The organism is Kitasatospora sp. NPDC049258, from assembly GCF_040678895.1.
Lineage (GTDB): Bacteria > Actinomycetota > Actinomycetes > Streptomycetales > Streptomycetaceae > Kitasatospora.
In genome coordinates this window covers 1-114,975 of sequence record NZ_JBFAQT010000010.1, presented here as the reverse complement: position 1 = coordinate 114,975, position 114,975 = coordinate 1, and the positions used below count along the sequence as shown (strand labels likewise).

Sequence of the window (114,975 nt, the reverse complement as noted above, 5' to 3'; positions counted from 1 at the left end):
CGGGGCCGCGCCCCGGGGTCGTAGCAGTAGCCGACCTGCCGGACGGTCGCGATGGTGTCCCGGAGCTCGGGCCCGAGCTTGCGGCGCAGCCGGGCCACGTGGACGTCGATCGTCCGGGTGTCGCCGAAGGGCTCCTGGTCCCAGACGCTGGCCAGCAACTGGCGGCGGCTGTGGACCCGCAGGGGGTGCGCCACCAGGTGGGCGAGCAGCTCGAACTCCATGAAGGTGAGCTTCAGCAGGCGTCCGCCGGCGGCGGCGGTGCGCCGCACGGGGTCGACGACGATGCCGCTCACCGCGGCGGTCGGGCGAACGGGCCCCGGACCGTCGTCGGCGGGCGGCCAGGTCGAGTGGATGCGGGAGACCCGGGGGTAGTACAGCGACATCTCTTCCTCCTGGCGCCCGTGTCAGCGGTCGGCGTCCCGACGGTCGGCGTCCCAGCGGGCTTCGAGCCGGCGCGTCCCGTCCGGTCCGGTGACGGTGCGCCAGTCGGCGCGCATCCGGACCGTACGGCGGCGCGGGCCCTCGGCGTCGCCGGCGCCCGCGGCGGGGCCGCCGATGGCCAGCAGCACCGGGCTGTCCAGCGGACTGTCCGCGAGCCGGCGCAGGACGGCGGTGAGCCGGGCGAGCGCGGAGCCGTGCGCGCGGGCGGAGGCCCTGGGCGCGTGGGTGTGGAAGGCGCCGAGAACTGCCATGGGAATTCCCCCCTCGGGACGAGTTGCCGGATGTGGTGGCGCTGGCTGTGGTCGCGCCGGATGTGGTGGTGCCGGTCAGGCGGCCCCGGCCCCGACCCCGGCCGAGGTCAGGGTCGGGAGACCGGCGGCGACCGGGACGAGGCGGCGCAGGACCAGCTCCACCTGGACGGCGGCGGCGCCGCTCAGTCGCAGTTCGGCGACCGCCGCGTGCAGTTCCTGCTGGTCGACGCAGGCCAGGTGGAGTTCGAGGTCCGCCTCGCCGGCGAGCGCCAGTCCGCCCTGCACGGCGGGGATCCGGGCGGCCAGGCGTTCGAAGTCCAGCGGCACCGGCCCGTACCGCACCCGGGCGATCGCCTGGAGCGGGCGGCCGAGCGCCTGCGGGTCGATCTCGGCGTGGATACCGGTCAGGACGCCGCTGCTGACCAGCCGTCTCAGCCGGGCGCCGACGGCCGCCTCGCTCAGGCGCAGCAGACGGGCGAGGGTGCTGGCGCGGGCCCGGCCGTCGGCGCGCAGGGCGTCCAGGAGCTGGAGGTCCACCTCGTCGAGCGGGGCCGGTGGTCGATGGCCGCTCACCGCTGGTGCTGAAGGGCGGGCAGGGGCGGGGCGAGGAGCTCCGGCGCCGGTGCGACGGGTGGGGCGACCAGTTGCGGGTCCACGACCAGGTCGACGGCGCCGAGCGGGGTGGCCAGCGCGCGCAGGGCGGGCTCGGCGAGCCGGACGGACTGCTGGGCGGGCCCGAGCAGCCCGGCCAGTGCGGCGGCCGAGGTGAAGGCGACGGCGCAGCGGCTGCCGTCCCGCTGCTTGAACAGCCGCAGGGCGTAGCCGTCCGCCGTGGCCCGCACCGGGACGTGCAGCACGGGCCTGGGTTCGGCGGGCTCCTTGGGGGCGGTGTCTGTGCAGGTCACGGCTGGTGCTCCAGATGGTGGAGAGGGTGGGCCGGGTCGTGGTCCGACTCGGCCCGTACAGCTCCGACGCTAGGCCGGAACCCGCACGCCGCAAGCGGTCCTGACGCCTCGTTGACTGCCTGGGGACGGCCCCTGACGGCTCCTTGACATCGCCCGCCCGGTGAGGCCCCGGGCGGCCGGCCCGCAGGAAGTCATCAAGATCGGCGCCCGGCGCGTCAGGGCGGCGTCAGGGAGTCCCGGGGCGGCGTCGGGCGCGGCATAGCCTCCTGGACGAGGAAGCGGCCCGGCTCCGTGGGGGGAGCCCGGCGCCGTGACCGCGGCGCCGGGTGGAGCAATCCAGCGGGATCACCCCCGGCGGCCAGGTGGATGGGCAGGGGCGCGCGGCCATGAGAGCGGTGCGCCGGGCACGTAGGTCGTACCGCGGAAGCGGCTCCGCCGGGGGCGGTGGAGCCAGGTACGGCCGGTCCCGGCGACCGGGCCGCGCGCCCCTCCGTACCCGCCCGGCCGGGAGCCGCGGGTGTCAAGGGGGCATCAAGGACGCGGGGTGCCGCGTAGCCGGGGCGTTAAGGCCGCTGACGTCCGGGCGATCCGGGCGTCTACTGGATCCGAGGGAACGACCCGGATAGATCGATAGATCCATTGGTGATCCGGAGATCGTGCCAACGAATCGCAGGCCAGAAGCCTGCAGGGAAAGACCGAGGAAGCGAATCATCATGGCCGAGGACACGCGCGTCATCGTCGGAGTCAGCGGATCGTCGGGCAATGCGGCGGCCCTGCGCCACGCCGTGGCGGAGGCGGAGCGCCGTGACGCCGTCCTGGTCCCGGTCATCGCCTGGACGCCGCCCGGCGGCGAGGCCGCCTACCGCAACCGCCCCTGCCCGCCGCTGGCGAAGCTGTGGGAGCAGGCCGCCGCCGACCGGCTCGACGCGGCTGTCGCCCGGGCGCTCGGCGGCTACCCGGCGGGCCTGCGGACCGAGCCGGTGGTGATCCGCGGCGAGGTCGGCCCGGCCCTGGTGGAGATCGCCGACCGGCCCGACGACCTGCTGGTGGTCGGCACCGGCCGCCGAGGCAGCCTCCGGCGCCTCCTGCACGCCACGGTCGGCCGGCACTGCGTGGCGCGCGCCGCCTGCACCGTGGTCGCCGTCCCGCCCACCGAGGCGCCGGCCCTGCGGCCCGTGCTGAACGAGCAGCCGCTGGCGACATCCCTGGCGGCCTGACCCCGACCTCCCGTCCCGCATCCGTCCACCGATCCGCCCCGTCGGCCGCCAGGCCGCCGGGGCGGATCCATGCCGGGTGGCGATCTACATCAGCCCCTCGGCCAGGGGCCGAGGGCCAGGGCCGGCAGGAAGTTGAGCAGCGCCAGGATCAGTGCCGCCCCGGTGGCCAGGGTGACGAAGTTGATCCCGGAGGCCCGCAGCGTGCCGACCGTGACCACACCGGGCTGCTGGCGGCCCAGGCGTCCGGCCAGGGCCAGCACGAACGCGATCGGCACCTGGCGTCCGAGCAGCATCGCCACCACCATCAACCCGTTGTGGAAGTCGGTGGCGCCGTTGAAGCCCGCCATCGCGCTGCCGTTGCTCCGGGTGTTGCTGGTGTAGGCGTAGATCAGCTCGGTAGAGCCAACCGGTGATCAGCACCGCGAAGAGGCTGGGGTGCAGGGCCGCGATCCCGGTGGTCAGCGCCGCACCGATCTCGGCGACGAACATGACCGGATTGCGGATCAGGGTGACCGGGTTGAGCTTGCGCAGCGCCTCGGGCAGAGCGCGCCAGAGCTGTCCGGGGTCGAGGACGCCGGCGCCGACCCTGCGCGCAGGGGTGCGATCGGGTGGGCGGACGGGGGCCTGCGGAGCCGGTCGGGCCGGTGCGGTGGCGGATCTCAGAACTTCTTCGGGTGCGTCACGGCCAGGATCAGGTAGCCCACCAGGGCTGCCGCGACCAGCAGGCCGACGAGGTTGTCAGCGGTCAATTTTGGGCTCTCTTCGAAGGCGGGCAGGGTGTCGGCGCCTGCCCGCGCACCGATGGACGGAAAGGGACGGCGGGATCGCCCGATCGCGCTCCGGGTGGCCCTGGGGCGGGCATGCGCCCGGGCAACGGGGCAGTGGCTCAGCGGGAGCGGACCGGCCGGTGGCGCGGCGTGGGCGTGGTCCTGGCCCACGGATGGACCTCGGGCAGTTGCGGAAGGGGCTCGTGCGACCGGAAAGGGGCGACGGCGCGGGCTTCCGGCAGAGGTCGCGGCGCGGGGCCGGCGGGTCGGGGATCGGCGGTGAGTGCCGTGCTGCCCGGCGGCTCGGCGAGGGCGTGCAGGGCGGGTGCGGAGAGGACCAGCCAGGGGTGCGAGGGGCCGAGCGCTGCCGCAGAGCGGCACTCGGTGCCGAAGGTGACCGCAGAGCGGCCACCGGGCGGGGTGCGCGGGACGCGGGCCGGGTGGACCGCCGGACCCGGCCGGACGGTGCGGGGCAGTCGTCCGGCCGGGACGGGTTCGGAAGGGTCCGGCTCCTCTGTGCTGCGCTGTCGGTCCATGGTGTTCCTCCAGGGAAGACGGCAGGTGCGCCCGGCGGAGTGGCCGGAACGGACCGGCCCGGCCGGGGCACGCGGCGACGCTATGCCCCGGCCGCGGGAGGACCCGCGGGCGACGCTATGCCCCGGCCGCGGGAGGACCCGCACTGTCCTGACGCTTCCCTGACCCGGGCGTCCGTAGTTCTGACGCGGCGTTGACACCGGCCCACCGGACCCGGTCCCAGTGGGTGCCTACGCGGCCCGGAAGCAGGCCCCGGCGATCCACCGCGGGCATCGAGTCGGCCGCCGGGCAGGCGGGCTGACGGGTCGTGGCCCGCGCTTCAGACCGGTGGCCCGGCCCAGTAGGCGATGTCGGCGTGGACCGGCCGGAAGCCGGCGGCCGCAGCCAGAGCGCGGCTGGGCCCGTTCGAGCGTGGCACCGTCCAGGTGGCCACCCGGCCCCGGGCGCGGACGGCGGCGGTGACGCCGGTGACGCAGGCGAGACCCAGGCCGAGTGAGCGGAACTCCGGGGCGGTCACCACGGCGACGTCCTCGTGGTCGCGGCCGCGCAGGTAGGTGCAGGCGACGGAGGCCAGCTGCTCGCCCGCGAACGCACCCCAGGCCCGGCTGCCGTGGGTGAGCGCCCGATCCGACTCCCAGGTCTCGCCGATCCACCGCAGCTCAGGGGCGAGGTGGCCGAGGCGTTGTTCGTCGTGACCGGTGAGCGGGCGGACCCGGAAGCCGTCGGGGAGCCGCACCGGACGCGGCGCGGCCTGCTGGGCGTACACCATCCGCTGCCACGGCATGAGCGTGCTGAACACCCGGGCGAGCAGGGGCAGGAACCGGTCCGGGGCGCTGAACTGCCCGCGCCCGAGGGTGGCGAGGTACGCGGGATCGAGCCGGCCCGGATCGCCGTGCAGCATGCGCAGCGGGCCGCAGTGGACGGCCACGGCACGTGGGGAGTCCGCCCGGTCGGTCCACCAGCCGCCGTGGCCGGTGAACAGCACATGGGTGGCCAAGGTGTCCGGGCCGGGCCTCTCGTGGGTGAACCACCGGGCGTACCAGGGGTTCGACGCGGCCAGGAGGGTTCCGGCAGGGGGGAGGGAACGGCGCGGCCCGACCGCGTACGGGTCTTGGTGGACGGTGAGGGACATCGGGCCAGCCCAACGCGCCGTGGGCCGGTGACGGAAGGGGATTGACGGGCTTCTGGCAGTCGAGGGCGCACCTTTGACGCGTTCGGACCGGGGCACGCCGGCCTGTGCTCTCGGCAGGCAGCCCGTGCCGGGCCGGAGCGGGTGTCAAGGGGGCGTCAAAGTGGGCCGAACCGGCGTAGTCCGCGCGTCAATGCCCGTTGCGACGGAGGAGGATCGGGTCTCCACTGGAAGCAGAGATCGCCAGGCGGATCCCCGGACGGGGCCCGCCGACACCCCGTGCGGCTCGTGTGCGAGACCGCGTCCCGAAGGAAGCGAATGACCATGAGCATCGCCACGCACGACAGCGCCGAGGTCAACGGCTGGTCCGGCCGTCTCACGGTAGGGCCCGGGCTGCGTCCGGCGCGGCCGCGTGATCTGCTGCGTCTGCCGGTGTTCGCCGTGCCACGGGCCGCCGACACCGACGACCCGGAGGCCGATCCCGCGACCGATCCCGAGATCGACCCGGAGGAACGCCGCCGGATGTTCGGTGGCCACTGCCGGGCCGCCATGGGGTACCTGGACTGAGCGGAGGTCGCGCTGCTGCCAAGAGCGCGTCAAGGTGACCTGGCGGGCCGTCAGAAACGCGTCAGTGGCCGTACGTCCGGCCACCGCCGGCCGGTTGGCTGAGGCAGCCCCTTTGTCAGCCCCCGCCACCGGCGCCCGCAGAAGGTACGCAGCATGCTTGCTCCGGCCCCCGAGAGGGACCAGTCCACCCGCCCTGCGCCACCCGCGCCCTTCGCCCGCCGGCACCGTGCCGCGAGCGGGCTGTTCGACCCGAAGCAGCTGGTCGTCTCCTTCCCGGAGGCGCTGCGCAAGCTGCGTCCCCGGGTGATGGTCCGCAACCCGGTGATGTTCGTGGTCGAGGTCGGTTCGGCCCTGACCACGCTGTCGGCGGTCGTCTCGCCCAGCGTCTTCTCCTGGTTGATCAGCCTCTGGCTCTGGCTCACCGTGGTGTTCGCCAACCTGGCGGAGGCGGTGGCGGAGGGCCGCGGCAAGGCGCAGGCCGAGTCCCTCCGCAAGGCCAGGACCGGCACCGTGGCCCGGCGGCTGCGGAGTTGGCGGGTCGGCCTCGAGCAGCTCCGGGAGGAGCGGGTGCCGGCGGAGGGTCTGATCCTCCACGACTTCGTGGTGGTCGAGGCCGGCGAGACCATCCCCGGCGACGGTGACGTGGTCGAGGGCATCGCCGCCGTGGACGAGTCCGCCATCACGGGAGAGTCGGCCCCGGTGATCAGGGAGGCCGGCGGCGACCGGTGTGCCGTCACCGGCGGCACCAAGGTCCTCTCGGACCGGATCGTCGTGCGGATCACATCCAAGCCCGGGCTGACCTTCATCGACCGCATGATCGCCCTGGTCGAGGGCGCGGAGCGGAAGAAGACCCCGAACGAGATCGCGCTCAACCTGCTGCTCGCCTCGCTGACCGTCATCTTCATCCTCAGCGTGGTCACCCTCCAGCCACTGGCGATCTTCGCCCGCGCCGAGCAGAGCACCGCCGTGCTGGTCGCCCTGCTGGTGGCGCTGATCCCCACCACGATCGGTGCGCTGCTCTCGGCGATCGGCATCGCGGGCATGGACCGCCTGGTGCAGCGCAACGTGCTCGCCATGTCGGGCCGCGCCGTGGAGGCGGCCGGGGACGTGGACGTCCTGCTGCTGGACAAGACCGGCACCATCACCTTCGGCAACCGGCAGGCCGTGCGCTTCGTCCCGCTCCCCGGTGTGGCGGACGGCCAGCTCGCCGAAGCCGCCCAGCTCTCCAGCCTCGCCGACGAGACCCCCGAGGGCCGCTCGATCGTGGTGCTCGCCAAGGAGCGGTACGGCCTGCGGGCCCGGGCCGAAGGGGAGCTCGGTCACCTTGAGTTCGTGCCGTTCACCGCGCAGACCCGGATGAGCGGCGTCGACCTGACCTGGCCCGACAGCCCGGCCGTCCTGGTGCGCAAGGGTGCCGCGGCCGCGGTCGCCACCTGGGTGCACGAGCACGGCGGACTGGTCCCCGCGCAGGCGTTCGAGCTGGTCGACGTGATCGCCTCGGGTGGCGGGACCCCGCTGATGGTCGCCGTCCACGACCGGCACGGCGCCCGGGCGCTGGGAGTGATCCAGCTCAAGGACGTGGTCAAGGAGGGCATCCGCGAACGCTTCGCGGAGCTGCGGCGGATGGGCATCCGAACCGTCATGGTCACCGGCGACAACCCGCTGACGGCACGGGCCATCGCCACCGAGGCCGGGGTGGACGACTTCCTCGCCGAGGCCACCCCCGAGGACAAGCTGGCGCTGATCAAGAAGGAGCAGGAGGGCGGCAGGCTGGTCGCGATGACCGGCGACGGCACCAACGACGCGCCCGCCCTGGCCCAGGCCGACGTGGGCGTGGCGATGAACACCGGCACCTCCGCCGCGAAGGAGGCCGGCAACATGGTTGACCTGGACTCCAACCCCACCAAGCTGATCGAGATCGTCCAGATCGGCAAACAACTCCTCATCACCCGAGGGGCGTTGACCACCTTCTCGATCGCCAACGACGTCGCCAAGTACTTCGCGATCATCCCGGCCATGTTCGCGAGCGCCTACCCGGGCCTGGAGCACCTCAACGTGATGGGGCTGCACAGCCCGACCTCCGCCATCGCCTCCGCGATCATCTTCAACGCGCTGATCATCGTCGCGCTGATCCCGCTCGCGCTGCGGGGCGTGCGCTACCGGCCGTCCGCCGCCTCCGACCTGCTGAGCCGCAACCTGCGGATCTACGGTCTCGGCGGACTCGTGCTGCCCTTCCTCGGCATCAAACTCATCGACCTGCTGGTCGAGTTCATCCCCGGTCTCTGACACCGTCAGGAAGGCGTTCGGATCTCCGCCCCGGCCGTCAGGGAACCGTCAACGGGCGGTGCGCCCCACCGCCCCGTCGGCTTGGCTGGAAACAGTCGAATGAACGAGGAACGGACATGACGGGCATGGATGAGGGCCACCGCGAGGGGCAGCGGACGCGACGGATCGTCGTCGGAGTCAGCGGGTCGCTCGGCAGCCTGGCCGCTCTGAACCACGCCGTGGAGGAGGCCCGCCGCACCGACGCGGAGGTGCTGGCCGTCCTGGCCTGGCTCCCGCACGGTGGGGCGCACGGCTACCGCCGTGCGCCCTGCCCGCCCCTGCTGGCCGCCTGGCGCGAGGCCGCGACCAGCCGGCTGCGCGAGGCCCTCGGCGACGCCTTCGACGGCGCTCCGAGCGGCGTGCGGTTCTCCTCCCGGACCGTGCGCGCCGAGACCGGCCACGCGCTGGTGCGGACCGCGGACCGCTCCGACGACCTACTGGTGGTCGGCGCCGGCAGCGGGAGCCGGCTCCGCCGGGGGTTGCGGCCGGCCGTGGCGGCGTACTGCGTCAGACACGCCGCCTGCCCGGTTCTCGCCGTGCCGAAGCCTACGCTCCAACGTGAACCGGAAACCTTCCGTCGTCGCAACGTCCGGCACCTGCCGGCAGCTCCGGCCCAGGGCCACTGAGAGGGGCGGAGGGTGATGAGGCTCTACTACGCCCGCCCGGGCCGGCGCTCGTACCGGCCGGTGGTGGACCGGCTCGCGGTGAGCATGTCGGGCGCGGTCGCGCTGGTCGGGTTCGCCGTGCTGACCGGGGCGCTGTCCCTGGTCGGCGAGAGCCACTCCGTCGGGTTCGCCCTGGGCGGCTTCGCCGTCCTCGGCGCCGTCCTCGGCGCGGTGTCCCGGCCGGTGGCGGCGCCGCTGATCGCGGTGGCCGGCTGGCTGTTCCTCAACGGCTTCGTGGTCCACCGCTACGCGAGCGTCGAGTGGGGCGGGACGGGGACGGAGTGTGCGCGCCTCGGCCTGCTCACCGCCGTTGCCCTCGTCGCTTCGCTGCCCGCGGCGCTGCCCAGGCGCAGGGTCCGGGTGCAGCTGCTGGCCGTGCCGGCCCGGGCGTCCGACCGCCGGGTGTGACAGAGTGTCAAGGATCCATCAGGGCAGGTGAGTCGGGCTTGTCCGGCCGCGGCGGGGGTGCTTCGATGAACCTCATGAACCGCTCGACACGCCACCACGACCGCCCGCCGCATCCGCGGGCGCTGGCCGTAGTCGCGCTCATCCCCGCCGTCCGGTAGCTCTGCCTCCCCGCAGCCGATCCGGTCGCCGCGCGGGCGGGCCACAGACGCCCGCCCGCGCCTTCTCCGTCCGGCCGCAGCCTCGTGCGCAGGCCCGACGTGCCAGTCGCAGTACACCTCCCGCACTCCCGGCTCCCGGTGCGCGCATGCCTGCGCCCCGGTTGCCCGCGGTGCCTCGCAACCCTTGGATGGGTCATGTCCGCAGTCCTCTCGTCACGCACCGCCCTGGTCACCGGCGCCTCCTCCGGCATCGGCTGGGACACCGCCCGGCTGCTCGCCGCCCACGGCGCCACGGTCATCGTGCACGCCCGCACCGCCCGCGAGGGCGAGGACGCGGTGGACCGGCTGGTCGCCGCCGGTGCCTCCAGCGACCAACTGCTCATGCTCGCAGCCGACTTCACGCGGTTCGCGGACGTCGCCGTGCTCGCCGGCACCGTCGCGACCGCCTTCCCGACCCTGGACCTGCTGGTCAACAACGCCGCGGTGATGGCGCCCGAGCGCTGCACCCTCACCGAGGACGGCAACGAGGTCTCGCTCCAGGTGAACTTCCTGGCCGCGCACCTGCTCGCCAAGCTGCTCCGGGCACCGCTCTCGGCGGCCGGCGGCGCGCGGATCGTCAACGTCTCCTCCTCCCTGCACCGCACCGCGTCGATGAACTGGAACGACCCCAACCGGGTCAAGAAGTACTCCAGGGTCGCCGCCTACGCGCAGTCCCAGCTCGCACTCACCATGGACACCCGCGAGATGGCGCCGGAGGGCTCCGGCATCACGGCCGTCAGCGTCAACCCGGGCCTGTGCGACACCGCCCTGCTGCCCTTGTACGGACGGGTCGGCGCCCCGGCCGCCGAGGGCGCGGCGGCGGTCGTGAAGCTCTGCCTGCCGGACTTCCGCCTCACCGACGGCGCGTACTACGACGGCGGCGACATCGCCGAGACCGCCCTGGCGGTCGGCGAGGAGCGCTCGCTGCGCCGGCTGGTCAAGCTCGCCGACCAGCTCGTCACCCAGGCTTGAAGCCGTAGAGAGAGAGTCCCGCCGCACCATGTCCAAGCGCGCACGCAAGAAGAAGGCCCGCCGCAAGAAGAAGGCCAACCACGGCCGCAGGGCGTGCCAGTAGGTCCATGATCCACCCGGTGCCGTGTGCCACCGGCATCGGGTGTCCGAGAAAGTCGCTGCCCCGGGGTGCTGTCCGTTCACGGTCGCAAGGCCGACGGTACCCCGGGGCAGTGACGTACCCGGCACGTCAATACCGTGTCAGGGCATCGGTTGCGGCCGTCAAGGTCTCGTATGGGCCGGTGGAGGCCGTATCCCGCGTGGGACAGCATCCGTGGAGCACATTCGATCCACGGAGGTTCATTCGATGTTCGGTGCCACCGATGCGCAGCAGTCGGCCCAGGCCGCCGGCAAGGCGGAGCCGCCTGATACCGGCCGCCAGCCCGAGCAGCAGCGCGACAAGCTGACCGCGCTCGGCGGTCTGGCGGCGCTCTCGCTCGACGCGATGGCCTCCGTCGCCTACGGCCCCGAGTCGATCGTCCTCGTACTGGCCGCCGCGGGCGGTTACGGCCTCGGTTTCACCCTCCCGGTCACCGCCGCGATCGCGGTGCTGCTGGCGGTGCTGGTGGCCTCGTACCGCCAGGTGATCGCGGCCTTCCCGGACGGCGGCGGCTCGTACGCGGTCGCCAAGGCGCATCTGGGCCGCCGGGCCGCGCTGACCGCCGCCGCCTCGCTGGTGATCGACTACATCCTGAACGTCGCCGTCTCCGTCACCGCCGGCGTGGCCGCGCTGACCTCGGCCGTGCCGGGCCTGTACGAGGACCGGGTCTGGCTGTGCCTGGGCGTCCTCGCCCTGGTCACCGCCGTCAATCTGCGCGGCATCGCCGAATCGGCCCGCTGGTTCATGGCACCGACGGCCGTCTTCGTGCTCTCGATCCTGGCGATCGTCGTCGTCGGCCTGTTCCGGAGCGCGCCCGCGAGCACCGAGGCCGCCGCCGGGCACGCCTCCGCGCTGGCCGGCAGCGCCTCCACGGTCGGCGCGCTGCTGCTGCTCAAGGCCTTCGCGGCCGGCTGCTCGGCGCTGACCGGCGTGGAGGCGGTGGCCAACGCGGTCCCGTCCTTCCGGACGCCGCAGGTCAAGCGCGCCCAGCACACCGAGGTCGCCCTCGGCGCCCTGCTCGGCGTGATGCTGATCGGCCTCGCCGTGCTGATCGGCCGCTTCCACCTCCAGCCGGTCGAGGGCGTCACCGTGCTCGCCCAGCTCGCGGACGCCTCGCTCGGCCACGGCTTCGGCTTCTACCTCGTCCAGTTCTCCACCGTGATCCTGCTCGGACTGGCGGCCAACACCTCGTTCGGCGGGCTGCCGGTGCTGATGCGCCTGCTCGCCCGGGACAACCACCTGCCGCACGTCTTCGCCCTGCGCGCCGACCACCAGGTGCACCGCCACGGCGTGCTGTTCCTCGCCGTGGTGTCGGGCGCCCTGCTGATCGGCTCGGGCGGCGACGTCAACAGCCTCGTCCCGCTGTTCGCCATCGGGGTCTTCGTCGGCTTCACCATCTGCCAGGTCGGCATGGTCAGGCACTGGAACCAGGAACGCGGACCGGGCTGGCGGGGCAAGGCGCTGCTGAACGGTTTCGGCGCGCTGCTCACCGGGGTCGCCACGCTGGTGGTCACCGGCACCAAGTTCACCGAGGGCGCCTGGGGCATCTGCCTCGCGCTGCCGCTGATGGTCCTGCTGTTCGAGCAGATCCACCGCGCCTACGTCCGGATCGGCGCCAGGCTGGAACTCGGGCAGGTGCCCGGCCCGGTCACCCGGCAGCGTTCGCTGGTCGTCGTCCCGGTGCACGCCATCACCCGCCTCACCCGGGACGCGCTGAGCGCCGCAGTGTCGCTCGGCGACGAGGTGCTCGCCGTCACCGTCGTGCACACCGCGCCCGACCCGGAGGACCGCAAGGCGGCCGAGGCCCTGCGCCGGGACTGGGAGCTCTGGCGGCCCGGCGTGCCGCTGATCGAGATTCCCGACGCCCACCGGCGGCTCGGCCGGCCGATCGCGGCCTTCGTGGGCGAGCTCGGCGCCGAGCACGCCTACGACCGGATCACCGTGCTGATCCCCGAGGTGGAGCCGGCCCGGCTGTGGCAGCGGGCGCTGCAGAACCAGCGCGGAGCGGTGATCGACCGGGCGCTGCGCCGGCACAGTGACGCGGTGGTGTGCCGGCTTCGGCTGCGGATGTAGCCCGGCGGGCGGGTGATTTGCATGATTAGTCACTATATGACCGATTTGAGCGGCATATCTTGACGATCCCTTAACGTCGGCGTTAACGCCCCTGATACGCGCCGGTAGCGCACTCCGGTCGACCGGTCTGACCTGCGGATATCTTCGCGCTGGCGGGGTCGGGCGGGGTACGCGGCGGCCGTTTCGGGGGCCTTGTCCGCCCGCGTGGGCGCCCTACGCTCGCCCGTGTGTTCAATCTGCCCCAGGCGCTGAAGCGCCTCGTCATCGGCCGGGCCATGCGCAGCGAGGAGCTGGGCGAGACCCTGCTCCCGAAGCGGCTGGCATTGCCGATCTTCGCGTCCGACCCGCTGTCCTCGGTGGCCTACGCCACCCAGGAGATCCTGCTCGTGCTCACGGTCGGAGGCACCGCGTTCCTGTACCTGACGCCTTGGGTGGCGGCGGGCGTGGTGGCGCTGATGGTCGTGGTCGTCGCCTCCTACCGCCAGGTGGTGCACGCCTACCCGAGCGGGGGCGGCTCGTACGAGGTGGTGTCCCGCAACCTGGGGGCCAACTCCGGTCTGGTGGTGGCGGCCTCGCTGCTGGTGGACTACGTGATGACGGTCGCGGTGTCGGTGGCGTCCGGGGTGGACAACATCATCTCGGCGTTCAACGGCCTGGCGGACTACCGGGTGGCCATGGCGGTCGGGTTCGTGGCGCTGCTCATGGCGATGAACCTGCGCGGGGTGCGGGAGTCGGGCAACGCGTTCGCCGCGCCGACCTACCTGTTCATCGGCGGGATGCTGCTGATGATCGTCACCGGCCTGGTGCGGGTGGTTTTCGGTGACGCGCCGGTGGCGCCGAGCGCGGCGTTCGGCATCGCCCCGGACCACGGCGGCGACAGCCTGGCGGGTCTGGGGCTGCTGGTGCTGGGCCTGCGGGCGTTCGCGTCCGGTTGCACGGCGCTGACCGGGGTGGAGGCGATCTCCAACGGCGTGCCCGCCTTCCGGGCGCCCAAGTCGCGCAACGCGGCGAGCACCATGGCGGTGATGGGCATCACCGCGGTGGTGATGTTCGTCGGCGTCACCGCGCTGGCCCTGATCGCCAAGGTCCACTACGTCGACGACGCCTGCCAGCTGACCGGCCTCGCGGGGGACTGCGCGACCTACACCCAGCAGACCGTGATCGCCCAGCTGGCGGCCTCCGTCTTCGGCGGCAGCGACAGCATCCTGTTCTACCTGATCCAGGCCGCCACGGCGCTGGTGCTGATCCTGGCCGCGAACACCGCCTTCAACGGCTTCCCGCTGCTGGCCTCGATCCTGGCCGAGCACCGCTACCTGCCCCGGCAGATGCACACCCGCGGCGACCGCCTGGCCTTCTCCAACGGCATCATCGCGCTCGCCGTGGTCGCCGGCGCCCTGCTGTGGCTCTACGACGCCGATGTCACCAGCCTGATCCACCTCTACATCCTCGGCGTGTTCACCTCCTTCACGCTGTCCCAGATCGGCATGGTGAAGCACTGGAACCGCCTGCTGGCCGGCGGGGGCGAGGGCCAGGCGCGCGCCGCCGCCCAGCGCTCCCGGGTGATCAACGGGCTCGGCGCGGTCACCACCGCCCTGGTGCTGGTGATCGTGCTGCTCACCAAGTTCACCCAGGGCGCCTGGCTGGCCGTGGTGGCCGCCGTGGTGCTGTGGCTGATGATGCGCGGCATCCGGCGCCACTACGACACCGTCGCCGCGGAGCTCGCCGTCGAGGACCCGCGTGCCGAGTCGGTGCGTCCGGCCAAGGTGCACGGCATCGTGCTGGTCTCCAAGCTGCACAAGCCCACCCTGCGCGCGCTGGGTTACGCCGAGGCGTTCCGGCCGGACACCCTGGAGGCCGTCACCGTCGAGGTGGAGAAGGACGCCACCGCCGAACTCCGCACCCAGTGGGACGCCTACGACGTCCAGGTGCCGCTGAAGGTGCTGGACTCGCCGTACCGCGAGATCACCAAGCCGGTGGTCTCCTACGTCCGCACGGTGCGCCGCACCAGCCCCCGTGACGCGGTCGCGGTGTTCATCCCGGAGTACGTGGTCGGGCACTGGTGGGAGCACCTGCTGCACAACCAGTCCGCGCTCTGGCTGAAGAGCCGGCTGCTGTTCACCTCCGGTGTGATGGTGATCAGCGTGCCCTGGCAGCTCGCCTCCGCACCCCGCGCCGACCACCCCGCCCGCCGGGCCCCCGGCGCGGTGCGCCGCGGCGAGCCCACCCGCCCGAAGACCGCCGCCAAGACCGCGACCGAGACCGTCACCGAGAAGGTCTGAACCCCTGAAAACCGGCCCCGGACAGCATCGCTGTCCGGGGCCACCGACACGTTCCGGCCATGGTGCGGTCTCGAGCGTGTGAAGCAGGTATCAAGGCCGCGTCAATGTTCCAAATTCATCCGTATGGAGGGCGTCAGGATTCCCTGCACCGCTGCGACCAGCTGATTTGCTGACCAAGCCGGTCTGCCGCCGGCGTCGTGCAAGCCCCCGAGGCGTCCACGGCCAGGTCCTGAACCACGTTGGTGGAGTCCATGCTCGATCTCGTTTTCGTCGGTGTCACGGTCGCCGTGTTCGCCGTCATCGCCCTGGTAGCACGGGGGGTGGAGAAGCTGTGAGCGTCGAGAACATCGCAGGTCTCATCGTCGCCGTCGCTCTCGTCGGCTACCTCGTCGTGGCGCTGATCTACCCGGAGAAGTTCTGACATGAGCTCCACTCTCGCGGGCTGGCTGCAGGCCCTCGCCCTGGTGGGCGCACTGGCCCTGTGCTACCGCCCCCTTGGCGACTACATCGCCAAGCTCCTCACCTCCGCCAAGCACCTCAGAGTCGAGCGCGGCCTCTACAAGGTGATCGGCGTCGACGGCGACGCCGATCAGCGTTGGCCCGTCTACCTGCGCTCGGTCCTGGCCTTCTCGGCAGTCTCGATCCTCTTCCTCTACGGCCTGATCCGCCTCCAGGGCCACCTGCTGCTGAGTCTCGGTGTCCCCGAGATGGAGCCGCACCAGGCCTGGAACACCGCGATCTCCTTCACCACCAACACCAACTGGCAGTCCTACAGCGGTGAGTCCGCGATGGGCCACCTGGTGCAGATGGCCGGCCTGGCGGTGCAGAACTTCGTCTCCGCCGCCGTCGGCATCGCGATCGTCGCCGCGCTGATCCGCGGGTTCACCCGCAACCGCACCGACCGGGTCGGCAACTTCTGGGTCGACCTCACCCGGATCGTGCTGCGCCTGCTGCTGCCGATCTCGATCGTCTTCGCCCTGGTCCTGGTGGCCAACGGCGTGGTGCAGAACTTCCACGGGTTCCACGACCTGGTGACCCTCGGTGGCGACACCCAGTCGATCCCGGGCGGCCCGGTGGCCTCCCAGGAGGTCATCAAGGAGCTGGGCACCAACGGCGGCGGCTTCTTCAACGCCAACTCGGCGCACCCGTTCGAGAACCCGAACGGCTTCACCAACTGGCTGGAGATCTTCCTGCTGCTGGTGATCTCCTTCTCGCTGCCCCGCACCTTCGGCAAGATGGTCGGCGACAACCGCCAGGGCTACGCGATCGTCGCCGTGATGGCGATCTTCTGGGTGGCCTCGGCCGCGCTGATCACCTTCGCCGAGTCCCAGCACTCCGGCACCGCGCTCCAGGCGGCCGGCGGCGCGATGGAGGGCAAGGAGCAGCGGTTCGGCATCGCCGCCTCCGGCCTGTTCGCGGCCTCCACCACGCTGACCTCGACCGGTGCGGTGAACTCCTTCCACGACTCGTTCACGCCGTTCGGCGGCGGTCTGACGATCTTCAACATGATGCTCGGCGAGATCGCGCCCGGCGGTACCGGCTCCGGCCTGTACGGCATGCTGATCCTGGCGATCGTCGCGGTCTTCGTGGCGGGCCTGATGGTCGGCCGCACCCCGGAGTACCTGGGCAAGAAGCTCGGCGGCCGGGAGATGAAGTTCGCCTCGCTGTACATCCTCACCACGCCCGCGCTGGTGCTGATCGGCACCGGTGTCGCGATGGCCCTGCCGGGCGAGCGGGCCGGGATGCTGAACTCCGGCGCCCACGGCTTCTCCGAGGTGCTGTACGCGTTCACCTCCGCCAGCAACAACAACGGCTCGGCGTTCGCCGGCATCACGGTGAACACGCCGTGGTACGACACCGCGCTGGGCCTGTGCATGGTGTTCGGACGCTTCCTGCCGATGGTGTTCGTGCTCGCGCTCGCCGGCTCGCTCGCTCAGCAGCAGCCGGTCCCCGCCACCCCGGGCACCCTGCCCACTCACAAGCCGCTGTTCGTGGGCCTGCTGTCGGGCGTCGTCCTGATCGTCGTCGGCCTCACCTACTTCCCGGCCCTGGCTCTCGGGCCGATCGCGGAAGGTCTCCACTGATGTCGTCCACCGTTACCCCGCCCGCTCCCGTGGAGCAGGAGCACGCTCCGCACAGAGTCTCCGGCGGCCTGCTCGATCCCAAGCTGATCGTCTCCTCGCTGCCCGACGCGGTGAAGAAGCTCGACCCGCGCGTCATGATCAAGAACCCGGTCATGTTCGTGGTCGAGGTCGGCTCGGTGGTCACCACCGTCTCCGCCATCGCCGACCCCTCCGTGTTCGCCTGGGCGATCACCGTCTGGCTCTGGCTCACCACGGTCTTCGCCAACCTGGCCGAGGCCGTCGCCGAGGGCCGCGGCAAGGCCCAGGCCGACACCCTGCGCCGGACCAAGACCGACACCATGGCTCGCCGGCTGGTCAACTGGCCCTCCTCGCAGTCCGAGGAGGAGGTCTCCGGGACCGCCCTCCAGCTGGGCGACCACGTGGTGGTCGAGGCCGGCCAGATCATCCCCGGTGACGGCGACGTCGTCGAGGGCGTGGCCTCCGTCGACGAGTCGGCGATCACCGGCGAGTCCGCGCCGGTGATCCGCGAGTCGGGCGGTGACCGCAGCGCGGTCACCGGCGGCACCAAGGTGCTGTCCGACCGGATCGTGGTCAAGATCGCATCCGAGCCCGGCAAGTCCTTCATCGACCGCATGATCGCGCTGGTCGAGGGCGCCGCCCGGCAGAAGACGCCGAACGAGATCGCCCTCAACATCCTGCTCGCGTCGCTGACCATCGTGTTCCTGGTCGCGGTCGTCACCCTGCAGCCGATGGCGACCTTCGCCGGTGCCCCGCAGTCGATGATCGTCCTGGTCGCCCTGATCGTGGCGCTGATCCCGACCACCATCGGCGCGCTGCTCTCCGCGATCGGCATCGCCGGTATGGACCGGCTGGTGCAGCGCAACGTGCTGGCCATGTCCGGCCGCGCCGTCGAGGCCGCCGGCGACGTCAACACCCTGCTGCTGGACAAGACCGGCACCATCACCCTCGGCAACCGCCAGGCCGCCGAGTTCCAGCCGGCCGCGGGTGTCACCGTCGAGGAGCTGGCGGACGCCGCCCAGCTCTCCTCGCTGGCCGACGAGACCCCCGAGGGCCGTTCGATCGTGGTCCTCGCCAAGACCGGGTACGGCCTGCGGGCCCGCGCCCAGGGCGAGCTCACGCACGCCACCTGGGTCCCCTTCACCGCGCAGACCCGGATGTCGGGTGTCGACCTCGACGAGGCCGGCGGCGTGCTCTCGGTGCGCAAGGGCGCGGCCGGTTCGGTGACCAACTGGGTCACCGAGCAAGGCGGCACGGTCGGTCAGGACATCGCCACCCTGGTCGACGGGATCTCCGCCGCCGGTGGCACCCCGCTCCTGGTCGCCTCCCGGGTCGGCAGCGCCGCCCCCAAGGCCCTCGGCGTCATCTACCTCAAGGACGTCGTCAAGGAGGGCATGAAGGAGCGCTTCGACGAGCTGCGCCGGATGGGCATCAAGACCATCATGATCACGGGCGACAACCCGCTGACCGCCAAGGCGATCGCGGACGAGGCCGGCGTGGACGACTTCCTCGCCGAGGCCACCCCCGAGGACAAGATGGCCCTGATCAAGAAGGAGCAGGAGGGCGGCAAGCTGGTCGCGATGACCGGCGACGGCACCAACGACGCGCCCGCCCTGGCCCAGGCCGACGTGGGTGTGGCGATGAACACCGGCACCATGGCGGCCAAGGAGGCCGGCAACATGGTGGACCTGGACTCCAACCCCACCAAGCTGATCGAGATCGTCGAGATCGGCAAGCAGCTCCTGATCACCCGTGGCGCGCTGACCACCTTCTCGATCGCCAACGACGTCGCGAAGTACTTCGCGATCATCCCGGCGATGTTCGCCAGCGTGTACCCGGGCCTGCGCCACCTCAACATCATGGGCCTGCACAGCCCCACCTCGGCGATCACCTCGGCGATCATCTTCAACGCCCTGGTCATCGTCGGCCTGATCCCGCTCGCCCTGCGCGGCGTCAAGTACCGTCCTTCGGACGCGAGTTCGCTGCTGCGCCGGAACATCGCGGTGTACGGCTTCGGCGGTCTGGTGGTGCCGTTCATCGGCATCAAGGCGATCGACCTGATCATCCAGTTCATCCCCGGCCTGAGCTGAGACGGAGGAAACAGCAATCATGCCCAAGCCACTGCCCACCTCCGTACGCACCCACTTCACCGCACTGCGGATGCTGCTGGTGATGACCGTCATCCTCGGCATCGCCTACCCGTTGCTGGTCACCGGCATCAGCCAGGTCGCCTTCAGCGACAAGGCCAACGGCTCGATCGTCAGTTCCCAGGGCAAGGAGATCGGTTCCAGCCTGATCGGCCAGAACTACAACCTGCCCAAGCAGAACCCCGACGACCCGGACGAGGCGGCCGTCCCGGACCCCCAGTGGTTCCAGCCCCGGCCGTCCGCCTACAACTACGACCCGAAGAGCTCCGGCGCCTCGAACCTCGGCCCCAACAGCGAGGACCTGCTGAAGAACGTCGAGGACCGCCGTGCGGCCGTCGCCGCCTTCGACGGAGTCGACCCGGCCACCGTCCCGGTGGACGCGCTGACCGCCTCCGGGTCGGGCCTCGACCCGCACATCTCGGTCGCCTACGCCAAGGAGCAGGTCGCCCGGGTCGCCAAGGCCCGCAACCTGCCCGCGGACACGCTCGAGAAGCTGATCGACACGTACACCGAGGGCCGCTCGCTCGGCTTCCTCGGTCAGGACGGCGTCAACGTCGTCCTGCTCAACAAGGCGATCAGCGAGCAGAAGTGACCGTACGCCGGTCGGTCGGGTAGGAAGGCCGGCCCGGGAGCGGGGGAGCACCCCGCACCCGGGCCGGTCACCCGCATGTCCGTCCGCGTCGCGCCGAACCACCCACCACACCCAGGCCGCCCTCGCAGGAAAGAGCAGCGCCCATGTCTCGCGACCTCACCCCCGGCAGCCGCGTACGGCGCGGCCGGCTGCGGGTCTACCTCGGCTCGGCTCCGGGCGTCGGCAAGACGTACCGGATGCTCGACGAGGCCCGGCGCAGACAGGAACGCGGCGCGGACGTGGTGGTCGGCTTCATCGAGTGCCACGGCCGCCGGCACACCGAGAACATGCTCCAGGGCCTGGACGTCGTGCCGAGGCTCACCCGCACCTACCGGGACACCGACTTCACCGAGATGGACCTCGACGCGATCCTCGAACGGAGGCCATCCGTGGCCCTGGTGGACGAGCTCGCCCACACCAACGTCCCCGGCGGGCGCAACGCCAAGCGCTGGCAGGACGTCGAGGAACTGCTGGCCGCCGGCATCGACGTGATCACCACCGTCAACGTCCAGCACCTGGAGTCGCTGAACGACGTGGTCCAGAAGATCACCGGCATCCCGCAGCGCGAGACCGTCCCCGACGAGGTGGTCCGCCGAGCCGACCAGATCGAACTGGTCGACATGGCACCCCAGGCCCTCCGGCGCCGGATGGCGCACGGCAACGTCTACAAGGCGGAGAAGGTGGACGCGGCACTCTCCAACTACTTCCGCGTGGGCAACCTGACGGCCCTGCGCGAACTCGCCCTGCTCTGGGTCGCCGGCCGGGTCGACGAAGGGCTGCGCGACTACCGCGCCACCCACAACATCGACCGGGTCTGGGAGACCCGCGAGCGCGTCGTGGTCGCCCTCACCGGCGGCCCCGAGGGCGAGACCCTGATCCGCCGGGCCGCCCGGATCGCCGACCGCACCGCCGGCGGCGACCTGCTCGCCGTCCACATCACCCGCTCCGACGGCCTCGCCGGCGCCTCCCCGGGCAACCTCGCCGAGCAGCGCCGGCTGGTCGAAACCCTCGGCGGCAGCTACCACGTGGTGGTCGGCGACGACATCCCGACCGCGCTGCTCGCCTTCGCCCGGGCCCACGACGCCACCCAGCTCGTGCTCGGCACCAGCCGCCGCGGCCGGATCAACCGCTTCCTCACCGGCCCCGGCATCGGCGAGACCACCGTGGACGCCTCCGAGGACATCGACGTCCACATGGTCACCCACGAGTTCACCGGGCGCGGCCGGCTGCCCTCGCTGGGTCGGCGGCACTCCAAGCGGCGCACCGCCGCCGGCTTCACCTCGGGGCTGGTGCTGCCCTTCCTGCTCACCGCCGGGCTCTCCCAGCTGCACTCGCTGAACCTGACCACCGTCGCGCTGATCTTCCAACTCGGCGTGGTCGCCGTCGCCTTGCTCGGCGGGGCGGTCTCCGCGCTGATGGCCTCCCTGATCGCCTCGCTGCTGCTGAACTACTACTTCATCCCGCCCGTCCACACCTTCACCATCGCCGAGCCCAACAACGTCATCGCCCTGGCGGTCTTCGCCGTCGTCGCGCTCACCGTCTCCACCGTCGTCGACCACGCCTCCAAACTCACCAGCCGGGCCGCCCGCGCCACCGCGGAGGCGGAAACCCTCTCCACCCTGGCCGGCAGCGTGCTGCGCGGCGCCGACGCGCTGCCCGCCCTGCTGGAGAAGTCCCGGACGGCCTTCGGCATGGACTCCGTCGCCCTGCTCGACCGCAACGGCGGCGCGGTGCTCGCGCGCAGCGACGCGGGCGGTGACGCCGCGCCGGATCGCGAGGTCACCGAAGTCCCGGTCGGCCCGGACGCCTTGCTGATCCTGGCGGGCCGTCGCCTGCCCGCAGCGGATCAGCGGGTGCTCGCGGCCTTCGCCGCCCACGTCGCGGCCGCCCTGGAACGCGACCGGCTCGCCACCGTCGCCGCCGAGGTCGAGCCGATCAAGGCCGCCGACCGGATGCGCACCGCCCTGCTCGCCGCCGTCAGCCACGACCTGCGCACCCCGCTGGCCGCCGCCCTCGCCTCGATCGGCTCGCTGCGCAGCCCCGATGTCGAGTTCTCCGACGAGGACCAGGCCGAACTCCTCGCCATGGCCGACGAATCGCTGGTCAAGCTCACCCGCCTGGTCGACAACCTGCTCGACATGAGCCGCCTGCAGGCCGGCGCCCTCACCCTGCACCTGGCACCCACCCACCTGGACGAGGTGCTGCCCCGGGCGATGGACTCGCTCGCCGACCCCGACGCCCCCGTCCAGCCGCTCGGCCTGGACACCGCACCCGCCGTGCTCGCCGACCCGCCGCTGCTGGAGCGCGTCCTCGCCAACGTCATCACCAACGCGCTGCGCCACAACGCCCCCGGCGCGCCTGTGCTGGTCACCGCCAGCAGCCTCCCCCAGCCTCCGGCCGGGGGCACCCCCAAGGACCGGTTCGTCGAGATCCGGGTGATCGACCGCGGCCCCGGCATCCCGCCCGAGCACCGCGACGACGTCTTCCTGCCGTTCCAACGCCTCGGTGACACCGACAACACCACCGGCGTCGGCCTCGGCCTCGCCCTCTCCCGGGGCCTCGCCGAGGCGATGGGCGGCACGCTGGAGGTCGAGGACACCCCCGGGGGCGGAACGACGATGCTGCTGGTGCTGCCCGCGGCCGAGGCCGAGCCGGACCTCCCCCTGGACGCGGACCCCGGAGAGGTGACGGCATGAGTCACATCCTGGTGGTGGACGACGAGCCGCAGATCCTGCGCGCCCTGAAGATCAACCTGCACGCCCGCCACTACTCCGTCCTCACCGCCGGCACCGGCGCCGAGGCGCTGGAACTGGCGAGCCGGGAGGTGCCCGGGGCCGTGCTGCTCGACCTCGGCCTGCCCGACCTCGACGGCGTGGACATCATCCGCGGTCTGCGCGCCTGGAGCCCGGTGCCGATCATCGTGCTGTCCGGCCGCGACAGCACCGCCGAGAAGATCCGGGCGCTCGACGCGGGCGCCGACGACTACCTCACCAAGCCCTTCGACCTGGACGAACTCCTGGCCCGGCTCAGGGTCGTGCTGCGCCGGCCGGTGGCCGAGGCGCCGCCGCCCCGGGCCGTGATCGGCGACCACGAGGTCGATGTCGCCGCGGCCACCGTCACCGGCCCCGACGGTCCGGTGCGGCTCACCCCGACCGAGTGGAAGATCCTGCTGATCCTGCTGGCCCAGCCGGGGCGGCTCGTCCCCGGGCGGCAGATCCTGCGCGAGGTCTGGGGGCCGGAGCAGGAGGAGCACGGCAACTACCTGCGGGTCTACCTCGCCGGGATGCGCCGCAAGCTGGAGCCTGACCCGACCCGGCCCCGCCACCTGATCACCGAGCCGGGCATCGGCTACCGCTACCAGCCCTGACGGCCCGGGCGGCGCGGGCGGCGCGGCGCCAACGAGGCGTCAAGACCGCTGCCCGCGCTGCTAAGGAAGCGTCAGGGGAGCGGAAAGTCGATCTCGGACGGCATAGCGTCGCCGACGAGGGAACGGTCCCGCTCCGAGGGGGTGCGGGCCACTTCCCACGCCGGTGGAGACCTCCACAGGTAACCAACCGGCGGCCAGGTGAAAAGGGTAGGGGGACGCGCGGCCATGACAGCGGGTGCAGCGGGCAGAACGACCGTGCCGTGGAAGACGGGTACGCCAAAGGCGGCGGACCCGGGCCCGGTCGGCCTGGCACCCGGGCCGCGCGACCCCCGCACCAGCCCCACCACCACCGCTGAGGCTCGGGTGGTGCGACCGTCCCTGACCGGTGGCCGGTGGAACACACCCCGCCTGGTCCGCGCGCTCACGGCGCTCTGCCTGGCCGCGCTGCTCGGCTTCGCCGCCGCCACGGCCTCGGTGCTGGGCGGCGCCCGGAGCGGCATCGACGGGATCGGCCACCGGGCGGCCCCGCAGGCCGTCCGCGCCGCCGACCTCTCCTTCGCCCTGAGCGACATGGACGCCCAGGCCGCCAACCTGCTGCTGATCGGTGCCGACCCGGACTACACCGTTCTGCGCCAGCAGACCCTGGACACCTACGAGCAGCGCCGCAACCAGGCCGGCACCGACCTCCAGCGCGCGGCCGAAGCCGCGTCCGCGGACCCGGTCGGACAGCGCGCCGTGCAGACCGTCATCGGCGAACTCGGCCACTACGAAGCCCTGGTCGCACGCGCCCAGCTGCTCGAGGACCAGGCCCACGCCCCGGCCGGCAAGCCCGCCCCGGACGCCCTGGACACCTACCGCCAGGCCACCGACCTGCTCCGGCAGAAGCTGCTGCCCGCCGCCGACCAGGTCGCCGCCACCAACTCCGCCACCGTCGAGCGCATCTACGCGGGGCAGCGGGAGGATCTCGGGGCCGGCCGGTGGTGGATCCTGGCCACCGGCGTGCTCGCGCTCGCCGCGCTGGCCGCCCTGCAGCGGACCTTGACCGTTCGCTTCCGCCGCCGGATCAGCCTGCCGCTCGCCGCCGCGACCCTGCTCGCCGTGCTCGCGCTGGCCACCGGTCTCCAGCGCGCCGCGCAGGCGGACCACCGGCTGGTCGTCGCCAAGAGCAACGCCTACGACTCGGTGATCGCCCTCGGCCGCGCCCGCGCGGTGGCCTACGACATGAACGCGGACGAGAGCCGCTACCTCACCGACCCGGCCCGGGCCGCCGCGTACGAGCAGAGCTTCCTCGACAAGACCCAGGCCGTCGCCCGCCTCGTCGGCACCACCCTCGACAGCTACAACGGCGAGCTGTCCCGCCAGGCCGACGCCCACCGCGCGGACCACCGGGTGGTCCCGTTCGACGGCTACCTCGGGACGGAGCTGCGCAACATCACCTTCGCCGGCGAGCAGGACGCGGCCGAGCGGGCCCTGACGGCGTTCCAGCGCTACCAGCAGGACGACCGCACCATCCGCGACCTCCGCAACCACGGGCAGCTCAAGCAGGCCGTGACCTTCAACACCGGTACCGCGGCGGGCCAGTCCAACGCCGACTTCGAACTGCTCGGCGCCGCCCTCGTCGACGTCCAGACGATCAACCAGCGAGCCTTCGACACGGCGGTGGCCGAGGCCGACGCCGACCTGGGCGCGGGCACCGCATTCGCCGGCGGCCTCGCCCTCGCCCTGGCGCTCGCCCTGACCGCGGTCGGCGTCCGCCCGCGCCTGCGCGAGTACCGCTGAGGTTACGGCCGCGTTCTTGACGTCAAGAGATCTTCACAGAAAGTGACATGACGTTCAGTCAGTGCTCGGCTCGAAGTCGATCATTCGTGAAGTGATACCCCGGGGGAGAGATGGCGGACGGATTCCGCGTCGAGGCCGACGAGCTCGACCAGGTCGCCAAGGATTGCGCGAGGCCACCGGCAGCATGGCCGGGGCGATGCATGCCCTCGAGAGATCGGCACCCAACGTGACCGGCCACCTGCAGCTCGACGGAGCCTGCGAGACGTTCGCGGACAGCTGGAAGTACGGCCTGAAGCAGCTCAACGAGTCACTGAACGCAATCGGTGAGGGCATGACCGCCACCGCCCGCAGCGGCCGGCAGGCCGACGAGGCCGTCCGCATCGCGATGGCGGGGCAGGCGGCCTGATGTCGATGACCGGCTTCCCCGGCTGGGGCAGCTCCGTCGACCGGGACGGCTTCGACGTCCTCGGCTTCGACCCCGCGCCCGGCAGCCTGCCGGGCGTCCAGACCCTGGTGCAGGACCTCCACCAGGCGGCCAAGGAACTCGAGGACGCCCGGGCGAGCGTTCTGCGGGCCGCGGACAACGGCCAGGCCTGGCAGGGGAGGGCCGCGGACGCCTTCTCCGCCCGGATCGCCCGGCTCCCCGGCCAGCTCGACGTCGCACACGCCTCGTTCTCCTCCGCCCACCGCACCCTGGCCGCCTGGCACGACCAGCCGGCGGCTTTGAAGCAGAAGGCCGACGACCAGGAGGCCCAGGCCAAGGTCGCCAAGCGCGGGCGCGACCGGGCCGCCGACGATCCCGCGCTCGACTGGGCCGGCCGCTGGTTCCCCGACGAGCGGCACGCCGAGGACGCCACCGCCCGGATGCGCGCCGCCCAGGCCCGGCTGAACACCGCCGACGCCGAGCTGGAAGCGATCACCGCCCAGGCCGAGCAACTGAGGGTCGACCACGACCGCCTCGCCGAACAGGCGGCCCGCGCCGTCGTCGCCGCCGGCGACCAGGCCCCGGACGGGCCCGACTGGTTCGCCGAGCTGACGAACGGGGTGAAGGACCTCGCCGCGTTCCACCTCAAGCTCGCGGGCGACGCGATGGCCTGGGTACAGGAGCACGCCAACGCGATCAAGGCAGTGGGCGACGCGCTGAGCAACGCCTGCAGCATGATGGGCATCGCCTCGCTCGCCCTGGCCGGCGCAGCGGCCCCCACCGTGGAGGTCCCGCCACTGGCCGCGGTCCTCGGCACCGCCGCCGTCGCCACCGGCGTGGTATCCACCGGCCTGTCGATGGCCGCCCTCGGCGCCCACGGCGTCGCCAAGCTCGGCGGCGCCGACGTCCCCGCCACCGCCTTCGGCTACCGGGATCCGCCGCTCCGCGTGGCTCACCTGCCGCCGAGTCCCGCCTCCTCCAGATCCAGGTCCCGCTGGAGTCGGCGGCGGGTGGTGTCGCTGATCCGGTGGTCGTCGTAGAGCCGGCGCAGTTCCGTCTCCTGGACGGCGATGACCTCGTGACGTACCTCCCGGTAGACGGCGAGGTCCGACCCGGGGCGGCCGTCGTCCGGGCCTTCGGGGTGCTGGATGCGGGCTTCCAGGCCGCGGCGGATCCGGTCGAGCACGTGGCCGGGGATGGTCTCGAGGTCGGTGAGGTGGTCGAGGTGAGTGATTCCGGCGCGGGCGATGGTGTCGCGGGCCTCGGCCTCCTCCCGGGCGGTGTGCGCGGGCTCGAGGGCCAGGCCCGAGCGGTTCACCACGGGGGCGAGGCTCAGGCCCTGGACCACCAGGGTGAACACCACGACGGCCGTGGTGAGGACCAGCACCAGCGGGCGTCCGGCCAGTGCGGTCCCGTCCTCCGCAATGAGCGGGATCGACAGCGCGGCGGCGAGCGGCATCACCCCCCGCGTGCCGGCCCAGGTCACCACGGCGGCCACCCGCCAGGACGGCCGGCCGCCGGTCGGCCGGACCGCGGCCGACATCGGGAGCATCCAAAGGACGCGCAGGCCGATCAGTGCCGCGGAGATCGCGAGTGCCTGCACCGGCCACCAGCCGGCGCCGGCAGGCAGTTCGCCCACCAGGGTGGGCAGCTCGAGGCCCACGATGCTGAAGACCACACTCTCCAGCAGGAAGACGACCACGGCGTACACGGCGTGCAACTGGAGGCGGATCCGGGCGTCACTGAACCGGTGGCCGGAGCGTCCGAGTAGTACTCCGGCCACCACGACGGCGGTGACGCCGGAGCTGTGCGCGGACTCGGCGAGTACATAGGCCCCGTACGGTGTCACCAGGGCGATGACGGTCTCCAGTACCGGGTCCACGGTGCGGCGGCGGATCAGGGCCACGACGCCGGCGACCGCGGCGCCGACCGCGATTCCGCCGCCGGCCAGCAGCAGGAACTGCCCGCCCGCCGCCTGCCAGCTCACCGCGGCCGAAGCCACCGCGACCGTGACCGCGACCCGGAAGAGCACCAGTGAGGTGGCGTCGTTGAACAGGCTCTCCGCCTGTACCAGGACCTGCACCCGTCCCGGGAGCGCCAGCCGGCGGCCGAGCGCGGTCACCGCGACCGGGTCGGTGCTGGCCAGCACCGCGCCGAGGACGAAGGCCATCGGCGCCGAAAGCGGCGTGACCGCCACGGCCAGGGCGCCGACGGCCGCGGCCGAGGCCAGCACCAGGCCGAAGGCCAGCACCGTCACCGGGCGCCACACCGACCGCAGATCCCGCAGCGAGAGCTCCTCGGCCGAGGCGTACAGCAGCGGCGGGAGGACCACAAGGCCGATGGTCTCCGGTGCGATGCGCAGTGCCGGCGTTCCAGGTATCAGGGCCACCGCGAGACCTGCCAGCACGAGCAGTGAGGGCGCCGGGATCCGCCACCGCCGGGCGCCGGTGGCCACCGCCGTCGCGAGCACCACGAGAAGGAGGACGGTACCCACCGCACGCATCTGTCGAACCCCGGATCCACTGACCGGGGGCGCTGCTGCCGGCCGCCGCAGTCCGTCCCCCGCGCCGACCAGACTTCCCGGCACACCTTCGCGCAGTTTACCAACCGGTGGACGCCACGGCCTGAGGTTCCCCCCGGGTCTTGGACAGCTTCTGCGCGCGACTCGCCCGACGCCGGGACTCCGCGACCGCCCGCGACTTCCTCAGCTCCTACGCCGGCTGATCCACCCGAAGGCCCACAGCGGGATCCTCGATGTACCAACGGCAGACCCCCAGCCCACGGCCGGCCCGCCCCAAGCGGCCCGGCCCCAACGCAAGGGCCGCCATGTCCACCCCAACCACACCCGCGCCCGGACCCGCCACCCCCGGTGACCTCCAGACCGCCCGAGACAAGCACCGCCGCAGCGCCGCCGACGAGACCCTCGGCCCTTCCGCCCGCCGCCACCACGAGCACGCCACCTGCGGCTACGACTGGGCCCTGCAGGCAATCGACACCGACCCGGAGGCCGTGCACCGCCACATGGGCTACGCCGCGGCCTACGCCGAGCAGGCCCGCCACCACGCCGTCTCCAGCCGCCGATGGACCCTCGTCCTGCCCAGCCCCTTCTGCGAGTGGCTGACCCGCAGTGGACGACTCCCGGACGACTGCACCGGCAACGAGGCGGACGACCGACTGCTGCTCGCCCACCGCGCCGGCATCACCCACCGCATCGGCCCAGAGGGCGGCTGGACCCGCACGATCCCCGCCCACGACGCCCTCGCGATGTGGCGCCTCACCAGCCTTGCCCAGCGGTTCTTCCACCTCTGCACGCCCGGGACCAAGCACACCTCGGCCGGGGCCCGCGCCGCGAAGGCCCTCGCCGAACGCCTCGGAGACCTTGCCCGACGCCAGCTCGGCGCTGCAAGCTGACTACCCCGGCCGCGCCGCCAACGACCAGACCGACCCCACCCCGGATCCCGAGCACACCCATGCCTGCCAAGATGCTGCTCATCATCCCGCCTCCCACACTCGTGCCCTACCAGCGCACCATCCCCGCAAGCCCTACCCGGAAGTCGGCAGAATCGAGTTCGAGCGCGATACCACCGGCGCCGTCCGCGTCCAGGCCCTGTGGCCTGAGACCCGCACCACGCTCCTGCGGCGAGCGCCTGTCGAGCCGAGACCACCTGTGGACCCACGACATAGAAGCACTCCTCGCGCCAGCCTTGAACGCGAGCGCCCTGTCAGTCGCCCCTTTCGGCAGCTACAGCCCGGTCCGCTACCTGCTTCGCTTGCCACCTGATGACACACCAGCACCTTCTTCACCGGCTGGGGCTGCTTCTGAAAGCGGCCAGCGGAGCGGCGTTCCGAGCTGGGGGCTCCGGCCGGTCCTGCTTCCCCGGGGGCGGGCGCGGACATGGGCAGGACCCACTGCCACGACGTGGTGCTGTTCTCCGAGGGCAGGAAAGTGCCTGTGCGGCCTGCCGTGGCTGTCAGATGTCGGAGTAGCTGAAGTCTCCGACCGTCCAGCTGCTGATGTCTTCGATCGCGATGCGGTACATGCCGCCGGTGTGCGGCAGCGCGAAGTCGCCCTGCAGGATCTTCGCCCGGTGGAGGTGGAGATGGGTGGGCCGTGTGGGCGGGTCATCGGCGGGCGGGGCGAAGAGGGCGGCGAACGGCTTCAGGTGCTCCGATGCCTGGAGGACCTCCGCCACCCGCTCCCACCACAGGGTCACCGGCGCGAGCCTGCCGGTGATCACCGCTCCGGGAACCACCACGGTCAGGGACATCTGGTTGCTGTGCTCGGACTCGACCATCGCGGCGATGTCGACGAGCAGCCCGTCAGGGTTCGACATGAACCCCAGGATAGGACACGGCCTCCGGCGCACACCTGTCTGGGGCGGCGGCCATGACAGACACGGGCCTTGCGCCGGCTGCTACGCGGCGGCGGCCTGGCGCGTGGGTCGGCTGCGCCGCGGCGCGGGGCAGGTGGAAGCAGCCGCGGGGTCCTGGGTGGCGCCGGGATCGTGCGGTCCGGCGGTCACGATCAGGTCGGTTCCGAGGGCGATGACGGTGAAGCCCGCTGCGCGGAGGATTTCCGACATGGCCAGCATGAGCGCGCTGCGGATTCCGCGGAACTCGGTGCGCCCGGCGGCGTCGGCGGGATGCGGACGAGCCTGGAGGGTGGGGCCGATCAGGTCCTGGCCCGGACTCCATCTCAGTACCAGGCCGGTTCCCGGACGGTGCCGGGCGGAGAGCCCGGCGGCCTGGGGCGATGCCGGTTCGAACCCTCGGCGGGAGAGCACTGCGCAGACGGACTCAAACAGATGTTTGTCATCCACACGCCGAGTTTACCGCCTGCCCAGCCCATGGCGGGCCATCGATGACGGCTCGTCACGTGCCTTGCCGGTCATCGTCGGTGCCGCCCCATAGGTGGAGTGGCGGGTGCCCGTTCGATCCGGGAGAGGGCGCACGGCCGGCTCCGCGTCGCGCGTCCCCTCCCGGGCCCAGAGCCGCGTTGGTCCTGGGTCAGAGCTTGAACATCGCGGCGTAGGGCTGGGTGATGCGTTCGCGTCGCGATCCGAAGTCGACGAGTACCGCGATGTCGCTGTCGCCTTCGACTCCGATGGCCCGGCCGAGGCCGTACGTGTCGTGGGTGACGCGGTCGCCGACGGCGAAGTGCTTGCGCGGCGCTTCGATCCGGGCCTTGAAGGGGCTGGTGGGCAGGGCGCGGCGGACTGCTACAGATTTCGGCATTCCTTGCAGTATGCGCCGAAAATCGCGGGAGTGGGGATTTTTCGGCGCATTCGTCTTCTGGACTGTGGCAGGCGTTTCGTGCATACCGTCCGCAGTGAGCCTTTTCAGGGCAGGCCCCGATCGGGTGATGGCCGTGCGGTCGGCATGAGGGCAGAACGAACGAGGCTCCCGGGCGGGTGAGCGAGATGTCTCACGTCTCAAGCAACCAGCCAGGGGGCCTCGTTGGTCACCTGTGCTGGCGCGCTTGACCTGCCGCACGCGCTCGTCGAGTGGGTCACGATGCTGATCGTCACTCGGGAGGGTGACCGGCGGTGCAAGCTCCGACCCTCCCAGCGGGCGCTGGTCGCGCTGGTGTATCTGCGCAGGCACGACACCGTCGCCCAGATCGCGGCCGGCTTCCGGATCAGCGTCGGCACCGCGCACGCCTACGTGCACCAGGTCACCGACCTCCTCGCCCGCAAGGCACCGGGCCTGACCCGGGCCCTGCGCGAGGCTGACGCGGAGTACGGGCGATCAAGAACGCCCGCGAGATGGCCCTGCTGCCGTACACCTCGACCACCCGAATGGCCGCCGCGCCGCAGCTCGTCCCGATCACCGTCGACGGACGCGAGCAGCTCGTCCCCCGCCAGGTGGTCCGCGCCTACGAGCGCGGACTGATCAGGCTCTGAACAAGGACGGGGCCGCAGCCTACGCGCTGCGGCCCCGACTGTTCGCGGGTCAGGAGATGTTGAGGGTGGTGCCGTCGATCACGAAGCTGGTCTGCAGGGAGCTGTCCTCGGTGCCGGTGAACTTGACGGTGACACTCTGGCCGGCGAAGGCGGAGACCGCGTAGCTGCGCAGCGTGTAGCAGGCGGCGGCGTTGGCGTTGCCGAGGCCGGCCAGGGCGGTGGAGTCGGCCTGGACGGTCAGCTTGTCGTAGGCGGTCGAGCCGGACTCGGCCGTGTCGATGTGCAGGTAGACGCTGAGGGTGGCGTGGCAGCCGGCCGGGATGGTGACCGACTGGGAGAGCGTGTCGGTGTGGGTGGAGCCGTAGCCGTTCCGCCAGCCCACGGACAACGGGACAGGTGAGCAGCGCCACCCCACTGACATGACAGACGAACAGTGGGCCGTTGTTATCGGTAAGTCAGGCTATTGGTACTTGCGGAATGGGGACCTTGCTGATCGTCTCCGGTACCAGCGAGGGCCCGGCACGGCCGACGGAACCGCCGGCCTGGTGGATGCCCCGCTCAGATCAGCAGGTCGAAGAGTTCGAAGGCCTCATCCCACTGCTCCGTGGAGGGGCGGCGGGTGTCGCGGGCGATGGTTTTGAGGGCGCGGGCGAGGGCGACACTGAGGCCGCCGGCCAGGACGGGCAGCCGCTGCTGGGTGTCCTCGGCGGCCTCCATGCCGAGGGCGGGGCGGGCTGCGAGCTGGTCGAGCAGCGGGCGTAGTTCGATGCCCTCCTCCAGCTTTTTGAAAGTGTGAATACTCTCCTGCAGGCCTTTGGTGACGGGGAGGTCCTGCGGCTCGATGATGTCCCGGTCGTTGGCCTTGGCATTGGCCATTCCGATGAGACAGAGGTCGTAGAGCTTGGCGTCCACGAAATCGTTGTAGCGCTTGAGGTCGTTCTTGTTGACATCGAGTCCGGCGGCTGCGCGGAAGAAGCGCTCGAACTTGGGGATACCCATGACGGGCATGGCATTTCACCTTCTCGCGTCGATGGCCATGGCGCCCTCGCCTACTGCGGAGGCCACCCGCTTGACCGAGCCGCTGCGGACGTCGCCGACGGCGAAGACCCCGGGCAGACCGGTCTCCAGGGCGAGTGGGGCGCGGCCCAGGGGCTTCCAGAGGTCCGCTGCCAGATGGTCCACGTCCTGCCCGGTCGGAATGAAGCCGCGTCTGTCCAGGGTGACGGCGGCGGCGAGCCAGGAGGTGGCGGGGCGCGCGCCGATGAAGATGAACAGGGCACGGGCCGCCAGCACCTCCTGCTCGCGGGTGCGGTTGTCCTGGACGACGAGGGCTTCCACCCGGTCCTCGCCGGTGACCTCTTGGGTATCCGGCCGCCGAAGGTGGTCCACGAGTTCATCAGGTGAGCTCACCCCGTCGGGGCGGGCGAGCCGCTCGCCCCGGCGCGGGCCGCCGCCCTGACGTCAGCGACAACGGTGGCGTGGTCCTTCTGGCAGCCGGTCCGGGACTGGTGCAGGAGCGCGTTGACGGCGGTGTCAGGCCGGGTGGATGAGGCGGCTCTCGTAGGCGAAGATCACGGCCTGGATCCGGTCGCGGAGTTCGAGCTTGTGCAGGATCCGCCCCAGGTGGGACTTCACGGTCGCCTCCGCGAGGTACAGGGCGGCCGCGATCTCGGTGTTGGACAGGCCGCGGCCCACCTGGACGAGCACCTCGCGTTCACGGGCGCTGAGCCGGCCCAGCCGCTCGTCGCGGGCGGCGCCGCTGCCGTCGGGGATGTGCGGGCGGAAGCTCTCCAGCAGGCGGCGGGTGATCCGCGGGGAGACCACCGCGTCGCCCGCGGAGACGCTGCGTATCGCGGTGAGCAACTCCTCGGGCCTGGTGTTCTTCAGCAGGAAGCCCGAGGCTCCGGCGTTGAGTCCGGCGAAGGCGTACTCGTCCAGGTCGAAGGTGGTGAGGATCAGCACTCTGCTCCGCGGGGCGACCTCGACGACCTGCCGGGTCGCCTCGATCCCGTCGGTCCCGGGCATCCGGACGTCCATGAGGACGACATCGGGGCGCAGCTCCCGGGCGAGGCGGACGGCCTCGGCGCCGTCCGCGGCTTCGCCGACCGGTGCCATGTCGGGTTGGGCCTCCAGGACCGTGCTGAAGGCCATCCGGAGGAGTGCTTCGTCGTCGGCGATCAGGATCCGGATCGTCATGCGGACGCCGCTCCGTCGCCGTCAAGGAGGAGGCGGGTACGGACCGCCCAGCCGCCGCCCGGAAGCGGTCCGGCCTGCAACGTCCCCCCGTAGGCGGCCGAGCGCTCGCGCATGCCGGGGATGCCGTGGCCGGACGGTGCGGCGGCGGGAAGCGGTGGGCAGGGGCCGCTGTCGGTGACGTCCACGGTGACGGTCCCGGTCGTGCACCGGATCCGGACCTTCGCGTGGGTGCCGGTGGGTGTGTGCTTGAGGGTGTTGGTCAAGGCTTCCTGTACCAGGCGGTAGACGGTGAGTTGTGCGGTGGCGGGGATGTGGGTGTGGCCGCCCTGGACCTCGACGCCGGTCGGCAGCCCGGCGGCGCACATCTGGTCGGCGAGGGCCTCCAGTTGGGCGATGCCGGGCAGCGGGTGGCGCTCCGCGTCCGGTTCGTCGGTCCGCAGGATGCCCAACGAGCGCCGCATGTCGGTCAGGGCCTGCCGCCCCGTCTCGGCGACCTGGAGCATCGCGGTGGTGGTCCGCTCGGGCGAGCGGTGCTGCGCGTAGACGGCGGCGTCGGTGAGCGCGACCATGACGGACAGGTTGTGGGTGACGATGTCGTGCATCTCCCGGGTGATACGGGTCCGTTCCTCGGCGACGGCCAGCCGCGCCCGCTGTTCCCGTTCCTGCTCCAGGCGGGCGGCCCGTTCCTCCAGGGCCGCGAGGTAGGCGCGGGTGGTCCGTACGTTCACCCCGAGGACGGCGGCGGCGACGACCAGCGCGCTGACCGCGACGAAGGGGGTCAGGAACGCGCCGTCCGTCGCCCAGCGCAGGCAGGCCAGCAGGGCCCCCGCCTCCACGACGGCGCCGGCGACGAGCGTGCCGCGCCGGCCCGAGTTCGCCGCCACCGTGTAGAGCGCCACCAGCAGGGCGATGTCCGCCGGCAGTTGGACGTCCATCAGCCACTGGACGAAGGCGGCGGCCGCCACGGCGCCGAACACGGTGAGCGGGGCCCGGCGCCGCCACAGCAGGGGAAGTGCCAGGGCGGCGGTGAGGGCCACGCGCACCGGCAGCTCCTGGGGCGCGTAGGTGGTCACCACGTCGAGGAGCAGCAGCGTCGGCAGCAGCGAGTCCCGCACCACGGGCGGCAGTCGGGAGGCCGCCGTCGCCCACCGCACCCGCACCTCGTCCCGGTGGCGTACCCGGTCGGCAGTGCCGGGTTCCGCGGCCGCCTCGGTCATCGCTCGTCCCTGTCGATTCGGCATCATGGTGGCCCCGGCCGGGGCTGCCACCGCGTACCGCCGGATCCGGGTCGGGTACGGGAAATGTACGCCTCGCGCTGCCCGGCACGTAGCGCGGTGCTGTCACGGTAGGCCGTGCGCCCCACGCGGCACATGAGTCCACGGTCTGATGTCACCGCGCCGGGATACGCCCGCAGGAGGAGCCCCGCTACCTCCCGTGGTCGCAAGGCGGCCGGCGATCGGGTGGGCTCGATTGCTGCTGCGGTCGCAGCGGGCCCGCCGCGGATTGCGACCCCGGTCGCACCCGGTGGCGACCCGGGATCGATGTGGCGGCGCGGGCCCGGCGCCGAGGATGGCCGGGTGACCGAGATCATCGAAGGACCGACCATGTCCCCCCTGGAAATCCTCGCGCTGCTGGGCGCCGTCGTCCTGGTGGTGGCGCGCTGGCTTCCCCCCGCCGCCCGCCCGCGCGTGACGATCGCGGCGGGGGCGGTTCTGCTGCTGTCCGCGATCGCGCTGGGTGTGGCGGGGATCCGCTGGCAGATGCTGCCGGTCCTGGCGGGCGGCGCCTTCGCGTTGCCGTTCGCCCTCTTCCCCCTGCTGCGACGCCGTACCGGCCGGCCGGTGTGGCGGGCCCGCTGGTGGCTGGCGTTGCCGGGATCGGTGGCCTGCGTCGGTCTGATCGCCACGGGCCCGGTGGCCGCCTGGGCCTTTCCCGTCCCCGTCTTCCCCGAGCCGTCGGGCGACTTCGCGGTCGGCACCCGGGTGGTGCAGTGGACCGACCCGCTCCGCCCCGAGACCTTCACGGCCGATCCGGACGACCGGCGCACGGTCGTGGTCCAACTCTGGTACCCCGCGCAGCGGAGCCCCGCAGGCGTGCAGCGGGCCCAGTACCTCGGACGCACGGAGCACGAGGCGCGCACCGTCTCCGACGCCCTCGCCCGCGGGGTCGGCCTGCCGGGCTTCCTGGTCGACGGCGTGCCGCGGGCCCGCAGCCACTCGGTCTTCAACGCCCCGGTGGACGGCTGCGGGGGACGGTTCCCCGTCGTGCTGTTCTCCCCCGGGTCGGGCGGAGTGCGCACCCAGAACACCGCCTGGGCGGAGGAACTGGCCAGCCACGGCTATCTGGTCGCCGCCCTCGACCATCCGTACGACTCCGCCGCCGTCGTCCTCGCCGACGGCCGGACGGTCACCTCCGAGACCTCCTCCAGCGGCGACCGGGACAAGGACGAAGAGCTGGCGGCCGGTTGGACCGCGGTCCGAGCCGCCGACCTCGGCTTCGTCCTCACCCAGCTGGACGCTCTGGACCGGGGTGAGCCCGCCGACCCGCTGAGCGGGCGCCTGGACACCGGCCGGGTCGCGGTGACCGGTCACTCCCTGGGGGGCGCCGCCGCCCTGCAGGCGGCCCGGCAGGACCGCCGGTTCGACGCCGTCGTCGATCTGGACGGCTACCCCCACGGCCCCACCTCGCCCGCCCTCGACCGGCCGGCGCTCGCGCTCACCCAGGCCGTCACCCCGGCGACCGACCCGCGCTACCTGCCCCGCCTCACCGAGGCGCTCGACTCCAGCACCGCGACGAGCTACCGGATCACCATCCCCGGCGCCGCCCATCTCACGTTCATGGACGGCCCGCTGTACCTGCCGCCGGTGCCCTCGATAGTCGGCTCGCTGGGCCGCACCGAGAGCCCGCGCGTCGTCGCCGCAGCCACCCTCGCCTTCCTGGAGGCCACGCTGCGGGACAAGCCCGGCGACCTGGCCGGCGTCCTGCCGGCCTACGGCGAGCTCAGCGTCCACCGCCCGGGCGACCGCCACTGATCGGCCGTTCCGGGGCGGGCGGGCGACGCTCCCGCACGGAGGTGCCCTCCGGCCAAGTGGCCGGAGGGCACCGGGGCGTTGGTGCCGGGTGGGCGGTGGGTCAGGTGGTGATGGTGGCGACGGGTTCGAGGCCGTAGGTGCGGGCGTACCCGTTCTCGGTACCGACGAGGAGCTCGACGATCTCGAAGTAGCGGTCCCAGAACGGGGTTTCGCGCAGTGCGTCGATGAGGAGCTGGTAGGCGTGGTGGTCGTCGGCCTCCCACACCCAGACGTCGGTGACACGGGTGGAGTAGAACTCGGTGTCGTAGAAGCGTGACCGGACGCCGGTGGTCCGGGCCTTGATGACGGGCAACACCTGGGTGGTGAAGGCGTCGACGCGTTCCTGGACGGTCAGGGCGAGCCACTCGGGGGTGGTCTTGACGAGCATGAACGCCGTGACCGGTGGCTCGGTCGTTTCAGCGGACATCAGGTGCCTCCAAGAGGGCGGGTGACGGGCTTTCGGTGGTGGGCCTTCAGGAGCGGACGGCGGGCTTGAGGGTCCGGGCGCACCACTGCTCGAAGCCGGTGCGGGCGGCGGTGTCCGGGGTGCGGGCGACGCCGGCGTCCAGGCCCTGGTCCTTGGCCCGCTTCATGTCGACGATGCCCTGGACGAATTCCTCGTCGAGGCCGTAGCCGACGAGGGTGGTGTACAGCTCGTCGAGCGGCTGGCGCTCGTAGCGGACGGGGCGGCCGAGCTGTTCGGTCATGATCCGGGCCAGATCGTTGGGGGACAGGTCCTGCGGCCCGACGACCGGGACGCTGCCGGTGCCGGTCCACGAGCGGTCCAGCAGCAGGTCGGCGGCCACGGCCGCGATGTCGGCGGTGGCGACCAGCGGGGCCTTGCGGTCGGCGTCGACGGAGTCGGTGAAGACGCCCTTCTCGCGGATCGAGTCGGCCTCCTCCAGGAGGTTCTCGAAGAACGACGGGTTGGCCAGGGCCCGGTAGGCGACGCCGCTGCCGGCGATGAGGTCGTCCAGGGCGAGGGAGGTGGTGACGAGACCGGCCCGGTCGGCGAGCGGGGTGCCGCGGCCGAGCGCGGAGACGCCGACGACATGGCCCACGCCGTGGGCGGCGAGCGCCCTGACGGCGGGTCCGCTGAAGGCGAGGTAGGCGTCCTGCGGGGTCAGCGAGGCGTCCGGGGGGACCAGCCAGAAGACGGCGTCCGCCCCCTCGAAGGCCCGGTCGACGACCTCGGCGTCCCCGTGCGAGCCGACGATCACCTCGACCTGCCCGCGCGCCGCGTCCGGCAGCCGGGCGGGGTCGCGCACGATCACGCGCAGTTCCTCGCCCGCGGCGGGGCCGGACTCCAGGAGTCGGGAGAGCAGGGAACGGCCGATGTTCCCGGTGGGAGCAGTAATGACGATCATGAAAACCTCGCAGGTCGTGCTGTTCGGTACGCCCCTCATCCTGCTGAGGACCTCGGTGATGCCACAATGGGAACTTCAGCACGGAATCATTGACAGAAATGGAATGATGCTGGTGAACAGCCCGGATCCGGCCCTCGACGCCAATCTCGCCGTCGCGTTGGACGCCCTGCTGGCCGAGCACAGCGTCACCCGGGCCGCCGCCCGCCTGCACACCTCGCCCGCCGCCATGAGCCGCACGCTCGCCCGCCTGCGCCGCACCCTGCAGGATCCGCTGCTGGTCCGGGCCGGGCAGACCATGGTCCCCACCCCGCGCGCCCAGGCCCTGCGCGAGGAGGCCGCAGCCGTGGTGCAGCGCCTCGGGGCCCTGCTCAGCCCCGAGGCCGGCGTCGACCCGGCCACCCTGCGCAGCACCTTCACCCTCCAGACCGCCGACCTGGTCGGTGCCGCACTGGCCCCGGGCCTGCTGCGCCTGGCCGAGCAGGAGGCGCCGGGGGTCTCGTTCCGGCTCCTGGCCGAGGAGTTGGAGGCCGGCCCCGCCCTGCGCGACGGCCGGATCGACCTGGAGGTCGGGTCCATCGACCATGTGGACCCCGAGACCAGGGTCGAGGAGCTGGTCACCCTCCGCATGATGGCGGCCGTCCGGCCCGGCCATCCGCTGACCGAAGGACCCCTGACCCCGGCCCGGCTCGCCGCCGCCCACCATGTCGCGGTCAGCCGCCGCGGCCGGTTCACCGGCCCCCTCGACGCCGCCCTGGCCGAGCAGAACCTTCAGCGGCGGGTCAGCATCGTCCTCCCCGGCCACCTGGCCGCCATGGCCCTCGCCGCTCGCAGCGACATCGTCTGCCTGGTGCCGGCCGCACTCCCCGGCGCCGCCCCCTCGCCCCTCACCGGCGACGCCGTCGCCCTCGGACTGCACCTCCTGGACATCCCGCTGGCCATGCCGCCCGTGACCATCGGCATGGCCTGGCACCCCCGCCACGCGGCCGACCGGGGCCACCACTGGCTCCGCAACGCCATCCGCCGAACCCTCCGCACCTCCGGGAGCCCGGCCACCTGATCAGTCGTCGGAGCCGGTCGAGCCGGTCGAGCCGGCCGGGTCGGCCTGCAGGACGAAGAACAGGAAGCACAGGAAGCGCGGCTCGGCCGCTACCTCGGGAAACAGCTCGCGGGCGGCCGGATCGGGCTCCGGCTCGCTGATGACCGTGATCCGGAAACCTGCCGCGGTGAAGGCCTCGACCATCGCGTGCAGCGGCCTGTGCCAGAGACCGATCAGGGCGCTCTGCCCGCCCATGGTCCACTCTTCGGTCCAGTTGGTGGTGTCGAAGTAGTTGTACTCGGCCTCGCGGCCGGCCTGGCGGTGCATGAGGCTGACGACGAAGGGATGGTCGACGGACGCGATCAGCCGGCCGCCGGGTTTGAGGACGCGTCGCAGCTCGGCCAGCGCCGGCCCCCAGTCCTCCAGGTAGTGCAGCACCAGGGAGGCGACCACGTCGTCGAACGTGCCGTCGGGGTAGGGCAGCGGGCCGCCCAGGTCGACCACCCGCAGGTCCGCACCCTCGCCGAGCCGCCGCCGGGCCAGCGCCAGCATTCCGGTACTCGCGTCGAAGCCGCTCACGACGGCGCCACGGTCGCGCAGCGCCGCGAACAGGGGCCCGGAGCCGCAGCCGGCGTCGAGGATCCGCCGGCCGGCCACGTCTCCGGCGAGGGCCAGCATCGCGGGCCGCTCGTAGTGGCCGTTGACGAGGTTGGTCTCGTTCTCCGCCGAGTACCCCTCGGCGAAGCTGTTGTAGTCGTTGACCCTCGGCGGGCCCGCAGTCACCTCGGACGCCGTGGTGGAGCCGGCGGAGCTCGCGTGCTCCTGCTGCTCGTCGGAAGTCATGGTGCGAGAGACGTGCGCCGCACCGGGTCGGTTCCTGCCGGGGCGCCGCTCGGGGGTCCACGACGCCTGCCGCGACCGAAGTGACCGCATGGCAAACAGATCTCTGGACACAATTGGTTTGCCATGCAAACCTTCTGACATGACGACACATCCCGTCCCGTCCCCGAGCGATCCCCGCCACCTCCTGGCGATGAAGCGGGCCCTTGTCAACCAGGTCCGCCGCGAGCAGCGCGGCGCGTGGTTCCCCCTCCTCGTCTTCGCCGTCGTGCGAGTCGCCGCGGCGCCGGTGGTCCGGTACGGCCAGGGCGACCCCGACGCCCGCGACCTGCCGCCGGCGATGTGGTACTGGCCGGTGGCGCTGCTGCTCGCCTATGCCGCGATCGGCTGGTTCTACCTGCGCCGTTCCGACCGGCGCGGGCTGGGCACGCGGGTCGGGCCGTACCTGGCACTGGGGATCGCCCTGGTCGTGCTCATCACCGTCTACGTGTCGTTGACGGCCCTGTACCCGGAGTTCCCCACTGGTCTTCGCGGACCGTCGCCCGTCGTCCTGTTCTTCGACACGGTGGTGAGCCCGGCCGGCACGATCGGCCTGGCGCTCCTGCTGCTCGCCCGGATCGAGCGCAGCTGGCCGCTGCTCGCGATCGCCTGCGCGTACCTGGCCGTCATGCTCGGCTCCGGCGGCCAGCCCGGCCCGTCACCGTGGGGCTTCCTCCCGAGCCTCCTGCTCGGTGGCGGTGTGCTGCTGTTCGGCGCTGTCGGCCTCGCCCTGCTGCAACGGGTCCAGGGGCGGTCGGCCGGATGACCGACCACCCCACCAGCGGCCTCGACGACGTCGTGCACCAACGGGTCCGCCTGGGCATCCTCGCGGTGGCCAAGCAGGCCCGGCGGGTGGAGTTCACGTTCCTGCGCGGCACGCTCGCTCTGACCGCCGGCAATCTGTCCCAGCACCTCGGGGTCCTGGAGAAGGCGGGTCTGGTCACGATCGACAAGGGCTACGAGGGGAAACGGGCCCGCACCTGGATCCAGCTCACCAAGGCGGGCAAGAAGGCCCTGCACGACGAGATCGCGACCCTCAAGACCCTGATCCACCAGCTCGAAGGACCGGAAGAGGAGGACGGGGGAGTCGACCCCGGCGCCGCGGCCGCTCCCGCACCGGGCTGATCCCCTCTCAGGGACTCTCCGCCGCAGCGCAGTTACGGCGGAGCCGTCTCAGCGGAACGCGGCGACATTGCGGGCGGCCCAGTCGGCGAACGGGCGCGGGGCGCGGCCGAGCACCCGCTGGATGTCCGGGCTGATTCGCAGCTCCGCCGGGTTCGGGGCACCGAGGATGGTCAGGGTGTCCTCGGCGAGCTCCGCCGGCATGCTCCGGGCCATGGCGGCCTTGGCCTCGTCGCGGGTGAGGTCGCGGAACCGCACCGGCGAGCCCAGCGCGGCGGCGATGGCCGCCGCCTGCTGGCGCGGCGTGATCACCTCCGGGCCGGTCAGCTCGTACACGCCGCCGGTGTGCCGGTCCTCCAGCAGGCAGGCCGCCGCGACCTCGGCGATGTCCGCCGGGTCGACGATCGGCAGCCCGACGTCGCCGAAGGGGGCGGCGACGACCCGCTGCGCGCGGATGGACCCGCTCCACCACAGGGCGTTGGAGGCGAAGCCGCCCGGCCGCAGGATGGTCCACTCCAGGTCGGACCCCCGCAGCGCATCCTCCAGCGCGCGCATCGCGATCCGCGTCGGGCCGAAGGGCCTGGTCGCCACGCCCTGGGTGGAGAGCAGGACGACCCGGCGGACCCCGCCGGCCGCGGCCCGGCCGATGATCTCGGCCGGGCCGGCTCCGATGGCGTGCAAGTCGCCGGACAGCAGCAGGAACAGCGCCTTCGCCCCGGTCAGCGCGGGCGCGAGACCGGCCGGCTCGGCCAGGTCGGCCACCAGGTGGCGGACGCCGTCCGGCACCGCCGCCGGGTGCCGGGACACCGCCGTCACCTGCCGGCCCGCCGCGGCCAACGCCCGCGTCAACGGCCGGCCCACATTCCCGGTAGCCCCGGTCACCACGATCATGATCAGCTCCTTGTCGGATGTCTTCCGTGGCCGCCACGCTAGGAGCCGGGCTAACTCTTGGTAAGGACATACCTCTGGGTAAGCTCAGTACGTGACCGGAAGCGCGCAGCACACAAGGGCCGAGGTAGCAGAGCGGTATGAGGTGTTTCACACCGACTGCCCCGCGCGCGAGGTGGTCGACCACGTCACCAGCAGATGGGGCGTCTGGGTGCTGATCTCCTTGCGGAGCAACGACCTTCGGTTCTACGAGCTGCGCGAGAGCATCCGGGGCATCAGCGAGAAGATGCTCGCCCAGACCCTGCGCGCGCTGGTCCAGGACGGGCTGGTCTGGCGGCAGGTCGAGCCGACGACGCCGCCCCAGGTCACCTACGGGCTGACCGAGTTCGGCCGGGAGGTCGGCGAGTCGCTGGCGGAGCTGTTCGACCGGATCACGCAGCGGCTCTCGCCGCGCGACGCGGGGTAGCGTGCCGGCGGTCGGCCACGACAGCGCATCCGACGTGACCGGGCATCCCGTGGACCCACGACCTGGTCCGGCCGGTCGCCGGGGCCGGTCGTAAGCTGTGGGGTCTTCGAACAGTGGGGAGCTGTGGCCATGGGTGGCTGGATATGGGCGGTGATTCCCGCCGTGCTGGTCGGCGGGGGGTGGGTCGGCGACAGTGTCCGAGGGGCGCTGAAGACGCGTCACGAGCGGAAGCTGGACCTGCAGCAGGCCGCTGAACGGCGGCAGCTCGCGCTCGACGCGGCGCACCGTCCGCCGGAGCCCGTCTGTGGCTGCACCCACCACCTGGCCAAGCACGACAAGCAGGGCAAGTGCCACGAGGTGGTCGAGGCACCGACGGCCTGGGACGCCGAGCGCAAGCCGCTGCGGTACGAGCCGCGGCCGTGCAACTGCCAGCAGTACATCGGCCCCGAGCCGCTGGGCACCATCTTCGCGCCGGAGATCGTCGACCCGCGCTGACCCTCCGGCTCCGGCCGTGGTCGGTCTCAGTGCAGGGCGGCGAGCGTGCCGCGGGCCCGTGGGGCCTGGAGCGGGTTGAAGGCCGGGTCGGTGGCGAGGGCCTCGGCGAGGTGGGTGCGGGCGTCGTCGGTGCGGCCGAGGGCGTGCTCGATCTCGCCGAGGTGGTAGTCGAAGAGGGCGTTGTGCCAGCCGTGGGCCCGGGCCCGCCGGGCGAGGCCGAGGGCTTCGGTGTCCGCGCCGGTGCGGTGCAGGGCCCAGGCGAGGGCGTCGGCGACCAGGACGTTCTGCCGGCGGGCCCATTCGGCGCGCAGCAGGCGGACGGCCTCGGCGGGGTCGCCGTGGTCGGCCTGGTACTGGCCGAGGGTCAGGTCGTCGACCACGCCGTTGGCGGTGGCGAGTTGCTGCTCGGCGGTCAGCAGCCGGTACTGCGCCCGGGCCTGGTCGGGGTGGTCGAGGGATTCCTGGAGCTCGCCGAGTTCGAGCAGGTACTGCGGGAGGGGGACGGCGGCGATGGCGGCGGTGTAGTCGCGCACGGCGTCCTCGGCCAGGCCGAGGCCGGCTTCGGCGCGGGCCCGGCCGGCGAGGGCGGGGGTGTAGCCGGGGTTGGTGTCCAGGGCCTGTCGGTAGCCGGTGAGGGCGTCCTGGGTGCGGCCGGAGTTCCGGTCGAGTTCGGCGATCTGGTACCGGCAGAAGGCCTTGTCGGCGGGGTCGTAGGCGCCGTCGAGGGCTTGGCGCAGTGCGGCGCGGGCGTCGTCGGTGCGGCCGTGCTGTTCGAGGTCGTAGGCGGCGCGGGTGAAGGACGCGGTGCCAGGTCTGCGGTCCAGCAGCTGCTGGACCGCCTCGGTGGCGCCCGCGTCGTCGCCGAGCTGGGTCCGGGCGTCGGCCAGCACGGCGTAGGCCGGCCAGTGCGCCGGGGAGGCGGCGACCGCCCGGTCGGCGAAGTCGCGGGCCCGGTCGAAGAGATGGCGGGCGTTGGCGAGCGCGCCCAGGCCGGTGAGGGCGTCGGCATTGGCCTGCGGGGCCAGCGCGAGGGAGCGGTTGAGGGCCTCGTCGGCCTTGGGGTAGTAGGACGGGTCGGCGGTGAGTCGTGCCTGCTCGACGTACTCGGCGCCGAGCCGGGCCCACCCCGCCGCGTCGTCCGGCCGCTGCCGCAGCCGCTGCTGGTCGGCGGAGATCGCCTTGGCCAGCGAACTGTCGCCGGCCGCCGCGGCGCCCGGACGGCGGGCGGCCGCTGTCGACGGGCGCGCTGAGCCCGGCCCGCCCCGGTCGAGCGCGCCGAGTGCCGCGAGGCCGCCGCACAGCGCGATGGTGGTGATCAGCAGCGGCAGGCGGCGCATGAAGGCCTTTCGGTGGAGCGGCGGGCAGGAGCGGCGGCCGTGCGGGTGGCCGGCGGCATGGCACCGGTCACCCGCACGGCGGCGTCGGTCAGTTGGGCTGGTTGACGGCCTTGTCGTACGGCAGCGCGATGTACGGGAAGGTGGTGCCGAACGGCTTGTCGGCGGTGTTGACCTTGTCGCCGGCCGCGAGGGCGGCGATCAGGTGGCCCGGCGTGGCGCCCTCCATGACCTGCAGGGCGATGTCGACCACGTCGTCGGTCAGGCGGCGGCCGTTGGGGAAGCCCTGGAAGTCGCCGTCGAGGACGCCGAGCCGGTCCGGGTTCGGGGTGACCGGGGTGGACATGTTGAGCCGCAGCTCCTCCGCCGGCACGAAGCAGTCGGGGTTGATGTCCTTGTTCAGCAGCTGCGAGTTGAGGTCCACCTGGAAGGGGCCGCCGGTGGCCTTGGCGATCCCGGTGAGGAAGATCTCCTGGAGGTCGGTGCGCGGGGTGGCGGGGGCGGGCAGGCCGTAGATGGCCTGGATCAGCTGCGGTACCTCCGGGTTGAGGACCTTGTCGACCACGGCGGGCTGGTTGTGGTCCTCGGACGGCGGCAGGGAGTTGAAGGCGTCCTTGAGCCCGGCGGGCAGCACGACCTCGTTGACCAGCGGGTTGCCCAGGCGGGAGACCTGGACGAACTTGCCCGACGGGGTGGCCTTGCCGGGGCTGAGCTTGAGGGTCTGCTTCTCGGTGCTGGACCAGACGCCGATGACCGGGTTGCGGGTGGGGTCGCCCTTGTAGGCCAGGCGGCTCTTGGGCACCTGGATGGAGAGCGAGTTGACGTTGTACCCGGCCAGGGTGTTCTGGCCGACCTCGGAGAGGTTGCCGCCGTAGAGCAGGTCGAAGACCCGCAGGTCGAGGAAGAACGGGTCGGCCGCCTGGGTCGCCACCGTCTGCCCACCGCCAGGCAGTTGGACGGTGGCCTGCTGGCGCAGCCCGGCGTAGTTGGGCATCGAGGCCCGGCCGGTGTCGGACGGGGCGGCGGTGCCGTGCTCGACCAGGGTGACCGGGTCGCAGCCGGGGCGCAGCTCCTGGAGCGTGTAGTACTGGCGGAACAGCAGGGTGGGGTCGGTGAGGTTGTTCACGACACCGTTGTTGTAGAGGAAGGTGTTGGTGCCGCGCTGGTCCTCGGTGTGGAAGGTCCAGCGGTAGGTCAGGTCGGGCTTGCCGGTGCCCTGGGAGTCGATGTTGATGTCGTAGTGGGCGCCGTCGGCCCAGGGGTAGAAGTTCGGTCCGCCGTTGGGCTCCTGGAACGGGAGCCAGTTGGCGACGAGGGTGACGGTGTCCTGGTTGTCGGGGCTGGTGAAGGCGTACACGTCGGTGTTGTCGACCTGCGGGTCGGCGGCGATGAGCGGGGCCTCGCGGTGGCTGGAGGCGGTGCTGACACCTGCCCCGGCGCCGAGGATCGCGCTGCTGGCCAGGGCCAGGCTCATGGTGGTGAGGATCGCCGCCGTGCGGGCGGCGGAGCTTCTGCGGGCAGGTCGGTGCGTGACGTTCATGCGGGTGGGGTTCTCGATTCCGTGACGGGGACGATCCCGCCCCGGGCCGGAGCGGCCGCGGGGCGAGGATCCGGCTGCGCAGCCGCACTCGGCACTGTGGACCGGATCCCGTCAGCACTTCGTGAGCGGGGCTGGGGCGGACTGGTCGCCTCACCCCCATGGACCAGCGATGTCACCCGCCCGGGCGCACCGAGCCCGGATCCGGGACGGGGCGCCCCGGTTCCGCTCGACCCCGGCGGAGCCGGTACGGCAGGGAAACCGGCCGGTGGACCAGTAGTCGATCGGCAGTTCTGTCGACGGGAACGGGTGTCCGGAGGCAATGCTCCGGTCGAGTGGCGCGAGCGCCCAAGACGGAGTGGTGCCAATCCGCGGACGCCTGCGGCCCCGGATGGTGTGCGTCGGGCTGACCAGCCCTCGTCCCCCTTCGTCCCCCTTCCCGCCGGGCCGGGCCTCGCCGCCGTGGCAGCCGGCCCCGTCCCCGGAGGCCCAGCGTGGCAGTCCCACGATTCCTCGCCCGGACAGGCACGGCGGTGTCAGGCGCGCTGCTCCTGCTCGGCCTTGCCGCACCCGTCGCCGGCGCCCATCCGTTGGGGAACTTCTCCCTCAACCACTACCTCGGCTTCACCGTCCACCCCGACAGCCTCGAAGTCCTCGCCGTCACCGACGCCGCCGAGATCCCCACCCTCCAGGAGCAGCCGAAGGTCGACCGCAACGGCGACGGCACGGTCGACGACGCCGAGCGCACCACCTGGGCCTCCGACCGGTGCGCGGAGGCCGCGCAGCGCCTTGAGGTGACCACGGATCAGGCCACAACACCGCTGTCCTGGAGTACCGGCTCGGCGCAGTTCAACTACGAGGACGGCGCGGCCGGGCTGCGCACCAGCAGGCTGGAGTGCCGGCTGCGAGCCGGCCTGCGCATCCCGGCCAGCGGCCTCACCCTACGGGTCGCCAGCGGGAGCGACCCGAGCCGGGTGGGGTGGAACGAGATCACCGCCCGCGGCGACGGCACCACCCTCGACCGGTCGGACGTCCCGGCCCGTTCGGTCTCCGAGGAGCTGCGGGACTACCCCCGCGACCTGCTCGACAGCCCCAGCGGCGTCACCCACGCCCAGTTCCGCGCGCGGCCCGGCGGCAGCGGGGGTTCGGCTCCGGGTACGGCCGTCAGGGCGGAGGGTTCCGGGCCCACGGCCTGGCTCGCCGGCCTCGACGCCCGACTCACCGAACTCGGCGCGGCCCGGCGCCTCACCGTCCCGCTCGGCCTGCTCGCCGTGCTGCTCTCGATCGTGCTGGGTGCCGGGCACGCGCTGCTGCCCGGGCACGGCAAGACGGTGATGGCGGCCTACCTGGCGGGCCGCCGCGGCCGCACCCGCGACGCGGTCACCGTGGGGGCCACTGTGACGGTGACCCACACCGCCGGCGTCCTCGTCATCGGCCTGTGCCTGAGCGCGTTCTCCTCGCTGGCCGGCGATCTGCTGCTCGGCTGGCTGGGCGTGCTCAGCGGCGCGCTGGTCGCCGTCGTCGGCGCAGGTCTACTGAGGGACGCGCTCCGGCGGCGCGGCAGCCGTCCGAACACCCCGGCACACCCGCACGGCGAACCGGAGCGGGTACTCGCGCACGCGTCGGCGGCATCGACCGGGCACCACGCCCACGCCCACGACCACCCGCATCCGCACGACCACCACGCGCACGGCGACCACCATCACGATGATGACGCTCACCCTGACGGGCACGGGCACTCGCACGATCACCATCACGACCATGGTCGCCATCACGACCACGATCACGGTCACGAACATGGCCATCGGCACGGCCTGTTCGGAGGCGGCCACCATCAAGGCCCGGCCGTCCCGGGCCGCCGCGGCCTCATCGGTCTCGGCATCGCCGGTGGTCTGGTCCCCAGCCCGTCCGCCCTGGTGGTCCTGCTGGGCGCCGTGGCACTCGGCCGGACACTCTTCGGCGCGGCCCTGGTGGTCGCCTACGGCCTCGGTATGGCCGCCACCCTGACCGCCGTCGGCCTGCTCCTCGTCCGCCTCGGCGACCGGCTCGCGGGCGCGGCGGACGGCCCGATCCTGGGCCGGCTGCACCGAATCGCACCCTACAGCGCCCTGCTGACCGCGCTGCTCATCCTGACCGTGGGAGTGGGGCTGGTCGTGCGCAGCCTCCCCGCCACCCTCTGAACACCAGCCCGTACCGGAGGCCGATCATCGTGACCACCCGCCGTCTGCTGAGTCTGATCCTTCTCGCCGCCCCGCTGCTGGCGGCGTGCGGCGCCGAGCCGGACGGCAGCTTCGACGCCCGGCCCGGCACACCCTCCCCGACCTGCATCCAGCACCAGAGTCAGGACCCGGGCGCCAAGTACACCGGTGGCGAGAAGTCCGATCCGCGATCGGTGCTGGAGATGATGCGCTTCTACACGGCCAACGGCACCAAGGCGTACTGCGACGGCAAGCCACCGACTGCCACCGACCGCCGCTGGACCGAGCTGTACGCCACCCTCGGCGGTGACCCGCGCCACGTGGCGCAGCCGAAGCGGTAGCCGGAGCGGCCGCCCTCAGCCTGTGCTTCCGAGCGCGGTCAGTGCGGCGCGCGCGGCCGGGGCGTGCAGCGGATGGAAGGCGGCGTTGATCGCCAGCGCGGTCTCCAACTCGGTCCGTGCGTCGGCCGGCCGCTCGAGCCGCCGCAGGATCTCGGCGCGGTGGTAGTGGAAGAGGGCGTTGCGCGTCCCGAGGGCCAAGGCCTCGTCGGACTGCTCGAGTGCCTCCTGGTCGCGGCCGTTGACGTGCAGGGCCCAGGCGTAGGCGTCGTGCATCTCGAGGAACGGCCTGGTCCTCAGGCCCTGTTCGGCGATGGCGAGGGCTGCCCCGGGGTCGCCGTGGTCGGCCTCGAACAGCGCCGCGTCGGTGTCCAGGGCCACACCGTTGTCGGTGAACAGCTTCTGTTCGGCGCGGAACACCTGGTACTGCTGCTCCGCCTCGGGGTTGCGGCCCAGGGACTGGAGCAGCTCGCCGAGTTCGAGGACGTACTCGGGTTGGGGGACCTGGCCGACGGCGCGCTGGAGGTCGGCGACGGCGGAGGCGCTGTCGCCGAGGGCGGCTTCGGCCTTGGCCCTGGCCTCCAGGAGGGATGCGGTGCCGGGGGCGCTGCGCAGGCCGGCTTCCGCGTGGGTGAGCGCGGCCTTCGGGTCGCCGTTGTCGAGGGCGAGCTGGCTGAGGTGGTAGCGGGCGAAGGCCTGGTCGGCGGGGCTGTTGGCATCGTCGAGGGCGCGTTTCATGTTCATGGTGGCCGCCGCCGGGTCGCCGCGTAGCTCCCAGGTGTAGGAGGCGCGGGCCAGCGACGGGGTGCCCGGCTTGAGGTCGACCATGCGCTGCACCGCGTCGAACGACTCGGGGTAGCGGCCGAGTTGGGTGTAGGCGTCGGCGAGGGTCCCGTACAGGGTGGAGCTGTCCGGGTTGACGGCGATCGCCCGCCGGGACCAGTCGAGGGCCGCGGTGAAGTCGTGCCGGGCGGCGTCGAGGGCGGCCATGCCGGCCATGGCGGTGAAGTTCTCCGCCGGATCCGTGCTGAGCGATCGGGCGAGGACTTCTTCCGCCTTGGGGTAGTAGGACGGGTCGGCGGTGATCTTGGCCTGCTGGACGTAGGCCAGGCCGAGGGAGGCCATCGCGAGGGCGTCGCCGGGGACCGCTCTGAGGTGCTCCTGCAGGCCGCGGATGTCCGCGCCCAGGCCGACACCGGCTGCGGCACGGTCGGTGTCCGCTCGCGCGGTGGTGGTCCGATCGCCTCCCCGGGGGGAGAGCCCGAGGCCGCCGACGAGGAACAGGCCGACGCCGAGCACGGTGGCCACGGCGGCGGACAGCAGACGGTGGCGTCGGGTCAAGGCGAACTCCGTGAGTGAGCGACGTGGACGGTTGTTCAGGCGCCGGAAGTGCTCGGCATGCTGTCGGCCGAGGTGGCGAAGACCACCAGATTGGACAGGTACTCCTGGCTGGTGCGGTCGTAGGTGCCGCCGCAGGTGATCAGCCGCAGGCTCGGGCCGGGGGTGTCGCCGAAGACGAGGTCGTCGGGGAACTCGTCCTTGGCGTAGCTGCGCAGGGCCTGGACCGTGAAGCGGCCGGAGGTGCCGTCCAGGGCGTCGACCGTGATCGTGTCACCGGGGCGCAGGACGGACAGTCCGGCGAAGACGGCCGGTCCGGTGAGGGAGTCGACGTGGCCGACGATCACCGCGGTGCCCGGGCTCCCGGGGGTCGGCCCCTGGCTCCACCAGCCGGCGACCGCTGGGTCGCCCGGCGTACCGAGGTGTCCGTCGCCCTGGACCTGCAGGTCCGTCAGAGCGCTGTCCACCCCGATCCGGGGTATCCGTATCCGCACCGGCGGCGCCGCCCGACCCAGCGACGGGGTGCCCGCGGCGCCGCGGTCGGCCGCTCCGGCCGACTGCCCGGGTATGTCCCCGATGTCCTGGACAGCGGCCGGCCCCGGGCTCCGGTGCGAGGTCGCGAGGCTCACCGTTGCGGCCCCGGTCAGAGCCAGACCGAGCACCAGCACCACGGTCGCGGCCGTCACGCGGCCGGCCTGCTGTGCGTGCCGCGGTCGCCGGCCCCCCGGGAGGAGGGACCGGCGACCGGTACGAGGCGCACGGATCACTGCTGGGCGCCGTGCCGGCGGCGCAGCGCGAGGACCGCCGCGCCGGTGAGCAGGATGCCGCCGCCGAGCGCGGTGGCGCCGGCGATCGGGAAGTTGCTCAGGGAGAGGCCGCCGAGGCCGGCGGCGACGCCGCCTGCGGGGTTGTCCGAGACAGCCTGGTTGACGGCGGCGGTGTTCGGCAGCGCGACGTACGGGAAGGTCTTGCCGAAGGCGTGGTCGTTGGCGTTCACGCCGTCACCGGCGGCCAGGGCAGGCACGATCGTGCCGGTCAGGGCCGCGCCCTCCAGGGCCTGGAGCTCGATGTCGACGACATCGTCGGCCAGGCGGCGGCCGTTGGGGAAGCCGGCCAGGTCCTGGGCGAGGACACCGAGGCGGTTGGGGGATGCCGAGGGCGGGACGGACATGTTGAGGCGCAGTTCCTCGCCGGGCAGGAACTTGTCCTTGCTCACGTCGGCGTTCAGCTGCTGGGAGTTGAGGTCGGCCTGGATGGGGCCGCAGGCCTTGCAGATGCCGGTGAGGAAGATCTCCACCAGGTCGTTGCGCGGGGTGGCGGGCGCCGGGATGCCGTAGACGCTCTGGATGAGCTTCGGCACGATCGGGTCCTTGACCTTGTCGACCACGGGGGTGACGGTGGCGTCCTTCTCGGGGCTCAGCGCGTTGAAGGCGTCCTTGTACTTGATCGGGACGACGACCTCGTTGATCAGCGGGTTGCCGAGCCGGGAGACCTGGCGGAAGCCCTCGCCGCCCTTGTCGTCCTTCGCGCCTTCGCCGCCCTTGCCTTCGCCGCCCTTGTCGGCGACGACGGTGGCGCCCTTGCGGTCGGTGCTGGACCAGACACCGATCACCGGGTTGCGGGTGGGGTCGCCCTTGAGCGCGAGGTCCTTCTTGGGGACCTGGATGGCGATGGTGTTGACGTTGTAGCCGCTCAGGGTGTCGTGCCCGGACTCCTTGAGGTTCCCGCCGTAGAGCAGGTCGAAGACCCGCAGGTCGAGGAAGAACGGGTCGTCGGCCTGGCCGGCAAGGGTCTGCCCACCGCCGGGGAGTTCGAGGGTGGCCTGCTTGCGCAGGGCCGCGTAGTTCGGCATCGAGGCCTGGCCCGTGTTCGAGGGGGCCGCGACGGCGTCCTTGAGCAGGGTCTTCGTGCTGCCGTCCGCGTGCGTCTCGGTGAGGGTGTAGGTCTGGCGGAAGTTCAGCGTCGGATCGTCGAGGTTGTTGACGACACCGGTGTTGTAGAGGAACTGGTTGGCGTCGTCGCGGTAGTGGTTGCTGAACGTCCAGGTGTAGGTGGTGTCGGCTCTGCCGTCACCGTCGGCGTCGATCTTGATGTTGTAGCGCGCGTCCTCCGCGAACGCGTAGAAGTTCGGTCCGCCGTTCGGCTCCTCGAAGGGAATCCAGTTCGCGATCAGCGTGACGGTGTCCGGCTTGTCGGGGCTGACGAAGGCGTACACGTCCGTGTTGTCCGCGCGAGGGTCACCCGCGATCAGCGGCGCCTCGCGGTGGCTGGAGGCGGAGCTCACACCGGGCGCGAGACCGGCCAGGGCGCCGGCGGCGGCGAGGGCGAGGACACCCATCCCGGCCAGCGGCCGCTCGGCACGGCGGGTGAGCGCGGGCAGGCGGGGCGAACGAGGAGGCTGCATGGTCCGTCCTTCTGGAAGGTGGCCCGGATCGGCGGCCCGCGGCAGGCCGGCGACGGCCACGCGGACAGGAGAAACCCCTGCGTCCGGGCGCAGGACACTCCCGGCGGCTTCCCACCCCGAACGGCTGGACGGCTCGCGCTGGGCCGGGGCCCGCATTCGGCCTCGGAAGGGTTCGGGGGAGAGCCGTCTGCTGTCCGCACGAAGGTGGTAAGCCCCTCATAAAGTCATCACGCCCACCCGTGCGGCGCTTACCGAAGTAGCCCATCCGGGATGGGGGCGGTATCCGGCCTGACTGCCCCTCCGCCGTCGACGCCCCGTGCCGTGCGGGCGGCCGGCACTTCCGCAGGGCCTGGTGGGCGGCGGCCGCCTCGGGGCGCGCGAGGTCGAAGACCGTGCTGGTGAGGACAGCAACCGCGCGCCTGCCGGTGGGGTCGGTGCAGGTCTCGCTGGAGTAGCCGGCCGCTTGGCCGTCGTGGCCCCAGACGGTGCCGCACGGGAAGACGGCCTTGCGCGGACCCGAGCCGTAGCCGTCGCCGTTCGGGGCGGCCGGGTCCTCGGGGACGGTGCTGCGCATCTCGCGCGCCCATCCTTCGCGCGGTCGCCGCCTCGCCCGGATCTGCTGGGCTTCGACGCGGACGCGGCGTTTTGGTCCGTTGCCAGTTCGCGGTACTGCTTGATCGGCCGGCCTGCGCTTCCTCGGCGGTCATCCGTTCAGCGCGGCTGTAGGCCGGCGCCGGGCTTCAGGCCGCCGCGGCCGGCGGCCATGATCCGGCCGGGGGCGGGCTCACGGGAACGGGGTTGCCGAGCGGCGCGCGGACGGGCTCGCCTCGGCCCGTCAGGGTGCGGGCCGAGGCGAGCCGTCGAGGGTCAGCCGGTGGCCCGGGCGGCGTCCTCGATGAGGCGGGCCGTGGTGCGCGGGTGGCTGATCATGGCGCGTCCAGCAGCTCCATGGCCGTGCCGAGCGCGGCGATCGCCTCGGCGCGGCGGCCGAGGTGTCCCAGGCACTGGCCGACGCGGATCAGGGCGAAGGGCCGGCTGTGCGCCACGACGCTCGGTGTCATCCCCGAGCCCTCACCGTCCATCAGCTCCAGCAGGGTGAGGAACTGCTCAAGGGCCTCGGCATGGCGCCCGCCGTCACGTGGGCAGTTGGCGACGTGGGCGAGGCTCTGGACGTAGCTGTCCACGTCGCCGATCCCCTTGAACGCCGCCGCTGCCCGGAACGACATCACCATCGCTTCGTCGAGCTGTCCGAGCAGGTACAGAGCGCCCGCGGTGTACTCGTGCGACCAGGCGATCTGCGCCGTGGCGCCGGCCCGCGTGGCCAACTCCGGGGCCTCGGCCGCACACCGCAGCATGGCCTTCGGGTCGCGCGGCGGCACCGAGTGGACCCAGGCCAGGTAGTTCAGCCGGGTCGCCTGCTGCGCCAGGTCGCCGAGGGCGGCCGCGGCCTGCGCTCCGAGCGTGAAACCTCGTGCCAGTGTGCGCCGTGCACCCAGCGTTCGGAGAACCAGTGCATCGACTCGGCGCAGTCGAGGACCGGTGAGGGCCGGTCGCCGACCGAGGTCCGCATCGCTCCCACCCAGTTGTCCACGTGGCCGCGCAGCCACCAGTCGGCCTCCTCGCCGGAGGACTGGGCGGTCAGGTCGGGGTCGGGCCGGTCGGGACAGCCGTAGCCGGGTTCGAACCATCGCCCGGACATCGTCGCCATCCGCAGCAGCCACGACGCCACCCGTTCCGTCAGCGCCTGTCGCCCGGCAGCGGACTCCTCGTCCTGGAGCCGGTCACGGGCGAACAGCCGGACGAGTTCGTGGAAGCGGTACCGGCCTCCGGCGCTGTCCTGCAGCAGGCCCAGGTCGACCAGCTCGTCGAGGGCGTCCCAGGCGTCCTCGATCGGCATTCCGCCGGCGACGGCCGTCAGAGCGGCGTCGAAGTCCCGGCCGGGTACCACGGCGAGGTTCCGGAACACCCGGCGCGTGGAGTCCGCCAGTTGCTCGTACGACATTCCGAAGGCATTGGCGAACTTGAGGTCACCGGCCTTGAACTGCTCCAGGCGACGCTCTTCGTCCGCCAGCCGGACGGCGAGCTGTGCGGCGTCCCAGTCAGGGCGGCTGAGCAGCCGGTTCCCGATGATCCGCAGTGCCAGGGGCAGCCCCCCGCACAACTCGGAGAGCCGGGTGAGCGTCGACTCTTCGGCGCCCGTGGAACGTGCACCCAGGATGCCGGTCAGTAGGTCCGTGGACTCCGACAACGGCAGGGGGCCCAGGACGAGCCTACGGACCCCCTCCAGACCGGCCAGCAACCGCCGCGTGGTGATCAGCGCCCTGCTCGCGCCCCTCCCGGCAGCAGCGGACGTACCTGCTCCTCCGAGGCGGCATCGTCGAGGACGACCAGGACACGCTTGTCCCTCAGCAACGACCGGTACAAGGAGGAGCGTTCCCGGGGATCGCCCGGAACCTGCTGGTCGGCGACCCCGAGCGCGCGCAGCAGCAGCAGCCGTAACGCGTCATCGCAGCCAGGGGCCGCTGGGACATGCCGAAGAGATCGAGGAACAGCACCCCGTCGGGAAGGCTCGGCCGAACCGAGTGAGCGGCGCGGACGGCGAACGTGGTCTTCCCCAGGCCGGCCGAGCCGGTGATGAGCCCCACCACTCCGACGCCCGGCGAAGTCTCGGCGTACACCAGCTCGCTCAACCAGATCAGTTCCTCGGCGCGGTCGGTGAAGTCCTCGACCGACCGGGGCAGTTCGCACAGGCCGCTCCGCCGCGTCCAGTGGTCCCGCAGCCGCCCGTCGCGCGCCAGGTCGACCAGCCTCGCGCGACCGTCCTCGTCCAGCTCCAACGCGTCCGCCAGGGCGGTCATGGTCCGGGCCTGAGGCCCCTTGCTCCGTCCACGCTCCATGTCCGACAGGGTCCGGGCGCTGACACCCGAAACCTCGGCCAGCTGCTCCAAGGTCAGCCGTGCCGCGCGGCGGTGACCACGCAGCACCTCTGCGAAACCCGGCCGGTCCGTCTCACCCATGGCGCCGCTCCTGATCGGCGGCGATGACGCCGCCGACGACGGTCACTCTCATCTGTCTGTCCTCGCCCTTCGCCGGAGTCACAGGCCTGGCCCGAAACCCTGCCACCAGCCTCGGAGCCTCGGCCACGTACGTCCAATACGCAGTGGTGATGGCAGCCGTCACGATCGCTGATCGCACCGGGGATCGTGGTACCGGCACCGTACCGGTCGGAAGCCGTAACAACCCGTGCCCTAAGCCGCGGAGTTGATAGTTTGTCGGTCGCCTCCCACGCGAGTTCGGTCCTCGCCGCCGACCGGCGTTTCGTCGTCGCGCCGCTGGAGCCCGCCATCTGGTTGCGGAAGGTGTTCGTGTGGCGGTCGGGCAGCCGGCCGAGTGCGCCGTTGCGAGCCTTTCTCGACTTGTGGACGGAGCTGTCCGAGCGACCGGAGGGTGACGGGGCCGTTCACCCCGCCGGTGCTTCGGCGATCCACCGGGCGAGGGAGAGCAGGGTGGATTCGACGCTGTCCGTCATGTAGTCGCGCAGGGTGTCGAGGTCGCCGCGGGTGGTGCCCAGCACGCGGTCGAGGCGCAGGAGTTGCCAGGACTGCTCGACGACGGTTCCACGTCCCCGGGGGTGGAAGGCCCAGCTCCAGTGCACGATGCCGTCCTCGGCGCCGCCGACCACGAAGGCGAAGGCGGCGCCGGGGTCGGCCCGTACGACCTGGGAGCGGGTGGTCCACCGCCTGCCGTCCTTGTGGTTGCGGCCGCTGAACCAGGCCCCGACCCGGGGCCCGGCGCCCAGGTCGAACGTGACGTCGCTCGCGTCGGGGCTCCAGCGCCCGATGGCGGACACGTCGCTGACCAGGTCGTAGACCCGGGCGGGCGCGGCATCGACCCAGGCACGCCGGGTGAAGGTGAAATCCGATGCGTCCAGGACCTCGAAGAGGTCGTGTTCGCTGGTGGTGGCGCTCAAGGTGTCCTCCTGGACGGGTGGGGTGGTGCCATGTCGGCGACGCCCACATCACCACCCCACCCGCCGGGGAGCCAGACCCGTCGGTGCCTATCCACGCCAGGGTCAGGCTGTGCGGTCGGGCCCGGCCCATACTCGGATCCATGAACGCAAAAGTGCGGCTCGGGGAGTTCCTGCAGACCCGGCGCTCCCAGCTGCAACCGGAGGATCTCGGGATACCCGGGTACGGGGAACGGCGTCGTGTGCCGGGTCTTCGACGCGAGGAGCTGGCGTCGCTGGCTGGTGTGAGCGTCTCCTACTACACCCGGCTGGAACAGGGGCAGTCGCTGAACGCCTCACCGCAGGTGCTGGACGCGATCGCCCGGGCCCTGCGGCTGGAGGAGGCCGAGTGCCTGCACCTGCACAACCTGGCCCGGTCGTCGGCCGCCGGCCCGGCGCGAGGCCGCCGGCCCGCTCCGGAGCGGGTGACGGAGGCGACCGCCCAGCTGCTGGAGGCACTGACCGGCGTCCCGGCGATCGTGACCGGCCGCCGCAGTGACGTCCTGGCATGGAACCGGCTGGGCCACGCGCTGTTCGCCGGACACCTGGACCCGGGCGCCCCGGCCCGGCCGGCGGAGCGGCCCAACATGGCCCGGCTGGTGTTCCTCGACGCTCACACCCGTGACCTGTATGCCGACTGGCCGGCCAAGGCCAGGGCCGTGGTGGGGAATCTGCGCCTGGTGGCGGGCCGGCACCCGGACGACACCACGCTCCACACGCTGGTGGGCGAACTGAGCGCGAAGAGCGCGGACTTCGCCTCGATGTGGGCCGACCACCGCGTCACGGCATGCGCGGTCGCGACCTACGAGATGCGGCATCCGCTGGTCGGCCCGCTGACCGTCACCCAGCAGACCCTGAGCCAGGGCCCGGGCCCGGATCAGGGGCAGAACATCGTGGTCGCCACCACCGAGGCCGACTCGCCCGCGCGGACCACGCTGGCCCTGCTCGCCCAGCTCGGCCCGCAGCACGACCCGGCGCGACCGGGAGCCCGGGTCGGCTCCGACTGACCCGGCCCACACGCCACGACGCCCGGCGGACCCCCGCGAGCGCCCGTCCGTCCGTCCCCTCAACCCCCGCGCGTCGGCGCACCGCCGCCGCATGCCCGAAAACAGTGAAGGAACCATGTTCGAGAACACGTTGTCCAAGACCGCCGCGGCAGCCGCCGTACTCACCGCAACAACGCTCCTCGCAGCCACCCCCGGCATCGCGTCGGCCGTCTCCGCCCCGCTGAGCTGCGCGCGCATCGCCACGCACCTCGACCTGGCCCGGCACCAGACGCCCGAGAACCTCGCGCTGGCTCCCGACGGCAGCGCGTACGTCACCTTCGCCGCCGCCCGCCAGGTCGCCCGCATCACCCCCGGGGGATCCACCCGGATCCTGGCCACCCTGCCCGCACCCGCCGACGGCGGCATCCACACCCCGGTCCTGGGCTTCGCCCTGACCACCGGCATCGTCCGCGCGCACGACGGCACCTTGTACTTCCTGTACGCCACCGGGACCGACGACCTGACCGGCCTGTGGCGCCTGCACCCCGGCGGCGCACCGCAGCGCATCGCCGCGCTGCCCGCGGCCGGCCTGCCCAACGGCCTGGCCCTGGACCCGCGCACCCGGACCCTCTACATCACCGACTCCGTCCTCGGCACCATCGCGAGCGTGCCCATCACCGGAGGCACCCCCCGCACCTGGTCCACCGCCCCCGAACTGGCCTCCACCGGATTCCTCGGCGCCAACGGGCTGAAGATCCGCAACGGGGCACTGTGGGTCACCAACCTCGACCGGGGCACCGTCCTGCGCATACCCGTCCTGCGGGACGGTCGCGCCGGCACGGTCCAGACCCGGGCCACCGGCCTGGCCGGGATCGACGACTTCGCCTTCACCGGCCACGGCGACCAGATCCTGGCCGCCCTCAACGGCCCCGGCGAGGTCGCTCTCGTCCAGCCCGACGGCACCCACTCCACCGTTCTGTCCGCCGCCGACGGCCTGCAGAACCCCACCTCCATCGCCCTGCGCGGCGACACCGCCTACGTCCTGAGCGCCGCGTACGTCACGGCGAAGGACCCCAACCTCCTCCTGGCCCACCTGAACGGCTAGGGCAGGACCGCGGCGAGGTCGGGGACGTTGCGGCGGGGGATTCGGTGGTGCAGCTTCCTGCGTCCTTCCTGTGATCGGTGGAAGGTGCCAGGGCGAAACCTGCGGATCACCCGCTGCCGTCGTTCGCCTGACGGTACGTCGGATTCTGTCCTAGGGTGGCGACAGGTTGCGCGGACCGAGGGTGGGGCAATGGCGCGAAAGCTGCTTGAGGTGCCGGTCGAGGGTGGCCGGGCCGTGGTGTTCGAGGTCGAGCAGGCGGATCTCTCGGAGGACCTCCAGCTCGCCTCGGAGGGCGAGTCGGGGCTGACCGTGCGGGCACGGGAGAGCCTGGTGTCCGTCCTGGACACGCTCCGTCCTGCGGTGGCCGACATCCGGCGCTCGCTGTCGGCGGCCTCGCCTGACGCGGTGGAGATCGAGTTCGGCATCAAGGTCGGCGGCGAGAGCGGAGTGATCTTCGCCAAGGGTACGGCCGAGGCCAACATCGTGGTCCGGATGTCCTGGGACAGGTCCGGTGGCGGCGAGTAGGCGCGAGCAGTTCATCGTACGGATCGGGCGCATCGCGGGCGAAAGCCCCGCCGGGGTCGGCTTCCTGATCGGCCGGCGGCAGATCCTTACCTGCGCCCATGTGGTGAACACCGCCCTCGGCCGGCCGAAGCGGGCCCAGGAGCGGCCGCCGCCCGAGCAGATCGTCCCGGTGACGTTCCCGCTGCTGAACGACGTCGGCGGGCAGCCGTTCGACGCGCGGGTGGTCTCCTGGTCGCCTCCCCCGGAGAAGGGGCTGATCGGGGCGGACGTGGCGGGTCTCGTGCTGGACGGCCTCCCGCCGGCCGGCACCGCCCGCGCACAGTGGTTCCGCGGCGAACCGCGCGAGCAGGCCGTCTCGCTGTACGGGTTCCCGGGCAGCCCGCCGCGCCGGGAGCACGGCGCCTGGGCCACGGCGACGCTGCGCGGGCGGGTCGGGATGGGCGCCCTCCAGATCGACCGGGCAGCCGAGTCCGCGCTGCGCACCCAGCCCGGCTACAGCGGCGGGCCGGTCGTCGTCGACGGCGGCCCCGGCCTCGGGGACACCGTCGCCGGGATGCTGGTCGTGGCCAGCAGCGACGACCAGGCCAGGGACGCCTACGCGACCTCGGTCCACCACCTCTCCGACTGCTGGCCGCAGGCATACGCGATGTCCTCCCACCCGGGCGCGAGCGCCGCCGCCGCGCGGTTGTTCCGGGGCGAGCTGACCGCGATCCTGGTCGACGCGGCAGCCGACTGCCGGCTGTCCCTGCCGGCGGATCTCAGGTACTCGATGACGAAGGCCGAGTACCGCCACGCCCTGGAACTCCGCACACTCAACGGGCTGTTGGCGGTGTGGGGGAGGGTCGGGATCTTCCGGCCCGGCTCGTTGATGGCGTTCACTCCGCACGACCTGCTGGTCCGGATCGGCGGCACGCGGCCGCTGCGCACGATCCCGTACGCCGAACTGCCGGAGTACCAGGTTGTCCGGTACACCATGGCGAACCGGCGCGGCGGGCAGATGGACTACGGCATCCTCTTCGTGCGCGACGGCGAGCGCTTCAACTGCGTTCCGGGATTCGGCCTCACCGGGCTCGGCGGGTCCGGGACCCGCCAGCCGATGGCGCGGACGCTGGCCCGGGTCGCCGCCCTCGTCCTGGGAGATCGGCAGCCCATCGGCGACGGGCCGCCCCTGCTTCACCGTGAGTATCCGGCCCGGCTCTTCGGCTAGGGCACCGGCGGCGATCGAAGGCAGCCCGAGGCGCGGATGGATCAGGGCGACGATCAGACCGGCGCCGCAGACCATCAGGCCGAGGATGCTGATGATCCCGAGGTAGTCCAGGCTGTCACCGCCGTAGCCGTGGTCCGGCCCGAGGAGCGCGCCCAGCCCGAGCATGGCGAAGCAGGCGCCGAAAAGTCCGCCGGTGATCACCAGCTTGACGTTCCCGCCTTTGCTGAACCACGCCCACACCCGTCCGTGCGTGCTGTCGCCTGGCATCCTCGCCATCGCTGCTCTCATCCCCCCGAGGAGCATCGGCCGCCCGGTGCCGGCAGCCTCGGATGATCGTGGCAGATCGCCTCGGGATCCGTAAGTGCTCGTCGCCCGGGGCCAGGTGCCGGTGTGTCAGCTGCGCTCCGTGCTGAACGGGCCGCCGTCGCCGAAGGCGAGGTGGGCGAAGCGTTCGCCGATGTGCCGGTGGGTGGCAGGGTCCGGGTGGAGTTCGTCGGGCAGCGGCCGTTCGGCGTGGTCGCTCTCGCCGTAGAGGTCGAGGCCGTCGAGATGGTGCAGGTTCGGGTCGGTGGCGGCACGCTGGCGGACGATGCGGGCGAGCTCGTCCCGGATCACGGTGAGGGTCAGCTTCCCGGCGGCGGTCTGCGCGGGGTCGCCGGTGCTCATGAACCGCAGCCGCCCCTCGCGCATCGCCCTGACGTCCGGGGCGCTGGGCCCGGGGGTGTGCTCGTGGATGGGACAGTAGATGGGGGATGCGACCAGGAGCGGGGTGGTGGGGTGGCCTTCGCGGATGGTGTCGAGGAAGCCGTGGACGGCCGGGCCGAACGCGCGTAGCCGCATCAGGTCGGCGTTGACGATATTGATGCCGATCTTGAGGCTGATCAGGTCGGCGGGGGTGTCGCGGATCGTGCGGGCGGTGAACGGGTCGAGCAGGGCGCTGCCGCCGAATCCCAGGTTCACCAGCTCCACCTTGCCCAGGGCCGCGGCCACGGCGGGCCAGGTCCCGGTCGGGGCGGTGGCGTTGGAGCCGTGGCTGATCGAACTGCCGTGGTGCAGCCAGACCTTGCGGCCGTCGGCCGGTGCGGTCCGGATGGGGGCGTTGGTGCGCAGGGAGACCAGCTGGGTGGTCTCGTCGTGCGGCAGCCAGATCTCGATGTCCTTCTCGTCGCCGGACAGGTCGGCGAACCGCAGGGTCCGCACCGGCCCGGGCGTCGTCTCCGCCGTCCCGGCGGCCAGGTCGATGGTGAGGACGTCGCCGTCCGGCACGCCGGCCCGGCCTGCGAGCCGCCCGTCGACGAGGAGCTCGTACACGCCGTCGGGGCGCGGCGGGGCTCCGACGTAGGCCCGCTTGGTGGCCACGACGTCCAGCTCGACGGTGGTGGCCCGGGTGCGGAAGACCAGTCGCACGCCGGAGGGCTGCGACTCGGCCATCGCCAGCTGGCCGTCGGGTATCTGCCGGCGGGCGAACGCGGGCAACCGGTGGGGCAGGACGCCGCGTTCGGTGTGCTCCAGGTCGAGCGCGCCGCGCAGGAGGTCGGTGGTGACGGGGGTGGTGATCAGGTCGTGCTCGGTGGGCATGTCCTCGGTCTCCTCGGTCAGGCGGTGGTGGGCCAGGTGCGCAGCAGGGTGTCGAGCGCGTCGAGGATCGCGGTCCAGCTCTCCTGCGGGTCGGGGGCGCTGTGGCTGAAGCCCCCGGCGCTCTCCAGGCCGACGTAGCCGCTGAACACGCTGCCCAGCAGCCGCACCGCGTGGGTCTGGTGCGGTTCGGCCAGGTCGTATCCGCGCAGGATCGCCCGCATCATCCGGGCGTGCCGGACACCGGCGCCGGCAGCCGCCGTCTCCGGGTCGAGCCGGAACCGGGCGGCGGCGAACCGGCCCGGGTGTTCGAGGGCGTAGTCGCGGTAGACGTTCGCGAAGGCGGTCAGGGCGTCCTTGCCGGCCCGCCCGGCCACTGCGGCGGACACCTGGTCGGCGAGTTCCTCCAGGGCCAGCAGGGCGATCCTGGTCTTGAGGTCGTGGGCGTTCTTCAGGTGTGAGTACAGGCTGGCGGTCCTGACGCCGAACCGCCGGGCGAGCTCCGCCGGGGTCGTCTGCTCGAAGCCGATCTCGTCGGCCAGATCCGCCCCCGCCCGGACCAGGCGATCCGTGGTCAGTCCTACCCGCGTCATGCCCGTCCTCCGAATCGCTTCCAGGTTCCACCTGAGAGAACTATGTATTTGCCTACTCCGATTAGGCAAACTGGCGAGTCTTCCATGAGGCCCTCGACGGCAGGAGTGAAACGGCGGGTCGGGGTCAGAAGAAGGGCTGTGTCGAATCTGAGGATGCTCTGGACCACCGTCGCCTGCGCCGCCGTCATCGCCGCGGGAGCGGCTCTGCTGCTCTCCCCCTGGTGGTGGATCGCGGTGGCGGTCCTGGCGGCCGCCCTCGCGGCGGCGCTCGGGGACGTGCTGCAACGCCGCCACTCGATCCTGCGCTCCTACCCCGTACTGGGCCGGCTGCGGTTCGCGATGGAATCCGTCCGGCCGGAGATCCAGCAGTACTTCATCGAGCGCAACGTCGACGGCCGGCCCTTCGACCGGGACACCCGCACCATCGTGTACGAGCGCGCGAAAGGCACCGACGCCGAGGAGCCCTTCGGCACCGAACAGGACCTCTACCGCAGCGGGCGCGAGTTCCTGGTGCCGTCCCTGGCACCGTGCGACGCCCCCGAGCGTGCCCCGCGGGTACGCGTCGGCGGGCCCGACTGCCGCGCGCCGTACGGGATGGCGCTGCTGAACGTGTCGGCGATGAGCTTCGGATCGCTGTCCGCCAACGCGGTGCTGGCGCTCAACACCGGTGCCGCCCGCGGTGGGTTCGCCCAGGACACCGGCGAAGGCGGCCTGTCCGAGTACCACCTGCGCCCGGGCGGCGACCTGATCTGGGAGATCGGCACCGGCTACTTCGGCTGCCGGACCGAGGACGGCGCGTTCGACCCGGCGGAGTTCGCCGAGAAGGCGGCCGACGACCGGGTGCGGTGCGTCTCGCTGAAGCTCGGCCAAGGCGCCAAACCCGGCATCGGCGGAGTGCTGCCGGGAGCGAAGGTGACCGCCGAGATCGCCCAGGTCCGCGGCGTCCCCCAAGGGCGGACCGTGCTCTCCCCGCCCTACCACCAGGTCTTCGCGACCCCGCGGGAACTCGTCCTGTTCGTCGCGCGGATGCGCGAGCTGGCCGGCGGCAAGCCGACCGGCTTCAAGCTGTGCCTCGGCTCCCGCCGGCAGTTCCTCGCCGTCTGCAAGGCGATGGTGGACGAGGGCGTCACCCCGGACTTCATCGTCGTCGACGGCGCCGAGGGCGGCACCGGCGCCGCACCGCTGGAGTTCGCCGACCACGTCGGCCTGCCCCTGACCGACGCCCTGGCGACCGTGCACCACGCCCTGATCGGCGCCGGCCTGCGCGACCGGGTGCGGATCGGCGCCTCGGGCAAGATCGCCACCGGCGCCGACCTCGTCAAACGACTCGCCCAGGGCGCGGACTACGCCAACTCCGCACGGGCCATGATGTTCGCCCTCGGCTGCATCCAGGCCCAGCGCTGCCACACCAACACCTGCCCCGTCGGGGTCGCCACCCAGAGCCGGCGCCGAGCCCGCGCCCTGGACGTCGGCGACAAGGCCCTGCGGGTTCAGCGCTACCAGGAAGCGACGGTGCGCAGCGCGCTGCAGATCATGGCCGCCATGGGCGTGCGGGACCCGGCGGAGCTCGGGCCGCACCTGCTGCTGCGCCGCGTCGACGAGCACACCGTCCGCTCCCATGCCGAGCTGTTCCCCGCGCTCGCCGCCGGTGAGCTGCTCGCCGAGCCGCCGGCTTCCTGGGCGGCGGACTGGCGGGCGGCCGATCCCGACCGCTTCACCATCTGACCGCCCGTCCGACTGCCCGACCATCTGTCGACGGCGCGGCCGCGCCGTCGACGCCCCACCCGAGGAGAGCCCGTGACCCGAACCGTCGCCCGTGTGATCGTCGACGCACTGCAGGAGCTGCAGGTCCGCCAGGTGTTCGGAGTGGTCGGGGACGCACTCAACCCGCTGACCAATGCCATCCGTACGAGCGAGGGCATCGAGTGGATCGGCTGCCGGCACGAGGAGGCGGCGGCGTTCGCGGCGAGTGCCCAGTCGCAGCTCTCCGGGACGCTCGGCGTCTGCATGGGGACGGTCGGGCCGGGTGCGGTGCACCTACTCAACGGGCTGTACGACGCGGCGAAGAGCCGCACGCCGGTGCTGGCCATCGCCGGCCAGGTGCCGTTGTCCGAGCTGGGCGGCGACTACTTCCAGGAGGTCGACAACGATCTGCTGTTCCGGGATGTGGCGGTGCACCGGGCCACCGTCACCGATCCGGACCAGGTGCTGCGGCAGGTGGAGGCCGCGGTCCGCGCGGCGTTCGCCGAGGGCGGCGTGGCGGTGCTGACCGTGCCCGGGGACGTGGGCGAGCGCGTCGTCGGGGCGGACCGGCCGCTGTCGTTCCCGCTGGGCCACCCGCTGGGCCACCCGGTGGCGCGGCCCGACGATCCGCACCTGGCGGCCGCCGCCGAGCTGGTCAACGCCGCCGGCCGGGTGACCCTGCTGGTCGGGCAGGGCGCCCGCGAGGCACGCCCCGAGGTCCTGGCGCTGGCCGAACGCCTGGCCGCGCCGATGGTCCTCACCCTGAAGGCCAAGGAGGGCTTCGAACATGCCAACAGCCACCAGGTCGGCCAGACCGGTCTGATCGGAAACCCGGCGGCCGCACACGCCCTGGACACCTGCGACACGCTCGTGATGCTGGGCACCGACTTTCCGTACCGCGACTGGTACCCGTCGGGCTGCAAGGTCCTCCAGATCGACCTACGGGCGGCGCACCTCGGCCGGCGGACGCCGGTCGACATCGGCCTCGCCGGAGACGTCGGGGCCACCCTGCGGGCACTGATCCCGATGCTGGGGACGGTGGACGACCGCGGCCACCTCCAGGACGCCCGCAGGCGGTACGCGTCGTGGCAGGAGGCCCAGGCGCGCCTCGCCGACCCGCGCCACGACGAGCGCCCGGCGGGGCGGTTGCGTGCGGTGCTGGACAACCCGGACGGCGCGGTGCGGCCCGAAGCGCTCGCGGCGGCCGTGGACACCTGCGCGGACGCGGATGCGGTGTTCACCTCGGACACGGGGATGGCGACCGTCTGGCTGTCGCGGTTCGTGACCATGCGCGGGAACCGCCGGATGGTCGGCTCCTACAACCTCGGATCGATGGCGAACGCGATGCCGCAGGCGATCGGCGCCCAGTTCTGGGCACCGGACCGCCAGGTGGTGGCCCTCTGCGGGGACGGCGGACTCAGCATGCTGATGGGCGACCTGATGACCATCGCCGCGCACCGGCTTCCGGTCAAGCTGGTCGTCTTCGACAACCGCCGGCTCGGCATGGTGACGCTGGAGCAGGAACAGAGCGGCCTGCCGGAGTTCGGCACCCAGCTGGACAATCCCGACTTCGCCGCCGTGGCGACCGCACTCGGGATCACCGGGATCCGGGTGACCGAGCCCTCCAGGCTCCTCGACGGTGTCCGTGCCGCGTTCGCCACACCCGGGCCGGTCCTGCTGGACGTCCTCACCAACCCGCAGGAGGTCGCGGTACCGGCCCGCACCACCCTGCAGCAGGGCTGGGACTTCGGGGTGGCCAAGGCCAAGGAACTGCTGAACGGCCACCGGGACTGAGCCGGACCGGTGCCGGCAGGACGGGTGGCCGCCCGCCTGTCCAGGGGTCAGGTGCGGGGCGGGCGGGTGGCTGTGTCGAGGTAGAAGGAATCGATGGTCCGGACGGCCTGCTCGAACTCCTCCAGGTTGACGGGCTTGGTCACATAGGCGTTGGCGTGGCTGCTGTAGGCACCGGTGACGTCGTCGGGGGCGGAGGACGTGGTGAGCACGACCACCGGGATGGTCCTCAGGTCCTCGTCGCTCTTCAGGACCTTCAGCAGGTCGCGGCCGTTCATGCGGGGCATGTTCAGATCGAGGACGATCAGGTCGGGGCGTACGCTGCCGGGCGCCCGCAGGTGCTCCAGGGCGGCGAGTCCGTCGGTGACCTGGACCAGGTTGCGGGCCCCCCGCTCGGACAGGGCCTCCTCGATGAGCATGGCGTCGGCCAGGTCGTCCTCGACGAGCAGGACGTCGAAGGGGCGGGCGGGGCTGGTCATCATCGGATGCTCCGTGGGTGCCTCGTTGGAATGATGGAAGATCCCCGGCCAGCGCCGCCGGGCGCCCTGGCGGGTCATTCCGCAGGCTGCGCCGAGCTGCGGGTAGCCGGCGCCCGCATGGGCGGCGACCATGGCTGCCTCCCGCTGGAGCCGCTCGGCCGCCCGCTGAAGATGATTCAGCACATGCAGGATGGACAGCGCCCGTGCAGGGCCGTCCCCGGCCTGCGGTGACGACTCCTCCGACAGTTCGAGGGCCAGTCGCCGTGCGAGCCTGCCGACCGCCGCGTCCGCGACCGCAGCCGTCTCGGGCTGATTCGTCCGCAACACGAAGTTCTTGCCGGGCATACCGGCACCTTAGGCCCATTGTCGACCCTGCGACAACATTCATTGTCGGCCGCCCTTTACAGTGTGCGCTGCGCCGCTTCGAAGGCGGCTGTCACAGTGGAGGCTTCAGATCATGATCGGCGAAGAACGGTTGCCGCGGATGCGGTGGCTCTCCACCTGGACGACCCGACGGTGGCTTCGCGTCGGGGCGGCCCTCTCCCTGGCGGTCCTGGCCGTGCTCGGGGTGACGGGGGCCTGGGTCCTGCAGCGGACCCAGACCATCAGCACCGACCTCGTCGACGTGCGGTCCCCCGCCCTGTCCACCGCGTTCCGCCTGGAATCCGCCGTGCTCAACCAGGAGACCGGCATCCGCGGCTACGGCCTCACCGGAGAGCCGGCCTTCATCGCTCCCTACCAGCAGGGACTCACCGACCAGGATGCGCAGACGACGCGGCTCGCGGACCTGCTGAAGGACGACGCCCCCGCCCTCGACGACCTGGCCGACGTCCGGCGAGCGATCTCGACCTGGCAGGAGGAGATCGCCCGGCCGGTCGCCGCCTCCCCGCCCGGCGCACCGTCCCCGGCGGCCGCCGCCCTCGCCGCCCGGGGCAAGGAGGCCTTCGACGACGTGCGGGCCCAGCTGAGCAGCCAACAGGACCGGCTGCGTGCGGACCGCACCCGGGCGAGGGACGACCTGATGTCCACGCTGACCCTGCGCAACTGGGTGTTCGGCGCCATCGCGATCCTCATCGTCGTCCTCGTCACCCTGGTGTTCGAAGGACTGCGCCGCGGCATCAACCGGCCGCTGGAGCGACTCGGGGCGGACGCCCGCGTCATCGCCGGCGGCGACTTCGGCCACCCGATCACCGCGACCGGCCCCGCCGACCTGCGCCGCCTCAGCGGCGAGATCGACCTCATGCGCCGTCGCCTCGTACGGGAGTTGGCCTTCACCGAGCAGGCGCGCCTGCACCTGGACGCACAGGCCGCCGACCTCCAGCGCTCCAACACCGAGCTCGAGCAGTTCGCCTACGTCGCCTCCCACGACCTCCAGGAACCGCTGCGCAAGGTCTCCAGCTTCACCCAGCTCCTCCAGCGCCGCTACGGTGGCCAGCTCGACGCCAAGGCCGACCAGTACATCGAGTTCGCGGTCGACGGCGCGAACCGCATGCAGACCCTCATCAACGACCTCCTCGACTTCTCCCGCGTGGGGCGCCTCCACCACGCCCACAAGGAGGTCGACCTGGACAAGGTGCTGGAGCAGACCCTGGCCACCTTGAGCGTCGGCATCGAGGAAGCCGGGGCACGGATCACCCACGACCCACTACCGGACGTGGTCGCCGACCCCACCCAGATGGGCATGCTCTGGCAGAACCTGATCGGCAACGCCGTCAAATTCCGCCACCCCGGAAGGGAACCGCACATTCACATCACGGCCGAACGTGAGGGCCCGCTGTGGCGCTTCGCCGTCACCGACAACGGCATCGGCATCGCCCCGGAGTTCGCCGAGAAGGTCTTCCTGATCTTCCAGCGGCTGCACACCAAGGACGCCTACTCCGGCAGCGGCATCGGCCTGGCCATGTGCAAGAAGATCGTCGAGTTCCACGGCGGCACGATCACGGTCGACCCCGACCATCGGGACGGCACCCGGATCACCTTCACCCTGGCACCCGAACCGCCGCAGCTCCCCGGTCCGCCCACCGTGCCGGAGGCGATCCACGCCGGTCAGGAGCAGCCGCGATGACCGCAGCCGTGGCGGCCTCCGCAGGGACCGCGTCCGAAGGGCCGCTGTACCGCATCCTGTTGATCGAGGACGATCCGGGCGACGCCCTCCTGGTGGAGGAGCTCCTCCACGACACGGGGCTGCGCTTCGAACTGACCACCCGGGCCACCCTCACGGACGCCCGCAGCGTGCTGGCCGCAAGCGCGATCGACTGCATCCTCCTCGACCTGCACCTGCCCGACGCCGCCGGCATCGCCGCGGTCACCGCTGTCCGCGCCCTGGCGCCGCACACCGCGGTCATCGTCCTCACCGGCCTGTCCGAGGCCAGGGCCGGCACCGACGCGATGGCCGCCGGCGCCCAGGACTACCTGGTCAAGGGCAAGGTCGAGGCGGAACTGCTGCACCGCACCGTCCGCTACGCCGTCTACCGCAGCGAGACCGAACGCGCCAGCATCGAAGCCCAGGCCACCCGCCTGCGGGCGGAGGAGAACGCCCGCCTGGAGCGGGGCCTGCTGCCGCCGCCGATCATCGACACCTCCGCGGTGACGGTCACCACCCGCTACCTGCCGGGCACCGCGATGGCCCTGCTCGGCGGGGACTTCCTCGACGTCGTGGAGGGCGACGACGGACTGCTGCACGCCCTCGTCGGCGATGTCAGCGGACACGGCCCCGACGCCGCCGCCCTCGGTGTCTGCCTGCGGATCGCCTGGCGCTCCCTCGTTCTCGGCGGACACCGCGGCGAGGACCTGCTCCACCTGATGGAACGCATCCTGGTCGCCGAGCGGGTCAGCCAGTCGCAGTTCGCCACCTGCACCCTGCTCACCCTCGACCAGAACGCCGCCACCGCAACCCTGCACCTCGCCGGCCACCACGAACCCCTTCTCACCACCGCCGAAGGCACCCGCGAACTGACCGCCGCCCACGGCATCGCCCTCGGCATCCTGCCCGGGCTGCGCAGCTGGCCCCCCACGGTCGTCCCGCTCCCGCCCGGCGGCGCCCTCACGCTCTACACCGACGGCCTCACCGAGGGGCACAACGGCACCACGGGCGAGCGGCTCGGCGTCCAAGGGCTGCTCGCGCTGATCGACAGGCTTCCGCAGGCGGACCCGGCCGCGCACGTCGACCTGCTCATCAAGGAGACCCACACCCTGAACGCCGGCCGGCACACCGACGACCTCGCCGTGCTCCGCCTCGACTGGGGCACCCGACCCGACCGCTGCTGAAGCACCCGGCCCGCCCGCCCCGCGGGCAGTCGGAACGCGCGTTGGGGGCAACCCCTCACGAGTTCGAGTCTCGTACAATCGGGCCGCCGACGACGCCGCCCGGATCGCGCACCGCGCGGCCGAGCGCGCCAAGTACGGCGCAGCGCCGGAGCCGGCCGCGGTCGAGGGCAAGGTCGTTGAACACCAGGGCGAGACCTACGGGTGCCTGCCCAAGCACGCGGACGACGAGGACGTGCGCGGCGCTCTGGCCGTGCTCGGCGGGGGTGGTCGGCTGCTGCCGATCCGGCTCGCCCCCATGGAGGGCGACAGCATCACCGGTCACCCGGCCGCGTTCGGCGCCGTGGTCGAGCCGCGCGGCGGGGGTCGGGTCGCGCTGTACTGGCTCGGCGCCGGGCAGCGGGAGAACGAGCAGGGCAAGCCGTGGCGCATCGAGACCGAGATGCTCAGTGACCGCATGGCCCGGGCGGGGTGGCTGGTTGAGGCTGGCCGCGGTCGGCGCGTCGTCATGGCGTGGCGGCCGCCCGAGCAGGCGCCTGTCGAGACGGCCGCCGAGATCGAGCAGGCTCCGCGCTGCACCGCGTGCACCGGCAAGGGCTGCCATTGGTGCTACTGGACAGGCGAGCAGCAGCCGAGCGAGTTGCCGCTCGACCGCCGGCGGCGCCCCGGTGCGCCGCCGGATCGGCGAGAGTGAAACCCGACACAACGCACCGGTCGGCCGCGCAGCAGATTGGCCAGCCCCGAGGAAGGACAGACCGGAGATGACCGAGCAGCAGCCGGAGCAGCTCACCTACGCGGACGCCGTCCGGATCAAGGCGGCAGGTAGGGCTGAAGCCGTTGCCACCGTGCATCCGTGAGATCGCCCCTGCCCCTGTCCTTCACGGCCGGATCAACGACCACTCCGCCAACCGGAAACCGGACAGGCTCCTGCGGCGAGCCGGACTCAAGGAAGGTGCGCAGGCGGACGATGCATCAGGTGACCGTCGTGTGAGGGGTTGTCCCTGCCCCTGGGCGGTCCCCTTCTCGTTGAACGGAGACCTGATGCGACTGTCCGCGCGCTGCGCGTCCGCCGCCCTCATCCTGCTCATCCCGCTGGTCGCCACGCAGGGTGCGGCGGCCGACGGCCCGTCCGGGCGGGCCGTTGCGGCCCCCCTGCACAGGACGGCCGCGGCTGTGCCCGGCGAGTACATCGTCACGGTGGACAAGGGCCTGGACCCGGCCCGGGTGGCGGCCAGGGTCGGGGGCGTCGAGCCGCTGCACACCTACCGGCACGCCCTGAACGGGTTCTCCGCCCGCCTGGACGCCGCCCAACTGGAGCAGGTGCGTGCCCTGCCGGGAGTGGAGACCGTGGAGGAGAACGGCGTCGTGAGCGCGCCGGACGCCACCACGACGCCCGCCTCGAAGCACCGGGAGGCGGCCACCAGCTGGGGCCTGGACCGCATCGACCAGCGGACGTGGGACGGGACCAACGGCAAGGGCGACGGGGAGTTCAACGTCAAGGGTGACGGTGCCGGTGTGACCGCCTACATGATCGGTACCGGCATCGAGTACGGCCACGACGAGTTCGAGGGCCGTGCGACCCTCGGCACCGACACCATCGGCGACGGCAAGGACGGGGCCGACTGCCAGGGCCAGGGCACCCACGTCGCCGGCACCGTCGGCGGCAAGACCTACGGCGTCGCCCGCAAGGTGAACCTGGTGAGCGTGCGCGTCCTGGGCTGCGACGGCACAGGCACCGTCGAGCAGCTCATCGCCGGCATCGACTGGGTCACCGCCAACGCCAAGAAGCCCGCCATCGCCAACCTCTCCCTCGGCGGGGACAGGAACGACGCGCTGGACAAGGCCGCCACCGCGCTCTCCGACTCGGGCGTCCTGCCCGTCGTCTCCGGCGGCAACAGCGCCAAGGACGCCTGCACGATCTCCCCCGCCGCCGCCCAACGCGTCCTCACCGTCGGCGCCTCCAACAAGTGGGACGAGGAGACCAGCTTCAGCAACTACGGCACCTGCCTGTCTCTCTACGCGCCCGGCGAAGGCATCACCTCCGCCAAGCTCGGCGGTGGCAGCGCCACCCTGGACGGCTCCTCCTTCAGCGCCCCGCACGTCACCGGCACCGCCGCTCTGTACCTCGCCGCCCACCCGGACGCCACCCCCGCCGACATCAACGAGTGGCTCGACACCGAAGCCACCAGGGACGTCCTGACCAACGTCACCAAGTCCAGCCCCAACGTCCTGCTGTACACCGCCGGTCTCTGACCTGCCCTGCCACACAGCCGCCGCCCCGCCGAGCCCACAAGGCCGGCGGGGCGGTCAGACGTCAAGACCCACACCGTGTACGGCCCCCCGAAGCCCAACACAGCCACGCACACGATCGACCGGGCAGGGCCTAGCTGCACACCCGCCGCAGAGAGCACGCGTCAGGGGTGCCACTCGCTCTACGCCGGGGCCCGGCAGTCAGTCATGCCGCAGGCTTGTACTGCTCTTCGTCACGGTCCGAGGCGATCAGAGTCGACACCGTGGTCCCCTTCTTGGGGTGCGCAGACTTGGGGCTCGTGTTCGTCGACCGGGTGAGTGCCACGCTCATCCACCTGCGACACGCCGTCCTGGGCCTGCTGTTCGGCGTCGACCGCTCCGGGCCTGCTCACCGCCCGAGGCTTCGCGGTGCCCGACCGTCCCGGGGTCCGGTTGCGGACCCTGGCGGACGTCTTCGCCTACGTGCAGGCCGAGGGTGTCGTGCTGCGACTGGACGCCACCGAGGTCCAGGTCCGCCGCCGCGACACCCTCCCGGCCACCTACCTCGCCATCGACAGCCTCGTCTCCGACCGCACCGCCACCACCTGACCGAGGGCTGGCGCTCAGGGTCGGCACATCGCCGCCGCAATTACGCACCAGGTCGTAGGTGGGCGCCGGCGTCTACGCTTCGGCGCATGGCAGAGACCCCGATTGATCCCCGCGGACGGGCCGATCCCGTCCGAGAGTGAACTGTGCACACGGTTCGGCGTCGCCCGGAAGACTGCACGGCGCGCCTCGCCACACTTCGCGAGCAGGGGCTCGTCGAGACCGTGCGTGGCCGAGGATCGTTCGTCGTCCCCCAGGGCACCCCAACGCCGGACGGCGAGTAACCCGGACGGGCAAGCGGCACACTCCTGCTTCCCGACCAGCTGTCTGTAAGAGCACCGGATCCACCGCCATACGCTGATCTGAGTAGCAGTCAGCTCTAGAGGGGTCACCGATGACCACGTTCCTGGTCGGCTCACGTGCAAGCACCCTCGCTCGGACCCAGGTGCGCGAGTACCTTGATCCGCTCCGGACTCGGTTCACGGAGCACACGTTCACGCACCGGGTGATCCTTGAAGGTGGGGACAAGGATCGTCGCGCTCTGCTGTCGAGCGTCAGCGCCGTGAGTGGTGGGTCCGCGTTCAGCACTGAGCAGGAAGCCGCCCTGGTCCGCGGTGACGTTGACGTGGTGATCCACTCCCTCAAGGACCTGCCCACGGCCAACCCCGAGGGCCTGATGCTGCTTCCGCCACCGGGCCGCGAGGATGTGCGCGACGCGCTGTGCGGGTCGACGCTCGCCGGCCTCCGACGCGGCGCCAAGGTCGGGACCGGCGCCCCTCGCCGGATCGCTCAGCTTCTGGCGGTCCGCCCCGACCTGCAGGTGATCCCGATTCGCGGGAACGTTCCGCCTCGCCTGCAGAAGATCAAGACAATGGGGCTTGACGCCGTGGTCCTCGCTGCGGCGGGTCTTCGCCGGCTTGGCCTTGACGACGCCATCGGCGAGTTGCTGCCGCTCGACCTCTTTCCGCCGAGCCCCGGACAGGGCGCTCTCGGGATTCAGGTCCGCGAGGACAACACGGCCGTGCGGAACGTGCTCGGGACCGTCGGAGATCCGGCCGCGGACGCTCAGGTGCGCGCCGAGCGTGCCCTGCTCGCCGAGCTGCACGGCGGCTGCAGTGTGCCCGTGGGTGCCTGTGCCGAGACCCTGCCGAACGGGACTCTCTCCCTGTTTGCTCAGGTCACGTCCCTCGACGGCCGGCGCCGCGTATCCGGGACGCTCGCCGGCCCGGCGGCCGAGCCGGAAAGGCTCGGCGCGGCCTTGGCCGAGCACCTGGTCGACCAGGGCGCGCGCGTCATTCTCGACGGGATTCGGCCCGCCGCTTCGGTCTAGCTGAGCTGCCGGGCGATCTCCACCGCGCCGTACGTGACGGTTGCGGCAGCGCCCGCCCGGCGCAGCGTGGTGCAGTACTCGACCAGGGTGCGCACGTCCCGCTCACCGGTGCCCGGGTCGAGGGGCGCCAGGGTGGTGTACTCCCCGGACACGGAGAACGGGAACAGGGGCGCGAGGGTGCGCGCCTTGAGATCCCGGAGCATGTCCCCGGTGAACAGGCCGGGCTCCAGCAGCAGCATGTCGGCGCCGTCGGCGACCATCCGCATGGCGGTGTCTATGAACTGGTCGGGCCTGGTCGGGTTGATCTGGAATTCCCGGTTGACCCCGGCTTTCGGGCTCGCGCCCATGGTGCGCCGGAACCCGTCGTAGAGGCTCGACCAGAAGATCACGTGCGGCATGACGGACACCGCGCCGTGCCCGCTCTGGTCCAGCGCGTCACGGGCGCCCCGGGTGGTTCCGAGGACCATGCTCGCGGGCCCGACGATGTCCGCGCCGGCTTCGGCGTGGGCGACGGCCTGCCGGCTGGTGACGTCGACGGTCGCGGCCAGGTTCGGCCGGGCCTGGTGGTCGGTGACGTAGCAATGCCCGTTGTCGGTGTAACTGCACAGGCACGTCTCCGTCATGACCGCGACGGCCGGCTCGGTGTCCTTCACAGCCCGGATGGCGCGAGCCATCAGCGAGCCCGGGTCGACCGAGAGTTCCCCGGTGGCGTCCCGCTTGCTCGACTCGGCGAACACCTTCACGGACCGGATGCCGAGCGCGGCGCACTCACGGACCACGGCCGGGATGTCGTTGACCGTGACCGTCGGCATGGGCCGGGCGACCTGGTCCTCGGTGACCAGCAGCACCATGGACAAGTCGGCCGGGGTCAGGGCCGGGCCCTCCAACAGTGCGCGAACGGCAGGCCGGCTGCGGAGCGGGCTGTGTGCTCCGGCGGTACGGGGGCTCTGCGTGGTGACGCTCATTCGTCCCTCGTTTCGTCTGGTCGTGGTGGTGCCGGCCCCGAGCGTTGCTTGACCATGACCGCTCGGGGCCGGCCGGTGCTGTCGCTCACCCCGGCAAGGACATCCCGTCGGACGGGCGGGGCGGGACCGTCGCCGGTGCGTCCGCTCACGTCTGGTGGACGGCCGCGCGCCGGTAACGTGCTCCCTGCAGGGGGACAGCGTGTTGCACCCCGCGGCGCCCCGGGGCGCCGCGAGTACCTGCCGTGGGAGGCAGGGTTGTGCCCCGTCCCGGGGGAATGGACCTCACCCATAGCCCGGGACAGGAGTCGGACGGACGGCTACCGCGTTGCTGGCAGTCGGGACCAGCGAACCCAGGGGGCTCGCCGGCGCGCGTGTCGGGCCGCACCCGATGCGACCCGCGCTGGGGCGTCCCGCTGGCGGGCCCAGTGCCAGGCACGACGGTGCAGCCGCTCGATACAGCGGGCACAGGCATGCAGTGGGGCGTGCACCCCGCCAACGGCCGTGACAGGGCCCAGCCACAGCACCGGTACGGACCTGCGCTCACACCGGAGCCAGCAGTCATCGAGGAACCAAGGGTTCCCGTCCATCTCTTGCGCCGGCTGTGGCAGGTCCCCGGACGCGAGGCCCGAGACCACTGCAACGACGTCGGTGAGCCCGGCCGGGCTCACCGCAGGTCCTTGCTCGGGGCAGGCACGTGTCGCACCGTGATGCGTAGCCGGCGGCTGTGGCGCCATCGCTCCGCGAGAGCGCCGCCGTAAGGAACTCCGAGCAGCAGCGGAAGGGCAACCGTCCACCAGAGCGCCTGTCGTACTCCCGCGGCCGCGGGGTGGACCACCAGCACCGTGCCCGTTGCCGCGCCGGAAGCCAGCAGAGGAACCAGCGCGGCGACGATGATGCCAGACCACCTTGGGGTCATGGCGGTTCCTCCTCTGGGACCATCACCAGTGGCACGTAGATGAGCTGCCCGAAGCTTCGGTGGTCTTGCCGGTCCCGAAGGTGGGTGAACGTCCACTCGCGAGCGGCCTCGACGTCGGCGCGCTCTCCCGAGTCGGCTCCGCACCGCGTGCCGTCCTCTTCCTCACCCTCGCAGAAGAACAGGTGGACCGGATCGCGGTCTCTGCCGCGGCCAATGGTCCACCGCAGGAACCGATAGATCCGGCGCCGCCCGATCTCGCGCGTTGGCAGCGTTTTCAGAGTCACGAAACCAGCCTCGCTGTTCCTGCAGACCTCAGCGCAGTCTCGCTGTAGGTAGCCTCGTGGACGGCAAGCGCATCGACGCCTGCCCGAACGACCTCAGCGAGACGCGTGATCACGTCTGGTAGCGCGCCTCCCATCTGGCCCAGGACTTGACCCGTGACGATGGATGCTGACTCCACAGTCAGCGAGGGCAGGAGGCACCCTGCGCTCTCGATCGCTTCTCGGAACACGGCGCAGGCCTCTTCCGCCTCCCGACGTTGTTCCCCGGTAAGGCGAGCAAGCAGCGAGTTCGGCACTCTGGCACCTTGCCTTGCCACACGCGCATGGCTACCCATGGATTCGCTCCCTTGACGCTCAGTCAGTGAACTTGTCTGCTGACGTTCGGTCAGTCGAAGCTGAGGAGCAAGACATGCCGAGGGGTACGCCCAAGACGTACATGGTCATTGCCGACCACTACCGGCAGCGCATCCTGTCCGGCGAGCTCGAACCGGGCACCAAGTTGCCGAGCAACAAGGAGATCTGCGGACAGTGGAACGTCGCCGTGGCCGCGGTGTCGCGCGCGCTCCAGCACCTACAGGTCGAGGGGTACCTGCGGACGTCCCCCCGAGGGACGTATGTAGCGGATGACCCGCGAGTCACCGCCAGCAGCCGCGACCGTCTCGCCCGGGTGCAGAAGCGTAAGTCAAACCTCATGGACGGAGAGACCAGTCGCGTAACGGCTGCCGAGCTTGTCCATCCCCCGCTGTACGTGGCGGACCTCTTCGATCTTGAGCACGGCGAACAGCTGGTTCGACGCGAGTACGTTGCAGGACGGGGGAAGACGCGGACCATGTTCGCGGTCGCGTGGTACCCCGCGCACTTCGCGGCCCTCTGCCCGGACTTGCTGAACACATCTCCCGGACGGAATGACGGCATCACCGCCCGCGTGCTTGAAGCAACCGGCCGTGTCATCACGTCGGCTCGGGACGACATGCACGCCCGCGACGCATCGGTGCGGGAGGCGGCGGCGCTTGGTATCTCCCCTGGCAGCTCCATCCTGGCCCTTGTTCACAGATGGGCCGACGACCAGGGCATCATCGAGTATGTGGAGCAGTGCCTGCCCCCTCGATTCACGATCGGGTACGAGTACACGCCTTGAGCGCCGCGGAGCCCCGGCCACTTCACAGTGTGAAGTGGCCGGGGCTCCGCCGTGCCGAGCCTCGCCTGCTGCCTTCGAGCTCTGCAGGTCAACCGCTTCCCGATACCTACAGGTCAACAGGCATGAGAGGCCGTAAGCGTCTTAGAAGCCGTTGTTTTCCGAATCTGATCGGTGAGTTTCTGCAGGTCAGGCATGAAGTCCTTCGTGGCGAGGCAGAGTCGGGCCGTCGGATTGTCTCGTCGGTGGAGGTGCCGGATGCCGTCGGTGTCGGGTCTGCTGGAGGAGCGGGAGCTGGCCGCGCGCGAGCGTGTGGACGGGCTTCAGGAGGAAGCCGACCGGGCCTTGGCCGAGCTGGCCGAGGCTGAGACGGACTGGGAGGACTGGGGCGTCGCCCGGCAGCGCGTCGGGCAGGTCCTGTCCACGCCGCGGGCGGAGCCGGCGGCGAAGGTGGACAGTGAGTCTCCGCAGACGTCGGCCACCTGCGAGCCGGTGGAGACCGCGCCCGAGGTCGTGCAACCGCAGGCGGCGCGTGCGGGTTCGGTCGTGCCGGTATGGCGGCCCGGGTTGCCGGTGGGCTCACTGGCGGTGGACTACCAGCGCATCGTGGCCTTGCTGATCGAGCACCGCCACGCAGGCGGGAGCGGGATGATGAGCTGTCAGGAGATCACGGCCGAAATCGGATCGGATGTGGTCTCGGCCCAGGTTGAAGGCGTGCGGGTGAAGGCGAAGCGGCTGGTGGGCCGGGGCTGGCTGGCCGAGCCGGCCCCGGGCAGGTTCACCCTGGCAGCCGGGCCAGCCGCCGCGTCATGAGCATCGTCATCGACCACAGCACCATCTGCTCGTGGACGGCGGGCAGCGTCTCGTAGTCGCGCACCAAACGGCGCGTGCGCACCAGCCAGCTCAACGTGCGCTCCACCACCCACCGGCGCGGCAGCACCACGAATCCTGCGGCGTCGTCGCTGCGCTTGACGATCTGCAGTGTCAGCTGGAGCTTCTCGGCCGCCCAGGTCACCAGCTGGCCCGCGTAGCCGCCGTCGGCCCACACAAGAATGATCCTCGTGAAGCGCGAGCGCAGGCGATCCAACAGCGGCCGGGCGGCGTCACGGTCCTGCGCGCTGGCGGCGGTGACGATCACGGCCAGCAGCAGGCCGAGAGCGTCGACGACCACATGCCGTTTGCGGCCCGGCGTTCGCTTCCCGCCGTCCCACCCGGACGTGGCCCGCGGCACGGCCGCAGACGCGCGGACCGTCTGCGAGTCGACGATCGCCGCAGTGGGCTCCGGATCCCGTCCGGCGTCCTCGCGGACCAGGCCGCGCAACCGGTCGTGCAGCTCGGACAGCAGTCCCGAGACACGCCAACGCCGGGCGAAGGCGTAGACCCGGTCCCAGGCGGGGAAGTCCAGCGGCATTGCCGGCCAGGTGATGCCGCCCGCGACCAGGTACCGGACCGCGTCGACCATCTGCCGGTGGCAGTACCCCTCCGGCTGGCCGCCCCGCCCCTCCAGCCACGGCGGCACGGGCATCGCGTCGCGGACCACCGCCCACTCCCCGTCCCTCATGTCGGAGGGATACCTCGGCCTCCTGTGGGGCCGGTCCCCGGCGTTCCCGAACCGGTGCGCGAGGCAGTCACACTCAGGCGCGGCAGAGTTGGAGCCAGCCTCGACAGGGGCGTACAACTGCGACATCAGGGCCTCCCGGCGGGCTCGACGGCTTCGACAACCCCGAGCTGCACCACGGGCTCTGTCTTCATGCGCGCCCGGACCCAACACCACCCGACCGAGCCACCACACTCGAACCCGCGCCCATCATGATCGATAGAGCAGCAGGCTTCTGAACAGCTAAAATAGGACAGCAAGCCCATCGAGCAGGCCTGGCTGCACCCTCCGCCAGGTCTTGATCTCGGTCACTCGGCTGCGAAGGACACCCCATGACGTCGGAGACCACGCCGGTCGCGCAATCCGGGCAGGAATCGGTAGTCATCGCCAGCTTCGACAGCCATCGTCGCGCCGAACACATGCTGGCGTCGCTCGGGCGAGGCTTCCGCACAAAGGCCCGCAAGCGCGGCGCGACTGCTGTAGTGATCAGAGGAAACGCCGACGGCTCGCTGAAACTGACTCAGTCTCGCGTGCTGACGGCCAGCGGTTTTGCGAACGCCCTGTTGCGCATCTCCCTCTCATGGACGGTCGGATTCATGGGCCTGTTCTCCACACTGAAAGGAGCAGAGGTCGGGGCGCACGCCGCTGAAGTGCGTAAAGGACACGTCCGATCCGACGCGCAGCACGCCCACAGGATCCTCGCGGAAGCCGGCCCCCAGGCCGCCATCACGCTGGTTCGCTGCAAGGACGCAGACACACGGCAGATGGTCGCCGCGGCAGCGGCCGAACGTGCGAAGGACAGCTGGGATGGCTCGCTCACAGAGTTTCTCGCCGCCCTCGACCCCGGCAGTGCTCACGATTGGGTGCGCGCCGCTGTCGGTGAGCCCTCCAACACACACCGCGACCAATGACTGACAGCGCCGGCCCCGGGCCGGACACCCGGCGAGAGGTCAGACCCCCGCGCCGCATGATCGTGCGGGCTGTTCTGCGGATCGTGGGATCCGCCACCGCGCTGGTGACCTTGTACTTTCTGCTGCCCCTGGACCGCTCCTCGACCTGGTCCGCCGTCACGATGCTGGTAGTCGGGCTGGTGGTGTTCGTCGGATTGGTCGCGTTTCAGGTCCGCTCGATCATCCGGTCACCATTCCCGGGACTGCGGGCCGTCGAAGCCCTGGCCACCAGCGTTCCGTTGTTCCTGCTGCTGTTCGCCAGCGCCTATGTCGTCATGGCCGCGATGTCGGCCGGTAACTTCGGCGGGCCGCTGACCCACACCGACGGGCTGTACTTCGCCGTCACCATCTTCTCGACGGTCGGGTTCGGCGACATCACGGCCAAGAGCCAGGCGGCTCGGCTTGTGGTCACCGGGCAGATGATCGCTGATCTCGTCGTCCTCGGGCTTGCGATCAAGATCATCATGGGTGCTGTCAGTCGGCGCCGGCAACCGGGAGGCGCCTCAGGCGTACAGCCCCCCGAGGATGTCCACCGCTAGGAGCGTGGGTCAGTAACGAGCAAGCGTCCCTGGCGGCCGCGAACGGTGGATCGGTCGCGGCTGCCCCGCCAGCACTCGTCGGGCTCCGACTGGGTCCCGCTCATCAGCGTCCGGCCGGTAGAGCCCAGATCGGGGAGACTCGGCTGGTCGGCTGGCCAGGGCAAACCCGGCGTGTCGGAAGATCCTGTGGAGCTGTGGCAGGCGGGCAAACCTCCTGACGCCCGGATGGAGACACCCACGAACCGCACGGGATGCCACGCCCTCATGCCCTGGCGCCGGGAAATCACCCGACCGAGTCATCACACTCGAATGGGCGCTCACCATGATCGATAGAGCAGCGGCGTTGAACGGCTTCTTAGGAGCGTTGTTCCATGACTCCGCCGCGCAGGGAGTCCGGTCCATGCACCTGGTCACCGGGCGGCTTCTCGGCCCGACGCGCGCCACCCAGGGCGAAGGAGACTGAGCCCGCACCCCCGTGGAGAAGCTGACGGCCACTACCGGCTGTAACGGCCAGCGGCAGCGAGAAGCGTTCAGACTGGCCCGAGGCAAGCATGATCATCCGTGTTGACGTGTCAACGCAACGGCGCACGCGAGGGCATGAACAGACATCGGCCGACATGCAGATCATCCACCTTTGTCCAAATCTGCCGCATCGTCGCAGGTCAAATCTCGGCAAAAGTCGAGTTCGAATCTCGCACCCTCCGCCTCTGCCCACGCGGGCAAACGAAGGCCCCGACTGCTCTGCGGTCGGGGCCTTCGTCGTCCAGCGGTTGCAGTTCTGGTTGTGGTTCTCGACTGCAGCCAGGCTCTGCGAGCCCCGAGGGCGGGCGGGGACGCCGTCCGGCTCGTCGTCGAGCGGACGGTCTCCGCAGATCCACTGCAGCGCCTCGGTGGAGTACATCCGGCCCGGGACGACCTAGATCTTCCCGGGTGGTCGTCCGTTGGTGCCTGCCCACCAACGGGCGAGGTAGCGAAGACGAACAGACATGTCCCTCCCCTGAGTACGGGCTTTCCCTGCACAGGGACCCGTAGCTGGGTAGCGTAGCGGTCTGTAGCCGGTTGGGTACGATCCGCGGAGGTCTGCGGTAGGGGACAGCAGGACGTTCGGCGCATTCATCTCGCTTCGGCGAACGGCACTTGGGTGGACCAAGCTCCGGCTGGCCACGGAGGTCGGCCGCAGCGAGGAGTGGATGTCCCTGGTCGAGCGGGACATGCAGCAGGTCTAGGACTTGACGCTCCTTCGGCGCTTCGCCGAGGTGTTGGGCATCGACCTCACGGAGCTGATGGCGTTGCGGCAGCCAGCCGCCGAGCGGGCGAGGTCACGTCCGCGAAGGCCTGCCTCCGCTACGCTGACGAGCAACTCCGCTGCCGACGAGGACGATGTGCGACGCCGCCCGTTCCTGACCCTGGCGGCTGCCGCCCTCTTCGTACCGGCCGTCGGCCAGCAGGCCGCGCAGGCCGAGGAGAAGTCCTCGTTGGCCGATCTGGAGGACCTTCTCCTGTACGGGGCGGCCCGGATTCCGGCTCCCCGCCGCGAGCCGTCCCAGGAGATGGTCGCCACCTCGCTGGTGACGTCACGCCGAGAGTTCAAGGCAGCCCAGTACGACGCCCTGGCCCGCGCCCTGCCCGGTCGGATCGCCGCCGCCGAGATGGTCGGATCGGCGGAAGAGCGGGCCCGAAACGTCGCTCGGCTCTACAACATCGCCGTCCGGCTGTGCATCAAAGTCGGTATCGACAACCTGGTGGCCATCACTGCGGACCGCGCGCTCTCCGCCGCCCGGCTGGGTGGAGACCCGCTGATCACCGCGGAGGCCCAGCGCATGGTCTCCAGTTCCTGGCGTCGCCAGGGCGGCCTGGCTCGCGCCACCGACATCGTGGTGGTCGCCGCCGAAGACCTCCTCGCCGATGCTTCCGTCTCCGAGACCGCCCGGCTGGCCACCCGCGGAGACCTGTTTGCCACCGCCGCCTACACCGCGGCGAAGTCCGGCGACCGCTCCTACGCGCACGCCCTGATCCGGGAGGCCGCCGACAGCGCCGCCGCAGCGAGCCGGTCCTCCGGCCTGCTGGACGGCGTCCAGGGCGTCGCCCTGCACGAGCTGTCGGTGCACCGCGAGCTCGGCGACGCCGGGCGGGCGATCGAGATGGCGGCCACCATCGACCCTGCCGCGCTGCCGACCGCCGAGCGGCAGGCCCGCTTCTTCACCGATGTGGCGCGCGCGTTCGACCAGTGGGGCAAGCCCGAGCAGTGCTACCTGGCCCTGCTCGCGGCCGAGGAAACGGCCCCGCAGGAGGTCCGCAGGGGCGCCGTGCGCGATCTCGCCGCAGGCCTGCTGCGGCACGACCGCAGGCTGCCCGGCGTCCGGGACTTCGCCGCCCGCGCAGGCGTGCAGATCATCTGACCCGTAGCCGGACTACGGCCCGTAGCCGGGCTACGGATCCGGCCTTCGGCCCGGCAGTTCCGCCCCTCCCTCTGCTGCCGAAGGCTCTCCCACGCACAACGCCTCCCAGCTTGCCGTCGGCCCTCGGCACGCCGCCCCGCCGGGACACTGGTCCGAGGCTTTCGCCACTGCCGTATGGGCCGCTTTGCACCTGCCCGTGCTCGCTCTGTTGGGCATCGCGATCCGCAGCCAGCAGGTCGATAGCCGGCCGCAGGCGGAGGCCGCACCGGACGTGCCCGCACCGCGTTGGATGTTCATGCCCTTGGTTCGAAGACAACGGGGCGGATGGATGAGTGACTTGAGGCTCTATTGCGCTGCGGCCGGTGCCGCACGTGCCCGGGCGAGCAACTCACCGGTGCGAACAAGCCCGCCATCACCGATGTGCCGCTCTCCGACCAGGAGTCCGTGGCGGCCGCCCTCGGCAAGGCCACCGACGCGGGTGCGGTCGCGAAGCTCGCCCTTCAGCTGGAGGACCAGGCCGCGCAGACCTATCTCTTCGCCACCTGCAACGTCACCTCACCGGCGGGGATCGCCACCGCCGCCACCATCGCCCCGGTCGAGGCCATGCACGCCGTGATCCTCAACTACGTCCTGGGCCAGTACCCCGTCCTGGACGACGTCCTGCCCGTCGACAAGGCCGCGAACCCGAGCCTGCTCACGGTCTGACCGCCCAACAGCACCGGGCCGGGCAGCCGGCCGCCTTCGGCAGCCTCACCGCCCACTGCGCCCACGGCACGCACACCTCCCCTTCGCCGCCCACCCGGCCCGGGACTGCCCCCACCCCCCAGGTCCACCCGAACGGCTCGGCACCGGCCTGCGGTCCCGGCCGGCAGCCTCGTACCCCGGCTCCCCGAAGCGACCGGCACAGCACCGGTCCGGGGAATGCGTTCAAGGGTGTTTGTCGTCCCGGACCAGGGCCGCGGCCCGTTGCCGGGTCGGTCGTGCCGCGGGGCAGGAGCCGACCCCGGCGGGCCGCGCCGCAAGCCGGATCGTAGGCTGCCGCCATGAACAACGCCCCGATCATCACGCCCGACGACGCCTTCGCGATGCTGCTGGCGGGCAACCGGCGGTTCGTCGCCGGCGTGCCGGAGCACCCGAACCAGGATGCCGCCCGGCGCACCGAGACCGCACCGGGGCAGAGCCCGTTTGCGGTGCTGTTCGGCTGCTCCGACTCCCGGCTGGCCGCGGAGATCATCTTCGACCGCGGTCTGGGGGATCTGTTCGTCGTCCGGACCGCCGGACACGTCGTGGGAGCCGAGGTGCTGGGCAGCATCGAGTACGGCGTGAGCGTGCTCGGCGCCCCCCTGGTGATCGTCCTGGGGCACGACTCCTGCGGCGCCGTCGCCGCCACCCGCGCCGCCGTCCAGGACGGCACCACCGCCACCGGGTACGTCCGGGACGTGATCGAGCGCGTGACGCCGAGCGTGCTGGCCGCCCGGGCCGCCGGACGCACCGAGGACGCCGACTTCATCGCCGAGCACATACGGCACACCGTCGACCTGCTGCTCGACCGCTCCCGCACGCTCGCCGACGCCGTCGCCGCCGGCCGCGCGGCCGTGGTCGGCCTGTCCTACCGGCTGGTCGACGGCAGTGCCCACCTGGTCGCGGCGCGCGGCCTGGACGATTCGGCCTTGCCTGTCTGAGCCGCGATGATCACGGCCGGACGGCGGCGGGGCCGCATGCGACCTCCGCGGGGCCGCCCGGTCCTGTTCGGCGAACTCGTCACGGACCGCGTCAGCGGGGTGTCAGTGGCAGGTCAGGCCACCGGGGCATCCTGAGAGCACGTCAGGGAGAGGTGCCCGGAGTGGTTGATCGGGTGCCTGGCCGGCAACGGCCGAGCAGGGTCCCCCGGGGCCCGCGCAGGTTCGAATCCTGCCCTCTCCGCCTCGCTGTTCCCCATGACCGGCACCACATCATCCCGGTGGCCGGCCCGCCCCGGCACCGCGCTGCGCCCGCAGGCCGCCGCCGGATGCGGTTGGCCGTGCTCTTTTCGGACAGGCGCGTATCAGCCGCCGGGCCGTGGCGGTCACCCGAACTCGGGAGGTCGTGATGGGCAAGATCTTGTACAAGCCGCTCGGACTGCTGTTCGGCGTCCTCGGTGGGGTGGTCGCGAGCGCCGTCTTCAAACGCCTGTGGGCGTTCCTCGGGCATGAGCAGGACGCGCCCCGGGCCACCGACCGGGACCGCACCTGGAGGGAGGTGCTGACCGCCGCCGCGCTGCAGGGAGCCGTGTTCGCCCTGGTCAAGGCTGCGGTCGACCGAGGCAGCGCGGTCGGCGCCCGCCGCCTGACCGGTACCTGGCCCGACTGATCCCGGAGCCGGAGCCGGCGCCCGAAGCCTGTCGCACCTGAAGGGCGAGGTCGACGAGAAGGACACCGACCACATCGACCGGGTGCGGCAGAGCGACGACACCCGCCGCACCGACCCTGAACGGGACTGGGGCGCCGCCGCAGCGGGGTCGGGCAGGGCGCGCGCACAGGTCGGGAGCTCCCGCGGCACGAGCAGGGGATGACGTCGGCGTCCTGCGCGGCGGTGATGGCGCCCGGGCCTGGGGCCGATCGCGGCCGCCACCCACAGCGCCGGCGGCGGCTCGAGGCCCGGCGCGCCATGTCGGGAACCGAAAATTCGAGCCCGCTGACTCCGTGCGAACGACCGATCGGTGGGGTGGTCGGGTTCGAGACGCGCCTGCCCCGGCCGACCGCACCGGTGCGCGATCGGCACGGCGAGTCGCGCGGATCCCACTCTCCTGCGCCGGTGCGGCGGCGTTGCCGCGATCCGCCCGGCCGGTCGCGGCTCCGGCCGCCGGGCGTGTGTCGAGGGGCGCCGGACGGGCAGACGCGCAGTATGTGGCTGCTGAGAACGCCTGGTGTTTACCGTGCGCAGGAGGACAGCGATCTGCTGATCGAGAGCCTGGGCCGCGAGCGCCTGCGCGAGGGCGACGAGGTGCTCGACCTCGGTACGGGCACGGGCGTCGTGGCCCTCGCGGCGGCCGGTACCGGCGCCCGGGTCACCGCGATCGACGTCTCCCGGCGCGCCCTGGCCACCGCGTGGATCAACGGCGCCCTGAACGGGCGGCACATCCACGTGCTGCAGGGCGATCTGCTGGAACCCGTCCGTGGCCGACGGTTCGATCTGATCGCGTCCAACCCGCCCTACGTGCCGGCCGCCGAGGCCACGCCGCCCTCCCACGGCCCCGCGCGGGCGTGGGATGCCGGGCCGGACGGGCGGGCCCTGCTGGACCGGATCTGCCGCACGGCCCCCGGTTCCCTCGTGCCGGGCGGGGTTCTGTTGCTGGTGCATTCCTCGCTGTGCCGGGTCGCGGAGAGCTTGCGGGCCCTTCGGCGGGCGGGGCTGCGGACCGCCGTCATCGCTCGGCGGCGGATCCCGTTCGGTCCCGTCATGTCGGCGCGGGCCGACTGGTTCGAGGAACGGGGGCTGGTTGCTCCGGGTGTCCGGCACGAGGAGCTGGTGGTGATCCGCGGTGTCCGCCCCGAGTAGCCGGCCGTGCGCGTCGGCGCGCGTGGTCATGCCCGCCGAGGTGGGGCCCGTGCTGGTGAGCGGTCCGGTCGAGATCGTGCTGCCGGACGGCACGGTCGAGGTCTGCGAGCGGCCGGTGGTGGCGCTGTGCGTCTGCCGGCGCAGCCGGCGGTACCCGTTCTGCGACACCAGTCACCGCCGTCGCTCGCTCCCACCGTCGGACCCCGGCTGACACCGGGGGCACGGGCGGGGGAGGGTCAGGCGGTTGCGGGGGCGCCGAGCGGGGCGAGCAGGGCGCTCCGGCCCTGCTTCCAGTGGGTGAGGGCGTGGTGGGCGAGGCGGTTGTCGAGCAGGGTGCCGGCGGCCAGGCCGAAGGCGATGTCGTCTCGCAGGTCGGGCTCGTCGGCCAGGAGGGCGTCGATGACGCCGTGGCGCATCAGCTGCTCGTGGACGGCGTCGGCCTCGACGTGCTCCAGGTAGAAGCGGGTGCCCGCGGGCCCGGCGCCGAGCCGCTCCAGAGCGGCGGCCAGGCGGGCGGAGCCGGGTGAGGAGCTGATCTCGACGCCGGCGAACTGTCCGACGAGGGCGCCGCGGTGCACGCGGTGCAGGGCGAACAGGGACATCAGGTTGACGACCGCCAAGGCGGGTGCCGGCGCGTGGTCCAGGTAGTGGCCGTAGCCGCGGTCCAGACCGAGGTCGGCCATCATCTCCGCGAACAGCCGGGAGTGGGTCCGCTCGGCCCGCCCCGCGCCGTACTCGTCGAACTGCACCGCCATGAGAGCGGCCTGGGCGGCGCCGTGCAGCCGGGGGACGACCCAGCTCTGCGGGTCGGCTTCCTTCAGGTGGTAGAGGGACCGCAGGGCTAGGTACTCGCGAGCCTGCCACCGCTCACCGCGGCGCAGCAGGAAGTGGGACGGGCCGGCTCCGTCCGGGGGCTCGATCAGGAGGTCCCGGAGCTGGTCCTCCAGCGGCGGCACCGCGCCGATCTCGGCCCGCAACGCCGCCAGGAAGGACCGTTCCAACTGCGCGCGCAGGCCCAGGACCCTTGGCTCCCACTCCCATCGGGCGTCCACACCCGCGAAGGATCGGTAGTGGAGTTCGTAGCAGAGGTAGAGGGCGAGTTGGTGGTCCTCGCTCCAGGCGGAGGCGGCCAGCGCGGGGCCGGCCACCTCGCCGGCCCCGGCATCGGCATCGGGGTCGGTGGTCAGCAGGGCGATGAGGTCGCCGGTCAGCGGGCCGCGCGGTGGCGGGAGGCGCGGACCGGGGCCGGTGGCGGTGACACCCACGGAGAAGACCTCCCGGGGAAGTAGTGACTCGGGGTGCGCCTACCCCGGTGCGGGGGCCGACGCGGCGGCGGCCGTGGCGAACCAGCTGTGGAGCGCGGTCCACGGCTGCTCGCTGCGGCCCGGGCCGCGGAAATGTGAGCGACTTCTAGAAGTAGTGGCGGCGGCCGCCGACCTCGTGGCCGACCGCGCCCATGATCCACAGGATCAGGCCGACGACGACCAGGACGATGCCGATGGTCCAGAGGAAGGAAAGGCTGGTGAGGAATCCGATGAGGAGGAGGATGACTCCGAGGATGATCATGGTGCTCTCCGGTGTGCGTTTCCCCCCGGTGAGGTGTCCTTTTCCGATGCGGAAGCAATGGTGCGTCTTCCCCGTCGATGCGAAGCGAATCGGCTGTGACGGTCGAGACGTCTTCTCGTCGTCGGTGCCTTCTTTCATCGCTGGTCAGTGCCGGTGGCCCAAAGTTCGTAGACCTACGGTGTAGACACCAGTGTGGTCCAGGAGTTCACTGTAGATATACGACGTAGATCCCCATTGGAGCACGTCATGATCATTGTTCTCGGACTTGTCGTCCTGGTCGTCGCGGCCGTCGTCGCGCTGGCCGGAATCTTCGGCAACACCGGCGCCGCGCACGAGCTCAGCAATCCGTTCACGGTGTTCGGGCACCACATGACCGGCTCCACGGGCACCCTGTTCCTCTACGGCATCGTCGTCGGGGCAGTGGCCATGTTGGGGCTCGCCATCCTGCTGACCGGCGTACGCCGCGCCTCACGTCGCAACGCGGATGCGCGGCACGGGCTGCGCGAATCCCGCCGCGAGCGGGAAGCCGTCGCCAAGAGCCGCGACGACCTGGTCGAGCAGCGTGACACGGCCCGGGCGGAGGCCGCATCGGCCGGCCGCGACCGGGACGGCGTCGCCGGCGAACGGGACACGCTGACCCGGCAGCGCGACGACCTCGCCGAACAGCGGGACTCCCTGACGCGGCAGCGCGACGACCTGATGAACGGGCACGGCGGTGCCCATGAGCAGACCGCCGGCACCCGGGTCGCCCCGATGCGGCAGGACCCGGAGGCGCAGGACGAGGCCGGCCCGCGTGGCTACGAGGAACCGGACCGGCAACCGCAGCCTCGAATCGACCCAGCAGGTGATGACCGTGACCGCTAGGAAATCCCATCCGACGATGGAAAAGGGCCGGGCGAGCCGGTTCGGCGGTGAGGACCAGCACGGCTGGTCGCCGGACATCGACGCCGAGCATCAGGAGCCCAACGACAGCGCCCACCGCTCGTTCCACCCCGAGAAGTACGCTCCCGAGCCCGGACCGGGCCGTGAGCGGGCCGCCGAGGAGGGACAGGAGGTGTCCGGGAACACCGTGGAGAGCCTGGGCCGTCGAGGCGAGGACCAAGGGCCCGACAAGCACACCTACGACATGGGGGAGCAGGGCCCGGCCGGCCGTCCCAGCGGCGGGCGGACCGCGGAGGCGCACACCGGTGTCGACCCCCAGGAGCCCGACGGCCGGACCTCGGGGCACTGACCGGGCCTCCCGCCCCAGCGACCCCGGCCCGCCGTCCGGCCCACCGAGCCCCGCCATGACGAACCGTCCCACCCGCCCCGGCTACGGCCGACCGCCGAAGCGCGGCCGGCCGCCCGCCGTGCCGTCGGGGCTTCCCGATCCCGACGGCCGTCCGCCCCCGACCGGGTGGCTGCGCCGGATGGCCGACCGTTCGGCGGCCGGGCGTGGTTGGCGCAGGGGCCGAGCGGTCGAGCTGACGCAGCGATCGCTGGGCTTCGCGGCGCTCGGGTTCCTCACCCTCGTGCCGCTGCTGATCGTCATCTCGGCGGCCGATCCGGCGAACGGGCAGGGTTTCGCCCAGTGGCTCGGTGACGGCATCGGCGTTTCCGAGCCCTCAACCAGGAACATCGAGCAACTGATCGCCCTGCCCGACGAGACCCTGCGGACCACGACGGCGTTCAGCCTGGCCGCCCTCGCCGTGTTCGGCCTGTCGTTCGGCGCGGCGGTGCAGACCACCTACGAGAAGATCTGGGGGCTGCCGCCGGCCCGCTGGTGGGCCAGGTGGCGGCACGCCGTCTGGCTGGCCGCGCTCATCGGGGTCCTCCTGGTGTTCGCCACCACCGCCGTGTGGCGGCGCACCCCGTTCGGCGGTGTCATCTCGGTGTTGTTCGCCGTCCTGTTCCTCTGGTGGTCGCAGCGGATGCTGCTCTGCGGACGGGTCGACTGGACTGCGCTGCTGCCGGGCGCCGTGGCCACGACGGCCGGGCTGCTCGGCCTGAGGGTGTTCTCGCGGCTGGTCTTCTCGCCGTTGATCGCCACCAACGCCCTTGCCTACGGGCCGATCGGGACGGTCCTGGTGATCCAGTCCTGGCTGGTGGGCGTCGGTGTCGTGGTGTACGGCGGCGCACTGGCGGGCCGGACGATCCATGACGAACTTCCCCGCGTGGCAGCTGCGCTGAAACGACGAAGGTGATGCCGGGGCCCGTCCCGCCGGACTGCTGCTGCCGCTGTGCGCGGTGCGCCGGATCGGTCGCAAACGGGCAGAAGGGTGCTGGAACGGGCCATTCCGCATCGCTTTCCGTACACCGGTCCACCGGGCCCCGCAGTCTTACTAGCGTCCTCCCATGGTCGCCCAGCGCAGTCACCAGGTTGATGGATCCTCGGGCCGAGGTGCCGCCGGCACCGCGGCGTTGCCCCGGCAGGGCGGTGCCCCCGACCGGGACATGGCCGAACTGCGCGCCGCCGAGGAGCGCTTCCGCGGGCTGCTGGAGTCCGCGCCGGACGCGATGGTGATCGTGGACGACCGCGGGGTCATCCGGCTGGTCAACGCGCAGACCGAGGCGCTGTTCGGCTACCGCCGGGACGAACTGCTCGGTAGACCCGTGGAGGCGCTGCTGCCCGAGCGGTTCCGCGCCCACCACCCCCGGCACCGCAGCGGCTACACGGTCACCAGGCGCACCCGGCCGATGGGCTCCGGGCTGGACCTGTACGGGCTGCGCCGGGACGGCACCGAGTTCCCGGTGGAGATCAGCCTCAGTCCGCTGGAGACCGCCGAGGGCCTGCTGGTCTCGGCCGCCATCCGGGACGTCAGCGACCGCAAGGCGGCGGAGGCCAGGATCAGCGAGCTCGCGGCGCTGGTGGAGTCCTCCCAGGACGCGATCATCACCCACACCCTGGACGGCCGGATCACCTACTGGAACGCCGCCGCCCACCGCCTCTACGGCTACGGCCCGCAGGAGGCGCTCGGCCGCCACCTCGGCACGCTCGCCCCGCCCGACCGCAAGGACGAGGTCACCGCGCTGCTGGAGCGCCTCGCGCGCGGCGAGCGGGTGGAGAACCACGAGTCGCTCCGGGTGGCGTCCGGCGGCCGGCTGCTGGACGTCGACGTCACCCTCTGGCCGACCCGGGACCAGTACGGGGCGATCTGCGGCGCCTCCGCGATCGTCCGCGACGTCGGCGACCGCAAACGCGCCGAGCTGGAGCTGACCCGGCTCTACGAGCAGCAGCGGCACATCGCGCTCACCCTGCAGCGCAGTCTGATGGGCTCGCCGCCCGACATCCCGGGGATGCGGACCGCGAGCCGGTACCTGGCCTCGACCGAGGGCGCGGGCGTCGGTGGCGACTGGTTCGACCTGGTGCCGCTCGGCGCGGGGCGGATCGGCGTCATCGTCGGCGACGTGATGGGCCGCGGGCTGGAGGCCGCCGCGGTGATGGGGCAGCTGCGCTCCGCGGCGCACGCACTGGCCAAGACGGGCATGCCGCCGCGCCAGCTGATGCAGGCGCTGGACGCCGTGGTGGCCGACCTGCCGGACCAACTGGTCACCTGCTGCTACCTGGTGATCGACCCGGACGCCGGCGAGGTGGCGATCTGCTCGGCCGGCCACCTGCCGGCCCTGCTGGTCTCCCCGGACAACACGGTGCGCGAACTCCTCGCGCCGGTCAGCGTCCCGCTCGGGGTCGGCGAGGTCCCGCACCAGCAGACCACCCTCGCCGTCCCGCCCGGCTCCACCCTGGTGCTGTACACGGACGGCCTGGTGGAGACCCCGGAGAGCGATCTCGGCATCCAACTCTGCTCACTGGCGGACGAGTTGGCGCGCTCCTTCACCCGGACACCCGATCTGGAGGTGGTCGCCGACCGGGTGCTGCGGGCCATGCTGCCGCGCACCGACCGCTACCCGGACGACGTGACGCTGCTGCTCGCCCATCTGCCCGCCCCGCCGCTGGCGACCGCCGCCGCCGAACTGCCCGCGCTCTCCTCCTCGGCGGCCACCGGCCGCCGCTTCCTGCGCGCCACCCTCCAGGAGTGGGGCTGCGCCGAGGCACAGGACACCGTCTGCCTGCTCAGCTCCGAGCTGATCGCCAACGCGGTGCGGCACGCCCGGGGGCCGATCGGGCTGCGTCTGCACCGCACCGCCCGGGAGCTGACGGTGGAGATCTCGGACACCAGCCCCTCGCTGCCGGTGCCCCGGCTCGTCGACAGTGCCAGCGAGGACGGCCGGGGCCTGTCCCTGGTGGAGGCGCTCGCCCGCAACTGGGGCGCCCGCCCGACCGCCGCGGGCAAGACCGTCTGGTTCACGCTGGCCGTCGACTGAGCGCACCCGGTCGACATGCCGTCAGGGGCACCCGCTTCCCGGATCGCAGGCCGCCGTGCGGAGTGCGCCGGTCAGCCGTAATCCGTCGGGCGGTGGCTCGTTGGTCCAGGTGTCCCTGACGCCCCCGAGGAATGAGAACCACGTGCCCGAGATCGATGAGTACGCCGATGAGCAGCCCGAGCTGGTCGTCCGCAGGGTCGCGGACCCGCAGGACGACAGCTCGGACCTGGGCGCCGATGCGGCCGGCCAGGAACCCGGACCGCAGGCGCGGTCGCGCGCCGGCGGTCTGATGGACCAGGGCCAGATGTAGGCGGAAGCCGGGCGGGGCTGCCGCTGGGTGGTCCCGCCCGCCCTCGGCCGGCATCGGCCGTGCCGGCCGCTGTTCCACGTACCTGCCTGTGCGGCTCCGAGATGCAGGTGTGGTCGATCCGGACGGACGGCTCGCGAGAGTGGAGATCATTTTCATCCGATCGAGGGGATCTCGGCTCTCCGGTGCGGTGCCGGCGGCGAAGATCGACCAAGATCGTCGCATGAGCCACGCCATGACACGACGTCAGATTCTCGGCACCGCAGCGATGGTCGGTGCCACCACCCTCCTCGGCGGCGGGACCGCGGCATCCGCCGCCCGGGCCGCGTCGGGCCCCGGGTCCGCACGGGCCACCGCGGCCGAGGTCGACCCCCGGGAGAGGGCCTACCTGGAGAGCTTGAAGCAGATCGCGGACCCGCAGTGCGACGAGGCCGTGACCGAGGCGTTCGAGCGGGGGCAGGGCGCGGCCGTCAACGACGCGCTCAAGGGGTGGAGGACCAACGGCCAGGCCATCCCCGACGGGCTGCCCGCCAAGCTGCGCGACTTCCTGGAGACGACCCGTCAACTGCCCGCCTGGGTCGACCCGGAGGCGCTGGCCGCCGGTCACCGTTTCGGCCTGGCGCACGCGCAGCAGATCTCGTTCGCCGCGGTGCTGGATGTGACGCCCGAGCGGATGCGCTACCCCGCCGCGGCCGCGGCCATCACCGGCATCGAGGGCCCGCACGACAACAAGCAGGGCTTCGCCAAGGCACTGCGCGCCGTGGGCGACATTCTGCACAAGGAGCCCTACGGGCCCGACGGGTCGGCCTTCGTCACGCCGGCACGGGTACGGATGGCGCACTCCGCCGTGCGCCACCTGCTGCACACGGAAGGGCACTGGGACACCGGCACGTGGGGCCTGCCGGTGAACCAGTTGGACTTGCTCGCCGAAGGAAGTCTGTTCACCAGCTACCTGATCGACCACCTGGACAAGCTGGGCGTGCACCCCAGCGAGCAGGAAGCGGAGCACTACTTCCACGAGTGCCGGGTCGGCGGCTATCTGATGGGGATCTCCGAGGACGGCATGCCCCCCACTCTGGCGGCGGCACGCAAGCGTGCTGCGGCGGTGAACGCCATCCACGCGCGGGTGACGCCGCAGTCCGCGGAGTACGTGAAGACGACGATCGAGTACTTCTCCTCACTGGCCGGCCCCAAGGAGATCACCGTCCCGCCCGCCACCGCGCTGGTGCGCTACATGATCGGCGACGCGGACGCCGACGCGTTCGGCCTGGCCCGCTCCACGTGGGACGCGGTCGTGCCGACCGCCGTGCAGGGCTTCTTCACCGGGACGCAGGCCGGTGGGCTGCCGACCCCGTCCGCGACCATGACCCGCTTGGCGGTCCAGATGGTCCAACGAGCGATGAACGACGGCAAGGAGATCGACCTGACGATGCCGCTCCACCTGTACGGGCACCGCTAGAACCGGCAGGAGACGCCGGGGCGGGGCGCCGGCGGGCGGTGCAGACGTGGCGCATGGCCGGATCCTCGGTGACACCGAAGCGCCGCGCGGCGCAGACAGGTGCTCGGTCGACACCGTGCGGGCAGTTGACCGGTTTCCGGGCTTGCTCTTGACCGGGGTGGTGACGAGGTGGGATCGACCTATGTAAGGTAAACCTTGCCTAATACGGTCCCGGGGTCGGGGTCGCCGCCGCTCCGGCCATCCACAGGGGTCGGGCCGGGGGATACGGGTGGCGGCGCAGGGGCTGCGCCGCGGCGGATTTCCTGAACTCTGGGGGACCAGTGAGCAGTCGCCTGGGCGGGCACCGGGACGGGCCGCGGCATGCCCGCGGACTGCTGGCGGCGCTGACTTCGCTGGAGCGCTTCCGCGGCCGGACCGTGGTGGTCAAGTTCGGCGGCAACGCCATGGTGGACGAGGACCTGAAGGCGGCCTTCGCCCAGGACGTGGTCTTCCTGCGCTACGCCGGGCTGCACCCGGTGGTGGTGCACGGCGGCGGCCCGCAGATCAGCGCGCAACTGGCCAGGCAGGGGCTCGCCTCGACGTTCACGGCGGGTCTGCGGGTGACCACGCCGGAGACCATGGACGTGGTGCGGATGGTGCTGGCGGGTCAGGTGCAGCGCGAGCTGGTCGGCCTGCTGAACGCGCACGGTCCGTTCGCGGTCGGGATGACCGGCGAGGACGCGCACACCATGACGGCCGTCAAGCGGTACGCCGTGGTGGACGGCGAGCAGGTGGACATCGGCCTGGTCGGCGACATCGTCGGGATCGACACCGCCGTCCCCAGGGCACTGCTCGCCAACGGCCGGATCCCGGTGATCTCCTCGATCGCCCGCGGCGCCGACGGGAACGTCTACAACGTCAACGCCGACACCGCGGCCGCCGCGCTGGCGGTGGCGCTGGGCGCCGAGATGCTGGTGATGCTCACCGATGTCGAGGGCCTGTACGCGGACTGGCCGCGCTCGGACCGGGTGATCCGCCGGTTGGCCGCGGCCGAACTGGCGGAGCTGATGCCGGGGTTGGCGAGCGGCATGCTGCCCAAGATGGAGGGCTGTCTGCGGGCGGTCCGCTCCGGGGTGGGCCGTGCCCGGGTGCTGGACGGCCGGGTGCGGCACGGCCTGCTGCGCGCGTTCGCGAGCCCGGGCGCCGGGACGGAGGTGGTGCCGGACGCTCCGGTGGCCGCCGTCGAGGCCGCGCCGCCCGTCCTGGTGGGACGGCACTGAGCGCAGGTCGAGCGGTTCGCTGCGCATGCGGAGCGAATTTGACTCCCCCTCGCGAATCGTAGAAGTTAGGTAAGCCTTACCTTGTGGTGATGCGTCGGTGCCCGACCCGGTCGGGGGGCGGGCGCTCCGACGGGCCGATCTGCAAGCAGTCAACGGAAGGACGAGCATGTCGCGCGACAACGGCGCAATCGATCGAGGCGACGGTGCCGACGACCTGGTGGGCATCGGCTTCGGCCCGGCCAACCTGGCGCTGGCCATCGCGATCGACGACCACAACCGCCGCGACCCCGAGCAGGCGCTCCAGGTGCGGTTCGTCGAGCAGCAGGAACGATTCGGCTGGCACCGCGGCATGCTGCTGGAGGGGGCCACCATGCAGGTGTCCTTCCTCAAGGACCTGGTCACCATGCGCGACCCGCGCAGCCGCTTCACCTTCCTGACGTACCTGCAGGAGCGCGGTCGGCTGGCCGACTTCATCAACCAGAAGAGCTTCTACCCGACCCGTCTGGAGTTCCACGACTACCTGGAGTGGTGCGCGGCGGAGTTCACCGGCTGGACCGGCTACGGCCGGCGCGTGGTCGAGATCCGTCCGATCGAGGCCGACGGCCGGATCGAGCTGGTCGAGGTGGTCTCCGAGGCCGTCGCCGGTCCGGCCGACCGCCAGGTCCGCCGGGCGCGCAACATCGCTGTGGGCACCGGCCTCAAGCCCCGGCTGCCCGCGGGCGTCGGCGCCGGCGAGCGTGTCTGGCACACCCGTGATCTGCTGTTCCGCGCACCGGAGTTGGCCGAGCAGGGCGAGCTGCGCCACCGCCGCCTCACCGTGGTCGGCGCCGGCCAGTCGGCCGCCGAGGCCGTCGACTACCTGCACCGCACCTTCCCGGACGCGGAGATCTGCGCGGTGGTCGGCCGCTACGGCTACAGCCCGGCCGACGACAGCCCGTTCGCCAACCGGATCTTCGACCCGGCCGCGGTGGACGAGTTCTACGCCGCGCCGGACGAGGCCAAGCGAGCCCTGCTCGACCACCACGCCAACACCAACTACTCGGTGGTGGACGGCGATCTGATCGAGCAGCTGTACCGGACGGTCTACCAGGAGAAGGTCAGCGGCCGGGAGCGGCTGCGGATCCTCAACGCCACCCGGTTGACCGGGGTCGAGCACACCGCCGACGGCGCCCGCGCCGCGGTCCGCTCGCTGACCACCGGCCAGGAGAGCGTGCTGGAGTCGGACGCCGTGGTGCTGGCCACCGGCTACACCCACGTCGACCCGCGCGAGCTGCTCGGCCCGCTCGGCGCGGCCTGCCACACCGACGAGCTGGGCCGGCTCCGGGTCGACCGTGACCACCGGATCCTGACGGCGGACCACGTCGACGTCGGCATCTACCTCCAGGGCGGCACCGAGCACACCCACGGCATCACCTCCTCGCTGCTCTCCACCCTGGCCGTGCGCTCCGGGGAGATCTGCGACTCGCTGCTGCTGCGCCACACCGGCCGCCAGCTGCGGGCCGAGGACGCCCAGCTCGGCGTCGCCGGCTGAACCGGGCCCGCCCCGGCCCGCCGTCAGCCCGTCAGCCCGCCAGCCCCCCGGAACCGAACGGACCCCCGGCATGACCGACACCACCACCACCGGCCCGCTGGGCCTGGACCCCGACAGCCTGCGGGCGGACCTCGCCGACATCCTCGGCGAGCGGCCCGAGGACATCGGTGACGACGACGACCTGCGCGACCTCGGCCTCGACTCGATCCGGCTGATGAGCCTGGTCGAGATCTGGCGGGCCCGCGGTGCCAAGGCCGAGTTCGCCGACCTGGCGGACCTCGGCCAGGCCCCCACCGTCCGGGCCTGGTCCGCCTACCTGCTCGGTCACTGACCGCACCCCCACCGACCCGGTGGCCGAGGGCCCGTCCAGGACGGTGCGCCCGGCCGCCGTACACCGCTGCGCAGATCCGCGTCACCCTCGAGGAGAACCATGAACACCCGTGTCCTGTCGACCCGCAACGTCAGACTCGCCGCCGCCGCCTCGGCCGTGGCCATGCTCGCGCTGACGGCGTGCGGCTCCGACGGCGGCAGCAAGGACTCCGCGCCCGCCGCCAAGGACGGCAGCGGTGCCCCGGCCGCCTCCGGCCCGAAGGTCGTCGAGGCCACCAACGGCAAGATCACGGTGCCGGCCGACGTCAAGCGGATCGTCAGCATCTCCTACGCCACCGGCGCGCTGCTCGACCTCGGCGTACAGCCGGTCGGCACCAGCACCATCGACGACAACAACCCGATGGAGCTGCTGCCCTCGCAGACCGAGGCCGCCAAGAAGATCGAGCCGATCGGCTCCGGCATCGAGATCAACATCGAGAAGGTCGCCTCGCTCAAGCCCGACCTGATCGTGGTCGAGGGCGCCACCGCCTTCGACTGGGGTGTCAAGAAGCTCGAAGGCATCGCCCCGACCCTGTACTTCGGCATCGACAAGCCGGTCGACCTGCTGAACGCGCAGGAGAAGATCGCCACCGCCGTGGGCAAGGACGCCGAGTTCAAGAAGCTGAAGTCGGACTACGACGCCAAGGCCGCGAAGATCAAGACCGACTACGCCGCCAAGCTCAACACCGTCAGGTGGAGCATCGCCTCCTCGTACGGCGGCGGCGAGTTCCTGGTCGACACCAGCAGTTCCTGGGTCGGCCGGGTGCTCAGCGACGCCGGCGCCACGTTCTCGCAGGCGTCCACCGACCCGGCCGAGCACGAGGTCACCTACTCGACCGAGAAGCTCGACGTGCTGGCCGACGCCGACATCATCCTGGTGCCCAGGACGGCCGCCACCGGCGAGGTCCCGCAGGACACCAAGGACCTGGACAAGCAGCCCTCCTGGAAGAACCTCAAGGCCGTCCAGGCCAACAGGGTGCTGCCGATCACCTACGCCACCACCGACCGGTACGGCACCTCGATCGATGTGCTGAACCAGATCGAGACCATCCTCAAGGGCCTCTAGCCTCCGCGTCCGGGCAGGCCGCCCGCGGTCGCACCGCCACCGCGGGCGGCCCGCCCGGACCCGCACCACCGCACCACACCGCACCACAGCGCAGGGCCGCGGGCCGAGGCGCTCGGCGGGGCCGCACAGATTCGGGAAGGGCCGACCATGTCAGAGGCGAGCACCGGGACCACGCAGGCGGAGCCGATCGCTCCGCAGGAGCTGACGGCGGCCCAGGCCGGCGTCCTGGCGGCCCAGCGGATCGACCCCGACAACCCGGCCTACAACGTCGGCCAGTACGTCGAGATCGACGGCCCGCTGGACCCGGACCTGCTGGAGGCGGCGCTCGGCCGGGTGCTGGCCGAGGCCGACGGCCTGCACGTGCGGCTGACCGAGCACCAGGGCCGCACCCACCAGCTGCCCATCGGCTTCGACGCCGCGGCCTTCCGGCTGCCGCGCCTGGACACCAGGGGCGCCGCCGACCCGGTCGCGGCCGCCACCGACCTGGTCCGCGGCCAGCTCGCGGTGCCCACCACGTTGGAGGGCGAGCAGGCCGGCCCGCTCACCGGTGCGCTGCTGGTCCGCACCGGGGAGCACCGCCACCTCTGGTACCAGTGGTTCCACCACCTGGTCGTGGACGGCTACAGCGTCGCCCTGCTCACCCGCCGGGTCGCCGAGGTCTACACCGCGCTCAGCCGCGGCACCGAGGTCCCCGCCAGCCCGCTGCGCCCGGTCGGGCTGCTCGCCGGGGCCGAGCGGGCCTACCTCGCCTCCGAGCAGGCCGGCACCGACCGCGCCTACTGGCAGGCCCGGTTCGCCGACCGGCCGAAGGTGGTCGGCCTCACCGAGCAGAGCGCCCCGGCCGGCCCCAGCGCCCTGCGCCACCGGATCGAAATCCCCGCAGCCGACTCCGCCACCCTGCTGGCCGCCGCCCGCGCCGCCCGGACCACCTGGGCCGAGGCCGCCCTCGCCGCCGTCGCCGGCTACCTGCACCGGATGACCGGCACCCAGGACGCCGTCCTCGGCATGCACTTCATGGCGCGCACCGCCCCCGGCACCCTGCGGGCGCCCGGCATGGCCGTCAACATCCTCCCGGTGCGGCTCGCCGTCACCGGCGCCGACACCTTCGAGCAACTGCTCGGCCGGGCCGCCGCCGAACTGCGCGACGCCCGCCGCCACCAGCTGCACCGCGGCGAGGAGATCCGCCGCGACCTCGGCCTGATCGGCACCGACGACCGGCTGCACGGCCCGCTGCTGAACCTGAAGCCCTTCGACCTCGACCTGGACTTCGCCGGCATCCCCGGGCGCACCGTGAACCTGGCCTCCGGCCCGGTCGAGGACCTCTCGGTCTCGGTCAGCAAGACCCCGGACGGCCTGCTGGTGCTGGAGTTCGACGCCAACCCGGCGCTCTACACCGCCGCCGAACTGGCCGCCCACGCCCGGCGCTGCGCCGCTCTCGCCGTCCGGCTCGCCGCCGACCCGCGGCGGCCGCTGGCCGCCCTGCGGCTGCTCGCCGACGCCGAGTGGGAGGAGGTCCTGCACAGCTGGAACGCCACCGACCGCGAGGTGCCCGAGGGTACCCTGGTCAGCCGGATCTCCGAGCGCTGCGCGGCCACCCCGGACGCCGTCGCCGTGGTCTTCGAGGGCGCCGAACTGACCTACCGCGAGCTCGCCCGGCGCTCCGACGAGCTGGCCCGCACCCTGCTGACCGCCGGGGCCGGCCCCGACCGGGTGGTCGCGGTCGCCGTGCCGCGCTCCGCCGAGCTGATGGTGGCGCTGCTGGGCGTGCTCAAGTCCGGCGCCGCCTACCTCCCGCTGGACGCCGACTACCCGGCCGACCGGCTCGCGTACATGGTCGAGGACGCCGCGCCGGTCCGCGTGGTCACCGTCGCCGGCCTGCTGGAGCGGCTGCCCGCCGCGGCCCGCACCGCCGCCCTGCTGATCGACATCGACACCGACACCGACACCGCCGCCGACAGCGCCGCCGACGCCGACACCGCCGCCGGACAGGACAGCGACACCGACACCGCCGCCGAGCAGGCCGCGCTGCCCGCACCGGCGCCCGACCACGCCGCGTACGTGATCTACACCTCGGGCTCCACCGGCCGCCCCAAGGGCGTGGTGGTCACCCACCGCGCCATCGTCAACCGCCTCGCCTGGATGCAGCACGCCTACCGGCTCGGGGCCGACGACCGGGTGCTGCAGAAGACCCCGGCCAGCTTCGACGTCTCGGTCTGGGAGTTCTTCTGGGCGCTGTGCGAGGGCGCCTCGGTCGTCCTGGCCCGCCCCGAGGGCCACAAGGACCCGGCCTACCTGGCCGCGCTGATCGCCGAACAGCGCGTCACCACCCTGCACTTCGTGCCGTCCATGCTGCGTGCCTTCCTGGAGGAGCCGGCCGTCGCCGAGCACTGCACCGGCCTGCGCCGGGCGTTCTGCTCCGGCGAGGCGCTGCCCGGCGACGTGGTGGACCGCTGGTACGCCGCGCTGCCGGCGGTGCCGCTGCACAACCTGTACGGCCCGACCGAGGCCGCCGTCGACGTCACCCACCACCGCACCGAGCCGGCCGCCGGCGTGGTGCCGATCGGCCGGCCGGTCTGGAACACCCGGCTGTACGTGCTGGACGCCGAGCTGCGCCCGGTGCCGGTCGGCGTGCCCGGCGAGCTGTACCTCGCCGGTGTCCAGCTGGCCCGCGGCTACCTGGGTCGCCCCGGCCTGACCGCCGGCCGCTTCGTCGCCGACCCGCACGGCGGGCCCGGCGCCCGGATGTACCGCACCGGCGACCTGGTGCGCTGGGCCCCCGACGGCACGGTGGAGTACCTCGGCCGCACCGACGACCAGGTCAAGGTCCGCGGCTTCCGGATCGAGCTCGGCGAGATCGAGGCCGCCCTGGAGGCGCTGCCCGGCGTCCTCCAGGCCGCCGTGACGGCCCGTGAGCTCACCGCGGGCGGCGCCCGCCAGCTGGTCGGCTACCTGGTCCCCGCCCCCGCCGACGCCGAGGCCCTGCGCGCCGAGCTGGCCCGCACCCTGCCCGAGCACATGGTGCCCGCCGTGCTGATGGGGCTGGACGCGCTGCCGCTCAGCCTCAACGGCAAGCTCGACCGCAAGGCGCTGCCCGCCCCCGTGCCCGCCGGCGAGGACGGCGGCCGTGCCCCGCGCACCGAGGCGGAGCGGGTGCTCGCCGCCCTGGTCGCCGAGGTGCTCGGCCTGCCCGCGGTCGGCGTCGACGACAACTTCTTCTCCCTCGGCGGCGACAGCATCTCCGCCATCCAGCTCGGCAGCCGCGCCCGCAAGGCCGGCTTCGAGATCACCCCGCGGGTGGTCTTCGAGCGCCGCACCGTCGCCCGGATCGCCGCCGTGGCCGAGGAGCTGCGCGCCGCCGACCGGTCCGCGGCCGGCCCGGTGGAGGCCGCCGTCGGCACCCTGCCCGCCACCCCGATCAGCTCCTGGCTGCGCGAGCGCGGCGGCCCGATCGCCCGGTTCAGCCAGCACACCGTGGTCACCCTGCCCACCGGCGTCGACCACGACCGCCTGGCGGCCGCGCTGGCGACCCTGACGGAACACCACGACGCCCTGCGGATCCGGCTGCGGGTCGACGAGGACGGCAGCTGGCGCCAGGAGATCCGCCCCACCTCCGCCGCCACCGGGACGGCCCTGCGCCGGATCGCCGTCACCGCCGACGAACTCGACGCGGCCGCCGCCGTCGAGCGGGAGGCCGCCGTCGACCGCCTCGACCCCGAGCGCGGCACCGTGCTCCAGGCCGTCCACCTGGACGCCGGCCCCGACACCCCCGGCCGGCTGGTGCTCGCCGTGCACCACCTGGCGGTCGACGGCGTGTCCTGGCGGATCCTGCTGCCCGACCTCCGGGCCGCGTACGAGGGCCGCGCGCTCGACCCCGTCGGCACCTCCTTCCGGGCCTGGGCGCTCGGCCTGGCCGAGGCCGCCACCGGCGACGCCGTCCGCGCCGAACTCCCGTACTGGCAGGCCGTGCTGGCCGACGGCGCCGGCCCGCTGCTGGGCGATCGCCCGCTCGACCCCACCCGGGACACCGCGGCCACCGCCCGCCGGCTGCGGCTCACCCTGCCCGCCACCCGCACCGCGCCGTTGCTGACCACCGTGCCCGCCGCCCACCGCGCCGGCGTCGACCACGTGCTGCTCACCGGCCTCGCGCTGGCCCTGCTCGGCCGCCGCCGGGCCCGCCACGGCCAGCACGCCCGCGCCGACCTGCTGCTGCGCCTGGAGGGCCACGGCCGCGAGGACCAGCTGGTGCCCGGCGCCGACACCACCCGCACGGTCGGCTGGCTGACCAGCGAGTTCCCGGCCCGGATCGACCTGGCCGGGGTCGACCTGGACGCCGCCCGGGCCGGCACCGCCGCCGCCGGACACGCCCTGGCCCTGGTCAAGGAGCAGCTGCGCGCGGTGCCCGACGCCGGCGCCGGCTACGGCCTGCTGCGCCACCTCGACCCGGTCTCCGGCCCGGCCCTGACCGGCACCGAGGAACCCCAGCTGCTCTTCAACTACCTCGGCCGCTTCGCCGCCACCGGCGCCGACTGGACCGCCGCCCGCGAGGCGGGCGACGCCGTCGCCGCCGGCGCCGACCCGGCCCTGCCGGCCGCGCACGCCTTGGAGGTCGGGGCCTTCGTGCACGACGGCCCCGAGGGCGCCGAACTGGCCGTCAACCTGGTCTGGCCGCACGGCGTGCTCACCGAGGAGGCCGTCCGGGACATCGCCGAGCGCTGGTTCGAGGCCCTCGACGCCCTCGCCGCGTACGCCGCCGCCCCCGGCGCCGGCGGCCTGACCCCCTCCGACGTGCCGCTGGCCGCGGTCACCCAGCCCGAGCTGGACCGGCTGGCCGCCGAGCACCCCGGCACCGAGGACGTGCTGCCGCTCTCCCCGCTCCAGGAGGGCCTGCTCTTCCACGCCCTCTACCAGCGCGAGGAGGGCTCCGACGACCTGTACACCTCGCTCACCTCGCTGGAGCTGCGCGGCGCGCTCGACCGCACCGCGCTGCTGCGGGCCGTGGACGAGGTGGTCAACCGGCACACCGCGCTGCGCTCCGGCTTCACCAACTCCGGTGCGCAGCAGCCGCTCCAGCTGGTCGCCGCCCGCGTCACCGTCCCGTGGACCGAGCACGACCTGACCGCGCTGGACGCCGAGGCGCAGGCCGCCGCGCTCGCCGGGATCGAGGACGACGAGGCCTCCCGCCGCTTCGACCTGGCCCGTCCGCCGCTGGTGCGCTGCGCCCTGGCCGCGATCGGCCCGGGCCGCCACCGCCTGGTGCTGACCCGCCACCACATCGTGATGGACGGCTGGTCCACCCCGGTCCTGCTGCGCGAGCTGATCGCCGCCTACGGAGCCGGCGGCGACGGTGCCGCGCTGCCCGCCGCCACCCCGTACGCCGACCACCTGGCCTGGCTGGCCCGCCGCGACACCGCCGCCGACGCGGCGGCCTGGCGCGCGGCGCTGGCCGGTCTGGAGGCGCCGACCCTGCTCGCCGACAGCCTCGGCACCCCCGCCCAGGGCCCGGCCGCCGCCGGCCGCGAGCTGCACCTGCCGATCCCGGCCGGTACCGCCGCCGCGCTCACCGCCACCGCCCGCCGGCACGGCCTGACCCTCAACACCCTGGTCCAGGGCGCCTGGGCGATCCTGCTCGGCCGGCTCACCGGCCGCACCGACGTGGTGTTCGGCGCCACCGTCTCCGGCCGCCCCGGCGACCTGCCCGGGGTCGAGGCGATGGTCGGCCTGTTCAGCAACACCGTGCCGGTGCGCTTCGAGCCGCGGGACGCGGAGCCGGTCGGCGAGGCGCTGGCCCGCCTCCAGGCCCAGCAGTCCGCCCTGCTGGACCACCAGTACCTGGGCCTGGCCGACATCCAGGCGCTGGCCGGGCACGGCACGCTCTTCGACACCCTGCTGGTGTTCGAGAACTACCCGGTCGACCCCGCGCAGCTGACCGCCCGGGGCCTGGCGGTCGCCGGCATCGGCAACCGCGGCGCCACCCACTACCCGCTGACCGTCCTCACCCTGCCGGGCGAGGCCCCGCAGCTGACCGTGGAGTACCGCCCCGACGTGTTCACCGCCGAGCAGGCCGCCGCCACCGGCGCCCGCCTGCTGGGCCTGCTCGACACCATCGCCACCGCCCCCGAGACCCCGGTCGGCGCGCTGGAGATCCTGGTCGGCGACGAGCGCGAGACCCTGCTGGAGCGCTGGAACGACACCGCGCGCCCGGTGCCGGAGGGCACCGTGGTGGACGCCTTCGAGGCCCGCGCCGCCGCCACCCCCGAGCTCACCGCGGTGGTCTTCGGCGAGCAGCGCCTGAGCTACGCCGAGCTGGCCGCCCGGGTCGAGCTGACCGCCCGCCACCTCGCCGCCCTCGGCGCCGGCCCCGGCCAGGTGGTGGCGCTCGCCATGCCGCGCTCCGCCGACCTGGTCGCCGCGCTGCTCGGGGTCCTCAAGTCCGGCGCCGCCTACCTGCCGGTCGACCTGGACCACCCGGACGAGCGGATCTCCCTGATGCTGGAGGACGCCACCCCGCTGCTGACCCTCACCACCGAGGAGGTCGCGGCCCGCCACCCGGTGCTCGCCGCGCACGGCCTGGGCGCGGTGCCCGTCACCGGACTGGGCACCCTCGGCGCCGAACCCCGGCGCCCGCACGCCGACGACCTCGCCTACGTGATCCACACCTCCGGCTCCACCGGCCGCCCCAAGGGCGTCCAGGTGCCGCACCGCGGCCTGGCCAACATGCTGGAGCACCACGGCTCCACCGTGTTCGCCCGGGCGGTCGCGGCCGCCGGCGGCCGCCGGCTGCGCGCCGCGCACACCGCCTCGTTCTCCTTCGACTCCTCCTGGGAGCAGCTGCTCTGGCTGATCCGCGGCCACGAGCTGCACGTCTACGGCGAGGATCTGCGGCGCGACCCGCAGGCGCTGGCCGCCCGGCTGCTCGCCGACCGGATCGACACCCTGGACGTCACCCCCTCCTTCGGCCAGCAGCTGGTCGAGTGGGGCCTGCTGGACTCCGCCGAGCACCGGCCGCTGCTCTTCCTGGTCGGCGGCGAGGCCGTCGGCGAGGCGCTGTGGAGCAGGATCCGGGAGACCGAGGGCGTGCTCGGCCACAACTTCTACGGCCCCACCGAGTACACCGTCGACACCCTCGGCGCCGCCCTCGACGAGAGCCCGACCCCGTTCGTCGGCCGCCCGATCGGCAACACCCGGGTGTACGTGCTGGACGGCCGGCTGCGCCCGGTGCCGGCCGGCGTGCCCGGCGAGCTCTACATCGCGGGCCCGGGCCTGGCCCGCGGCTACGGCAACCGGCCGGCACTGACCGCGAGCCGCTTCGTCGCCGACCCGTTCGCCACCGGCGGCCGGATGTACCGCACCGGCGACCTGGTCCGGTGGCGCGCCGACGGCACCCTGGACTACCTGGGCCGCGACGACGACCAGGTGAAGATCCGCGGTTTCCGGGTCGAGCCCGGCGAGGTGGAGGCCGCGCTCGCGGCGCTGCCCGGGGTCGCCCAGGCCGCCGTGGTGGTGCGCGCCGACGGCGGGGTCAAGCGACTGGTCGGCTACGTGGTGGCCGCGCCCGCCGCCGGCGTCGAGGCCGGGGAGCTGCGCAAGGCGCTCGCCGCCCAGCTGCCCGAGTACCTGGTCCCGGCCGCGATCGTGCTGCTGGACGCGCTGCCGCTGAACGTCAACGGCAAGCTCGACCGGCAGGCGCTGCCGGAGCCGGCGGCCGCCGCGTTCGCCGCCCCCGCCGGGCGCGGCCCGCGCGACGAGCGGGAGGCCGTGCTGTGCGGCATCCTCGCCGATGTGCTCGGGCTGCCGCAGATCGGCGTCGACGACGACTTCTTCGCGCTCGGCGGCCACTCGCTGCTCGCCACCCGGGTGATCGGCCGGGTCCGCGCGGCGCTCCGGGTGACCGCCGCCGTCCGCGACCTGTTCGAGACCCGGACCGCCGCCGCCTTCGCCGCCCGGCTCGCCACCGCCGCGGCCGGCCGCCCCGGGCCGCTCGCCCGCCCCCGCCCGGAGCCGGTGCCGCTGTCGGCCGCGCAGGCCCGGCTCTGGTTCCTCCACCGGCTGGAGGGCGCGAGCACCGCGTACACCATCCCGTGCGCGCTGCGGATCGACGGCGCCGTCGACCCGGAGGCCCTGCGCGCCGCCTTCGGCGACGTGCTGGCCCGGCACGAGGCGCTGCGGACCGTCTTCCCCGACCGGGACGGCCGCCCGCACCAGCTGATCCTCACCCCCGAGCAGGCCGGAGTGCCGTTCACCGTCGAGGAGGTGACGATCCACCGGCTCGACCACGCGGTCGCCGCCGCCGGCGCGTACGCCTTCGAGCTGGCCGAGGAGATCCCCGTCCGGGCGACCCTGCTGAGCGCCGGGCCGCAGCGCCACGTGCTGAGCGTCGCGCTGCACCACATCGCCGGCGACGAGTGGTCCGAGGGCGTGCTGCTGCGCGACCTGGACCACGCCTACGCCGCCCGACTGTCCGGCCGGGCACCGGAGTTCGCCCCGCTCCCGCTGCAGTACGCCGACCACGCGCTGTGGCAGGCCGAGCTGCTGGCCGAGCAGGACGGGCCGGCCGCCGCGCAGACCCGCTACTGGACCGAGCGGCTGGCCGCGCTGCCCGCCGAACTCGCCCTGCCCACCGACCGGGCCCGGCCCGCCGAGGCCACCGGCCGCGGCGGCTCGGTGCGGCTGCGCCTGCCCGAGGAGCTGCACGCCGCGCTGCGCGCGTACGCCCGGAGCACCGGCGCCACCCCGTTCATGGTCACCCAGGCCGCGGCCGCGCTGCTGCTCGGCGGCTTCGCCGGCAGCACGGACGTGGCGCTGGGCACCCCGGTCGCCGGCCGCGCGGACGAGGCGGTGGAGTCCGTGGTCGGCTTCTTCGTCAACACCCTGGTGCTGCGGCACGACCTGGCCGGCGACCCATCCTTCGACCAGCTGGTCACCCGCTCCCGGGAGACCGTGCTCGGCGCGCTGGCCCATCAGGACCTGCCGTTCGACCGGCTGGTGGAGATCGTCAGCCCGGAGCGCACGCTCGGCCGCCACCCGCTGTTCCAGGTGATGGTCCAGCACCGCCGGGAGGCGGGCGGCCTGGACACCCTGCTGGGCGCCCGCACCGCGCTGCTGCCCGACCCGGTGCACGCCGCCCGCTTCGACCTCGCCTTCACCTTCGTGGAGTCCGCCGACGGTGCCCGCACCGACCTCACCGTGATCTACGCCGAGGACCTCTTCGAGCGCGCCACCGCACGGCTGTTCGCGGCCCGCCTGGTCCGGGTGCTGGAGCAGGCGCTGGCCGACCCGGCGCGCCCGGTCGGCCGGATCGAGCTGACCGCCGCCCAGGAGCGCCGGGGCCTGGCGGGGGAGTGGAACGCCACCGACCGGGAGGTCCGCGAGGGCACCCTGGTCAGCCGGATCGCCGAGCGCTGCGCCGCTACGCCGGACGCCGTCGCGGTGGCCTTCGAGGGCGCCGAGCTGAGCTACCGCCGCCTGGACGAGGAGGCCGGCCGGCTGGCCCGGGTGCTGGCCGCCGCGGGCGCCGGACCGGACCGGATCGTCGCCGTCGCGGTGCCGCGCTCCGCCGAGCTGATGGTGGCCCTGCTGGCCGTGCTGAAGTCCGGCGCCGCCTACCTGCCGCTGGACGTGGAGTACCCCGCCGAGCGGCTGGCCGGGATGGTCGAGGACGCCGCCCCGGTGTGCGTGCTGACCGTGCCCGAGCAGCTCGACGCGCTGCCCCGGGTGCCCGGGGTGCCGGTGCTCACGGTGGACGCCGACGGCCCGCAGGCCGAGCCGGTCGCGCCCGGACCGGACCACGCCGCGTACGTGATCTTCACCTCGGGCTCCACCGGCCGCCCCAAGGGCGTCCTGGTCAGCCACCGCGCCATCGTCAACCGGCTGGAGTGGATGCGGGAGGTCTACAGCGTCACCCCGGCCGACCGGATCCTGCAGAAGACCCCGGCCAGCTTCGACGTCTCGGTGTGGGAGTTCTTCCTGCCGCTGGTCAGCGGTGCCCGGGTGGTGCTCGCCCGCCCCGGCGGCCACCGCGAGCCCGAGTACCTGGCCGCGCTGGCGGCCCGGGCCGGCATCACCGCCACCCACTTCGTGCCGTCCATGCTCACCGCCTTCACCGGCGCGGCCGAGCAGGACCGTGCGATCCGGGAGGGGTTCGCCGAGGTGCGCCGGGTGTTCTGCTCCGGCGAGGCGCTGCCCGCCGCCGCGGTCGAGCGGTTCGCCGCGCTGTGGCCGCAGATCGAGCTGCACAACCTGTACGGCCCGACCGAGGCCGCCGTCGACGTCACCTACCACCGCGCCTGGGCCGGCGCCGGCGTGGTGCCGATCGGCCGGCCGGTCTGGAACACCCGGCTGTACGTGCTGGACGCCGAGCTGCGCCCGGTGCCGGTCGGCGTGCCCGGCGAGCTGTACCTCGCCGGTGTCCAGCTGGCCCGCGGCTACCTGGGCCGCCCCGGCCTGACCGCCGGCCGCTTCGTCGCCGACCCGTTCGCCGCGGGCGGCCGGATGTACCGCACCGGCGACCTGGTGCGCCGCCGGGTCGACGGCGAGGTCGAGTACCTCGGCCGCACCGACGACCAGGTCAAGGTCCGCGGCTTCCGGATCGAGCTCGGCGAGGTGGAGTCGGCGCTGGCCGCCGTGCCCGGCGTCGCCCAGGCCGCCGTCACCGCCCGCGCCCTCACCGAGGGCGGCGCACGCCAACTGCTCGGCTACGTCGTCCCGCAGGCCGGCGCCTCGGTCGGCGGGGACGCCGTCCGGGCGGCCGCCGCCGCCGTGCTCCCCGAGCACATGCTGCCCGCGGTGGTCACCGTGCTGGACGCGCTGCCGCTCAGCGTCAACGGCAAGCTCGACCGCAAGGCGCTGCCCGACCCGGGCCGCCAGGGCGCCCGAGCGGCCGCCGGTGCCACCGGCGCCGCCGGCCACAGCCCGGCGCGCGCCATGGCGAAGGTCTTCGCCGAGGTGATCGGCCTGCCCGAGGTCGGCGAGGAGGAGAACTTCTTCGCCCTCGGCGGTGACAGCATCGTCTCCATCCAGCTGGTCAGCCGGGCCCGCAAGGCCGGCTTCGAGATCTCCGCCAAGGACGTCTTCCAGCACCCCACCCCGGCCGCGCTGGCCGCCGCCGCCAAGGGCCTGCCCGCCCCGGCGGACCAGGGCCCCGCCACCCCGGCGGCGCCCGCCGTGGTGGACGGCGAACTGCCCGCGCTGCCGGTCGTGCACTGGCTGCGCGAGCGCGGCGGCCCGATCGACCGGTTCAACCAGTCCGTGCTGCTGACCACCGGGCCGGGGCTCCGCGAGGAGCCGCTGCGCCGGGCGCTGGCCGCCCTGGTCGCCAACCACCCGGCCCTGCGGCTGCGGCTGGAGCGCACCGACGGCCTGTGGACCGAGGAGATCCTGCCGCTCACCGCGGCGCCCGCCGCCACCGAGCCGGACACCCTGCGCCGCCTCGACATCGCTGCCGTTGCCGAGGCGGACCTGACCGCGCTGCTCGCCCGGGAGGCCGACGCGGCCGCCGCCGCACTGGACCCGGCCGCCGGCCGGGTGCTGCGCGCCGTCTGGTTCGACGCCGGGGCCGAGCGGGACGGCCGGCTGCTGCTGACCGTCCACCACCTCGCCGTGGACGGCGTCTCCTGGCGGACCTTGCTGCCGGGCCTGACCACCGCCTACGCCGCGCTCGCGGCCGGCCGCCGGCCGGTGCTCGAACCGGAGGCGACCACCCTGCGGGAGTGGTCCGAGCAGCTGCTGACGCACGCCCAGGAGCGCCGCCGGCTGGCCGAGACCGCCTTCTGGCGCACCGCCCTGGCCGGCCCGGCCGGGCCGCTCGCCCGGCTCGCCGCCGACCCCGCGCGGGACACCGTGGCCACCGTGCGCACCCTGCGCCGCACGCTGCCCGCCGACCGGACGGCGCCGCTGCTCACCGACGTGCCGCAGGCCTTCGGCGCCGGCGTGGACGACGTGCTGCTGGCCGCCCTCGCGCTCGGCGTCGCCACCGCGCGGCCCGGCGCCGCCCCGGCCGTCCAGATCGACCTGGAGGGCCACGGCCGCGGCGGCGGCGACGACGGCTCGCTCGCCCCCGACCTGGCCCGCACCGTCGGCTGGTTCACCACCGTGCACCCCGTCCGGCTCGACCTGGCCGGGCTCGACCCGGCCGCGGCGCTGGCCGGCGGGGAGGCCGCCGGCAGCGTCCTCAAGCAGGTCAAGGAGCAGCTGCGGGCGGCGCCCGACCGGGGCCTGGGCCACGGTCTGCTGCGTCACCTCAACCCGCAGAGCGCCGCGCTGCTCGCCGAACTCCCGCGCTCCCAGGTGCTGTTCAACTACCGGGGCCGGGCCGACGGTGCCGCCGGGCCGCTCGGCGGCTGGCCGCTCGCCCCGCAGCAGGAGCGCGCCGCCGTCGCCGCGGCGGCCGGGCCCGACCCGGCGATGGCCGCCGGCTACCCGCTGGAGATCGACGCGGTGGTCCAGGCCGGCCCCGACGGCCGCCCGGAGCTGGCCGTCGAGTGGAGCTGGCCGCAGGCGCTGCTCACCGAGGCCGAGGTGACCGCCCTGGCGGACGCCTGGTTCGCCGCGCTGGACGCGATCGCCCGCCACACCGCGGGCGGCGCGGCCGGCGGCGTCACCCCGTCCGATCTGAGCCTGGTCTCGCTGAAGCAGGCCCAGATCGACCGGCTGGAGTCCCGCCTGAAGAGGCGCCGCCGATGACCGGCCCCGCCGCCCGGCCCGACCACCCCGACCGTCCCGCCCCGACCCCCAGGACCGAGAACACCGTGATGAACGACTCCACCGCCCCGCTCGACGACACCCAGGCCCAGGCCCCGGCCTCGGCCGCGTCGGCCCTGGAGGACGTCTACCCGCTCTCCTCGCTCCAGGAGGGGCTGCTCTTCCACGCCCTGTACGACGACACCGCCCGGGACGTCTACGTCGTCCAGTCGCACCTGGACCTGGCCGGGCCGATCGAGACCGCCCGGCTGGCCGCCGCCGTGGACGCGCTGCTCGCGCGGCACGCCAACCTGCGGGTCGGCTTCTGGTACGAGGACCCGGAGGCGGTGGTCCAGTTCGTCCAGCGCGAGGTGGACACCCCGCTGCGCGAGGTCGACCTGACCGCCCTGGCCGGCGAGGCGCAGGACGCCCGGGTACGGGCCGTCATGGACGAGGACCAGGAGCGGCGGTTCGAGCTGGACACCCCGCCGCTGCTGCGGCTGTCCCTGCTGCGGCTGGGCGACGAGCGCTCGCGGCTGGTGCTGACCTGCCACCACCTGCTGCTCGACGGCTGGTCGATGCCGATCGTGGTGCGCGAGCTGCTGGCCCTGTACGGCTCGGGCGGCGACCCCTCGGTGCTCGCCCCGGTCCGCCCCTACAAGGACCACCTGGCGCTGCTCGCCACCCGCGACACCGCCGCCGCCGAGGCCGCCTGGTCCGCCGCGCTGGCGGGCTTCGAGCAGGCCCACCCGGTGGCCCCGGGCGCCGCCACCGGCACGGCCGTGGAGCCGGGCCTGGTCACCCGGCTGGCCGACACCGAGCTGTCCGCCGCCGTCGCCGGCGCCGCCCGCAGCCGCGGCCTGACGCTCGGCAACCTGGCCCACACCCTGTGGGGCGTCCTGGTCGGCTCCCTCACCGGCACCTCGGACGTGGTGTTCGGGACCACCGTCTCCGGCCGCCCGGACGACCTGCCCGGCTCGGCCGACATGGTCGGCCTGTTCATCAACACCGTGCCGGTCCGGGTCCGGCTCGCCCCCGGCGCCACCCTGGCCGGCACCGTGGCGGCCGTCCAGCGCGAGCAGGCCGAGCTGATCGCCCACCAGCACCTGGGCCTGGGCGCGATCCAGCGCCTGACCGGGGTCGAGGGCAGCCTCTTCGACACCCTGCTGGTGGTGGAGAACTACCAGGGCGGCGGCGACGCGCTCGTCGAGGCGATCGGCACCGCCCGGGGCCTGGCCGTCACCGGCCTCGGGGCCCGCGACGCCACCCACTACCCGCTCGGCGCGACCGTCCTGCCCGGGGCCGAGCTGCGGATCGAGGTCGAGTACCGCCCCGAGCTGTTCGGCCGGGACGAGGCCGAGCGGATCGCCGACCGGCTGCTCGCCCTGCTCGCCGCCTTCGCCGCCGACCCGGACACCCCGCTGGCCCGGCTCGACCTGCTCGCCCCGGCCGAGCGCGCCGCCCTGCCCGCCACGGTCTCCGGCGGCTCGCACACCGTCCCCACCGGCACCGTCGCCGACCTGTTCGCGGCCCAGGCCGCCCGGACGCCCGGGGCCCGCGCCCTGGTCGCCCCGGACCTGGCCGGCGGCGTCACCGAGGCGACCTTCGCCGAGCTGGACGACCGGGTCGACCGGCTGGCCCGGCTGCTGCTCTGCCGCGGCCTGGGCGCCGAGCGGATCGCCGCGCTGGCCCTGCCGCGCTCCGCCGACTCGGTGGCCGCGATCCTGGCCGTGCTGCGGGCCGGCGGCGCCTACCTGCCGCTCGACCTCGACCACCCGGACGAGCGGCTCGCCCTGCTGCTGGAGGACGCCCGCCCCGCCGTGGTGCTGACCACCCGCGCGGTGGCCGACCGGCTGCCCGAGGCCCCCGGCGCCACCGTGCTGCTGCTGGACGACCCCGCCACCGCCGCCGCCCTCGCGGCGCTGCCCGGCGGCCCGCTCACCGACACCGAGCGCGGCGGCCCGATCGACCCGGCGCAGGCCGCGTACGTGATCCACACCTCCGGCTCCACCGGCCGCCCCAAGGGCGTCGTGGTGCCGCACGCCGGGCTCGCCAACCTGGCGCACGACCACCTGAGCACCACCTTCGCCGAGGCCGCCCGGGCGGCGGGCGGCGGCCGGCTGAAGGCGCTCAACACCGCCTCGTTCGCCTTCGACTCCTCCTGGGACCAGCTGCTCTGGCTGATCGGCGGCCACGAGCTGCACGTCCTCGGCGAGGCCGACCGCCGGGACGCCGAGGCCGTGGTCGGCTACACCCGCGCCCACCGCATCGACGTGCTGGACAACACCCCGTCCTACGCCCAGCAGCTGCTCGACTCGGGGCTGCTGACGGGCGAGCACCGCCCCTCGGTGCTGCTGCTCGGCGGGGAGGCGCTGCCCGAGGCGCTGTGGAGCAGGCTGCGCGCCGAGGCGGGCGTCACCGCCCTCAACTACTACGGCCCGACCGAGTTCACCGTCGACGCGCTGCTCGCCGACCTCGCCGACAGCGCCACCCCGAGCATCGGCCGGCCGCTGCGCGGCGGCCGCGCCCACGTGCTCGACGCCCTGCTGCGGCCCGTCCCGGCGGGCGCCCGCGGCGAGCTCTACCTGGCCGGCGCCCAGCTGGCCCGCGGCTACCTGGACCGGCCCGGCCTGAGCGCGCAGCGCTTCGTCGCCGATCCGTTCGGCGAGCCCGGCAGCCGGATGTACCGCACCGGTGACCTGGTGCGCCGCCGCGCCGACGGCACCATCGACTACCTCGGCCGGGTCGACGACCAGGTCAAGATCCGCGGCTACCGGATCGAGCTCGGCGAGATCGAGGCCGTGCTGGCCGAGCAGCCCGGGGTCGCGCACAGCGCCGTACTGGTGCGCGCCGGCGCCGTCCAGCGGGTCGTCGCCTATCTGGTGCCCGCACCCGGCGCCGTCCTGGACACCGAGGCGCTGCACGCCGCCGTCGCGGCCCGGCTGCCCTCGTACATGGTGCCCTCGGCCTTCGCCGTGCTGGACGCCCTTCCGCTGACCGTCAACGGCAAGCTCGACCGCGCCGCGCTGCCGGACGACGCGCTGGACTTCACCGGCCTGGCCACCGGCCGCGCCGCGCGCACCGAGACCGAGCAGCTGCTCTGCGAGCTGTTCGGCGAGGTGCTCGGCCTGCCGCAGACCGGCGCCGAGGACGACTTCTTCCGGCTCGGCGGCGACAGCATCTCCTCCATCCGCCTGATCGGCGCCGCCCGCGCCGAAGGGCTCGCGCTCAGCCCGCGCGACGTCTTCGAGCGCCGCACCCCGGCCGCCCTGGCGGCGCTGGCCGACGAACGGGACGCCGCCGGGCAGGCCGCCGAGCCGCTCGAGCTGCCCGAACTGCCCGCCGCGACCGAGGCCGAGCTGGCCGTGGTCCGCGCGGCCGCCCCCGAGCTGGACATCGAGGAGCTCTGGCCGGTCTCCCCGCTCCAGGAGGGCCTGCTCTTCGAGGCCGGCTACGACGACCAGGCGCTGGACGTCTACACCTCCCGCGACGTCGTCGCGCTGACCACCCGGGTCCCGCTGGAGGTGCTGCGGTCGGCCGTCGCGGCGGTGCTGGTGCGCCACCCCAACCTCCGGGTCGGCTTCCTGCAGGACGGCCCGGACCGGCCCGTCCAGTTCCTGCCGCGCGCCGTCGACGTGCCGCTGACCGAGGTCGACCTCTCCGACCTCGGACCGGAGGCGTTCGAGACCGAGCTTGGCCGGCTCACCGACCGGGAGGCGTTCACCCGCTTCGACCTCGCGGCGCCACCGCTGCTGCGCCTGGTCTCGGTGCTCGCCCCCGGTGGCGGCCAGCGGATCCTGATCACCAACCACGCGCTGCTCTGGGACGGCTGGTCCTCCGGCCTGTTCCTGCAGGAGCTGCTGACCGGCTGCCAGCTCCGGCTGGGGCAGGGCGCCGCGCCCGCCGCCGAACCGGCGCCCGCCGGCCTGGCCTACCGGGACTTCCTGCGCTGGCTCGCCGCCCAGGACCAGGAGCAGGGCCGCGCCGCCTGGCGCGAGTCGCTGGCCGGCCTGGCCGAGCCGACCCTGCTGGCGCCGCAGGCCCGCGAGCGTGCGGCGGTGCTGCCCGAGGAGGTCACCGCCGACCTGTCGGCCGAACTGACCGAGCGCCTGGGCGCGTTCGCCCGCACCCACGGCCTGACCCTGAACACCGTGCTGTCCGGCGCCTGGGGCCTGCTGCTGGCCGGCCTCACCGCCCGGACCGACGTGGTGTTCGGCGCGACCGTCTCCGGCCGCCCCGCCGAGCTCCCCGGGATCGACGCCACCATCGGCATGTTCCTCAACACCGTCCCGGTCCGGGCCCGGCTGGACGGCGCCGAGAGCGTCGCCGCCTTCCTCACCCGGCTCCAGGAGGAGCAGACCGCGCTGCTGGCGCACCACCAGATCAGCCTCGGCGAGATCCAGCGCGGCACCGGCTTCGGCCGGCTCTTCGACACCCTCCAGGTGCTCCGCAACACCCCGGCCGACGAGGGCGTGCGCGACCGTATCCGCGAGGCCCTCGGGGTCCAGCAGGTGGTGGACGTGGACGCCACGCACTTCCCGCTGATCTTCATCACCAACCCTGGGCCGGCGCTCTCCTTCGAGTGGAAGTTCCGCCCGGACGTGTTCGAGCGCGACACCGTCGAGCAGCACGCCGAACGCCTGGTCGCCCTGCTCGGCCAGCTGGTCGACCGCCCGGGCCTGCTGGTCCGTGAACTCGACGTGCTGACGGTGCGGGAGCGGTCGTCGGTGTTGGGGGAGTGGGCGGCGACGGGTCGGGTGCTGCCGGAGGCGACGGTGGCGGATCTGCTGGC

96 protein-coding genes, 1 tRNA gene and 3 pseudogenes (1 of these 100 only partly in view) are annotated in these 114,975 nt (G+C 72.8%); 63 read left to right on the top strand and 37 right to left on the bottom strand.

From position 1 onward, the window contains the following. The 4 genes from AB0K43_RS11565 to AB0K43_RS11550 all read right to left on the bottom strand — a co-directional run. Positions 1-383: the 5' portion of a winged helix-turn-helix domain-containing protein gene (locus AB0K43_RS11565; RefSeq protein ID WP_363638373.1), read on the bottom strand. 7 nt of this gene lie to the left of the window's left edge; the window shows 383 of its 390 coding nt (coding positions 1-383); the start codon lies at positions 381-383; its stop codon lies off the left edge, out of view. Positions 384-404: 21 nt separating this feature from the next. After that, positions 405-692: a hypothetical protein gene (locus tag AB0K43_RS11560; protein WP_363638371.1), complete on the bottom strand. Its 288-nt coding sequence runs from the start codon at positions 690-692 to the stop codon at positions 405-407. Between the two features lie 75 nt (positions 693-767). Next, the gene (locus AB0K43_RS11555) at positions 768-1,265 is read right to left on the bottom strand and encodes an Lrp/AsnC family transcriptional regulator (protein WP_363638369.1); all 498 of its coding nucleotides are present in this window, start codon (positions 1,263-1,265) and stop codon (positions 768-770) included. Continuing rightward, positions 1,262-1,597 carry an SAV_915 family protein gene (locus AB0K43_RS11550; RefSeq protein ID WP_363638367.1) on the bottom strand — a complete coding sequence of 112 codons (336 nt, stop codon included), beginning with the start codon at positions 1,595-1,597 and terminating at the stop codon, positions 1,262-1,264. The genes AB0K43_RS11555 and AB0K43_RS11550 overlap by 4 nt, the downstream gene beginning before the upstream one ends. A gap of 713 nt (positions 1,598-2,310) precedes the next feature. On the opposite strand from AB0K43_RS11550, the gene AB0K43_RS11545 reads away from it, so the two are divergent. Further along, positions 2,311-2,814, top strand: coding sequence for a universal stress protein (locus tag AB0K43_RS11545; protein ID WP_363638365.1), 504 nt, complete (start codon positions 2,311-2,313; stop codon positions 2,812-2,814). Positions 2,815-2,903: 89 nt separating this feature from the next. Here AB0K43_RS11545 and AB0K43_RS11540 read toward each other — a convergent pair whose 3' ends face one another. The 3 genes from AB0K43_RS11540 to AB0K43_RS11530 form a co-directional block, all read right to left on the bottom strand. Next, positions 2,904-3,161 (bottom strand): potassium-transporting ATPase subunit KdpA, encoded by a 258-nt coding sequence (locus AB0K43_RS11540; protein ID WP_363638363.1) that lies wholly within the window; start codon positions 3,159-3,161, stop codon positions 2,904-2,906. 312 nt (positions 3,162-3,473) lie between these two features. Next, complete coding sequence (locus AB0K43_RS11535; protein ID WP_363638361.1) at positions 3,474-3,563, bottom strand: K(+)-transporting ATPase subunit F; 90 nt, start codon at positions 3,561-3,563, stop codon at positions 3,474-3,476. A gap of 871 nt (positions 3,564-4,434) precedes the next feature. Next, positions 4,435-5,247 (bottom strand): GNAT family N-acetyltransferase, encoded by an 813-nt coding sequence (locus AB0K43_RS11530; RefSeq protein ID WP_363638359.1) that lies wholly within the window; start codon positions 5,245-5,247, stop codon positions 4,435-4,437. A 321-nt stretch (positions 5,248-5,568) separates the two neighbouring features. Here AB0K43_RS11530 and AB0K43_RS11525 point away from each other — a divergent pair, with 321 nt between their 5' ends. From AB0K43_RS11525 to AB0K43_RS11450, 16 genes are all read left to right on the top strand, one after another. Further along, complete coding sequence (locus AB0K43_RS11525; protein WP_363638357.1) at positions 5,569-5,811, top strand: hypothetical protein; 243 nt, start codon at positions 5,569-5,571, stop codon at positions 5,809-5,811. A 153-nt stretch (positions 5,812-5,964) separates the two neighbouring features. Continuing rightward, the gene (gene kdpB, locus AB0K43_RS11520) at positions 5,965-8,097 is read left to right on the top strand and encodes a potassium-transporting ATPase subunit KdpB (RefSeq protein ID WP_363638355.1); all 2,133 of its coding nucleotides are present in this window, start codon (positions 5,965-5,967) and stop codon (positions 8,095-8,097) included. A 116-nt stretch (positions 8,098-8,213) separates the two neighbouring features. Further along, the gene (locus tag AB0K43_RS11515) at positions 8,214-8,762 is read left to right on the top strand and encodes a universal stress protein (RefSeq protein ID WP_363638353.1); all 549 of its coding nucleotides are present in this window, start codon (positions 8,214-8,216) and stop codon (positions 8,760-8,762) included. A 15-nt stretch (positions 8,763-8,777) separates the two neighbouring features. Next, positions 8,778-9,209, top strand: coding sequence for a hypothetical protein (locus AB0K43_RS11510; protein ID WP_363638351.1), 432 nt, complete (start codon positions 8,778-8,780; stop codon positions 9,207-9,209). Positions 9,210-9,562: 353 nt separating this feature from the next. Further along, on the top strand, positions 9,563-10,378 hold the full coding sequence (locus tag AB0K43_RS11505) for an SDR family NAD(P)-dependent oxidoreductase (protein ID WP_363638349.1): 816 nt from the start codon (positions 9,563-9,565) through the stop codon (positions 10,376-10,378). A 346-nt stretch (positions 10,379-10,724) separates the two neighbouring features. Continuing rightward, positions 10,725-12,590 (top strand): APC family permease, encoded by a 1,866-nt coding sequence (locus AB0K43_RS11500; RefSeq protein WP_363638347.1) that lies wholly within the window; start codon positions 10,725-10,727, stop codon positions 12,588-12,590. 275 nt (positions 12,591-12,865) lie between these two features. After that, positions 12,866-14,869 (top strand): APC family permease, encoded by a 2,004-nt coding sequence (locus tag AB0K43_RS11495; RefSeq protein WP_363638509.1) that lies wholly within the window; start codon positions 12,866-12,868, stop codon positions 14,867-14,869. 331 nt (positions 14,870-15,200) lie between these two features. Further along, positions 15,201-15,290, top strand: a complete 90-nt coding sequence (gene kdpF / locus AB0K43_RS11490) for a K(+)-transporting ATPase subunit F (RefSeq protein ID WP_033822604.1) — start codon at positions 15,201-15,203, stop codon at positions 15,288-15,290. 1 nt (position 15,291) lies between these two features. Continuing rightward, positions 15,292-16,953: a potassium-transporting ATPase subunit KdpA gene (gene kdpA, locus AB0K43_RS11485; protein ID WP_363638345.1), complete on the top strand. Its 1,662-nt coding sequence runs from the start codon at positions 15,292-15,294 to the stop codon at positions 16,951-16,953. Continuing rightward, positions 16,953-19,061: a potassium-transporting ATPase subunit KdpB gene (gene kdpB, locus AB0K43_RS11480; RefSeq protein WP_363638343.1), complete on the top strand. Its 2,109-nt coding sequence runs from the start codon at positions 16,953-16,955 to the stop codon at positions 19,059-19,061. The genes kdpA and kdpB (AB0K43_RS11480) overlap by 1 nt, the downstream gene beginning before the upstream one ends. Positions 19,062-19,080: 19 nt before the next feature. Next, complete coding sequence (gene kdpC / locus AB0K43_RS11475; RefSeq protein WP_363638341.1) at positions 19,081-19,710, top strand: potassium-transporting ATPase subunit KdpC; 630 nt, start codon at positions 19,081-19,083, stop codon at positions 19,708-19,710. 143 nt (positions 19,711-19,853) lie between these two features. Next, positions 19,854-22,445, top strand: a complete 2,592-nt coding sequence (locus tag AB0K43_RS11470; RefSeq protein ID WP_363638339.1) for an ATP-binding protein — start codon at positions 19,854-19,856, stop codon at positions 22,443-22,445. Then, positions 22,442-23,116, top strand: a complete 675-nt coding sequence (locus tag AB0K43_RS11465) for a response regulator (protein ID WP_363638337.1) — start codon at positions 22,442-22,444, stop codon at positions 23,114-23,116. Before AB0K43_RS11470 ends, AB0K43_RS11465 begins: the two co-directional genes overlap by 4 nt. Before the next feature lie 366 nt (positions 23,117-23,482). After that, a complete protein-coding gene (locus tag AB0K43_RS11460; RefSeq protein ID WP_363638335.1) occupies positions 23,483-24,895 on the top strand; it encodes a hypothetical protein in 1,413 nt (470 codons plus the stop codon). A gap of 196 nt (positions 24,896-25,091) precedes the next feature. Continuing rightward, positions 25,092-25,301 carry a hypothetical protein gene (locus tag AB0K43_RS11455; RefSeq protein ID WP_363638333.1) on the top strand — a complete coding sequence of 70 codons (210 nt, stop codon included), beginning with the start codon at positions 25,092-25,094 and terminating at the stop codon, positions 25,299-25,301. After that, positions 25,301-26,359, top strand: a complete 1,059-nt coding sequence (locus tag AB0K43_RS11450; protein WP_363638331.1) for a hypothetical protein — start codon at positions 25,301-25,303, stop codon at positions 26,357-26,359. The genes AB0K43_RS11455 and AB0K43_RS11450 overlap by 1 nt, the downstream gene beginning before the upstream one ends. Here the strand turns inward: AB0K43_RS11450 and AB0K43_RS11445 are convergent. Next, positions 26,272-27,822, bottom strand: a complete 1,551-nt coding sequence (locus tag AB0K43_RS11445; protein ID WP_363638329.1) for a Na+/H+ antiporter — start codon at positions 27,820-27,822, stop codon at positions 26,272-26,274. The two genes, AB0K43_RS11450 and AB0K43_RS11445, sit on opposite strands and share 88 nt — an antisense overlap. Before the next feature lie 323 nt (positions 27,823-28,145). Between AB0K43_RS11445 and AB0K43_RS11440 the strand changes: the two genes are divergently transcribed. Continuing rightward, positions 28,146-28,730 (top strand): hypothetical protein, encoded by a 585-nt coding sequence (locus AB0K43_RS11440; RefSeq protein WP_363638327.1) that lies wholly within the window; start codon positions 28,146-28,148, stop codon positions 28,728-28,730. Between the two features lie 560 nt (positions 28,731-29,290). On the opposite strand, the gene AB0K43_RS11435 is transcribed toward AB0K43_RS11440, so the two are convergent. The 3 genes from AB0K43_RS11435 to AB0K43_RS11425 all read right to left on the bottom strand — a co-directional run bounded on the left by AB0K43_RS11435 (position 29,291) and on the right by AB0K43_RS11425 (position 30,554). Then, the gene (locus AB0K43_RS11435) at positions 29,291-29,653 is read right to left on the bottom strand and encodes a hypothetical protein (protein WP_363638325.1); all 363 of its coding nucleotides are present in this window, start codon (positions 29,651-29,653) and stop codon (positions 29,291-29,293) included. Between the two features lie 81 nt (positions 29,654-29,734). Then, entirely contained in the window at positions 29,735-30,139 is a 405-nt protein-coding gene (locus AB0K43_RS11430; RefSeq protein ID WP_363638323.1) for a hypothetical protein, read from the bottom strand. A 187-nt stretch (positions 30,140-30,326) separates the two neighbouring features. Further along, on the bottom strand, positions 30,327-30,554 hold the full coding sequence (locus AB0K43_RS11425) for a hypothetical protein (protein ID WP_363638321.1): 228 nt from the start codon (positions 30,552-30,554) through the stop codon (positions 30,327-30,329). A gap of 279 nt (positions 30,555-30,833) precedes the next feature. Between AB0K43_RS11425 and AB0K43_RS11420 the strand changes: the two are divergent. Next, positions 30,834-31,061, top strand: a pseudogene (locus AB0K43_RS11420) (transposase family protein); the annotation flags it as partial. Positions 31,062-31,084: 23 nt separating this feature from the next. After that, on the top strand, positions 31,085-31,222 hold the full coding sequence (locus AB0K43_RS11415) for a hypothetical protein (RefSeq protein WP_363638513.1): 138 nt from the start codon (positions 31,085-31,087) through the stop codon (positions 31,220-31,222). Positions 31,223-31,271: 49 nt separating this feature from the next. Here the strand turns inward: AB0K43_RS11415 and AB0K43_RS11410 are convergent. From AB0K43_RS11410 to AB0K43_RS11390, 5 genes and pseudogenes are all read right to left on the bottom strand, one after another. After that, a pseudogene (locus AB0K43_RS11410) lies at positions 31,272-31,592 on the bottom strand (hypothetical protein); the annotation flags it as partial. 188 nt (positions 31,593-31,780) lie between these two features. After that, entirely contained in the window at positions 31,781-32,221 is a 441-nt protein-coding gene (locus tag AB0K43_RS11405; protein WP_363638319.1) for a DUF1931 family protein, read from the bottom strand. 15 nt (positions 32,222-32,236) lie between these two features. After that, positions 32,237-32,611, bottom strand: coding sequence for an FAD-dependent oxidoreductase (locus tag AB0K43_RS11400; RefSeq protein ID WP_363638317.1), 375 nt, complete (start codon positions 32,609-32,611; stop codon positions 32,237-32,239). 144 nt (positions 32,612-32,755) lie between these two features. Next, positions 32,756-33,418 (bottom strand): response regulator transcription factor, encoded by a 663-nt coding sequence (locus AB0K43_RS11395; protein ID WP_363638315.1) that lies wholly within the window; start codon positions 33,416-33,418, stop codon positions 32,756-32,758. Beyond that, a complete protein-coding gene (locus tag AB0K43_RS11390) occupies positions 33,415-34,635 on the bottom strand; it encodes a histidine kinase (protein WP_363638313.1) in 1,221 nt (406 codons plus the stop codon). Before AB0K43_RS11390 ends, AB0K43_RS11395 begins: the two co-directional genes overlap by 4 nt. A gap of 387 nt (positions 34,636-35,022) precedes the next feature. Between AB0K43_RS11390 and AB0K43_RS11385 the strand changes: the two genes are divergently transcribed. Next, positions 35,023-36,450 carry a hypothetical protein gene (locus AB0K43_RS11385; protein WP_363638311.1) on the top strand — a complete coding sequence of 476 codons (1,428 nt, stop codon included), beginning with the start codon at positions 35,023-35,025 and terminating at the stop codon, positions 36,448-36,450. A 100-nt stretch (positions 36,451-36,550) separates the two neighbouring features. On the opposite strand, the gene AB0K43_RS11380 is transcribed toward AB0K43_RS11385, so the two are convergent. Together AB0K43_RS11380 and AB0K43_RS11375 are read right to left on the bottom strand one after the other, a co-directional pair. Then, positions 36,551-36,916, bottom strand: coding sequence for a darcynin family protein (locus AB0K43_RS11380; protein ID WP_363638309.1), 366 nt, complete (start codon positions 36,914-36,916; stop codon positions 36,551-36,553). Between the two features lie 46 nt (positions 36,917-36,962). After that, positions 36,963-37,856: an NAD(P)H-binding protein gene (locus tag AB0K43_RS11375; protein ID WP_363638307.1), complete on the bottom strand. Its 894-nt coding sequence runs from the start codon at positions 37,854-37,856 to the stop codon at positions 36,963-36,965. Positions 37,857-37,959: 103 nt separating this feature from the next. On the opposite strand from AB0K43_RS11375, the gene AB0K43_RS11370 reads away from it, so the two are divergent. Continuing rightward, entirely contained in the window at positions 37,960-38,913 is a 954-nt protein-coding gene (locus AB0K43_RS11370; protein ID WP_363638305.1) for a LysR family transcriptional regulator, read from the top strand. Here the strand turns inward: AB0K43_RS11370 and AB0K43_RS11365 are convergent, their stop codons facing one another. Beyond that, positions 38,914-39,735 carry a class I SAM-dependent methyltransferase gene (locus tag AB0K43_RS11365; protein WP_363638303.1) on the bottom strand — a complete coding sequence of 274 codons (822 nt, stop codon included), beginning with the start codon at positions 39,733-39,735 and terminating at the stop codon, positions 38,914-38,916. Between the two features lie 139 nt (positions 39,736-39,874). Between AB0K43_RS11365 and AB0K43_RS11360 the strand changes: the two genes are divergently transcribed. Continuing rightward, positions 39,875-40,537 carry a hypothetical protein gene (locus tag AB0K43_RS11360; RefSeq protein ID WP_363638302.1) on the top strand — a complete coding sequence of 221 codons (663 nt, stop codon included), beginning with the start codon at positions 39,875-39,877 and terminating at the stop codon, positions 40,535-40,537. Then, a complete protein-coding gene (locus AB0K43_RS11355) occupies positions 40,534-40,896 on the top strand; it encodes a transcriptional regulator (protein ID WP_363638300.1) in 363 nt (120 codons plus the stop codon). The genes AB0K43_RS11360 and AB0K43_RS11355 overlap by 4 nt, the downstream gene beginning before the upstream one ends. 48 nt (positions 40,897-40,944) lie before the next feature. Here AB0K43_RS11355 and AB0K43_RS11350 read toward each other — a convergent pair whose 3' ends face one another. Continuing rightward, positions 40,945-41,784 carry an NAD(P)H-binding protein gene (locus AB0K43_RS11350; RefSeq protein ID WP_363638298.1) on the bottom strand — a complete coding sequence of 280 codons (840 nt, stop codon included), beginning with the start codon at positions 41,782-41,784 and terminating at the stop codon, positions 40,945-40,947. 142 nt (positions 41,785-41,926) lie between these two features. Between AB0K43_RS11350 and AB0K43_RS11345 the strand changes: the two genes are divergently transcribed. Then, positions 41,927-42,247, top strand: a complete 321-nt coding sequence (locus AB0K43_RS11345; protein ID WP_363638296.1) for a helix-turn-helix domain-containing protein — start codon at positions 41,927-41,929, stop codon at positions 42,245-42,247. Between the two features lie 129 nt (positions 42,248-42,376). After that, positions 42,377-42,742 (top strand): hypothetical protein, encoded by a 366-nt coding sequence (locus AB0K43_RS11340; RefSeq protein WP_363638294.1) that lies wholly within the window; start codon positions 42,377-42,379, stop codon positions 42,740-42,742. Between the two features lie 26 nt (positions 42,743-42,768). Here the strand turns inward: AB0K43_RS11340 and AB0K43_RS11335 are convergent, their stop codons facing one another. Both AB0K43_RS11335 and AB0K43_RS11330 read right to left on the bottom strand, forming a co-directional pair. Then, positions 42,769-44,079, bottom strand: a complete 1,311-nt coding sequence (locus AB0K43_RS11335) for a hypothetical protein (RefSeq protein WP_363638292.1) — start codon at positions 44,077-44,079, stop codon at positions 42,769-42,771. Positions 44,080-44,167: 88 nt separating this feature from the next. After that, positions 44,168-45,616, bottom strand: coding sequence for a DUF4331 domain-containing protein (locus tag AB0K43_RS11330; RefSeq protein ID WP_363638290.1), 1,449 nt, complete (start codon positions 45,614-45,616; stop codon positions 44,168-44,170). 491 nt (positions 45,617-46,107) lie between these two features. On the opposite strand from AB0K43_RS11330, the gene AB0K43_RS11325 reads away from it, so the two are divergent. Continuing rightward, positions 46,108-47,793 carry a high frequency lysogenization protein HflD gene (locus AB0K43_RS11325; protein ID WP_363638288.1) on the top strand — a complete coding sequence of 562 codons (1,686 nt, stop codon included), beginning with the start codon at positions 46,108-46,110 and terminating at the stop codon, positions 47,791-47,793. A 29-nt stretch (positions 47,794-47,822) separates the two neighbouring features. After that, positions 47,823-48,152, top strand: coding sequence for a hypothetical protein (locus tag AB0K43_RS11320; RefSeq protein ID WP_363638286.1), 330 nt, complete (start codon positions 47,823-47,825; stop codon positions 48,150-48,152). A 15-nt stretch (positions 48,153-48,167) separates the two neighbouring features. On the opposite strand, the gene AB0K43_RS11315 is transcribed toward AB0K43_RS11320, so the two are convergent. The 7 genes from AB0K43_RS11315 to AB0K43_RS11285 form a co-directional block, all read right to left on the bottom strand. Further along, positions 48,168-49,490 carry a tetratricopeptide repeat protein gene (locus AB0K43_RS11315; RefSeq protein WP_363638284.1) on the bottom strand — a complete coding sequence of 441 codons (1,323 nt, stop codon included), beginning with the start codon at positions 49,488-49,490 and terminating at the stop codon, positions 48,168-48,170. 35 nt (positions 49,491-49,525) lie between these two features. Beyond that, entirely contained in the window at positions 49,526-50,173 is a 648-nt protein-coding gene (locus AB0K43_RS11310; protein WP_363638282.1) for a class F sortase, read from the bottom strand. 77 nt (positions 50,174-50,250) lie between these two features. After that, positions 50,251-51,825, bottom strand: coding sequence for a DUF4331 domain-containing protein (locus AB0K43_RS11305; RefSeq protein WP_363638507.1), 1,575 nt, complete (start codon positions 51,823-51,825; stop codon positions 50,251-50,253). A 992-nt stretch (positions 51,826-52,817) separates the two neighbouring features. Next, a complete protein-coding gene (locus AB0K43_RS11300; protein WP_363638280.1) occupies positions 52,818-53,246 on the bottom strand; it encodes a hypothetical protein in 429 nt (142 codons plus the stop codon). Positions 53,247-53,293: 47 nt separating this feature from the next. Further along, on the bottom strand, positions 53,294-54,139 hold the full coding sequence (locus AB0K43_RS11295) for a hypothetical protein (protein WP_363638278.1): 846 nt from the start codon (positions 54,137-54,139) through the stop codon (positions 53,294-53,296). 157 nt (positions 54,140-54,296) lie between these two features. Continuing rightward, on the bottom strand, positions 54,297-54,908 hold the full coding sequence (locus AB0K43_RS11290; protein ID WP_363638276.1) for a helix-turn-helix transcriptional regulator: 612 nt from the start codon (positions 54,906-54,908) through the stop codon (positions 54,297-54,299). A 443-nt stretch (positions 54,909-55,351) separates the two neighbouring features. Further along, positions 55,352-55,861 carry an SRPBCC family protein gene (locus AB0K43_RS11285; protein WP_363638274.1) on the bottom strand — a complete coding sequence of 170 codons (510 nt, stop codon included), beginning with the start codon at positions 55,859-55,861 and terminating at the stop codon, positions 55,352-55,354. A 140-nt stretch (positions 55,862-56,001) separates the two neighbouring features. Here AB0K43_RS11285 and AB0K43_RS11280 point away from each other — a divergent pair, with 140 nt between their 5' ends. The 4 genes from AB0K43_RS11280 (at position 56,002) to AB0K43_RS11265 (ending at position 59,720) form a co-directional block, all read left to right on the top strand. Continuing rightward, positions 56,002-56,904, top strand: coding sequence for a helix-turn-helix transcriptional regulator (locus AB0K43_RS11280; protein WP_363638272.1), 903 nt, complete (start codon positions 56,002-56,004; stop codon positions 56,902-56,904). Positions 56,905-57,019: 115 nt separating this feature from the next. After that, positions 57,020-57,988: a hypothetical protein gene (locus AB0K43_RS11275; RefSeq protein ID WP_363638270.1), complete on the top strand. Its 969-nt coding sequence runs from the start codon at positions 57,020-57,022 to the stop codon at positions 57,986-57,988. A 189-nt stretch (positions 57,989-58,177) separates the two neighbouring features. Beyond that, the gene (locus AB0K43_RS11270; protein WP_363638268.1) at positions 58,178-58,513 is read left to right on the top strand and encodes a CU044_2847 family protein; all 336 of its coding nucleotides are present in this window, start codon (positions 58,178-58,180) and stop codon (positions 58,511-58,513) included. Beyond that, entirely contained in the window at positions 58,500-59,720 is a 1,221-nt protein-coding gene (locus AB0K43_RS11265; RefSeq protein WP_363638266.1) for a serine protease, read from the top strand. Before AB0K43_RS11270 ends, AB0K43_RS11265 begins: the two co-directional genes overlap by 14 nt. A gap of 393 nt (positions 59,721-60,113) precedes the next feature. Here the strand turns inward: AB0K43_RS11265 and AB0K43_RS11260 are convergent, their stop codons facing one another. Both AB0K43_RS11260 and AB0K43_RS11255 read right to left on the bottom strand, forming a co-directional pair. Further along, positions 60,114-61,298, bottom strand: coding sequence for a GDSL-type esterase/lipase family protein (locus AB0K43_RS11260; protein ID WP_363638264.1), 1,185 nt, complete (start codon positions 61,296-61,298; stop codon positions 60,114-60,116). Between the two features lie 17 nt (positions 61,299-61,315). Beyond that, positions 61,316-61,888, bottom strand: a complete 573-nt coding sequence (locus AB0K43_RS11255) for a TetR/AcrR family transcriptional regulator (RefSeq protein WP_363638262.1) — start codon at positions 61,886-61,888, stop codon at positions 61,316-61,318. Between the two features lie 153 nt (positions 61,889-62,041). Between AB0K43_RS11255 and AB0K43_RS11250 the strand changes: the two genes are divergently transcribed. Next, positions 62,042-63,613, top strand: a complete 1,572-nt coding sequence (locus AB0K43_RS11250; RefSeq protein ID WP_363638505.1) for an FMN-binding glutamate synthase family protein — start codon at positions 62,042-62,044, stop codon at positions 63,611-63,613. A gap of 72 nt (positions 63,614-63,685) precedes the next feature. Then, positions 63,686-65,425, top strand: a complete 1,740-nt coding sequence (locus AB0K43_RS11245; RefSeq protein ID WP_363638260.1) for a thiamine pyrophosphate-dependent enzyme — start codon at positions 63,686-63,688, stop codon at positions 65,423-65,425. Positions 65,426-65,472: 47 nt separating this feature from the next. On the opposite strand, the gene AB0K43_RS11240 is transcribed toward AB0K43_RS11245, so the two are convergent. Further along, positions 65,473-66,246, bottom strand: coding sequence for a response regulator (locus AB0K43_RS11240; protein ID WP_363638258.1), 774 nt, complete (start codon positions 66,244-66,246; stop codon positions 65,473-65,475). A gap of 112 nt (positions 66,247-66,358) precedes the next feature. Between AB0K43_RS11240 and AB0K43_RS11235 the strand changes: the two genes are divergently transcribed. From AB0K43_RS11235 to hemC, 6 genes and pseudogenes are all read left to right on the top strand, one after another. Continuing rightward, a complete protein-coding gene (locus AB0K43_RS11235; protein WP_363638256.1) occupies positions 66,359-67,966 on the top strand; it encodes a CHASE3 domain-containing protein in 1,608 nt (535 codons plus the stop codon). Beyond that, entirely contained in the window at positions 67,963-69,168 is a 1,206-nt protein-coding gene (locus tag AB0K43_RS11230; protein ID WP_363638254.1) for a SpoIIE family protein phosphatase, read from the top strand. Before AB0K43_RS11235 ends, AB0K43_RS11230 begins: the two co-directional genes overlap by 4 nt. 232 nt (positions 69,169-69,400) lie before the next feature. After that, positions 69,401-69,859 carry a hypothetical protein gene (locus AB0K43_RS11225; protein ID WP_363638252.1) on the top strand — a complete coding sequence of 153 codons (459 nt, stop codon included), beginning with the start codon at positions 69,401-69,403 and terminating at the stop codon, positions 69,857-69,859. Between the two features lie 347 nt (positions 69,860-70,206). After that, a complete protein-coding gene (locus tag AB0K43_RS11220) occupies positions 70,207-71,418 on the top strand; it encodes a S8 family peptidase (protein ID WP_363638250.1) in 1,212 nt (403 codons plus the stop codon). A gap of 293 nt (positions 71,419-71,711) precedes the next feature. Then, a pseudogene (locus tag AB0K43_RS11215) lies at positions 71,712-71,934 on the top strand (IS5/IS1182 family transposase); the annotation flags it as partial. A 460-nt stretch (positions 71,935-72,394) separates the two neighbouring features. Then, positions 72,395-73,330, top strand: a complete 936-nt coding sequence (gene hemC, locus AB0K43_RS11210) for a hydroxymethylbilane synthase (RefSeq protein WP_363638249.1) — start codon at positions 72,395-72,397, stop codon at positions 73,328-73,330. Here hemC and AB0K43_RS11205 read toward each other — a convergent pair. Beyond that, on the bottom strand, positions 73,327-74,295 hold the full coding sequence (locus tag AB0K43_RS11205) for a hypothetical protein (RefSeq protein WP_363638247.1): 969 nt from the start codon (positions 74,293-74,295) through the stop codon (positions 73,327-73,329). The genes hemC and AB0K43_RS11205 overlap by 4 nt on opposite strands. Positions 74,296-75,207: 912 nt before the next feature. Then, positions 75,208-75,495, bottom strand: a complete 288-nt coding sequence (locus AB0K43_RS11200; RefSeq protein WP_363638245.1) for a hypothetical protein — start codon at positions 75,493-75,495, stop codon at positions 75,208-75,210. Between the two features lie 406 nt (positions 75,496-75,901). On the opposite strand from AB0K43_RS11200, the gene AB0K43_RS11195 reads away from it, so the two are divergent. Continuing rightward, positions 75,902-76,630 (top strand): GntR family transcriptional regulator, encoded by a 729-nt coding sequence (locus AB0K43_RS11195; RefSeq protein WP_363638243.1) that lies wholly within the window; start codon positions 75,902-75,904, stop codon positions 76,628-76,630. Positions 76,631-76,885: 255 nt separating this feature from the next. Further along, on the top strand, positions 76,886-77,440 hold the full coding sequence (locus tag AB0K43_RS11190) for a hypothetical protein (protein WP_363638241.1): 555 nt from the start codon (positions 76,886-76,888) through the stop codon (positions 77,438-77,440). On the opposite strand, the gene AB0K43_RS11185 is transcribed toward AB0K43_RS11190, so the two are convergent. Then, positions 77,406-78,188 (bottom strand): IS5 family transposase, encoded by a 783-nt coding sequence (locus tag AB0K43_RS11185; RefSeq protein ID WP_363638239.1) that lies wholly within the window; start codon positions 78,186-78,188, stop codon positions 77,406-77,408. The two genes, AB0K43_RS11190 and AB0K43_RS11185, sit on opposite strands and share 35 nt — an antisense overlap. 368 nt (positions 78,189-78,556) lie before the next feature. Here AB0K43_RS11185 and AB0K43_RS11180 point away from each other — a divergent pair, with 368 nt between their 5' ends. From AB0K43_RS11180 to AB0K43_RS11140, 9 genes are all read left to right on the top strand, one after another. Beyond that, positions 78,557-79,135, top strand: coding sequence for a hypothetical protein (locus tag AB0K43_RS11180; RefSeq protein WP_363638237.1), 579 nt, complete (start codon positions 78,557-78,559; stop codon positions 79,133-79,135). Then, complete coding sequence (locus AB0K43_RS11175) at positions 79,132-79,713, top strand: potassium channel family protein (protein WP_363638235.1); 582 nt, start codon at positions 79,132-79,134, stop codon at positions 79,711-79,713. The genes AB0K43_RS11180 and AB0K43_RS11175 overlap by 4 nt, the downstream gene beginning before the upstream one ends. 1,382 nt (positions 79,714-81,095) lie before the next feature. Further along, on the top strand, positions 81,096-82,112 hold the full coding sequence (locus AB0K43_RS11170) for an XRE family transcriptional regulator (protein WP_363638233.1): 1,017 nt from the start codon (positions 81,096-81,098) through the stop codon (positions 82,110-82,112). A 420-nt stretch (positions 82,113-82,532) separates the two neighbouring features. Next, positions 82,533-82,817: a ferritin-like domain-containing protein gene (locus AB0K43_RS11165; protein ID WP_363638231.1), complete on the top strand. Its 285-nt coding sequence runs from the start codon at positions 82,533-82,535 to the stop codon at positions 82,815-82,817. 338 nt (positions 82,818-83,155) lie between these two features. Then, entirely contained in the window at positions 83,156-83,794 is a 639-nt protein-coding gene (locus tag AB0K43_RS11160; RefSeq protein WP_363638229.1) for a carbonic anhydrase, read from the top strand. Between the two features lie 146 nt (positions 83,795-83,940). Then, positions 83,941-84,035: transfer RNA gene (locus tag AB0K43_RS11155), tRNA-Cys, on the top strand. 165 nt (positions 84,036-84,200) lie between these two features. Beyond that, positions 84,201-84,461: a DUF4235 domain-containing protein gene (locus AB0K43_RS11150; protein ID WP_363638227.1), complete on the top strand. Its 261-nt coding sequence runs from the start codon at positions 84,201-84,203 to the stop codon at positions 84,459-84,461. Between the two features lie 354 nt (positions 84,462-84,815). Then, positions 84,816-85,649: a HemK2/MTQ2 family protein methyltransferase gene (locus tag AB0K43_RS11145; protein ID WP_363638225.1), complete on the top strand. Its 834-nt coding sequence runs from the start codon at positions 84,816-84,818 to the stop codon at positions 85,647-85,649. A 28-nt stretch (positions 85,650-85,677) separates the two neighbouring features. After that, on the top strand, positions 85,678-85,860 hold the full coding sequence (locus tag AB0K43_RS11140; RefSeq protein ID WP_363638223.1) for a CDGSH iron-sulfur domain-containing protein: 183 nt from the start codon (positions 85,678-85,680) through the stop codon (positions 85,858-85,860). 25 nt (positions 85,861-85,885) lie between these two features. On the opposite strand, the gene AB0K43_RS11135 is transcribed toward AB0K43_RS11140, so the two are convergent. Continuing rightward, a complete protein-coding gene (locus AB0K43_RS11135; RefSeq protein WP_363638221.1) occupies positions 85,886-86,914 on the bottom strand; it encodes an iron-containing redox enzyme family protein in 1,029 nt (342 codons plus the stop codon). Between the two features lie 145 nt (positions 86,915-87,059). Further along, entirely contained in the window at positions 87,060-87,215 is a 156-nt protein-coding gene (locus AB0K43_RS11130; protein ID WP_363638219.1) for a DUF6131 family protein, read from the bottom strand. Between the two features lie 246 nt (positions 87,216-87,461). Here AB0K43_RS11130 and AB0K43_RS11125 point away from each other — a divergent pair, with 246 nt between their 5' ends. From AB0K43_RS11125 to AB0K43_RS11070, 12 genes are all read left to right on the top strand, one after another. Next, complete coding sequence (locus AB0K43_RS11125; protein ID WP_363638217.1) at positions 87,462-88,079, top strand: hypothetical protein; 618 nt, start codon at positions 87,462-87,464, stop codon at positions 88,077-88,079. Positions 88,080-88,095: 16 nt separating this feature from the next. Then, positions 88,096-88,446, top strand: coding sequence for a hypothetical protein (locus AB0K43_RS11120; protein ID WP_363638215.1), 351 nt, complete (start codon positions 88,096-88,098; stop codon positions 88,444-88,446). 178 nt (positions 88,447-88,624) lie between these two features. Continuing rightward, positions 88,625-89,398 (top strand): YhjD/YihY/BrkB family envelope integrity protein, encoded by a 774-nt coding sequence (locus AB0K43_RS11115; RefSeq protein ID WP_363638503.1) that lies wholly within the window; start codon positions 88,625-88,627, stop codon positions 89,396-89,398. A 151-nt stretch (positions 89,399-89,549) separates the two neighbouring features. Beyond that, positions 89,550-91,517: a PAS domain S-box protein gene (locus AB0K43_RS11110; protein WP_363638213.1), complete on the top strand. Its 1,968-nt coding sequence runs from the start codon at positions 89,550-89,552 to the stop codon at positions 91,515-91,517. 142 nt (positions 91,518-91,659) lie between these two features. Beyond that, a complete protein-coding gene (locus tag AB0K43_RS11105; protein WP_363638211.1) occupies positions 91,660-91,827 on the top strand; it encodes a hypothetical protein in 168 nt (55 codons plus the stop codon). 232 nt (positions 91,828-92,059) lie between these two features. Further along, the gene (locus AB0K43_RS11100; RefSeq protein ID WP_363638209.1) at positions 92,060-93,283 is read left to right on the top strand and encodes an oxygenase MpaB family protein; all 1,224 of its coding nucleotides are present in this window, start codon (positions 92,060-92,062) and stop codon (positions 93,281-93,283) included. Positions 93,284-93,603: 320 nt separating this feature from the next. Then, positions 93,604-94,542: an acetylglutamate kinase gene (argB, locus tag AB0K43_RS11095; RefSeq protein ID WP_363638207.1), complete on the top strand. Its 939-nt coding sequence runs from the start codon at positions 93,604-93,606 to the stop codon at positions 94,540-94,542. 166 nt (positions 94,543-94,708) lie between these two features. Then, positions 94,709-96,073 carry a lysine N(6)-hydroxylase/L-ornithine N(5)-oxygenase family protein gene (locus AB0K43_RS11090; protein WP_363638205.1) on the top strand — a complete coding sequence of 455 codons (1,365 nt, stop codon included), beginning with the start codon at positions 94,709-94,711 and terminating at the stop codon, positions 96,071-96,073. A 70-nt stretch (positions 96,074-96,143) separates the two neighbouring features. Next, on the top strand, positions 96,144-96,404 hold the full coding sequence (locus tag AB0K43_RS11085) for a phosphopantetheine-binding protein (protein ID WP_363638203.1): 261 nt from the start codon (positions 96,144-96,146) through the stop codon (positions 96,402-96,404). A 99-nt stretch (positions 96,405-96,503) separates the two neighbouring features. Then, on the top strand, positions 96,504-97,508 hold the full coding sequence (locus AB0K43_RS11080) for an ABC transporter substrate-binding protein (protein ID WP_363638201.1): 1,005 nt from the start codon (positions 96,504-96,506) through the stop codon (positions 97,506-97,508). A 147-nt stretch (positions 97,509-97,655) separates the two neighbouring features. After that, positions 97,656-110,186: an amino acid adenylation domain-containing protein gene (locus AB0K43_RS11075; protein ID WP_363638199.1), complete on the top strand. Its 12,531-nt coding sequence runs from the start codon at positions 97,656-97,658 to the stop codon at positions 110,184-110,186. Beyond that, positions 110,183-114,975, top strand: a 4,793-nt coding sequence (locus AB0K43_RS11070) for an amino acid adenylation domain-containing protein (RefSeq protein WP_363638197.1), incomplete at its 3' end; no start/stop codon positions are given. The genes AB0K43_RS11075 and AB0K43_RS11070, both read left to right, overlap by 4 nt.

What these genes read in the sequence shown, in the direction of transcription:
- AB0K43_RS11260 (WP_363638264.1), bottom strand. Translation starts at nt 61,298, where the DNA reads ATGCCCACCGAGCACGACCTGATCACCACCCCCGTCACCACCGACCTC.
- AB0K43_RS11350 (WP_363638298.1), bottom strand. Translation starts at nt 41,784, where the DNA reads ATGATCGTGGTGACCGGGGCTACCGGGAATGTGGGCCGGCCGTTGACG.
- AB0K43_RS11495 (WP_363638509.1), top strand. Translation starts at nt 12,866, where the DNA reads ATGCGCAGCGAGGAGCTGGGCGAGACCCTGCTCCCGAAGCGGCTGGCA.
- AB0K43_RS11360 (WP_363638302.1), top strand. Translation starts at nt 39,875, where the DNA reads ATGACGACACATCCCGTCCCGTCCCCGAGCGATCCCCGCCACCTCCTG.
- AB0K43_RS11235 (WP_363638256.1), top strand. Translation starts at nt 66,359, where the DNA reads ATGATCGGCGAAGAACGGTTGCCGCGGATGCGGTGGCTCTCCACCTGG.
- AB0K43_RS11505 (WP_363638349.1), top strand. Translation starts at nt 9,563, where the DNA reads ATGTCCGCAGTCCTCTCGTCACGCACCGCCCTGGTCACCGGCGCCTCC.
- AB0K43_RS11395 (WP_363638315.1), bottom strand. Translation starts at nt 33,418, where the DNA reads ATGACGATCCGGATCCTGATCGCCGACGACGAAGCACTCCTCCGGATG.
- AB0K43_RS11300 (WP_363638280.1), bottom strand. Translation starts at nt 53,246, where the DNA reads ATGCTGCGGTGTGCGGCCGAGGCCCCGGAGTTGGCCACGCGGGCCGGC.
- AB0K43_RS11205 (WP_363638247.1), bottom strand. Translation starts at nt 74,295, where the DNA reads ATGAGCGTCACCACGCAGAGCCCCCGTACCGCCGGAGCACACAGCCCG.
- AB0K43_RS11450 (WP_363638331.1), top strand. Translation starts at nt 25,301, where the DNA reads ATGTCGATGACCGGCTTCCCCGGCTGGGGCAGCTCCGTCGACCGGGAC.
- AB0K43_RS11525 (WP_363638357.1), top strand. Translation starts at nt 5,569, where the DNA reads ATGAGCATCGCCACGCACGACAGCGCCGAGGTCAACGGCTGGTCCGGC.
- kdpA (WP_363638345.1), top strand. Translation starts at nt 15,292, where the DNA reads ATGAGCTCCACTCTCGCGGGCTGGCTGCAGGCCCTCGCCCTGGTGGGC.
- AB0K43_RS11240 (WP_363638258.1), bottom strand. Translation starts at nt 66,246, where the DNA reads ATGCCCGGCAAGAACTTCGTGTTGCGGACGAATCAGCCCGAGACGGCT.
- AB0K43_RS11340 (WP_363638294.1), top strand. Translation starts at nt 42,377, where the DNA reads ATGGGTGGCTGGATATGGGCGGTGATTCCCGCCGTGCTGGTCGGCGGG.
- AB0K43_RS11375 (WP_363638307.1), bottom strand. Translation starts at nt 37,856, where the DNA reads ATGATCGTCATTACTGCTCCCACCGGGAACATCGGCCGTTCCCTGCTC.
- AB0K43_RS11125 (WP_363638217.1), top strand. Translation starts at nt 87,462, where the DNA reads ATGATCATTGTTCTCGGACTTGTCGTCCTGGTCGTCGCGGCCGTCGTC.
- AB0K43_RS11440 (WP_363638327.1), top strand. Translation starts at nt 28,146, where the DNA reads ATGTCCACCCCAACCACACCCGCGCCCGGACCCGCCACCCCCGGTGAC.
- AB0K43_RS11380 (WP_363638309.1), bottom strand. Translation starts at nt 36,916, where the DNA reads ATGTCCGCTGAAACGACCGAGCCACCGGTCACGGCGTTCATGCTCGTC.
- AB0K43_RS11230 (WP_363638254.1), top strand. Translation starts at nt 67,963, where the DNA reads ATGACCGCAGCCGTGGCGGCCTCCGCAGGGACCGCGTCCGAAGGGCCG.
- AB0K43_RS11545 (WP_363638365.1), top strand. Translation starts at nt 2,311, where the DNA reads ATGGCCGAGGACACGCGCGTCATCGTCGGAGTCAGCGGATCGTCGGGC.
- AB0K43_RS11385 (WP_363638311.1), top strand. Translation starts at nt 35,023, where the DNA reads ATGTCCCCCCTGGAAATCCTCGCGCTGCTGGGCGCCGTCGTCCTGGTG.
- hemC (WP_363638249.1), top strand. Translation starts at nt 72,395, where the DNA reads ATGACCACGTTCCTGGTCGGCTCACGTGCAAGCACCCTCGCTCGGACC.
- AB0K43_RS11190 (WP_363638241.1), top strand. Translation starts at nt 76,886, where the DNA reads ATGCCGTCGGTGTCGGGTCTGCTGGAGGAGCGGGAGCTGGCCGCGCGC.
- AB0K43_RS11355 (WP_363638300.1), top strand. Translation starts at nt 40,534, where the DNA reads ATGACCGACCACCCCACCAGCGGCCTCGACGACGTCGTGCACCAACGG.
- AB0K43_RS11415 (WP_363638513.1), top strand. Translation starts at nt 31,085, where the DNA reads ATGGCCCTGCTGCCGTACACCTCGACCACCCGAATGGCCGCCGCGCCG.
- AB0K43_RS11275 (WP_363638270.1), top strand. Translation starts at nt 57,020, where the DNA reads ATGTTCGAGAACACGTTGTCCAAGACCGCCGCGGCAGCCGCCGTACTC.
- kdpB (WP_363638343.1), top strand. Translation starts at nt 16,953, where the DNA reads ATGTCGTCCACCGTTACCCCGCCCGCTCCCGTGGAGCAGGAGCACGCT.
- AB0K43_RS11175 (WP_363638235.1), top strand. Translation starts at nt 79,132, where the DNA reads ATGACTGACAGCGCCGGCCCCGGGCCGGACACCCGGCGAGAGGTCAGA.
- AB0K43_RS11185 (WP_363638239.1), bottom strand. Translation starts at nt 78,188, where the DNA reads ATGAGGGACGGGGAGTGGGCGGTGGTCCGCGACGCGATGCCCGTGCCG.
- AB0K43_RS11510 (WP_363638351.1), top strand. Translation starts at nt 8,778, where the DNA reads ATGAGGCTCTACTACGCCCGCCCGGGCCGGCGCTCGTACCGGCCGGTG.
- kdpC (WP_363638341.1), top strand. Translation starts at nt 19,081, where the DNA reads ATGCCCAAGCCACTGCCCACCTCCGTACGCACCCACTTCACCGCACTG.
- AB0K43_RS11445 (WP_363638329.1), bottom strand. Translation starts at nt 27,822, where the DNA reads ATGCGTGCGGTGGGTACCGTCCTCCTTCTCGTGGTGCTCGCGACGGCG.
- AB0K43_RS11370 (WP_363638305.1), top strand. Translation starts at nt 37,960, where the DNA reads ATGATGCTGGTGAACAGCCCGGATCCGGCCCTCGACGCCAATCTCGCC.
- AB0K43_RS11090 (WP_363638205.1), top strand. Translation starts at nt 94,709, where the DNA reads ATGTCGCGCGACAACGGCGCAATCGATCGAGGCGACGGTGCCGACGAC.
- AB0K43_RS11115 (WP_363638503.1), top strand. Translation starts at nt 88,625, where the DNA reads ATGGCCGACCGTTCGGCGGCCGGGCGTGGTTGGCGCAGGGGCCGAGCG.
- AB0K43_RS11330 (WP_363638290.1), bottom strand. Translation starts at nt 45,616, where the DNA reads ATGAACGTCACGCACCGACCTGCCCGCAGAAGCTCCGCCGCCCGCACG.
- AB0K43_RS11425 (WP_363638321.1), bottom strand. Translation starts at nt 30,554, where the DNA reads ATGCCGAAATCTGTAGCAGTCCGCCGCGCCCTGCCCACCAGCCCCTTC.
- AB0K43_RS11455 (WP_363638333.1), top strand. Translation starts at nt 25,092, where the DNA reads ATGCATGCCCTCGAGAGATCGGCACCCAACGTGACCGGCCACCTGCAG.
- AB0K43_RS11290 (WP_363638276.1), bottom strand. Translation starts at nt 54,908, where the DNA reads ATGGGTGAGACGGACCGGCCGGGTTTCGCAGAGGTGCTGCGTGGTCAC.
- AB0K43_RS11470 (WP_363638339.1), top strand. Translation starts at nt 19,854, where the DNA reads ATGTCTCGCGACCTCACCCCCGGCAGCCGCGTACGGCGCGGCCGGCTG.
- AB0K43_RS11515 (WP_363638353.1), top strand. Translation starts at nt 8,214, where the DNA reads ATGACGGGCATGGATGAGGGCCACCGCGAGGGGCAGCGGACGCGACGG.
- AB0K43_RS11365 (WP_363638303.1), bottom strand. Translation starts at nt 39,735, where the DNA reads ATGACTTCCGACGAGCAGCAGGAGCACGCGAGCTCCGCCGGCTCCACC.
- AB0K43_RS11130 (WP_363638219.1), bottom strand. Translation starts at nt 87,215, where the DNA reads ATGATCATCCTCGGAGTCATCCTCCTCCTCATCGGATTCCTCACCAGC.
- AB0K43_RS11540 (WP_363638363.1), bottom strand. Translation starts at nt 3,161, where the DNA reads ATGGCGGGCTTCAACGGCGCCACCGACTTCCACAACGGGTTGATGGTG.
- AB0K43_RS11270 (WP_363638268.1), top strand. Translation starts at nt 58,178, where the DNA reads ATGGCGCGAAAGCTGCTTGAGGTGCCGGTCGAGGGTGGCCGGGCCGTG.
- AB0K43_RS11255 (WP_363638262.1), bottom strand. Translation starts at nt 61,888, where the DNA reads ATGACGCGGGTAGGACTGACCACGGATCGCCTGGTCCGGGCGGGGGCG.
- AB0K43_RS11530 (WP_363638359.1), bottom strand. Translation starts at nt 5,247, where the DNA reads ATGTCCCTCACCGTCCACCAAGACCCGTACGCGGTCGGGCCGCGCCGT.
- AB0K43_RS11100 (WP_363638209.1), top strand. Translation starts at nt 92,060, where the DNA reads ATGACACGACGTCAGATTCTCGGCACCGCAGCGATGGTCGGTGCCACC.
- AB0K43_RS11085 (WP_363638203.1), top strand. Translation starts at nt 96,144, where the DNA reads ATGACCGACACCACCACCACCGGCCCGCTGGGCCTGGACCCCGACAGC.
- AB0K43_RS11160 (WP_363638229.1), top strand. Translation starts at nt 83,156, where the DNA reads ATGAACAACGCCCCGATCATCACGCCCGACGACGCCTTCGCGATGCTG.
- AB0K43_RS11075 (WP_363638199.1), top strand. Translation starts at nt 97,656, where the DNA reads ATGTCAGAGGCGAGCACCGGGACCACGCAGGCGGAGCCGATCGCTCCG.
- AB0K43_RS11500 (WP_363638347.1), top strand. Translation starts at nt 10,725, where the DNA reads ATGTTCGGTGCCACCGATGCGCAGCAGTCGGCCCAGGCCGCCGGCAAG.
- AB0K43_RS11180 (WP_363638237.1), top strand. Translation starts at nt 78,557, where the DNA reads ATGACGTCGGAGACCACGCCGGTCGCGCAATCCGGGCAGGAATCGGTA.
- AB0K43_RS11110 (WP_363638213.1), top strand. Translation starts at nt 89,550, where the DNA reads ATGGTCGCCCAGCGCAGTCACCAGGTTGATGGATCCTCGGGCCGAGGT.
- AB0K43_RS11140 (WP_363638223.1), top strand. Translation starts at nt 85,678, where the DNA reads ATGCCCGCCGAGGTGGGGCCCGTGCTGGTGAGCGGTCCGGTCGAGATC.
- AB0K43_RS11195 (WP_363638243.1), top strand. Translation starts at nt 75,902, where the DNA reads ATGCCGAGGGGTACGCCCAAGACGTACATGGTCATTGCCGACCACTAC.
- AB0K43_RS11250 (WP_363638505.1), top strand. Translation starts at nt 62,042, where the DNA reads ATGCTCTGGACCACCGTCGCCTGCGCCGCCGTCATCGCCGCGGGAGCG.
- AB0K43_RS11405 (WP_363638319.1), bottom strand. Translation starts at nt 32,221, where the DNA reads ATGGGTATCCCCAAGTTCGAGCGCTTCTTCCGCGCAGCCGCCGGACTC.
- AB0K43_RS11280 (WP_363638272.1), top strand. Translation starts at nt 56,002, where the DNA reads ATGAACGCAAAAGTGCGGCTCGGGGAGTTCCTGCAGACCCGGCGCTCC.
- AB0K43_RS11465 (WP_363638337.1), top strand. Translation starts at nt 22,442, where the DNA reads ATGAGTCACATCCTGGTGGTGGACGACGAGCCGCAGATCCTGCGCGCC.
- AB0K43_RS11150 (WP_363638227.1), top strand. Translation starts at nt 84,201, where the DNA reads ATGGGCAAGATCTTGTACAAGCCGCTCGGACTGCTGTTCGGCGTCCTC.
- AB0K43_RS11120 (WP_363638215.1), top strand. Translation starts at nt 88,096, where the DNA reads ATGGAAAAGGGCCGGGCGAGCCGGTTCGGCGGTGAGGACCAGCACGGC.
- AB0K43_RS11435 (WP_363638325.1), bottom strand. Translation starts at nt 29,653, where the DNA reads ATGTCGAACCCTGACGGGCTGCTCGTCGACATCGCCGCGATGGTCGAG.
- AB0K43_RS11305 (WP_363638507.1), bottom strand. Translation starts at nt 51,825, where the DNA reads ATGGGTGTCCTCGCCCTCGCCGCCGCCGGCGCCCTGGCCGGTCTCGCG.
- AB0K43_RS11220 (WP_363638250.1), top strand. Translation starts at nt 70,207, where the DNA reads ATGCGACTGTCCGCGCGCTGCGCGTCCGCCGCCCTCATCCTGCTCATC.
- AB0K43_RS11080 (WP_363638201.1), top strand. Translation starts at nt 96,504, where the DNA reads ATGAACACCCGTGTCCTGTCGACCCGCAACGTCAGACTCGCCGCCGCC.
- AB0K43_RS11560 (WP_363638371.1), bottom strand. Translation starts at nt 692, where the DNA reads ATGGCAGTTCTCGGCGCCTTCCACACCCACGCGCCCAGGGCCTCCGCC.
- AB0K43_RS11390 (WP_363638313.1), bottom strand. Translation starts at nt 34,635, where the DNA reads ATGACCGAGGCGGCCGCGGAACCCGGCACTGCCGACCGGGTACGCCAC.
- kdpB (WP_363638355.1), top strand. Translation starts at nt 5,965, where the DNA reads ATGCTTGCTCCGGCCCCCGAGAGGGACCAGTCCACCCGCCCTGCGCCA.
- AB0K43_RS11335 (WP_363638292.1), bottom strand. Translation starts at nt 44,079, where the DNA reads ATGCGCCGCCTGCCGCTGCTGATCACCACCATCGCGCTGTGCGGCGGC.